At 66.1% G+C, this 113,571-nt stretch carries 102 protein-coding genes (1 of these 102 cut by a window edge); 57 read left to right on the forward strand and 45 right to left on the reverse strand.

The annotated features are described in order from the left end of the window. Both groL and ACFPPB_RS05440 read right to left on the reverse strand, forming a co-directional pair. A protein-coding gene (gene groL, locus ACFPPB_RS05435) for a chaperonin GroEL (protein WP_377325136.1) crosses the window boundary here: on the reverse strand, positions 1–1,328 show its 5' portion. Its footprint begins 325 nt before the window's first position; the window shows 1,328 of its 1,653 coding nt (coding positions 1–1,328); it begins with the start codon at positions 1,326–1,328; the stop codon falls past the left edge of the window. Positions 1,329–1,464: 136 nt separating this feature from the next. Further along, on the reverse strand, positions 1,465–1,758 hold the full coding sequence (locus tag ACFPPB_RS05440; RefSeq protein ID WP_007081521.1) for a co-chaperone GroES: 294 nt from the start codon (positions 1,756–1,758) through the stop codon (positions 1,465–1,467). Positions 1,759–2,000: 242 nt separating this feature from the next. Between ACFPPB_RS05440 and cutA the strand changes: the two genes are divergently transcribed. From cutA to ACFPPB_RS05495, 11 genes are all read left to right on the forward strand, one after another. Further along, a complete protein-coding gene (gene cutA, locus ACFPPB_RS05445; RefSeq protein ID WP_377325138.1) occupies positions 2,001–2,342 on the forward strand; it encodes a divalent-cation tolerance protein CutA in 342 nt (113 codons plus the stop codon). Positions 2,343–2,405: 63 nt separating this feature from the next. Next, entirely contained in the window at positions 2,406–4,607 is a 2,202-nt protein-coding gene (locus ACFPPB_RS05450; protein ID WP_377325140.1) for a protein-disulfide reductase DsbD family protein, read from the forward strand. After that, positions 4,607–5,146, forward strand: coding sequence for a TlpA family protein disulfide reductase (locus ACFPPB_RS05455; RefSeq protein WP_377325142.1), 540 nt, complete (start codon positions 4,607–4,609; stop codon positions 5,144–5,146). Before ACFPPB_RS05450 ends, ACFPPB_RS05455 begins: the two co-directional genes overlap by 1 nt. Positions 5,147–5,288: 142 nt before the next feature. After that, on the forward strand, positions 5,289–5,747 hold the full coding sequence (aroQ, locus tag ACFPPB_RS05460) for a type II 3-dehydroquinate dehydratase (RefSeq protein WP_377325144.1): 459 nt from the start codon (positions 5,289–5,291) through the stop codon (positions 5,745–5,747). 77 nt (positions 5,748–5,824) lie between these two features. Further along, positions 5,825–6,286: an acetyl-CoA carboxylase biotin carboxyl carrier protein gene (gene accB / locus ACFPPB_RS05465; protein ID WP_377325146.1), complete on the forward strand. Its 462-nt coding sequence runs from the start codon at positions 5,825–5,827 to the stop codon at positions 6,284–6,286. A gap of 10 nt (positions 6,287–6,296) precedes the next feature. Continuing rightward, positions 6,297–7,664, forward strand: coding sequence for an acetyl-CoA carboxylase biotin carboxylase subunit (gene accC / locus ACFPPB_RS05470; protein ID WP_377325148.1), 1,368 nt, complete (start codon positions 6,297–6,299; stop codon positions 7,662–7,664). Between the two features lie 104 nt (positions 7,665–7,768). Continuing rightward, the gene (gene prmA, locus ACFPPB_RS05475; RefSeq protein ID WP_377325150.1) at positions 7,769–8,689 is read left to right on the forward strand and encodes a 50S ribosomal protein L11 methyltransferase; all 921 of its coding nucleotides are present in this window, start codon (positions 7,769–7,771) and stop codon (positions 8,687–8,689) included. A gap of 68 nt (positions 8,690–8,757) precedes the next feature. Next, on the forward strand, positions 8,758–9,612 hold the full coding sequence (locus tag ACFPPB_RS05480) for a zinc-ribbon and DUF3426 domain-containing protein (protein ID WP_377325152.1): 855 nt from the start codon (positions 8,758–8,760) through the stop codon (positions 9,610–9,612). A gap of 152 nt (positions 9,613–9,764) precedes the next feature. Continuing rightward, positions 9,765–10,100, forward strand: coding sequence for a helix-turn-helix domain-containing protein (locus ACFPPB_RS05485; protein ID WP_377325154.1), 336 nt, complete (start codon positions 9,765–9,767; stop codon positions 10,098–10,100). 68 nt (positions 10,101–10,168) lie between these two features. Beyond that, entirely contained in the window at positions 10,169–11,788 is a 1,620-nt protein-coding gene (gene purH / locus ACFPPB_RS05490) for a bifunctional phosphoribosylaminoimidazolecarboxamide formyltransferase/IMP cyclohydrolase (RefSeq protein ID WP_377325155.1), read from the forward strand. A gap of 97 nt (positions 11,789–11,885) precedes the next feature. Continuing rightward, positions 11,886–12,596 (forward strand): glutathione S-transferase, encoded by a 711-nt coding sequence (locus ACFPPB_RS05495; RefSeq protein WP_377325157.1) that lies wholly within the window; start codon positions 11,886–11,888, stop codon positions 12,594–12,596. A gap of 6 nt (positions 12,597–12,602) precedes the next feature. Here the strand turns inward: ACFPPB_RS05495 and ACFPPB_RS05500 are convergent, their stop codons facing one another. Next, positions 12,603–13,034, reverse strand: coding sequence for an EamA family transporter (locus tag ACFPPB_RS05500; protein WP_377325159.1), 432 nt, complete (start codon positions 13,032–13,034; stop codon positions 12,603–12,605). Positions 13,035–13,109: 75 nt separating this feature from the next. After that, on the reverse strand, positions 13,110–13,643 hold the full coding sequence (locus ACFPPB_RS05505; protein WP_377325161.1) for a DUF2782 domain-containing protein: 534 nt from the start codon (positions 13,641–13,643) through the stop codon (positions 13,110–13,112). Positions 13,644–14,001: 358 nt separating this feature from the next. Between ACFPPB_RS05505 and polA the strand changes: the two genes are divergently transcribed. From polA to uvrD, 3 genes are all read left to right on the forward strand, one after another. Beyond that, positions 14,002–16,752, forward strand: a complete 2,751-nt coding sequence (polA, locus tag ACFPPB_RS05510) for a DNA polymerase I (protein WP_377325163.1) — start codon at positions 14,002–14,004, stop codon at positions 16,750–16,752. A 331-nt stretch (positions 16,753–17,083) separates the two neighbouring features. Further along, positions 17,084–17,302, forward strand: a complete 219-nt coding sequence (locus tag ACFPPB_RS05515) for a hypothetical protein (protein WP_377325165.1) — start codon at positions 17,084–17,086, stop codon at positions 17,300–17,302. A 71-nt stretch (positions 17,303–17,373) separates the two neighbouring features. Further along, entirely contained in the window at positions 17,374–19,587 is a 2,214-nt protein-coding gene (gene uvrD / locus ACFPPB_RS05520) for a DNA helicase II (RefSeq protein ID WP_377325167.1), read from the forward strand. 2 nt (positions 19,588–19,589) lie between these two features. On the opposite strand, the gene ACFPPB_RS05525 is transcribed toward uvrD, so the two are convergent. From ACFPPB_RS05525 to ACFPPB_RS05540, 4 genes are all read right to left on the reverse strand, one after another. Continuing rightward, the gene (locus ACFPPB_RS05525) at positions 19,590–20,312 is read right to left on the reverse strand and encodes a hypothetical protein (protein ID WP_377325168.1); all 723 of its coding nucleotides are present in this window, start codon (positions 20,310–20,312) and stop codon (positions 19,590–19,592) included. 240 nt (positions 20,313–20,552) lie between these two features. Further along, complete coding sequence (locus tag ACFPPB_RS05530; protein WP_377325170.1) at positions 20,553–21,809, reverse strand: heme biosynthesis HemY N-terminal domain-containing protein; 1,257 nt, start codon at positions 21,807–21,809, stop codon at positions 20,553–20,555. After that, positions 21,806–22,981, reverse strand: coding sequence for a uroporphyrinogen-III C-methyltransferase (locus ACFPPB_RS05535; protein ID WP_377325171.1), 1,176 nt, complete (start codon positions 22,979–22,981; stop codon positions 21,806–21,808). Before ACFPPB_RS05535 ends, ACFPPB_RS05530 begins: the two co-directional genes overlap by 4 nt. A 54-nt stretch (positions 22,982–23,035) precedes the next feature. Next, on the reverse strand, positions 23,036–23,806 hold the full coding sequence (locus ACFPPB_RS05540) for a uroporphyrinogen-III synthase (protein ID WP_377325173.1): 771 nt from the start codon (positions 23,804–23,806) through the stop codon (positions 23,036–23,038). 91 nt (positions 23,807–23,897) lie between these two features. On the opposite strand from ACFPPB_RS05540, the gene ACFPPB_RS05545 reads away from it, so the two are divergent. From ACFPPB_RS05545 to ACFPPB_RS05555, 3 genes are all read left to right on the forward strand, one after another. After that, the gene (locus ACFPPB_RS05545) at positions 23,898–24,371 is read left to right on the forward strand and encodes a YiiD C-terminal domain-containing protein (protein ID WP_377325175.1); all 474 of its coding nucleotides are present in this window, start codon (positions 23,898–23,900) and stop codon (positions 24,369–24,371) included. A 52-nt stretch (positions 24,372–24,423) separates the two neighbouring features. Next, positions 24,424–24,840: a hypothetical protein gene (locus ACFPPB_RS05550; RefSeq protein ID WP_377325177.1), complete on the forward strand. Its 417-nt coding sequence runs from the start codon at positions 24,424–24,426 to the stop codon at positions 24,838–24,840. A gap of 81 nt (positions 24,841–24,921) precedes the next feature. Then, positions 24,922–25,368, forward strand: coding sequence for a rhodanese-like domain-containing protein (locus ACFPPB_RS05555; RefSeq protein WP_377325179.1), 447 nt, complete (start codon positions 24,922–24,924; stop codon positions 25,366–25,368). A gap of 110 nt (positions 25,369–25,478) precedes the next feature. Here ACFPPB_RS05555 and ACFPPB_RS05560 read toward each other — a convergent pair whose 3' ends face one another. Beyond that, positions 25,479–26,546 carry a 2Fe-2S iron-sulfur cluster-binding protein gene (locus tag ACFPPB_RS05560; RefSeq protein ID WP_377325181.1) on the reverse strand — a complete coding sequence of 356 codons (1,068 nt, stop codon included), beginning with the start codon at positions 26,544–26,546 and terminating at the stop codon, positions 25,479–25,481. Positions 26,547–26,600: 54 nt separating this feature from the next. Between ACFPPB_RS05560 and ACFPPB_RS05565 the strand changes: the two genes are divergently transcribed. The 5 genes from ACFPPB_RS05565 to ACFPPB_RS05585 all read left to right on the forward strand — a co-directional run bounded on the left by ACFPPB_RS05565 (position 26,601) and on the right by ACFPPB_RS05585 (position 30,156). Next, positions 26,601–27,041, forward strand: a complete 441-nt coding sequence (locus ACFPPB_RS05565; protein WP_377325183.1) for a hotdog fold thioesterase — start codon at positions 26,601–26,603, stop codon at positions 27,039–27,041. Continuing rightward, on the forward strand, positions 27,020–27,982 hold the full coding sequence (locus ACFPPB_RS05570) for a serine/threonine protein kinase (RefSeq protein WP_377325185.1): 963 nt from the start codon (positions 27,020–27,022) through the stop codon (positions 27,980–27,982). The genes ACFPPB_RS05565 and ACFPPB_RS05570 overlap by 22 nt, the downstream gene beginning before the upstream one ends. A gap of 143 nt (positions 27,983–28,125) precedes the next feature. Next, a complete protein-coding gene (locus tag ACFPPB_RS05575; RefSeq protein ID WP_377325187.1) occupies positions 28,126–28,560 on the forward strand; it encodes a hypothetical protein in 435 nt (144 codons plus the stop codon). Positions 28,561–28,674: 114 nt separating this feature from the next. After that, positions 28,675–28,923, forward strand: a complete 249-nt coding sequence (locus ACFPPB_RS05580) for a hotdog domain-containing protein (protein WP_377325189.1) — start codon at positions 28,675–28,677, stop codon at positions 28,921–28,923. Between the two features lie 48 nt (positions 28,924–28,971). Beyond that, a complete protein-coding gene (locus ACFPPB_RS05585) occupies positions 28,972–30,156 on the forward strand; it encodes a class I SAM-dependent rRNA methyltransferase (protein WP_377325191.1) in 1,185 nt (394 codons plus the stop codon). Between the two features lie 103 nt (positions 30,157–30,259). Here the strand turns inward: ACFPPB_RS05585 and ACFPPB_RS05590 are convergent, their stop codons facing one another. Beyond that, a complete protein-coding gene (locus ACFPPB_RS05590) occupies positions 30,260–31,450 on the reverse strand; it encodes an NAD(P)/FAD-dependent oxidoreductase (RefSeq protein ID WP_377325193.1) in 1,191 nt (396 codons plus the stop codon). Between the two features lie 34 nt (positions 31,451–31,484). On the opposite strand from ACFPPB_RS05590, the gene ACFPPB_RS05595 reads away from it, so the two are divergent. The 3 genes from ACFPPB_RS05595 to ACFPPB_RS05605 all read left to right on the forward strand — a co-directional run bounded on the left by ACFPPB_RS05595 (position 31,485) and on the right by ACFPPB_RS05605 (position 34,201). Then, complete coding sequence (locus tag ACFPPB_RS05595) at positions 31,485–33,188, forward strand: DNA recombination protein RmuC (RefSeq protein ID WP_377325194.1); 1,704 nt, start codon at positions 31,485–31,487, stop codon at positions 33,186–33,188. Between the two features lie 75 nt (positions 33,189–33,263). Further along, on the forward strand, positions 33,264–33,866 hold the full coding sequence (gene folE, locus ACFPPB_RS05600; protein WP_377325196.1) for a GTP cyclohydrolase I FolE: 603 nt from the start codon (positions 33,264–33,266) through the stop codon (positions 33,864–33,866). A 32-nt stretch (positions 33,867–33,898) separates the two neighbouring features. Further along, positions 33,899–34,201 carry an EF-hand domain-containing protein gene (locus tag ACFPPB_RS05605; protein WP_377325468.1) on the forward strand — a complete coding sequence of 101 codons (303 nt, stop codon included), beginning with the start codon at positions 33,899–33,901 and terminating at the stop codon, positions 34,199–34,201. Positions 34,202–34,204: 3 nt separating this feature from the next. Here ACFPPB_RS05605 and ACFPPB_RS05610 read toward each other — a convergent pair whose 3' ends face one another. After that, positions 34,205–35,950 (reverse strand): winged helix-turn-helix domain-containing protein, encoded by a 1,746-nt coding sequence (locus ACFPPB_RS05610; protein ID WP_377325198.1) that lies wholly within the window; start codon positions 35,948–35,950, stop codon positions 34,205–34,207. Between the two features lie 174 nt (positions 35,951–36,124). On the opposite strand from ACFPPB_RS05610, the gene ACFPPB_RS05615 reads away from it, so the two are divergent. Next, positions 36,125–36,601: a hypothetical protein gene (locus tag ACFPPB_RS05615; protein WP_377325200.1), complete on the forward strand. Its 477-nt coding sequence runs from the start codon at positions 36,125–36,127 to the stop codon at positions 36,599–36,601. A gap of 38 nt (positions 36,602–36,639) precedes the next feature. Here the strand turns inward: ACFPPB_RS05615 and ACFPPB_RS05620 are convergent, their stop codons facing one another. From ACFPPB_RS05620 to ACFPPB_RS05640, 5 genes are read right to left on the reverse strand one after another with little or no spacing between them, the layout of a single operon-like run. Beyond that, complete coding sequence (locus tag ACFPPB_RS05620) at positions 36,640–37,845, reverse strand: ABC transporter permease (protein ID WP_377325202.1); 1,206 nt, start codon at positions 37,843–37,845, stop codon at positions 36,640–36,642. Beyond that, positions 37,842–38,576 (reverse strand): ABC transporter ATP-binding protein, encoded by a 735-nt coding sequence (locus ACFPPB_RS05625; RefSeq protein ID WP_377325204.1) that lies wholly within the window; start codon positions 38,574–38,576, stop codon positions 37,842–37,844. The genes ACFPPB_RS05620 and ACFPPB_RS05625 overlap by 4 nt, the downstream gene beginning before the upstream one ends. Before the next feature lie 11 nt (positions 38,577–38,587). Continuing rightward, on the reverse strand, positions 38,588–40,165 hold the full coding sequence (locus ACFPPB_RS05630; protein ID WP_377325206.1) for an alpha/beta hydrolase: 1,578 nt from the start codon (positions 40,163–40,165) through the stop codon (positions 38,588–38,590). Between the two features lie 5 nt (positions 40,166–40,170). Continuing rightward, a complete protein-coding gene (locus ACFPPB_RS05635; protein ID WP_377325208.1) occupies positions 40,171–40,368 on the reverse strand; it encodes a helix-turn-helix transcriptional regulator in 198 nt (65 codons plus the stop codon). A 33-nt stretch (positions 40,369–40,401) separates the two neighbouring features. After that, entirely contained in the window at positions 40,402–41,019 is a 618-nt protein-coding gene (locus tag ACFPPB_RS05640; RefSeq protein ID WP_377325210.1) for a hypothetical protein, read from the reverse strand. A gap of 424 nt (positions 41,020–41,443) precedes the next feature. Here ACFPPB_RS05640 and ACFPPB_RS05645 point away from each other — a divergent pair, with 424 nt between their 5' ends. From ACFPPB_RS05645 to ACFPPB_RS05665, 5 genes are all read left to right on the forward strand, one after another. Beyond that, positions 41,444–41,974 carry a fimbrial protein gene (locus ACFPPB_RS05645; protein ID WP_377325212.1) on the forward strand — a complete coding sequence of 177 codons (531 nt, stop codon included), beginning with the start codon at positions 41,444–41,446 and terminating at the stop codon, positions 41,972–41,974. Positions 41,975–42,066: 92 nt separating this feature from the next. Continuing rightward, positions 42,067–42,816, forward strand: coding sequence for a fimbrial biogenesis chaperone (locus tag ACFPPB_RS05650; RefSeq protein ID WP_377325214.1), 750 nt, complete (start codon positions 42,067–42,069; stop codon positions 42,814–42,816). 59 nt (positions 42,817–42,875) lie between these two features. Then, the gene (locus ACFPPB_RS05655; RefSeq protein ID WP_377325216.1) at positions 42,876–45,599 is read left to right on the forward strand and encodes a fimbria/pilus outer membrane usher protein; all 2,724 of its coding nucleotides are present in this window, start codon (positions 42,876–42,878) and stop codon (positions 45,597–45,599) included. After that, positions 45,596–46,711 carry a fimbrial protein gene (locus ACFPPB_RS05660; protein ID WP_377325218.1) on the forward strand — a complete coding sequence of 372 codons (1,116 nt, stop codon included), beginning with the start codon at positions 45,596–45,598 and terminating at the stop codon, positions 46,709–46,711. The genes ACFPPB_RS05655 and ACFPPB_RS05660 overlap by 4 nt, the downstream gene beginning before the upstream one ends. Continuing rightward, the gene (locus ACFPPB_RS05665; protein WP_377325220.1) at positions 46,711–46,995 is read left to right on the forward strand and encodes a fimbrial protein; all 285 of its coding nucleotides are present in this window, start codon (positions 46,711–46,713) and stop codon (positions 46,993–46,995) included. The genes ACFPPB_RS05660 and ACFPPB_RS05665 overlap by 1 nt, the downstream gene beginning before the upstream one ends. A gap of 40 nt (positions 46,996–47,035) precedes the next feature. Here ACFPPB_RS05665 and ACFPPB_RS05670 read toward each other — a convergent pair whose 3' ends face one another. Together ACFPPB_RS05670 and ACFPPB_RS05675 are read right to left on the reverse strand one after the other, a co-directional pair. Next, the gene (locus tag ACFPPB_RS05670) at positions 47,036–47,392 is read right to left on the reverse strand and encodes a hypothetical protein (RefSeq protein WP_377325222.1); all 357 of its coding nucleotides are present in this window, start codon (positions 47,390–47,392) and stop codon (positions 47,036–47,038) included. Positions 47,393–47,680: 288 nt separating this feature from the next. Further along, the gene (locus ACFPPB_RS05675) at positions 47,681–48,442 is read right to left on the reverse strand and encodes a ferredoxin--NADP reductase (RefSeq protein ID WP_377325224.1); all 762 of its coding nucleotides are present in this window, start codon (positions 48,440–48,442) and stop codon (positions 47,681–47,683) included. Between the two features lie 139 nt (positions 48,443–48,581). Here ACFPPB_RS05675 and ACFPPB_RS05680 point away from each other — a divergent pair, with 139 nt between their 5' ends. From ACFPPB_RS05680 to ACFPPB_RS05690, 3 genes are all read left to right on the forward strand, one after another. Beyond that, a complete protein-coding gene (locus ACFPPB_RS05680) occupies positions 48,582–49,511 on the forward strand; it encodes an ABC transporter ATP-binding protein (protein WP_465269348.1) in 930 nt (309 codons plus the stop codon). Between the two features lie 158 nt (positions 49,512–49,669). Then, complete coding sequence (locus ACFPPB_RS05685) at positions 49,670–50,449, forward strand: ABC transporter permease (RefSeq protein WP_377325226.1); 780 nt, start codon at positions 49,670–49,672, stop codon at positions 50,447–50,449. A gap of 93 nt (positions 50,450–50,542) precedes the next feature. Then, the gene (locus tag ACFPPB_RS05690; protein ID WP_377325228.1) at positions 50,543–51,262 is read left to right on the forward strand and encodes a pseudouridine synthase; all 720 of its coding nucleotides are present in this window, start codon (positions 50,543–50,545) and stop codon (positions 51,260–51,262) included. Positions 51,263–51,378: 116 nt separating this feature from the next. On the opposite strand, the gene tsaD is transcribed toward ACFPPB_RS05690, so the two are convergent. Next, positions 51,379–52,452 carry a tRNA (adenosine(37)-N6)-threonylcarbamoyltransferase complex transferase subunit TsaD gene (gene tsaD, locus ACFPPB_RS05695; RefSeq protein WP_377325230.1) on the reverse strand — a complete coding sequence of 358 codons (1,074 nt, stop codon included), beginning with the start codon at positions 52,450–52,452 and terminating at the stop codon, positions 51,379–51,381. 68 nt (positions 52,453–52,520) lie between these two features. On the opposite strand from tsaD, the gene rpsU reads away from it, so the two are divergent. Together rpsU and ACFPPB_RS05705 are read left to right on the forward strand one after the other, a co-directional pair. Next, positions 52,521–52,736: a 30S ribosomal protein S21 gene (gene rpsU, locus ACFPPB_RS05700; protein WP_007081639.1), complete on the forward strand. Its 216-nt coding sequence runs from the start codon at positions 52,521–52,523 to the stop codon at positions 52,734–52,736. A 206-nt stretch (positions 52,737–52,942) separates the two neighbouring features. Continuing rightward, entirely contained in the window at positions 52,943–53,389 is a 447-nt protein-coding gene (locus ACFPPB_RS05705) for a GatB/YqeY domain-containing protein (protein WP_377325232.1), read from the forward strand. 4 nt (positions 53,390–53,393) lie between these two features. Here the strand turns inward: ACFPPB_RS05705 and ACFPPB_RS05710 are convergent, their stop codons facing one another. Next, positions 53,394–53,690, reverse strand: coding sequence for a hypothetical protein (locus tag ACFPPB_RS05710; protein ID WP_377325234.1), 297 nt, complete (start codon positions 53,688–53,690; stop codon positions 53,394–53,396). Between the two features lie 162 nt (positions 53,691–53,852). On the opposite strand from ACFPPB_RS05710, the gene ACFPPB_RS05715 reads away from it, so the two are divergent. From ACFPPB_RS05715 to ACFPPB_RS05730, 4 genes are all read left to right on the forward strand, one after another. Further along, the gene (locus ACFPPB_RS05715) at positions 53,853–54,023 is read left to right on the forward strand and encodes a DUF1328 domain-containing protein (protein ID WP_072762138.1); all 171 of its coding nucleotides are present in this window, start codon (positions 53,853–53,855) and stop codon (positions 54,021–54,023) included. A 45-nt stretch (positions 54,024–54,068) separates the two neighbouring features. After that, entirely contained in the window at positions 54,069–55,847 is a 1,779-nt protein-coding gene (dnaG, locus tag ACFPPB_RS05720; protein WP_377325236.1) for a DNA primase, read from the forward strand. An 80-nt stretch (positions 55,848–55,927) separates the two neighbouring features. Continuing rightward, the gene (locus ACFPPB_RS05725; protein WP_377325238.1) at positions 55,928–56,548 is read left to right on the forward strand and encodes a DedA family protein; all 621 of its coding nucleotides are present in this window, start codon (positions 55,928–55,930) and stop codon (positions 56,546–56,548) included. Between the two features lie 9 nt (positions 56,549–56,557). Continuing rightward, positions 56,558–57,562, forward strand: a complete 1,005-nt coding sequence (locus ACFPPB_RS05730) for a bile acid:sodium symporter family protein (RefSeq protein WP_377325240.1) — start codon at positions 56,558–56,560, stop codon at positions 57,560–57,562. Positions 57,563–57,573: 11 nt separating this feature from the next. Here the strand turns inward: ACFPPB_RS05730 and ltaE are convergent, their stop codons facing one another. The 3 genes from ltaE to lptF form a co-directional block, all read right to left on the reverse strand. Continuing rightward, entirely contained in the window at positions 57,574–58,593 is a 1,020-nt protein-coding gene (ltaE, locus tag ACFPPB_RS05735) for a low-specificity L-threonine aldolase (RefSeq protein WP_377325242.1), read from the reverse strand. Positions 58,594–58,668: 75 nt separating this feature from the next. Beyond that, complete coding sequence (gene lptG / locus ACFPPB_RS05740) at positions 58,669–59,769, reverse strand: LPS export ABC transporter permease LptG (protein ID WP_377325244.1); 1,101 nt, start codon at positions 59,767–59,769, stop codon at positions 58,669–58,671. After that, positions 59,766–60,881 (reverse strand): LPS export ABC transporter permease LptF, encoded by a 1,116-nt coding sequence (lptF, locus tag ACFPPB_RS05745; protein ID WP_377325246.1) that lies wholly within the window; start codon positions 60,879–60,881, stop codon positions 59,766–59,768. The genes lptG and lptF overlap by 4 nt, the downstream gene beginning before the upstream one ends. A 99-nt stretch (positions 60,882–60,980) precedes the next feature. Here lptF and ACFPPB_RS05750 point away from each other — a divergent pair, with 99 nt between their 5' ends. Together ACFPPB_RS05750 and ACFPPB_RS05755 are read left to right on the forward strand one after the other, a co-directional pair. After that, positions 60,981–62,465: a leucyl aminopeptidase gene (locus ACFPPB_RS05750; protein ID WP_377325248.1), complete on the forward strand. Its 1,485-nt coding sequence runs from the start codon at positions 60,981–60,983 to the stop codon at positions 62,463–62,465. Positions 62,466–62,541: 76 nt separating this feature from the next. Continuing rightward, entirely contained in the window at positions 62,542–62,964 is a 423-nt protein-coding gene (locus tag ACFPPB_RS05755; protein ID WP_377325250.1) for a DNA polymerase III subunit chi, read from the forward strand. A gap of 1 nt (position 62,965) precedes the next feature. Here ACFPPB_RS05755 and ACFPPB_RS05760 read toward each other — a convergent pair whose 3' ends face one another. Together ACFPPB_RS05760 and ACFPPB_RS05765 are read right to left on the reverse strand one after the other, a co-directional pair. Then, the gene (locus tag ACFPPB_RS05760; protein WP_377325472.1) at positions 62,966–66,538 is read right to left on the reverse strand and encodes a hybrid sensor histidine kinase/response regulator; all 3,573 of its coding nucleotides are present in this window, start codon (positions 66,536–66,538) and stop codon (positions 62,966–62,968) included. A gap of 153 nt (positions 66,539–66,691) precedes the next feature. Further along, entirely contained in the window at positions 66,692–70,336 is a 3,645-nt protein-coding gene (locus ACFPPB_RS05765; RefSeq protein ID WP_377325252.1) for a hybrid sensor histidine kinase/response regulator, read from the reverse strand. 159 nt (positions 70,337–70,495) lie between these two features. Between ACFPPB_RS05765 and ACFPPB_RS05770 the strand changes: the two genes are divergently transcribed. Then, a complete protein-coding gene (locus ACFPPB_RS05770) occupies positions 70,496–71,977 on the forward strand; it encodes a GTPase (protein ID WP_377325254.1) in 1,482 nt (493 codons plus the stop codon). On the opposite strand, the gene mgtA is transcribed toward ACFPPB_RS05770, so the two are convergent. The 6 genes from mgtA to ACFPPB_RS05800 all read right to left on the reverse strand — a co-directional run bounded on the left by mgtA (position 71,959) and on the right by ACFPPB_RS05800 (position 78,767). After that, entirely contained in the window at positions 71,959–74,619 is a 2,661-nt protein-coding gene (gene mgtA / locus ACFPPB_RS05775) for a magnesium-translocating P-type ATPase (protein WP_377325256.1), read from the reverse strand. The two genes, ACFPPB_RS05770 and mgtA, sit on opposite strands and share 19 nt — an antisense overlap. Before the next feature lie 156 nt (positions 74,620–74,775). Then, positions 74,776–75,021: a hypothetical protein gene (locus ACFPPB_RS05780; RefSeq protein WP_377325258.1), complete on the reverse strand. Its 246-nt coding sequence runs from the start codon at positions 75,019–75,021 to the stop codon at positions 74,776–74,778. Between the two features lie 338 nt (positions 75,022–75,359). Further along, entirely contained in the window at positions 75,360–76,262 is a 903-nt protein-coding gene (gene cyoE / locus ACFPPB_RS05785; RefSeq protein ID WP_377325260.1) for a heme o synthase, read from the reverse strand. Between the two features lie 2 nt (positions 76,263–76,264). Next, positions 76,265–77,440 (reverse strand): COX15/CtaA family protein, encoded by a 1,176-nt coding sequence (locus tag ACFPPB_RS05790; protein ID WP_377325262.1) that lies wholly within the window; start codon positions 77,438–77,440, stop codon positions 76,265–76,267. Then, a complete protein-coding gene (locus tag ACFPPB_RS05795) occupies positions 77,440–78,012 on the reverse strand; it encodes a hypothetical protein (RefSeq protein WP_377325264.1) in 573 nt (190 codons plus the stop codon). The genes ACFPPB_RS05790 and ACFPPB_RS05795 overlap by 1 nt, the downstream gene beginning before the upstream one ends. A 23-nt stretch (positions 78,013–78,035) precedes the next feature. Continuing rightward, positions 78,036–78,767: an SURF1 family protein gene (locus ACFPPB_RS05800; RefSeq protein ID WP_377325266.1), complete on the reverse strand. Its 732-nt coding sequence runs from the start codon at positions 78,765–78,767 to the stop codon at positions 78,036–78,038. A 59-nt stretch (positions 78,768–78,826) separates the two neighbouring features. Here ACFPPB_RS05800 and ACFPPB_RS05805 point away from each other — a divergent pair, with 59 nt between their 5' ends. After that, positions 78,827–79,042, forward strand: a complete 216-nt coding sequence (locus ACFPPB_RS05805; RefSeq protein WP_072762253.1) for a twin transmembrane helix small protein — start codon at positions 78,827–78,829, stop codon at positions 79,040–79,042. A gap of 216 nt (positions 79,043–79,258) precedes the next feature. Here the strand turns inward: ACFPPB_RS05805 and ACFPPB_RS05810 are convergent, their stop codons facing one another. The 5 genes from ACFPPB_RS05810 to ACFPPB_RS05830 form a co-directional block, all read right to left on the reverse strand. Further along, on the reverse strand, positions 79,259–80,146 hold the full coding sequence (locus tag ACFPPB_RS05810; RefSeq protein ID WP_377325268.1) for a cytochrome c oxidase subunit 3: 888 nt from the start codon (positions 80,144–80,146) through the stop codon (positions 79,259–79,261). Positions 80,147–80,276: 130 nt separating this feature from the next. Beyond that, positions 80,277–80,408: a hypothetical protein gene (locus ACFPPB_RS05815; RefSeq protein WP_377325270.1), complete on the reverse strand. Its 132-nt coding sequence runs from the start codon at positions 80,406–80,408 to the stop codon at positions 80,277–80,279. A 57-nt stretch (positions 80,409–80,465) separates the two neighbouring features. Next, the gene (gene ctaD, locus ACFPPB_RS05820) at positions 80,466–82,082 is read right to left on the reverse strand and encodes a cytochrome c oxidase subunit I (RefSeq protein ID WP_377325272.1); all 1,617 of its coding nucleotides are present in this window, start codon (positions 82,080–82,082) and stop codon (positions 80,466–80,468) included. A 79-nt stretch (positions 82,083–82,161) separates the two neighbouring features. Then, a complete protein-coding gene (coxB, locus tag ACFPPB_RS05825) occupies positions 82,162–83,103 on the reverse strand; it encodes a cytochrome c oxidase subunit II (RefSeq protein ID WP_377325274.1) in 942 nt (313 codons plus the stop codon). A 286-nt stretch (positions 83,104–83,389) separates the two neighbouring features. Next, a complete protein-coding gene (locus ACFPPB_RS05830; protein ID WP_377325276.1) occupies positions 83,390–83,830 on the reverse strand; it encodes a DUF2244 domain-containing protein in 441 nt (146 codons plus the stop codon). Between the two features lie 270 nt (positions 83,831–84,100). Between ACFPPB_RS05830 and putA the strand changes: the two genes are divergently transcribed. The 3 genes from putA to ACFPPB_RS05845 all read left to right on the forward strand — a co-directional run bounded on the left by putA (position 84,101) and on the right by ACFPPB_RS05845 (position 89,650). Next, complete coding sequence (gene putA / locus ACFPPB_RS05835; protein ID WP_377325278.1) at positions 84,101–87,262, forward strand: bifunctional proline dehydrogenase/L-glutamate gamma-semialdehyde dehydrogenase PutA; 3,162 nt, start codon at positions 84,101–84,103, stop codon at positions 87,260–87,262. Between the two features lie 81 nt (positions 87,263–87,343). Next, positions 87,344–88,222 (forward strand): restriction endonuclease, encoded by an 879-nt coding sequence (locus tag ACFPPB_RS05840; protein ID WP_377325280.1) that lies wholly within the window; start codon positions 87,344–87,346, stop codon positions 88,220–88,222. Positions 88,223–88,234: 12 nt separating this feature from the next. Then, positions 88,235–89,650: a coniferyl aldehyde dehydrogenase gene (locus ACFPPB_RS05845; protein WP_377325282.1), complete on the forward strand. Its 1,416-nt coding sequence runs from the start codon at positions 88,235–88,237 to the stop codon at positions 89,648–89,650. Between the two features lie 88 nt (positions 89,651–89,738). Here the strand turns inward: ACFPPB_RS05845 and ACFPPB_RS05850 are convergent, their stop codons facing one another. Further along, on the reverse strand, positions 89,739–91,232 hold the full coding sequence (locus ACFPPB_RS05850; RefSeq protein ID WP_377325284.1) for an OmpP1/FadL family transporter: 1,494 nt from the start codon (positions 91,230–91,232) through the stop codon (positions 89,739–89,741). Positions 91,233–91,527: 295 nt separating this feature from the next. Between ACFPPB_RS05850 and ACFPPB_RS05855 the strand changes: the two genes are divergently transcribed. Both ACFPPB_RS05855 and ACFPPB_RS05860 read left to right on the forward strand, forming a co-directional pair. Continuing rightward, positions 91,528–91,821, forward strand: a complete 294-nt coding sequence (locus ACFPPB_RS05855; protein ID WP_377325286.1) for a YcgL domain-containing protein — start codon at positions 91,528–91,530, stop codon at positions 91,819–91,821. A gap of 71 nt (positions 91,822–91,892) precedes the next feature. Next, positions 91,893–95,342: an ankyrin repeat domain-containing protein gene (locus tag ACFPPB_RS05860; protein WP_377325288.1), complete on the forward strand. Its 3,450-nt coding sequence runs from the start codon at positions 91,893–91,895 to the stop codon at positions 95,340–95,342. On the opposite strand, the gene ACFPPB_RS05865 is transcribed toward ACFPPB_RS05860, so the two are convergent. From ACFPPB_RS05865 to bioD, 5 genes are all read right to left on the reverse strand, one after another. Then, the gene (locus ACFPPB_RS05865) at positions 95,318–96,421 is read right to left on the reverse strand and encodes a glycosyltransferase family 9 protein (RefSeq protein WP_377325290.1); all 1,104 of its coding nucleotides are present in this window, start codon (positions 96,419–96,421) and stop codon (positions 95,318–95,320) included. The genes ACFPPB_RS05860 and ACFPPB_RS05865 overlap by 25 nt on opposite strands. A gap of 121 nt (positions 96,422–96,542) precedes the next feature. Beyond that, the gene (locus tag ACFPPB_RS05870) at positions 96,543–98,372 is read right to left on the reverse strand and encodes a monovalent cation:proton antiporter-2 (CPA2) family protein (protein WP_377325474.1); all 1,830 of its coding nucleotides are present in this window, start codon (positions 98,370–98,372) and stop codon (positions 96,543–96,545) included. A 133-nt stretch (positions 98,373–98,505) separates the two neighbouring features. Beyond that, entirely contained in the window at positions 98,506–100,701 is a 2,196-nt protein-coding gene (gene dcp, locus ACFPPB_RS05875; RefSeq protein WP_377325292.1) for a peptidyl-dipeptidase Dcp, read from the reverse strand. Between the two features lie 124 nt (positions 100,702–100,825). Further along, entirely contained in the window at positions 100,826–101,173 is a 348-nt protein-coding gene (locus ACFPPB_RS05880) for a hypothetical protein (protein ID WP_377325294.1), read from the reverse strand. A 54-nt stretch (positions 101,174–101,227) separates the two neighbouring features. Beyond that, on the reverse strand, positions 101,228–101,902 hold the full coding sequence (gene bioD, locus ACFPPB_RS05885; RefSeq protein WP_377325476.1) for a dethiobiotin synthase: 675 nt from the start codon (positions 101,900–101,902) through the stop codon (positions 101,228–101,230). Between the two features lie 126 nt (positions 101,903–102,028). Between bioD and ACFPPB_RS05890 the strand changes: the two genes are divergently transcribed. After that, the gene (locus ACFPPB_RS05890; RefSeq protein ID WP_377325296.1) at positions 102,029–102,520 is read left to right on the forward strand and encodes a GAF domain-containing protein; all 492 of its coding nucleotides are present in this window, start codon (positions 102,029–102,031) and stop codon (positions 102,518–102,520) included. A gap of 32 nt (positions 102,521–102,552) precedes the next feature. Here the strand turns inward: ACFPPB_RS05890 and yihA are convergent, their stop codons facing one another. Next, positions 102,553–103,263: a ribosome biogenesis GTP-binding protein YihA/YsxC gene (yihA, locus tag ACFPPB_RS05895; protein ID WP_377325298.1), complete on the reverse strand. Its 711-nt coding sequence runs from the start codon at positions 103,261–103,263 to the stop codon at positions 102,553–102,555. Between the two features lie 116 nt (positions 103,264–103,379). Here yihA and ACFPPB_RS05900 point away from each other — a divergent pair, with 116 nt between their 5' ends. The 5 genes from ACFPPB_RS05900 (at position 103,380) to ACFPPB_RS05920 (ending at position 107,125) form a co-directional block, all read left to right on the forward strand. Then, the gene (locus tag ACFPPB_RS05900; RefSeq protein WP_377325300.1) at positions 103,380–104,159 is read left to right on the forward strand and encodes a c-type cytochrome; all 780 of its coding nucleotides are present in this window, start codon (positions 103,380–103,382) and stop codon (positions 104,157–104,159) included. A 66-nt stretch (positions 104,160–104,225) separates the two neighbouring features. Further along, positions 104,226–105,104 carry a thiol:disulfide interchange protein DsbA/DsbL gene (locus ACFPPB_RS05905; protein WP_377325302.1) on the forward strand — a complete coding sequence of 293 codons (879 nt, stop codon included), beginning with the start codon at positions 104,226–104,228 and terminating at the stop codon, positions 105,102–105,104. Between the two features lie 41 nt (positions 105,105–105,145). Then, positions 105,146–105,796, forward strand: coding sequence for a thiol:disulfide interchange protein DsbA/DsbL (locus tag ACFPPB_RS05910; protein ID WP_377325304.1), 651 nt, complete (start codon positions 105,146–105,148; stop codon positions 105,794–105,796). Between the two features lie 127 nt (positions 105,797–105,923). Next, a complete protein-coding gene (locus tag ACFPPB_RS05915) occupies positions 105,924–106,733 on the forward strand; it encodes an endonuclease/exonuclease/phosphatase family protein (RefSeq protein WP_377325306.1) in 810 nt (269 codons plus the stop codon). Next, positions 106,730–107,125 (forward strand): hypothetical protein, encoded by a 396-nt coding sequence (locus ACFPPB_RS05920; protein ID WP_377325308.1) that lies wholly within the window; start codon positions 106,730–106,732, stop codon positions 107,123–107,125. Before ACFPPB_RS05915 ends, ACFPPB_RS05920 begins: the two co-directional genes overlap by 4 nt. Here ACFPPB_RS05920 and ACFPPB_RS05925 read toward each other — a convergent pair. Next, complete coding sequence (locus tag ACFPPB_RS05925) at positions 107,060–108,652, reverse strand: glycoside hydrolase family 17 protein (RefSeq protein ID WP_377325310.1); 1,593 nt, start codon at positions 108,650–108,652, stop codon at positions 107,060–107,062. The two genes, ACFPPB_RS05920 and ACFPPB_RS05925, sit on opposite strands and share 66 nt — an antisense overlap. A gap of 121 nt (positions 108,653–108,773) precedes the next feature. Between ACFPPB_RS05925 and ACFPPB_RS05930 the strand changes: the two genes are divergently transcribed. Further along, positions 108,774–110,834, forward strand: coding sequence for a transglycosylase SLT domain-containing protein (locus ACFPPB_RS05930; protein ID WP_377325312.1), 2,061 nt, complete (start codon positions 108,774–108,776; stop codon positions 110,832–110,834). A 26-nt stretch (positions 110,835–110,860) separates the two neighbouring features. Continuing rightward, entirely contained in the window at positions 110,861–111,799 is a 939-nt protein-coding gene (locus ACFPPB_RS05935; RefSeq protein WP_377325314.1) for a complex I NDUFA9 subunit family protein, read from the forward strand. 17 nt (positions 111,800–111,816) lie between these two features. On the opposite strand, the gene ACFPPB_RS05940 is transcribed toward ACFPPB_RS05935, so the two are convergent. Beyond that, a complete protein-coding gene (locus tag ACFPPB_RS05940; protein ID WP_377325316.1) occupies positions 111,817–113,358 on the reverse strand; it encodes a tetratricopeptide repeat-containing sulfotransferase family protein in 1,542 nt (513 codons plus the stop codon). Positions 113,359–113,571 lie beyond the last annotated feature (213 nt).

Genomic DNA, 113,571 nt, shown 5'->3' on the forward strand with positions numbered 1-113,571 from the left:
GTGATCGCGATGCCCAGGTCCTGATCGGTGTTGTCACCCTTCAGGCCTTCGACCGCCTTCAGCGCGCGGATCAACGCGACGCCGCCGCCCGGGACCACGCCTTCTTCGACGGCTGCGCGCGTGGCGTGCAGGGCGTCTTCGACGCGGGCCTTCTTTTCCTTCATCTCGATCTCGGTGCCGGCACCGACCTTGATCACCGCAACGCCGCCGGCCAGCTTGGCCACGCGCTCCTGCAGCTTCTCCTTGTCGTAGTCCGACGAGGTCTCTTCGATCTGCGCCTTGACCTGCGCGATGCGCGACTGGATCTTCTCCGCTTCGCCGGCACCGTCGATGATCGTGGTGTTTTCCTTGGTAATGACGATGCGCTTGGCGCGACCCAGATCGGCGATCGTGGTCTTCTCCAGCGACAGGCCCACTTCCTCGGACACGACCTGGCCATTGGTGAGGATCGCGATGTCTTCCAGGATCGCCTTGCGACGGTCACCGAAGCCCGGCGCCTTCACGGCCGCGACCTTGACGATGCCGCGGATGGTGTTGACCACCAAGGTGGCCAGCGCCTCGCCCTCGACTTCCTCGGCCACGATCAGCAGCGGCTTGCCGGCCTTGGCGACAGCTTCCAGCACCGGCAGCAGCTCGCGCACGTTCGACACTTTCTTGTCGTGGATCAGGATGTACGGGTCGTCCAGCTCGACCTGCTGGCTCTGCTGGTTGTTGATGAAGTACGGCGACAGGTAGCCGCGATCGAACTGCATGCCTTCGACGACGTCGAGCTCGTTCTCGAGGCCCGAACCTTCCTCGACCGTGATCACGCCTTCCTTGCCGACTTTCTTCATCGCGGTGGCGATGATGTCGCCGATGTTGGTGTCGGAGTTGGCCGAGATCGTGCCGACCTGGGCGATTTCCTTGTCGTTCGCGGTCGGGTTGGACATCTTCTTCAGTTCACTGACGGCGGCCGCCACGGCCTTGTCGATGCCGCGCTTCAGGTCCATCGGGTTGATGCCCGCGGCCACGGCCTTGAGGCCTTCCTGGATGAACGCCTGTGCCAGCACGGTCGCGGTGGTGGTGCCGTCACCGGCTACATCGGACGTCTTGGAAGCGGCTTCCTTGACGATCTGCGCACCGAGATTCTCGTAGCGGTCGGCCAGCTCGATCTCTTTCGCGACGGACACACCGTCCTTGGTGATCGTGGGGGCGCCGAAGCTCTTCTCGAGCACGACGTTGCGGCCCTTCGGACCCAGCGTGACCTTGACCGCGTTGGCCAGGGTGTTCACGCCCTTGAGCATGCGGGCGCGGGCGTCTTCGCCGAAACGTACTTCTTTAGCGGCCATAATTTTTTTGCCTCAAAAAAATTGAATAGGAATGGGGTTTGCTTTTTTTAAAGCGGTAGCGCGAAGGATCAAGAGCGAGTCAGCGTGCGCGGATGTACGCGCTCGACGAATCCCTGATCCCGAGACTCTGAAGCAATCAGCCTTCGATCACCGCCACGATGTCGTCTTCCTTCAGGAACACCAGATCTTCGCCGTCGATCTTGATTTCCTGGCCGGCGTACTTGCCGAACAGCACGGTGTCGCCAGCCTTCAGCGACATCGGGCGCACCTTGCCGTCGGCCATGATCAGGCCGGTGCCGGCGGCGACGACCTTGCCGCGGGTGGGCTTCTCGGTGGCGCTGTCGGGGATGACGATGCCGCCGGCGGAGACGCGCTCCTCTTCCAGGCGCTTGACGATGACGCGATCATGCAACGGACGCAGTGTGCTCATGGACAACTCCAGTTGACTATTGAGATGGGACAAGGCTTTCAGGACCCGGATCGGCAGTCTTGTTAGCACTCGAGGTGGATGAGTGCCAATTTTACGGGTATACCGCGCCGCTGCAAGAGCATTTGAACCGGGGGACGGACAGCTAATTGGGTGGACGAGGGCGGGTTTCAAGGGCCGGCCACAAAAATCAGTTCGCCGCATCCACTATGCCCGACGAGGCCATTTCCCCTTACGCTTGATCGATGGCCCGTCCACTGCCCACCCCGGATACCGTCCTGCTCTGTTACTGCAGCTGTCCCGACGCCACCTGCGCGCAGGGGATCGCCGAGGCACTGGTCGGCGAGCGGCTGGCCGCCTGCGTCAACCGCCTGCCCGGCATCAGCTCCACGTATCGCTGGCTGGGCACCGTGACCACCGACGGCGAAGAGCTGCTGCTGATCAAGACCACGACGGGGCGTTTCGAGGCACTCCGGAAGCGCCTGCTGCAGTTGCACCCCTACGAGTTGCCGGAATTGATCGCGGTGCCCGTGGAGCATGGGCACGACGCCTATCTGGACTGGGTGCGCGCGAACGCCACGGGCTGATCGTCGTTCACGCCGCAGCCACTAGGCCATAATGCGGGTCTGCGCTTTTTTCCTGGAGTCGTGATGCGATCGCTGCCTGCCGGCCGATGGGCCGTTCGCCTGATTGTGTGGCTGGGCCTGTTGCCTGGTGCGCTGCCTGCATTCGCGCAGAGCACCGCCGATCTGCTCCCGGTCACCGAGGCGTACAAGTTGAGCGCCGACGCCGCCACGCCCGGCGTACTGAAACTGCACTGGACGATTGCGCCGGACTATTACCTCTACCGCGGCCGCATGAAGTTCAAGGCTGGCGACGGAGTGACATTGGGCGAGGCACGGCTGCCCGACGGCGAGAAACACCACGACGAATACCTGGGCGATGTCGAGACCTATCACCACGCTATCGATGCCAGCCTGCCCTACACCGTCGCGGCCGGTACCACACGGCTGAAGCTGAGCGTGCAGTACCAGGGCTGCCACGAGGTCGATCCGAAAATCTGCTATCCGCCGCATACCGAACAACTGGATCTGCCGCTGCCGGCCAACTCCGGCGGCACGGCCTCACCCGCCGACGGCAATCCGCTGGGTGCCGCGCTGGGGCAATTGGGCAGCCGCGCAAACAGCGTGACCGCGGGCACGGCCGGCTCGCCGCTGCCGGCCGAACAGGCGTTCCGTTTCGAGGCGCTGGCGCAGAACCCGCATCGACTGCTGCTGCGCTGGACGATGCCGAAGGGCTATTACCTGTATCGCGACCAGACCGTACTCAAGCTCGAGGATGCAGCCGGTCTCGGCCTGAAGCCGGCCTGGCCGGCCGGCACCCGGCATCACGACGAGCATTACGGCGATGTCAGCGTGTACTTCGATCAGGTGGAGTTGCCGGTAACGATAGAGGGCGATCTCGCCGGGCGCAGGCAACTGGCGCTGGAGGCCAGCTTCCAGGGCTGCCAGGACGGCGGCCTGTGCTATCCGGTGATGACGCGTGCGGTAAGCGTCGATCTCGGCAGCGGCGTTGCCGCAAACGGCCAGACCATTGAGGCGGCGCCGGAGCCGCCGCCGGCCAGCATTGGCGAAGGCCCGTTGCAGGTCAGCCTGATCGCCGCGCTGCTACTCGCGCTGGGTGGCGGCTTGGTGCTGAACCTGATGCCGTGCGTGCTGCCGGTATTGTCGATCAAGGCGGTCAGCGTGCTGGAGAGCGGCGAGAACGGCGCCACGGCGCGTCGACATGCGTTGTTCTATACCGCCGGCGTGCTGGTCAGTTTTGCCGCGCTGGGTCTGGGCATTATCGCCTTGCGCTCGGTCGGTCACGCACTGGGCTGGGGCACTCAATTGCAGCAGCCGCTGCTGGTCGGCGCGCTGGCCTGCGTGATGCTGGCGGTCGGACTGTCGATGTCCGGCGTGGTGCAGTTCGGCGCCACGCTGGGCAATACCGGCGCCAGCCTGGCCTATCGCTCCGGTCCGGCTGGCGATTTCTTCACCGGCGTGCTGGCGGTGGTGGTGGCCAGTCCTTGCACTGCGCCTTTCATGGGCAGCGCGCTGGCGTATGCGTTCGCCGCGCCGATGCTGGCTGCGCTGCTGGTGTTTCTCGCGCTGGGCATCGGACTGGCGTTGCCGTTCCTGCTGATCGGCTTCGTGCCGGCGCTGGCGCGCCTGTTGCCGCGGCCGGGACGCTGGATGGAGACGCTGAAGCAGGTACTGGCCTTCCCGATGTATCTGACCGCGGTGTGGCTGGTCTGGGTACTGGCGAACCAGCGGGGTGCCGATGCGGTCGGCCTGGTGCTGGTGGCGATGGTGCTGCTGGCGATGACGCTGTGGTGGTTCGAGCGCAGCCGTTCGCGCGGCGCCATCAGCAAGGCGCTGGTCGCCGTACTGGCGATCGCCACACTGGTGCCGATGTACTTGCTCGCCCACGTGCCGCCGCCGTCGAGTGCCGCCGCGACCGAGGAAGGCGTGGTTGCCTACAGCCCGGAGAAACTGGCCGAACTGCGCGCGGCCGGCACCCCGGTCTTCGTCGACATGACCGCCGACTGGTGCGTCACCTGCAAGGCGAACGAGCACACGGTGCTGGACACGCAGGCGTTCCGCGACCTGCTTCGGCGCACCGGCGCGGTCTACATGAAAGGCGACTGGACCGACGTCAATCCGACCATCAGCGCCTTTCTGCAGCAATACCACTCGCCTGGCGTACCGCTGTACGTGGTGTTCCCGAAAAACGGCGGCCCGGGCAGGCAGTTGTCGACGGTACTGACTTCCTCACGGGTCGAGCAGGCGTTGACCGAGGCTGCGCGCTGATGTTGAGCCGCAGCAACTGGCTGATTCTGGGCCTGGCCGTACTGGCCGCCGCCATCGGCGGTTACGTCGAACATCGCGGGCAGCAGCCGGCGCCGGCGAATTCGGCGCTGATCGGCCAACCGCTACCCGCACTCGTCTTGTCCGATCTCGACGGCAAGCCGCACCGCCTCGACGACCCGCGCGGCCGCCGCATCTTGCTCAATTTCTGGGCCAGCTGGTGCGGGCCGTGCCTGGAAGAGATGCCGACGTTGAATCAGGCACAGGAAAAGTTCGGCGATCATGCGCCGATCGTGCTCGGTATTGCGATGGATGAGCCTGCTCGCGTACGCGCCTTTCTGGCCGAACATCCGGTGGATTACCCGATTTTACTAGGCCAGATGGCTCCGCCGAGCACATCGCTGCAATTGGGCGATTCTCGTGAAATATTGCCTTATAGCGTGCTGATCGGCACCGATGGGCGCATCTTGGCTACACATGAAGGTGCGCTGTCTGCCCCGCAGCTGGAACAGTGGCTGAACCCGGCGCACGCCGTGCGCTGAGCGAGGCTCACATACGCATCCGCACGGATTTTTGCTCTTCTCCGCCAAACATCGCCGATCTGCGGTGAACTGGACAAGATTCGCGACTACGCGCACACTGCGCCGGATTCCGGAGCCGCCGGACGCAAGCTGGACGATTGCTGTGGCGAAAATCCTGGTCCTGCACGGACCCAACCTCAACTTGCTGGGTGTGCGCGAGCCGCAGATCTATGGCCGCGAGACGCTGGTCGACATCAATCAGCGGCTGGCGGCCCGCGCGCTGGAAGCCGGGCACGAGCTGGCCTGGTGCCAGTCCAACGCCGAGCACGAGCTGATCGGCCGCATCCATCAGGGCCGCGACGACCAGACCGCGATGATCCTGATCAACGCCGGCGCCTTGACCCATACCAGCATCGCCTTGCGCGACGCACTGGCCTCGGTGGCGATCCCGTTCATCGAAGTGCACCTGTCCAACGTGTTCGCACGCGAGGCATTCCGCCATCACTCTTACCTGGCGGATCTCGCCGTCGGCGTGATCTGCGGCTTCGGTGGCGACAGCTACCGGCTCGCACTGGAAGCGGCGATCCAGCGACTGCGCGCGCCGGCGTCCGACGCGGCCTAAGACGACGAACCTGGCCGCACGGCCAACTCATTCCCTTCCGGCCACCCGTGGTGGCATGACTGAAAAAGGCTGATCCGATGGATTTGCGCAAAATCAAGAAGCTGATTGACCTGCTCGAGGAATCCAACCTCGCCGAACTGGAGATCAAGGAGGGCGAGGAAGTCGTCCGCCTGTCGCGCGTGCCCAAGAACACCGCGCCGATCGCCGCCGCTCCGGTCGCCGCCACTGTCGCGCCCGCTCCGGTCGCCGCCGCTCCGGTCGCCGCAGCCGTCGCCGAAGCTCCGGCCGCCGATGCGCTGCCGGCCGGCCACGTGGTCAAGGCGCCGATGGTCGGCACGTTCTACGCGTCCGCGACGCCGGGCACGCCGGCCTTCGTCAAGGTCGGCCAGCAGGTCAAGGCCGGCGAGACGCTGGGCATCATCGAGGCGATGAAGATGTTCAACCAGATCGAGGCCGACGTGGCCGGCACCGTGCAGGCGATCCTGGTGGAGAACGGCCAGCCGGTGGAATTCGACGAACCCATGTTCGTGATTGCCTGAGGCCGCCCGGATGCTCGAGAAGGTCGTCATCGCCAACCGCGGCGAAATCGCGCTGCGCGTGCTGCGCGCCTGCCACAGTCTGGGCATCAAGACCGTGGCGGTGCACTCCACCGTGGATCGCAATCTGAAGCATGTCGGCCTGGCCGACGAGTCGATCTGCATCGGCCCCGGTCCATCGGTCGACAGCTACCTCAACATTCCGCGCATCATCGCAGCGGCCGAGATCACCGACGCCCAGGCGATCCATCCAGGCTACGGTTTCCTGTCCGAGCGCGCGGACTTCGCCGAGCAGGTGGAGCAGTCGGGCTTCGTGTTCATCGGCCCGACCGCCGAGGTGATCCGCCTGATGGGCGACAAGGTCGAGGCGATCCGGGCGATGAAGGCGGCCGGCGTGCCGTGCGTGCCCGGTTCCGGCGGTCCGCTTGGCGAGAATGTCGACGAGAACATCCACATTGCCCGCGAGATCGGCTACCCGGTAATCATCAAGGCCGCCGGCGGCGGCGGCGGTCGCGGCATGCGCGTAGTGCGCACCGAAGCCCACCTGGGCAATGCGATCACCATGACCAAGGCCGAAGCCAAGGCAGCATTCGGCAACGAGCAGGTCTACATGGAGAAGTTCCTGGAAAATCCGCGCCACGTGGAGATTCAGGTGCTCGCCGACGGCCAGGGCAACGCGATCCATCTCGGGGAACGCGACTGCTCGATGCAGCGCCGCCACCAGAAAGTGGTCGAGGAAGCGCCGGCGCCAGGCATCACGCCGGAGCAGCGCGCGGCGATCGGCAAGGTCTGCGTCGACGCCTGCATCCGCATCAACTACCGCGGCGCGGGCACGTTCGAGTTCCTGTACGAGAACGGCCGCTTCTACTTCATCGAGATGAACACGCGCATCCAGGTCGAGCATCCGGTGACCGAACTGATCACCGGCATCGACCTGGTGCGCGAGCAGTTGCTGATCGCCGGTGGCGAGAAGCTGTCGATCAAGCAGGAAGACATCGTGATCCGCGGCCATGCGATCGAATGCCGCATCAACGCCGAGGATCCCGACACCTTCATGCCCAGTCCCGGCACGGTGAAGCGCTTCGAGGCACCCGGCGGCCCCGGCGTGCGCGTGGACACCCATCTTTACGACGGCTACAAGATCCCGCCGAACTACGACTCGATGATAGGCAAGCTGATCGTGCACGGCCCCGACCGCGAGACCGCGATCGCGCGCATGCGCCTGGCGCTGGCCGAGACGGTGATCGAGGGCGTCAAGTGCAACATCCCGCTGCAGCAGCGGATCATGGCCGACGTCGGCTTCCAGCATGGCGGGCAAAACATCCACTACCTGGAAAAGCGGATGGCGGAGCAGAAGGAACACAAGACAAGTGGTGAGTGAAGAGAAGTGAGAAATGAGAGGAAGCGCGCCTTCCTCCGCATCCATCCGGCTACGGGCCTTCCCTCTCTTTACTCACTCCTCTTCACTATTTTCTCTCCTCGCCCATGCCCTTTCTCGAACTCTCCCTCATCGTCCGCACCGAGCAGCAACCCGGCACCGAAGAAGCGCTGGACGATCTCGGCGCCTTGTCGATCACGCTGCAGGACGCCGATGCCGAGACGCCGGACGAGCAGGCGATCTTCGAGCCCGGCGTGGGCGAGTTGCCGCTATGGCCGACGATCGCGCTGAATGCGCTGTTCGACGCCGGCGCCGACCGGCGCGGCCTGGCCGAGGCGCTCGGCGAGCTGCTGCCGTGGCTGGAGCCGGATCAGCTCACGTTCCGCGACGTCGCCGACCAGGACTGGGAACGTGCCTGGATGGACCAGTTCAAGCCGATGCCGTTCGGACGGCGGCTGTGGATCTATCCGTGGAACATCGAGCCGCCTACGCACAACGAAGGTGGGGATGAAGAGCTGGTAGTCGTGCGGCTCGATCCCGGCCTCGCGTTCGGCAGCGGCACCCATCCCACCACCGCGTTGTGCCTGGAATGGCTGGATGGCCTGGACCTTGCCGACAAGGCGTTGACCGACTTCGGCTGCGGCTCCGGCATCCTGGCGATCGCCGCATTGAAGCTCGGCGCAGCCAGCGCGGTCGGCGTCGACAACGACCCGCAGGCGCTCACCGCTTCGCTCGACAACGCCGAACGCAATGACGTGGCGGATCGTCTCGCCGTGTTCCTCCCGCAGGATTTCGACGCCAATGCCGCTCCTGCCGACGTGTTCATCGCCAATATCCTCGCCGGTCCGCTCGGCGAACTGGCGCCGACGTTCGCTGCCGCCGCGAAGCCCGGCGCACCGTTCGCGATTTCCGGCATCCTGGCCGGCCAGCAGGACGAACTGCTGCAGCGTTACGCCGAATGGTTCGACGATTTGCGGGTGGATACGCGCGAAGACTGGGTCCGCATCAGCGGTCGCCGCCGCCGCTGAGACAGTCCGCGGCTTGCCGGCGCAAGCAGCCTGCTAAGCTTGCGGGACACCGATCCAAAACGGCCTGCATGTATACACAATGCCCCGAATGCCTGTCCGTGTTCTCGCTGGACGCGCAGACGCTCGCGAAGGCGCACGGCCACGTCGTGTGCGGACATTGCGAGGCCAGCTTCGACAGTGTCGCCACGCTCGCCGATCAGCTGCCGCCCGAACCATTCGTCGAAATGGAAGTGAACGAACCAGCGTTCGAACCGCCGCGCCTCGACCTGGTGGTCTATCGACCGCGACCCCAGCCGCCGACCGTCATCCAGGACGAGGTGGTCGTGGTCGACGAACCGGCCGCCGAGGATTTCTCGCAGCTGGTATTCGCGCCGCGTTTCGCCCGCGAACCGCGAGCCAAGCAGCCCAGGCGATCGCACCAGCGCTCGCCTCGGCGTCACCTGCGCGCGTCCGGCGAGCGGCGCTGGCCGTGGCTCGTCGCGTGCCTGCTGCTGATGCTGCTACTCGCCATCCAGCTGGCCTGGGCCGAGCGCGATGCGCTGATCCGCAATCCCGCCGTGGGCGGCTGGCTGCGCAGCAGCTGCGCCGTGCTCGGCTGCCAGGTTCCGCTGGTCGCCGCGCCGGAGCAGCTGCAGCTGCTCGCCAGCAACGTGCAGGCGCATCCCAGCGTTGCCGGCGCGCTGATGATCAGCGCCAGCGTGCGCAATGACGCGATCTTCGCGCAACCCTATCCGATCCTCGTGATCACCTTGTCCGATGCGCAGGGCCGGCGCATCGCGATGCGCCGGCTGCAGCCGCGCGAATACCTCGACGACAGCGCGATTCTGCATCGCGGCCTGGCACCCGGCACCAGCGCCGTGCTCCTGCTGGAGATCGAGGACCCGGGCGACAAGGCCGTGGCGTTCGAATTCGACTTCGAATAGAGCGACCGGGACTTAAAATTATCGGCCGGCGCGGGTAGACTCGACCCCTCTCGCAGAACGCCGATCAGTATTCGACATACGCCGCGACCTGCAACATCAGTCATAACCATAGTCAGCGGCCCGTACAGCGGCCGCCTCGTACGTGAGGGAAGATGCCCGTGAATGCCGTAAGACTGCCTGTCGTCGAGGCCGCAATACAGACCTCGTCGCAGAGTGCAGGCGCACACAGCGCCGGCCCTCAGCACAATGCCGGCTCTTCCAGTGCGCTGAGCGAATGCGTCAGCCGTACGGTGCGGCGCTATCTCGCCGACATCGGCGATACCGAATGCACCGAGGGCCTGCACGCGCTGGTGCTGCGCGAGGTCGAACTGCCCATGCTGCGCGAGGTGCTGGCCTTTCATGACGGCAACCAGAGCCGTGCGGCCAGTGCGTTGGGAATCAACCGCGCCACCTTGCGCAAGAAACTGGCCGCGCACGGCCTGCTGTAGCTTCCACCGGAGCCCTCCATCAATCGGACGGCTATAATGAGCGGCTTTCCCCTCATGGAAACCCGCTCATGTCCACCGCCCAGCTCGTTCCGGTCCGTCGCGCCCTGCTCAGCGTTTCCGACAAGACCGGCCTGATCGATCTGGGCAGGCGCCTCGCCGCCAAGGGTATCGAGCTGCTTTCCACCGGCGGCAGCGCGAAGGCGCTGCGCGAGGCCGGCGTCGCCGTCACCGACGTCAGCGACGTCACCGGTTTCCCCGAGATCATGGACGGCCGCGTGAAAACGCTGCACCCCAAAGTGCATGGCGGCCTGCTGGGCCGACGCGGCACCGACGACGCGGTGATGGCCGAGCTGGGTATCGCGCCGATCGACCTGCTGGTGCTGAACCTGTATCCGTTCGAGAGCACGGTGGCGAAGCCGGATTGCACGCTGGAAGACGCGATCGAGAACATCGACATCGGCGGCCCGGCGATGCTGCGTTCGGCGGCGAAGAACTGGAATGACGTCGGCGTGCTGACCTCGCCCGACCAATACGCGGATGCGCTGACCGAGATCGAACAGCACGGCGGCCTCAGCCGCAACACCCGCTTCAAGCTCGCCGTCGCCGCGTTCAACAATGTCGCCAGCTACGACGGCGCGATCAGCGACTACCTGTCCGGCCTCGAGCTCAACCAGACGCAGGACGCGATCGCCGGCCATGCCGCCTTCCCCGGCCAGGTCAACAGCCGCTTCGTGAAAGTGATGGACTTGCGCTACGGCGAGAACCCGCATCAGCAGGCCGCGTTCTATCGCGACCTGCATCCGGCACCCGGCACGCTGGCCACGTTCCGCCAGCTGCAGGGCAAGGAGCTGTCGTTCAACAACATCGCCGACGCCGACGCCGCGTGGGAGTGCGTGCGCAGCTTCGTCAAGCCGGCCTGCGTGATCGTCAAGCATGCCAACCCCTGCGGCGTGGCGGTAAGCCTGGACGGCGTCGGCCGTGCCTACGATCTCGCCCACCAGACCGATCCCACTTCGGCCTTCGGCGGCATTATCGCGTTCAACCGCAAGGTGGACGGCGCCACCGCGCGGGCCATCGTGGAGCGCCAGTTCGTCGAAGTGGTGCTGGCGCCGGCCTACGCGGACGAGGCGCTGAAGGCTTTCGCGAAGAAGGGCAACGTGCGCGTGCTGGTAATCCCGCTGCCGGCGGGCATGGAGCAAGGCGGCCGGCAGCACGCCCATCCCGGCAACAGCACCAAGCGCGTCGGCTCCGGCCTGCTGATCCAGAGCGCCGACACCGGCATGATCGGCGTGGAGGATCTGAAGATCGTCACCCGCCGCGTACCGACCCAGGCGCAGATCCACGACCTGATCTTCGCCTGGAAGGTGGCCAAGTTCGTCAAGAGCAATGCGATCGTCTACGCCCGCGACCGCCAGACCATCGGCATCGGCGCCGGCCAGATGAGCCGCGTCTACAGCGCCCGGATCGCCGGCATCAAGGCGGCCGACGAGAAGCTCGAGGTGCGCGGCTCGGTGATGGCATCCGATGCGTTCTTCCCGTTCCGCGATGGCATCGACGCGGCCGCGGCGGCCGGCATCACTGCAGTGATCCAGCCCGGCGGTTCGATGCGCGACAGCGAAGTGATCGCAGCCGCCGACGAGCACGACATGGCGATGGTGTTCACCGGCATGCGCCACTTCCGCCACTGAGGCGTATGCAAACCATGGTAGGAGCCCGCTAGCGGGCTCCTACACGCGTCGTGGAAGTTTTCTGTTCCAGCATGGGGTCTTCGAACGGGAGGCTGCCATGCGTTACGAGTTGTATTACTGGACGGGCATCCAGGGCCGCGGCGAGTTCGTGCGATTGGCGCTGGAAGATGCCGGCGCCAGCTACGTCGACGTGGCGCGTGAGAAAGGCGACGGCGTCATGGCCGCCTTTCTCGAAGGAGAGCACGAAGGCGCGCCGCCGTTCGCGCCGCCGTTCCTCAAGGCCGGCCGGCTGGTCATCGCGCAGACCGCCAACATCCTGCAGTATCTCGGTCCGCGACTCGGTCTCGTATCCGACAGCGAGTCCGGACGCATCTACGCGCATCAGCTGGAACTGACCATCAGCGACATCGTCGCCGAAGTGCACGACAGCCACCATCCGGTTGCCGGCGGGCTGTATTACGCGGACCAGAAGGCGGAGGCGAAGCGGCGCGCCGCCGATCTTCGCCGGACGCGGCTGCCCAAATTCCTCGGTTACTTCGAGCACGTGCTGCAGCGTGGCGGCGGTCGCCACCCTCTGCGTCGACATTCCTACGTCGACCTGTCGCTGTTCCAGCTGATGAGCGGACTGGACTACGCGTTTCCGCGTGCGATGCGCCGGTTGTCGCCCAAGCTGCCGCAGCTCACCACGCTCAGGCAGCGGGTCGCCCAGCGCCCGAACATTGCCGCCTACCTCCAGTCGCCGCGCCGGCTGGCGTTCAACGAGGACGGCATCTTTCGCCACTATCCGGAACTGGACGATCCGGCATAGCCGTCGTCAGAACAGCGCAATCACCATGGCGCCGGCCACGATCAACACGCCGCCGACCAGCAGTGGCCAGCTCGGGCGTTCGCCGAGAAACACCAGTCCCAGCACGATCGCCAGCGCCACGCTGAGCTTGTCGATCGGTGCCACCTTGCTTACCGGGCCCAGCTGCAGCGCGCGGTAGTAGCACAGCCAGGACAGGCCGGTGGCGATGCCGGACAGCACCAGGAACAGCCAGCTGTGCAGTGGCAGTCCCGTGGGTTTGACCCACTCCTGGCGCAGGCTGAGGATGCCGGCGGTGACGACCAGGATCACGATGGTACGGATGAAAGTGGCGAGGTTGGAGTTGATGCCGACCACGCCGAGTTTGCCGAACAAGGCGGTCAGCGCCGCGAACAGCGCCGAGCCCAACGCAAACAGCAGCCAGCTTTCACGCAGTTGCATCGCCTTGCTCTCCGTTCGAGACCGCTACGGCGTAGCCGCGGCTCATGGCGCCGACGGCGACGTTCGACGCCAGGCTCAGTGCCCGTTGTCGCTGGGCGTTGCCCCGCTCGAATTCTCGGCTGGTGGCTTGGCCTTGCCCCACTCCAGCACCTTGTACATCACCGGGCCCACCGGTTTCTGGCCGTGTTCATCGACCAGCCGGCCCTGGGGATCGACCATGTAGGTCTGTTCGATGCCGTTCTTGGGTGTCACCACCACCATGTAGACGCGGCCGTTGCGGCTGTATTCCTGGATGCTGTTGTCGCCTTCCTGGCGTACCTGGATCTCGGGCACCGACTTGTCGCGCCCGGCGTGGGCGCTGCCGTCGTCATGCATCGCGGGCAGTGCCTGCGGTTTCAGGTCCAGGGGACGGTGCCCCGTTGCGGCATGGGCCGGACGGGGTTTGGCGGCGGGCTTGGCCGCCGGCGCCACGGCTTGCACACCCGGATCGTTGATCCCGGGCGGCGGCGGTACGTTGGTCGAGGGAGACGACTGCGCGGATACGTTCGATACCAGCAGGCTCGAAGCGAACAGGACGCTGGCGGCAACCAGCAACGCGGCGGTTTTCATGGCGGCAACCTCGATCGGGGAGCTGAGCATAGCAGCGCACCGGCCGACCTTCCGTGAAGCGCGACGTTTCGTGCATGCATGCGAGAATGGTGGGGTGTGCTGATCTATGCGAAGCAGGCCGCGTTGCCCTGCCGTGGCTGTCAGGTGGTGGTGCGAAGTGCAGGCCATGCTCATCGCATGGCCAAACTGCGCGCCGCCGCATGGCGGCCACGGCAGGGCAACCCGAAGGGCCGGGTCTGTTTGCCGGCGGCACTGCGTCATCATTCAGTCGTGTATCGACATACACTCCTTCACTCTTCCTTGTCCCGCCGGCAAACAGCTCCCGGCGCGACCTGCTTCGCATAGGTCAGCACACCCCATGCCCAAATTAATCCTGATCGACGGCTCCTCTTACCTGTACCGCGCGTTCCACGCGTTGCCGCCGTTGAGCAACGCGCGCGGCGAGCCGACCGGCGCGCTGTTTGGCGTGGTCAACATGCTGCGCGCCACGCTGAAGGCGAAGCCGGAATATCTGGCTTTCGTCAGCGACGCGCCCGGCCCGACCTTCCGCGACGCGCTGTATGCCCAGTACAAGGCGCACCGCCCGCCGATGCCGGACGACCTGCGCGCGCAGGTCGAGCCGATGCTGGCGATCGTCGCCGCACTCGGCTTCCCCATCCTGCGCGTGCCCGGCGTGGAGGCCGACGACGTGATCGGCACGCTGGCCGTACAGGCCCAGGCGCTGGGCATCGAAGTGCTGGTGTCCACCGGCGACAAGGACATGGCGCAACTGGTGAGCCCGCACGTCACGCTGGTCAACACCATGAGCAACACGGTGATGGACCACGACGGCGTGATCGAAAAATTCGGCGTGCGGCCGGAGCAGATCATCGACTTCCTCGCGCTCACCGGCGACACCGTGGACAACGTGCCCGGCGTGCCCAAGTGCGGACCCAAGACCGCTGCCAAGTGGCTGGCCGAATACCACACGCTGGACGGCGTCATCGCGAACGCCGACAAAGTTGGCGGCAAGATCGGCGAAAGCCTGCGCGAGGCACTTCCGCGACTGCCGTTGTCGCGCGAGCTGGTGACGATCAAGACCGACGTGCCGCTGGAGTTCGCGCCTACCGACCTGGCCCAGCGCGACGCCGACACTGCGCAACTGCGCGAGCTGTACACCCGCTACGAGTTCAAGGCGGCTTTGAAGGAACTGGAGGCCGCGAAGGAACCTGTAGGAGCGCACCCTGTGCGCGATAGCCCTGATATCGATCGAAGCGAAGATCATCGCGCACAGGGTGCGCTCCTACAGATGGAATTTTCCGCGCCGGGCGAGTACGAGCTGGTCACCACCCGACCGTCATTCGACGCCTGGCTGGAAAAACTGCGCCAAGCGGAGCTGATCGCGTTCGATACCGAGACCACCAGCATCGACGCGATGCGCGCGGACATCGTCGGCATCAGCTTTGCGGTGGAAGCGGGCAAGGCTTGCTACATCCCGCTAGGCCACGATTATCCCGGTGCGCCGCCTCAGCTCGATCGCGACGAGGTGCTGCGCGCGCTGAAGCCGATCTTCGAGGACCCGACCCGCCCCAAGCTCGGCCAGCACGCAAAATACGACATCAACATCTTGTCGAACTACGGCATCGTCGTGCAGGGTCTGAAGCACGACTCGATGCTGGAGTCCTACGTATGGAACGCCACCGCCACACGCCACGACATGGACTCGCTGGCGAAGAAGTACCTGGGCTACGAGACGATCAAGTACGAGCAGGTCGCCGGCAAGGGCGCCAAGCAGATCTCGTTCTCGCAGGTGGATCTGGACACCGCCTGCCGCTACGCCGCCGAGGACGCCGACGTCACTTTGCGCCTGCATCGTGCGCTGTGGCCCAAGCTCGAGAGCGTCCCCGCATTGTGCAAGGTCTACGAGGAGATCGAGATCCCGCTGGTGCCGGTGCTGGCCGGGATGGAACAGCGCGGCGTGCTGATCGACGGGGACGAATTGCGCCGACAGAGTCAGCAACTGGGCAAGCGCATGCTGGAACTGCAGCAGCAGTCGTACATACTGGCCGGGCATGAATTCAACCTCGATTCGCCCAAGCAGCTGCAGGCGGTGCTGTTCGACGAGCTCGGCCTGCAGGCGAAACTGAAGACGCCGACCGGCCAGCCGTCCACCAACGAGGAAGCGCTGGAAGCGATCGCCGATACGCACGAACTGCCGCGGCTGATCCTCGACTACCGCGGCCTGGCCAAGCTGCGCTCGACTTACACCGACAAGCTGTCGGGCATCGTCAATCCGCGCACCGGTCGCGTGCACACCAGCTATCACCAGGGCTCGGTGGCGACGGGGCGGATCTCCTCGTCCGATCCCAACCTGCAGAACATCCCGGTACGCACCGAGGAAGGCCGGCGCATCCGCCAGGCGTTCATCGCGCCGCCGGGATGGAAGGTGCTCGCCGCCGACTATTCGCAGATCGAACTGCGCATCATGGCGCACCTGTCCGGCGACGAAGGCCTGCTGCGCGCGTTCCATGCCGGCGGCGACGTGCATCGCGCCACCGCCGCGGAAGTGTTCGGCGTGCCGCCGGAAGAGATCACCACCAACCAGCGCCGCGCCGCCAAGGCGATCAACTTCGGCCTGATGTACGGCATGAGCGCCTTCGGGCTGGCACGCCAGCTCGGTGTCGACCGTGGCGAGGCCGGCGATTACATGGGCCGCTATTTCTCGCGTTATCCCGGCGTGCGGGCATTCATGGATGCCACGCGCGAACAGGCGCATCGCGACGGCTATGTCGAAACCATTTTCGGCCGCCGGCTGTACCTGGAAAACCTCACCTCGCGCAATCAAGGCCTGCGCCAGGGCGCCGAGCGTGCCGCGGTGAATGCGCCGATGCAGGGCAGCGCGGCCGACATCATCAAGCGCGCGATGATCGCGGTTGCCGGCTGGTTGAAGGGTCGCGACGACGCCCACATGCTGATGCAGGTACACGACGAACTGGTATTCGAGGTGCGCGCCGACGCGGTCGACGAAGTGCGCGCCGCGGTGATCGAAAGGATGTCCGACGCCGCGGAACTGGCGGTGCCCCTGCTGGTCGATGTCGGTGTGGGGGCGAATTGGGACGAAGCGCACTGAGGCTGCCGTTCACCTTTACCCGTTAAGTTTTCGTCAGATGAACCCGCAATAAATTTTTTTGCCTGACCTTGAAACTTTCCCGCCGAATCCGCATCAAAGTTATCGGATGCACGCAACGGCATCCATGGCTGGCTCACCTCCCTGAGCCGCCACGGACGCGAACCTCTCCCCTGGGTCCCTCGCGTCCGCCCGGCCCTGAAGGTCCCCCCTAACCTTCAGGGCCTTTTTTTGCCTGCTGTCCGGACCATGCTTCCCGGCATGTACTTTCTGTGCACACCGGCAATCGGCATACTCGAACCCTCGAGTCACATTTATCAAAGGGGAAGCATCCATGCGCGCAGGACTGATCATCGTCGGCATCATCTTGCTGGTGGCCGGCATCTGGGTCGTCTCCGGCCATGCCAGTTACCAGGACACCGACACGCTGCTGCAAGTCGGCTCGGCCAAGATAACCGCCACTCACGACAAGGGCGTGCCCCAGTGGATCGGCATCGCCGGCATCGCGGTCGGTGCTCTGCTGGCGCTGGGCGGTTTCATGAAGAAGGGTTGAGCTGCGCCGAAACCTCCGGGAAACCGCCGCCGTCGCGGCGGTTTTTCTTTGCGGCCACTACAATGGGTGCGATGGATGTCTCGTACCTGATCGACCCGCTCAACGAAGCCCAGCGCGAAGCTGTCTGCGCCCCGCCCGGCCATTACCTGGTGCTGGCCGGCGCCGGTTCCGGCAAGACCCGCGTACTCACTCACCGCATCGGCTGGCTGACCCAGGCCGAGCGGGTGCCGCCGTGGGCGGTGCTCGCCGTCACCTTCACCAACAAGGCGGCCGGCGAAATGCGCGCGCGGCTGGAAGCGCTGATTCCCGGCGGCACCCAGGGCCTCACCGTCGGCACCTTCCACGGCATCGCCCATCGCCTGTTGCGCCGGCACTGGCGCGAGGCGGGCCTGCCGGAAACCTTCCAGATCCTGGATGCCGACGATCAGCTGCGCCTGGTCAAGCGGGTGGTCGCCGGGCTGGGGCTGGACGATGCGAAATTTCCGCCGCGCCAGGCCAGCTGGCAGATCAACAGCTGGAAGGACGAGGGCAAGCGGCCGGACAGCATCGAGCATCGCGATCATCCGGTCACACATACATTCGTAAACATCTACAAGGCCTATGAGGACGCGTGTCGCCGCGCCGGCCTGGTCGATTTCGCCGAACTGCTGCTGCGCGCGCACGAGCTGTGGCTGAAGAATCCCGCCGTGCTGGAGCACTACCAGCAGCGCTGGCGCTACCTGCTGATCGACGAATTCCAGGACACCAACACGCTGCAGTACGCTTGGATCCGCGTGCTCGCCGGCGCGACCGGCCAGGTCTTCGTGGTTGGCGACGACGATCAGGCGATCTACGGCTGGCGCGGCGCGAAAGTGGAGAACGTGCAGCAGTTCCTGCGCGACTTCCCCGGCGCCCGCACGATCAAGCTGGAACAGAACTACCGCTCCACCTCGACCATCCTGAAAGCGGCCAACGGCGTGATCCAGCGCAACGGCAGCCGTCTCGGCAAGCAGCTGTGGACGGCGGGCGAGGACGGCGAACGCATCGCGCTGTACGCCGCGTACAACGAGCAGGACGAGGCGCGTTTCGTGATCGAGCGCATCCGCGAATACATCAGCGAGCACGGCCACGCGAAGGATTGTGCGATCCTGTATCGCTCGAACGCGCAATCGCGCAACTTCGAGGAGCAGCTGACCCAGCGCAACATCAAGTACCGCGTCTACGGCGGTCAGCGCTTCTTCGAACGCGCCGAGGTCAAGGATGCGCTGGCCTATCTGCGCCTTACCGCGAACCGCCATGACGACGCGGCGTTCGAGCGCGCGGTGAACAGGCCGCCGCGCGGTATCGGCGATCGCACGCTGGACGCGCTGCGCAGGCGCGCACGCGGCGAGAACACCTCGATGTGGGAAGCCGCGCTGTCCGAGCTGAGCGGCGGCAGCGAGCTGGCCGGCCGCGCGAAGAATGCGGTGAGGGCGTTCCTCACGCTGATCGACGAGATGGCCCGCACGTTCAGCCCCCTCGCCCCCGGCGCTGCCGGGGGCGAGGGGGCTTCGTTGAACCTCGCCGAACAGATCGACCACGCGATCACCCACACCGGCCTGCGCGACTTCTACGAGAAGGACTCGCGCGGCAACGCCGAGTCGCGGGTGGAGAACCTGGACGAACTCGTCAACGTCGCCAGCCGCTTCGAGCGCACCGCCGAAGACATCGACGCCGGCCTCGGCGAATTGTCGGCATTCCTGTCGCATGCCGCCCTGGAAGCGGGCGAGAACCAGGGCGAGGCGTGGGACGACTGTGTGCAGCTGATGACGCTGCACTCGGCCAAGGGGCTGGAGTTTCCGGTGGTGTTTCTGGTCGGCATGGAGGAAGGCCTGTTCCCCAGCCAGCGCTCGGTCGACGACGAGGGGCGGCTGGAAGAGGAGCGGCGGCTCGCCTACGTCGGCATCACCCGCGCCCGCGAAAAGCTCATCGTCACCCATGCCGAATCGCGGCGCATGCACGGCACCGAGATGCTGGCGCGGCCATCGCGTTTCCTGGGCGAGATGCCGGCCGAACTGATCGACGAAGTACGTCCGCGCGTGCAGGTCACCCGTCCACTCTACGTCGGCCGCTCTACCGAAATATCGCCGTCGCTGGAGGAAACCCTGCCGGTGAAGCTGGGCCAGCGGGTCAGCCACCCCAGCTTCGGCGAAGGCGTGGTGATCAGCGCCGAAGGCAGCGGCGCGCATACGCGGCTGCAGGTGAACTTCGAAGCGGCCGGCAGCAAATGGCTGGTGGCGGCGTATGCGAACCTGACGCCGCTGTAGATCTACATGAACAGAAATGCCTTCAACAACCACAGCCTTGAGGTCGTTTCAAACCGTAGCGACACAACTGTTCCTGCACTTCCATCAGGGCGATCAGAGATTTCTTGATGCGAAATGATGGATTGGAACTGGAATGATCCAAACTCAAAATTTGGACCAACATCCTGGTCAGCCTTTCTATACTCCACCAACAAATCAGAGTACGGATGGTTGCGGCCTGCTATTGCGAAGAAAATCTTTAGGAAATTCCCAGGTGGTGCACCTATAGCGTGATCAGAAGCACGTGGTTCGGATGGACTATACGAATTGACCTCATCTGTCAGTAATGTCGCCTCTACAAAGATAGGCGCATCATTACCAATACCCGTGACTTTTTGTGTTTTGTGGCTGTATAGCGTGCCACTCTCACCTTTGCACTTTAGGTGGAAAGTGCCGTCCACATGCGATGAAAAATGATCGAACGATATAGATTTCCCCCTACAGCTCTTCAATCTATATCGTTGATTTCTCGCGCTATCAGCGACCGTGTGTCGGTTATTCCACTCGCCGCGTAGAACGGCACCACCATTCTGCCGTCCATACACCCCCCAAAAGAACTCATCCTTATTGTTTGCCTTAAACCACAAAATCGGTCGATGAACATTGTCGGGAGTTTTCACGACAACCCTGATCTTGTTACTAGCCATTGCGCCGATCTCTCGTTTTTGCTCCAGGTTTATGCGCATGAGCATAGTGCGCGCACCAGCCGCCCTTGTCAGTCACGCCCCGATGCGGTCTAGCTGGAAGCGGCCTGATGCAAATTACTACCTTTAGGGATGCTCTGAACTAGTCCAGACGCGAAAATCAGAAGCCTTTTACCTTGATGATTTGCGGTGACAAGCACTGGAAAATTCGGACTTGTTCAGACCACCCTTAGAGTCGAAAGCAGACCTCTCTCAACCGATGTCTTGAGGCTCACGCTCGAACTACCCCCGCAACCTCGGCACCCCATGCTCATTGCGTTCCTCGATCGCGATCGGCTGCGTGTCGGGTTGGCCGGCTTGCGCACGTTGCGCCAGCGGGGTGACCACGCCACCGCGACCGAAGGCCAGCGCGTTGCGATAGCAGCGTTGCGCCTGTTCCGCGTCGCCCTGCCCGGCAAACGCATCGCCCAGCGCTTCCCACGCGGCCGTGCTCGGTATCAGCGCGAGCGAGCGTTCGAGGTGCTGGCGGGCCTTGCCCCACAACTTGAGCCGCACGCACATGCGGCCCAGCGTGAGCAGCAGGCTGGCGTCGTTCGGATGCGCGTCGAGCCAGCCTTCGGCACGGCGCAGACGCGCCTCGATGTCGTCGCCGGCCAGCGTGCCGTAGGTTTCGATCAGCAGCGGCGACCACTCGCGGCGCAGTGCCGATTCGACCTCATCCATCGCCGGCAGGGTCAGGCCGAACGAGGCCGCGCGGCGGGCATACGCCTCGATCACCGCAGGCACCCGGCGCTGCGCCTTCGGCAACTGCGACCACAGCGTGTTGAGGCTGGCGCCGTCTGGCGCCGCATGGATCGCCGCGGTGAGTACGCTGGCTTCCAGCGCGGCGTAGGCGCGGCTGCCGAGTGCGCCGCTCTTCTGCAACGGATCCAGCGCTTCGCGGGCACGCCGGATATCGCCTTGAGCCAATGCCGCCAGTGCCAGCTCACGCCAGCCGCCCGGCGTCAGCGTGCCCTTGTCCGATTCGGGGACCAGCAAGGCCAGCGCTTCGGCCGGCTTGCCTTCGCGGCGCAGCAGGCGGGCGCGCAGCACGCGGGCGGCCTGTGGCGCGGACTGCGATGCCTGGTTCAATGCTTCCAGTGCGCGACCCTGCTCGCCGCGACGTGAGGCGGCTTCGGCGGCGGCCAGCAGGGCCGGGCCGCGCAAGCTGTCCAGGCGCGAGGCGCGATGGAGATCGCGCTCGGCGTCGCCGTGGCGGCCTTCGATCAGCGCGATCAGGCCATCGCCCATGCGCTGCTGGCTGAGCCTGCGGTGCCGGCGCGAGAACGCGCCGAACGGCCAGCGCAGCAGGCGCCACGACACGACAAGCAGTGCCCACGCCAGCAACAGGATCACCACCGCCGCGACCAGCGTGGTTTCGGCCCGCCACCCGCGCAGGCGCAGCAGCACGTAGCCGGGATCTTCGGCCACCCAGTGCCAGCCGAACGCGGCCAGTGTGGCGACGATCACCAGCAGCAGAATCCAGCGCCATACCCTCATGGCCGGGCTCCACCCGCCCGCGCAGCGCTGCCGGCCGTGGCCGGCGTGGCGTTGGCCGGACTGAGCGCATGCACCGCGCGCAAGTTGCGCAGTTCGGTCAGCGCGGCACCGAGCTGCACCGGTGCGCCGGCCGGCAGCCGCCTGGCCAGTTCGGCGAGCGTCCGGTGCGCCTGCTGTACCGCTGGCGCAGTGCCGTCGAACTGGGTCGACAAGCTGCTGTCAACGCGTTGCAGCGCAGCCGCATAGCCCTTGCTGTCGTAGGCCAGCAACGCGGCCTGCGCCTGGGCCAGATCGAGCGCCGCCAGTTCACGTGCGAAACGCGCGTCGGCCACCGAAAGCGGCGCGCCGTTGTCGCGCTGCACGCTGACCACACTGGCCAACGCACGGCCGATGCGCGACCACACGTCCTGCGCCTGTGCCGTAGCCGGCGGATTTAGCGGTTTCAGCGGCAGGCTGTCGAGCGTGCCGCGCAGTTCGGTCAGCTGTTGCAGCGCGCTGGCCTGACTGGCCGGCTGACTCTTCGCCAGCGCCTCGCGTTCGGCGCCGAGGCTTTGGCGCAGCCCGCTGAATGCGCCGTCGTTGACCGCGGCCAGGGTCTGGTCGGCCAGCGCATACGCGGCGGAGGCACCCTGCGCATCGTGGAACAGCGTGTAGCGTTCGCTGCCCAAGCGCAGCAGCGATTCGGTTTCGTCCAGCAGCATCGCGTCGTGACCGGACAGGCTCTTCTCGGCCAGCTTCGCCACCGCGTCTTCGAGATTGCGGGTGCGCTCGGCCTGGCCGAGCAGTTCCTCGCGCAGCGAACGGTTGACCGCCGCCGCATCGCTGAGGCGCTGATCGAGGCTGTTGCGTTCGCCGTTGACGCCGGCCAGCGTGGCTTCCAGCGTAGCCACACGCTGCTGCAGGCCGGCCACCTGCCGGCTGTCGGCGGCATTGCCCTGTTCCTGCTGCCATTGACGCCAGCCGACGTAGCCCGACGCGCCCACCGCGATCAGTGCCAGCAAGACCGCCAGTGCCAGACTGCCGCCACCGCGCGATGGCGGCGCGGGCTTCGAGGCCGCAGCCCGTGCCGGGCGGCTCGACAACGGATCGACCGGCGCGGGATCCATCGTCGCGCGGTCGGGACGGGCGCCCTCGGGCGCGGCGGGCTCGTTCGGCTTGTCTACGTTGCTCATGCGCACATGCTAGCAGCCCATACGGCCGCGTTCGAAGCACGATGGCGTGAAGAATCAGCGCGTGAACCGCGCCGCATCGAGCATATCGGCCGACAATGCCGAAGCGGCCAGCACCATGCGATGGAAACCGGCGGCGCGGGCGGCAGCCATCAGCCGTTCGCTGCTGACCACCGCGGTGGCCGCACACAGCCGTGTCCATGCCGGCGGCGGCAACAGCTGCTGCAGATTCTGCAGCGCTTCGGCGCTGGACAGCAGCACCCGCGCCGAAGGCGGCAGCTGCAGCAACGCATCGAGGTGGCGGCGATCCAGCCGCGGCGGTACCCGCCGATACACATGCAGCTCGCGCAGCCGCGCGCCGCGCGCCGCGAGCTGGTCACGCAATACGCCGCGGCCCCCGGCGGCGCCGATCAGGGCAATCCGGCGGCCGCGCGGATCGTGCAGGGCAGGATGGTCCAGCAGTCCTTCGCTGTCCTGCCGCGAGGGTGCGAGTGGCGCGTCGACGCCATAGCGGCGCAACGCCCGCGCCGTGCCCTGGCCCACCGCCAGCACCGTGGCCGCGGTTCGCAACGGCTCCAGTCCCGCGGCGTGGCGCACCGCCGCAGGGCTGGTGAAAACCAGCAACTCGTCCAGCAGCGCCGCGCGCAAAGCGGCGCGCACAGCGGGCTTATCGATCGCTCCGCGCAAGGCCAGCCCCGGCAGCAGCAACGGTACGCCGCCGTGCGCGCGCACCCGGCGCACCAGCGCGGCGGCGGTGCCGACGGGGCGGGTGATCACCACGATCCGGCCGTGCAGACCCTCGTTGTCCCCTGGAGATTGTCGCCGCATCCGCGCACCGCATCCGCTCGCCGCCATGGCCGCAGTGTAACGGTCGACTTACACTGGGAGGTCTTTCCTTCCCCACGGACCCCTCATCGACGTGAGCACCACCCACGACACCACCGACCAGGCGCAACAACTGATCCAGTTCATCCGCGACAAGATGCCGCTGGCCCATGCGATGGACGTGCAGCTGATCCACAGCGACGACGACATGCTCAGCCTGCTGGCGCCGCTGGCGCCGAACGTCAACGACAAGGGCTGCGCATTCGGCGGCAGCCTGGTCAGCCTGATGACGCTGAGCGGGTGGGCGCTGGTCGAAATGGCGCTGCGCCGGTACGGCCACGACTGCGACGTGTTCGTGGCCGAATCCAGCGTGCGCTACCTGTCGCCGCTATGGCAGGACTTCCGCAGCGAGGCGCGGCTGGCCGCGGACGCGCGCTGGACCACGTTCTTCAACACGCTGACCACCCGCGGCCGGGCGCGCATCGAGGTCGCCTGCGTGGTGCCGGGCGATCACGGCAAGCCTGCCGCCACCTTGAGCGCACGGTTCGTCGCCAAAAGACGTGATTGAAGCGGGCGCGATTGAGGCAGAATGGGCGGGTATCCCCCGGGAAGAGACCCCCATGCGCCGCATACCGAGCATTCTCGCCGTGCTGTTGTCCGTGCTGTCGCTGGCTGGCTGCGCCAGCAAGGCCCGCAGCGATGCGCTGACCACTACGCTCAACGCCTATGGCAGCACGCTGCGCTGGGGTGATTTCCAGAGTGCGGCGCAGTTCATCGAGCCCGCCATCCGTGCCGCCCATCCGTTGAGCAAGCTGGATCAGGCGCGCTACCGGCAGGTGCGGGTGACCGAGTACGACGCCGGCGCGGGCCCGGTGCCCACCGGCGACTTCGACGTGCAGCAGACCGCGCAGATCAGCCTGGTCAACGTCCACACCCAGTCCGAACGGACTATCGTCGACCACCAGAGCTGGCACTACGACGAAAAGACCAAGCACTGGTGGCTGACCAGCGGCCTGCCGGATATCACCCAGGACTGAGCCGGCCACGGCGACCGTGCCGTACCCGTATAATCGGCGGTTTACCCGGATCGGCGCAGCCAACGCGCCTGTGGACTGACGATGAACGATATCCTGCACAAGCTGCCCGAATTTATCGGCAATCACGTGGCTCTGGTCGCCTTGTTCGTGATCCTGCTGGTGGCCCTGGTCGCCATGCAGATCATGCAGCTCTTCAGCAAGACCAAGGAGCTGACTCCAGCCGGGCTGACCGGGCTGATCAACCGCGACAATCCGCTGCTGATCGATCTGTCCTCGTTAGCCGATTTCGAGAAGATGCACGTGCCCGGCGCAAAGCATGTGGCGATGAGCCAGTTTGATCCGGAGAAGAAAGAGCTGGCCAAGGCGAAGGACATGCCTGTCGTGGTGATGGACAAGGATGGCCACGGCAACTCGGTCAAAGCCGCGCAACGGCTGGTCAAGGCGGGCTTCGAGAAGGTCTACACCCTGGGCGGCGGCGTGCTGGCGTGGCATGCAGCGCAGTTGCCCGTTGCCAAAGGCAATAAATAGCCGCCGCGCTGATGATGGAATGACGGTAGGAGCCCGCTAGCGGGCGATGCTCCTGTTTTGATTTTTCCTAGCCGACCATCAGAGCAAGTGCATCGCCCGCTAGCGGGCTCCTACAGGGAGCGATCGTGGATGCCTGCGCGCGCGACCATGATCTGCGCCAGCACATCCGGCGCGTACTCGAAGGAGTCGTAGTACAGGCGCTCTTCCGGCAGGCCGGCGTCGAGGAACAACGAATGGGCCGCGTCGATCATCGCCGGCGGCCCGCTCATGTACATGTCGTAACCGGACAGGTCGGGCTGGTCGGCCAGCACCGCCTCGTGCACCAGCCCGGTGCGCAGGCCCGCGGCCTGTTGCGGGTCGGACACCACCGCGTGGAACTGCAGGTTGGGCAGTTCGCGCGCCCAGCGTTCGGCCAGTGCGCGCATATACAGATCTGCCGCCGCGCGCGCGCCCCAGTACAGCTGCATCGGCCGGCGCGTGCCCAGTGCGATGAAGTGCTCGACGATCGCCTTGACCGGCGCGAAGCCGGTGCCGCCGGCCATGAACAGCATCGGCCGCTCGGAATCCTCGCGCGGCACGAAGGTGCCCAGCGGTCCCTCGATGCGCAGGTGATCGCCCACCTTCAAGGCATCGTTGACCCACGAGGTGAAACCGCCGCCGGCCACGTGGCGTACGTGCAGTTCGATCATGCCGTCCGCCTGCGGGCCGTTGGCGATCGAGAACGGCCGGCGCCTGCCGTCCTCCAGCAGCACATCCACGTATTGACCAGGCAACCGGTTGAGCCGGCGCTCGCCGTGCGCGGGCAGCAAGCGTACGCCGGTCACATCCGGCGCCAGCTGCCATTTGTCGGTGACCACCATGCCTAGCTGGCGCCGCGCGATGTCCTCCACCGAGGTCACCTCGCGCGCCTCCAGCAGCAGGTCGCTGGTCGGCACCGCCTGGCACAGCAGCACGGCATGATGGGCCAGCGCGCTGGCGCTCAGCGCCAGCGGCGGATTGCGCGGGTATTCGCAATGACCCTCGAGCAAGGTGGCCTTGCAGCTGCCGCAGACGCCGGCGCGACACGAATACGGCAAGGCCACGCCTGCCCGCTGCGCCGCTTCCAGCACGGTTTCGCCGTCGGCCACCGAAAACTGGCGGTCCGAGGATTTGAGGGTAACGGTAAACACCAGGTGCATTGTCGTTGCGATCGCAGCGGACAACAATGCGGGCACGACCTGCAGGAATCAACGATGAGCCTCTGGAAACAACCCGTCGACCTTGCCCGCATCAACGCGTGGAGCGCCAACACCATGATGGAGACGCTGGGCATCCGCATCACCGCGGTCGGCGACGACTGGCTGGCCGGCACCATGCCGGTCGACCATCGCACCCATCAGCCATACGGCCTGCTGCACGGCGGCGCCTCGGTGGTGCTGGCCGAAACGCTGGGCAGCACCGCCGCGATGCTCACGCTGGATCCCGAAAAGGAGCTGGCGGTCGGGCTCGACATCAACGCCAACCACATCCGCGGCGTGCGCGGCGGCACCGTCACCGGCACCGCGCGGACGCTGCATCTCGGCCGCACCACCCAGGTGTGGGAGATCCGCATCGAGAACGAGGACGGCGCGCTGATATGCATCTCGCGCCTCACCATGGCGGTGATTGCCGCATGCACCGTGGGACTGCGTTGAGCAACACGCCCTACGCCTCCCTCACCCCCGACCTGGTGCTGGACGCCGTTGCCGCCTGCGGACTGTGGCCGGATGGCCGCCTGCTGGCGCTGAACAGTTACGAGAACCGCGTGTGGCAGGTCGGCCTGGAAGACGCGGCGCCGGTGATCGCGAAGTTCTACCGGCCCGGCCGCTGGAGCGATGCGGCCATCGTCGAGGAGCACACCTTCGCGCAGGAGCTGGCCGATGCCGAACTGCCCGTGGTCGCGCCGCTCGTGTTCGGTGGCCATACGCTGCTGCTGCACGACGGTTTTCGCTACGCGCTGACGCCGCGCCGCGGCGGCCGTGCGCCAGAACTCGAGGCGGTCGATCAACTGCAATGGCTAGGCCGGCTGATCGCGCGCATGCATGGAGTCGGCGCACGTACGCCCTTCGTGCATCGCGGCCGGCTCGATCGCGACACGATGGTGCGGCAGCCGATGCAGGCCGTACTCGACTCCACCCTGCTGCCGGTCTCGCTGCAGACGAACTACCGCGCAGCGGCGACACGGCTCGATGCGGCTATCGGCGCCCGCCTGGAAGCGGTCGGCCCGGTCCGGCAATTGCGCCTGCACGGCGATTGCCATCCGGGCAACGTGCTGTGGACCGATGCCGGCCCGCACTTCGTCGACTTCGACGACGCGCGAACCGGCCCGGCCGTGCAGGATCTGTGGATGCTGGCCAACGACGAACGCGCGATGGACGCCGTGCTCGAGGGCTACCGGCAATTCCGCGATTTCGACGACGGCGAGCTGGCGCTGATCCCGGCTTTGCGCGCCATGCGCCAGCTGCACTACGCCGGCTGGATCGCGGCGCGCTGGCATGATCCGGCCTTCCCCGCCGCGTTTCCGTTCGCGGCCGAGTCGCGCTGGTGGGAGCAACATCTCGCCGACCTGCACGAACTGGCCGACGAGCTCGAATAATCTCCCCTCATCCCATTAGGAGCGGCGTGTAGGAGCCCGCTGGCAGGCGATGCTCTTGTTTTGATTTTCCTACCTGGCATCAGAGCAAGAGCATCGCCCGCCAGCGGGCTCCTACAATGGCTTCATTTTTTCCGGAGTTCTGCATGCGCAACATTCTCTTTCGGCTGATCGGCATCCTCGAAATCGCCGGTGGCTTCTATGGAGTGGCAGCGATGCTGCATCGGCTTTTGCCGTTCGGCGCCCACGACAGTCTGGTCGCGCTGCTCGGCCTGGGGTTGTACGGCTTCGTGCTGGCCGCCGGGGTGCAGTTGATGATCGGCAGCGAGCACGGCGTGCGCATGTCGGGCTGGGCGCAGTTGCTGCAGCTGCCGCTGGTCGCGTTTCCGGTTTTCAGCTATGCGCTGCACTGCGGCGCCTTCGTGAATGTGTTCGCCACGCTGCAGGCTGCGCCGAGGCTCGGCATCGACTGGCACTTCGGCAGCCAGGGCTTCGTGCTGGCGGCGGCCGGCCCGGCCGTCTCGCGACTCGGCATCAACCTGCTGGCATTGCTGTCGTGGCTCGCACTGCGCTTGCGTTGATCGGCCACGAACGGCTCATCTACTCTGAGAATGGCCGAGGACAAGGTTTGGCGGCTTGTCCGACGGACAGGTCAAGGGTGAATCTGATGTTTCATATTGCTTTGCGGCAATTTCATGCCCGAAATCGATTTCGTCAGCTCGGCCCACGAGGGCGACATCATCGAGATGGGCATTCGCGCCACGCATTTCGGGCGCACCTCGATCACGTTGCGCTGCGAGGTGCGCAACGTGATCACCCACAAGAGCATCCTGACCATCGACAGGATCGTGTTCGTCAACATGGGCGCCGGCGACATGCCGCTGCCGCATGGACGCACGGAACCGATAGCCGATGAGGCTTCGGCGCTGACCCCGCTGGAGTGATACCGTGCAGGGCGAGCAGGCGGCGCAAGCTATCATTCGCCGATGACCATGCCCCCGCACTCCGCACTCGATGCCGCCCTGCCCGTGATTCGCCTGAAGTCCGACCGCAATCCCGGCCATCCCTGGGTGTGGTCGGCTCAGGTATACAAACCCGAATCGCGACTGCCGCCCGGCAGCCTGGTGGAGGTGCAGGATGCCAAGGGCCGTTTCGTCGGACGCGGTTTCTGGAACGGGCATGCGCGCATCGCGCTGCGCCTGCTCGAGAGCGACCCGGCCAGGGCGATCGACGCCGACTGGATCGCCGCGCACATCGACCGCGCCGTGCAGCTTCGCCGCGACTGGCTGCAGCTCGACCGCGTCAGCGATGCCTGGCGTGTGGTGCACAGCGAGGGCGACGGCTTGTCCGGGCTGATCGTCGATCGCTATGCCGACATCCTCGTGATCGAATACTTCGCCGCCGGCATGTGGAAGTTCCGCGAGGCGATTCACGCCGCGTTGCTGAAACATTTCCCCGCAGTGCGGCTGTACTGGTTCGCCGAATCGCACGTGCAGAAGCAGGAGTCGTTCGACTGCCGCAGCGGCGACGTGCCCGAAGCGGTGGAAGTGCACGAACACGGCCTGCGCTTCCACGCCGCACCGGGCTCGGGCCACAAGACCGGCTTCTTCGCCGACCAGCGCGACAACCGCCACCGCTTCGCCGAACTGGCCAGGGGCCGCCGCGTACTGGACCTGTGCTGCAACGCGGGCGGCTTCGCGGTGCACGCGATGGCGGCCGGCGCGCGCGAGGCGGTCGGCGTGGATCTGGATGCCGGCATCCTCGAAATCGCCCGCGCCAACGCCGCCGCCAACGGCGTCGAGGTCACGTTCGAGCAGTCCGACATCTTCGACTGGGTGCGCGCGGCGGTAGCGCGCGGCGAACAGTACGACGCGGTGATCCTCGACCCGGCCAAGCTCACCCGCGACCGCAGCAAGGTGATGGACGCGTTGAAAAAATACTTCGCGATGAACCGCATGGCGCTGGACATCATCCCGCCCGGCGGCCTGCTGCTGACCTGCTCGTGCACCGGCCTGGTCGGCGAAAGCGAATTTCTGGAGATGCTGCGCCGGGTCGCGCTCAACGCCGGCCGCGAGATCCAGGTGCTGGAAGTGCGCGGCGCCGGCGCGGACCATCCCTTCCGCACCGACGTGCCGGAAGGCCGCTATCTGAAGGCGGTGTTCTGCCGGGTGGATTGAGGCTGCCGGATTTTCGTAGGAGCCCGCTGGCGGGCGATGCTGTTACGAATCCCGAATCCCGACACAAAAGCATCGCCCGCCAGCGGGCTCCTACTTGCCGGCTTCAAGTGCGCGGCAGCCGTCCACGCAGCGAGGCGGCGTCGAACGGGCCGCGTGCGCCGATCAACTCGCGCGCGGCATCCACCTGGTCCCACGTGTTCCACAGCAGCACCCCGCGCACGCGGCCGTCTTCAAGGTAATACACCACGCCTTCGCGGTTCGGTTCGCGCCAGTCCTCGACCACCTGCAGCCGGGTATCGAGCAGGCCTATGGCTTCATAACCGAGGTCGAACAGATCGGAATAGAAAAATGGCAGCGTGGTGTATGCCGCCTCGGCACCGGTCATTGCGCCGCCGGCGAGCCGGCCCATGCTGACCGCTGCATCTTCGTGTTCCACCCGCAGGCGCCGGTCCAGCGCCGGGCTGCGGAAGCTGGCCGCGTCGCCGGCCGCCCAGATGTCGGCATCGCTGGTACGCAAGCACGCGTCGACCACGATACCGTCGTCAACGGCGAGACCGGCCCGTTCGGCCAGTGCCGTGTTCGGCGTCGCACCGAGGCCGACCACCACCGCTTCCACCCGTAGCAGGTCGCCGTTGGACAGCTCCAGCTCCACGCCGCCGTCGGTCGCGTTGCCGCCGGTCACCTTGACGCCGCTGCGCACATCCACGCCGTGGCTGCGGTAGTAGTCGTCGAGGTAGCCGGCCAGGCCATCCGGATAGCGCCCGGCACCCATCGCCGCGCCGGGAAACAGCATCGTCACCTTGCAGCCCACGCTGCTCAACGACGCCGCCAGCTCGCTGCCGATGAACCCCCCGCCGACCACGGCGACGTACGCCCCGGGTTTGGCGTAACGGCGCAACGCCTCGTAATCGTCGAGCGTGCGGAAGTGGATCATCCGCTCGCCGCCATCGAACGGCAGCCGCCGCGGCGTGGCGCCGGTGGCCAGCAGCAGGCGGCGGTAGCGATAGCTGTCGCCGCGATCGTCGCGCGCCGCATGCGCGGCACGATCCAGCGATTCGATGCGCCGGCCCAGATGCAGTTGCGCGCCGCTGCTCGCGGTGCCTAGATCGATATCGGCGGGCGACTTGTCGCCCTTCCATAACGCCTTGCTCAGCGGCGGCCGCTGATACGGTGCCCGCGTCTCGTCACCGACGATGCCGATGTCCGCCGTCGCATCCGCTTCGCGAATGGCCTTGGCGGCCGCATCGGCGGCCATGCCCGCCCCGACGATCAGATAGTCGTATGCGTATTCCATACCATGCTCCTTCGACGGGATGAATGCCGTCATCATGCGCCAGCCCGGCCGGGCTTGCCGGCGGCAGTATCCACCGGGGCGGCGGGCGAGATGGCTCGACTGGCGATGGGATGCATTCACGTCAGGGAAGGTTCCAGGCTGCGCCGTCGCAGCAGCTGATACGCCAGCGCGTAAACTGACGGCCTGTCTTGACGCGGAACGCACCATGTCTGTCATCGAACTGCTGCTGCTCGCTCTGGTTGTCGTCGTGCTCGTCGTCATCGCCTTGCAGGTGACCGTGCTGCTGCGCGGACGCGAGGCCGAAAAGGCCCGCGACGACGCCGAGACGAGGTTCCGCGAAACCTCGTCGCGCCTGGCCTACGTGCAGGCACAGGCAGAGCGGGCGGTTGAGCTGGAGAAAGAACTCAAGGCCGTACAGGAAGAGCTTTCCGCAAGACGCGCCGAGCTGGCCAGCATGGCCAGCCAGCACGAGGCGGTGGGGAAAAACCTGGCGACCGCCAACGAACAGATCGCCATCCTGGCAGCCGCCGGCAAGAGCCTGGCCGACGAAAAGAACGGACTCGTCGAAGCGCAGGCGCGACTCGAACAGGAAGTGAAATCCGCCAGACAGCGCGAGGTCGACACCAGCAAACTGCTGGCCGACGCCAAGGAGGAGATGACCAAGGAGTTCAAGCTGATGGCCAGCGCGCTGCTGGAAGAAAAAGGCGCCCGGCTCAACGAGCAGCAGAAAAACACGCTATCGGACCTGCTCGGCCCCTTCAGCAAGACGCTCGACGATTTCAAGGGCAAGGTCGAGGCCACCCGCGAGGCCGATCTCACGGCGCGCGAAGGGTTGATCGCGCAGATCCGCCACCTCACCGAATTGAACCAGGACATCGGCGCCAAGGCCCAGTCGCTTACCAATGCCCTGCGCGGCGAGAGCAAGACGCGCGGCATGTGGGGCGAAGCGGTTTTGCAGCGCATTCTCGAGCTGGCCGGGCTGCGCGAAGGGATCGAATTCCGCACCCAGGCAAGCCATCACACCGACGAGGCCGATGGCCGGCTCATTCCCGACGTCGTGCTGGATCTTCCGCAGGAACGCGCCATCGTCATCGACGCGAAGGTATCGCTGGTCGCCTACGAGCGATACGTCGCCTCCACCGATGACGAGTCGGCCCGGGCGGCGGCGCTGGAAGCTCACTCCGCGTCGCTGAAGCGGCATATCAAGGATTTGTCGGGCAAGAACTACCCGTCCTTGTACAACCTGAAGAGTGTGGATTTCACCCTGCTTTTCGTGCCTATCGAAAGCGCGTTGATGGCGGCCAGCGAAGCCGATCCGGGTCTCGCGCAGTACGCACTGGAACGGCATGTCGCGCTGGTGTCGCCGAACACCTTGTTCACTGTGCTGCGCACCATCGAATACATCTGGCGCGTCGACAAGACCACGCGCAGCATGGAAGAGATCGTCAAGCGCGGCGGCCTGATGTACGACGCCGCGGTGCGCTTCAGCGAGCATGTGGTTTCCATCGGCGACGCGCTGGCCAGGGCGACCGTGGCGACGCAGGCCGCCGAAAAAGCCTTGATCAACCCCAGAAGCGGACTGGTTCGACAAGCGGAGCAACTGCGGGACCTCGGCATCAAGCCCAAGCGGTCCATGCCGAAGAAGCTGTCGTCCGCGGGCGACGATCCGGAGGTCGCCGGGAAATTTCTCGAAAGCGGCCTCGAAGGTACCGATCTGGCCCGCGAGGACGACGCCTGACCGGCACGGCATTACCCGATGCGTGCGCTTGACGCGAACGCTAAACTGCATCACCCGCAAGCCAAAGGCATCCGCATGAGCGACCCGCACAACCCCACCGACGTCACCCGGGAACAAGCCGAGGAAGCCGTGCGCACGCTGCTGCGCTGGGCCGGCGAGGACCCGGCGCGCGAGGGCCTGCTCGACACGCCCAAGCGGGTGGTCAAGGCGTACCGCGACTGGTTCTCCGGCTACGAATCCGACCCGGGCGACTACCTGCGCCGCACCTTCAAGGAAGTGGCCGGCTACGACGAGATGGTGGTATTGCGCGACATCGAGTTCGAGAGCCATTGCGAACACCACATGGCGCCCATCATCGGCCGCGCCCATGTCGGCTACATGCCGACCAGCCGGGTCGTCGGCATCAGCAAGCTGGCGCGCGTGGTGGAGGGGTTCGCACGCCGCTTCCAGGTGCAGGAGAAACTCACCGCTGAAATCGCCCAGTGCATCCAGGACTCCTTGCAGCCCGCCGGCGTGGCGGTGGTGATCGACGCCAGCCACGAGTGCATGACCACCCGCGGCGTGCACAAGCGCGGCGTGTCGATGATCACCAGCCAGATGCTGGGCACGTTCCGCGACGACGCACGCACCCGCGCGGAGTTCCTGCAGTTCATCGGCATCCACGGCGGCGTACGCTGAACGTGCGTCCTGGCGGGATCGCGCTGACGCTGATGTTGCTGGTGCCTTCGGTCCTGCTCGCGCAGAACTCGCGCTCGGAATACCTGCGGCAGTTCGACAGCAATGGCGACGGCCGGGTCAGCGAGGCCGAGTACGTGGCGTACATGAGCCGCGGCTTCCGCAGCATGGACCGCAACGGCGACGGCATCCTGCAAACCGATGAACTACCCGGCGGCCGCGGCCAGCCGATCACGCTGACCGGCTTCCAGGACAACCTGCGCCGCCAGTTCCACAAGCTCGACCGCAACCACGACGGCTACCTCGACGCGCGCGAGCTGACCGCGCCGCCGCGCTGAGCGTTACCCGCCTGTCGCTGGCGATCGTGCCACTGCGGTGATTCCGATGCGCGCATACATATCCGCCATGCGCGGATCGGCGCGGTAGGGATCCATGATCGGATTGACCCCGAGCGTATCGAGGTGACGCGAGCGACCCTGTTCGGCACGTTCCAGCCATGCGAAAACCTGGCCCGCATCGCCGAGTCCCGCGTAAACCTGGGCCATGTCGTAAGGCGGCACGTAGCGATCGCTTGATCGCTCCAGCAAAGCATCGAGTTGTACCAGCGCCTCGTCGCGCCGGCCGGCCACGGCATGAGTCCAGGCGATCAGCCATAACGCGCCGTTATCACCTACCAGTTCGTTCGCACGTTGTGCGCTGGCCGCCGCGGCGGCGTGTTCGCCATGTGATCCGAGTACCTGAGCCAGCCAGTAATGCGCCATCCAGAAATGCGGCTCACGTTCGAGCGTGCCCTGTAGGTGTTCGATCGCGCCTGCGTATTGGCGATTCCAGTAGTAAAGAAAGCCCTCGGTAACGTCGATCGGCAGCGAGGTCGGGTCCAGCTCGCGCGCGCGGCGGATCTGCGCGAACGCTTCGTCGGGCCGCCCCGACGTCATCAGCAGGATCGCGTAGCGATGATGTGCGTTCGTGCAGTTCGGATCGAGTTCCAGCGCACGGCGATAGGCCAGTTCGGCGCCGGCCCAGTCGCGATCGTATTGCACCAGCGCATGGCCGAGCGCGTAGTGCGCCACCGGCACTCGATCGTCAATGGCCAGCGCGCGCAGCGCCGCTTCGCGCGCCAGCGGACCGACCTCGTGCGGCGGCCTCGCACCCATCACGCCCTGGATCGTGTAGACGTCAGATAACTCTGCATGGGCCAGCACATAGCCCGGATCGAGCGACAACGCCTGCCTGAAGCAGTCGACCGCCCGCTTCAGCGCCGGCGGCGAACGCTGTTCGACGAAGAACCGCGCCAGCGCGTAACAGCGCCAGGCTTCGGAGTTGTCGGTGTAACGCCGGGTCAGCCGGATCCGCTGGTCGTAGGTCAGCCGCAAGGCCAGTGCGACGCTGGCCTTCTCCGCCACCGCGTCCTGCAGGGCAAACAGGTCATCGGCCTGCGTGTCGAAAATATCGGCCCATTGCTGCCGTCCTTCGGCGACGTTGAGCAGACGCATGCTCACCCGCACCCGCGCCGCCGCCCGCTGGATCGTCCCTTCCAGCACCGCATCCACGCCGAGCCGGCGTCCGACCTCCAGCGGATCGTGTTGCTGCCCGCCGAAGCGACACACCGACGATAAGGGCCGCACGACCAGTTCGCCGATGCCGCTGAGTCGCGTGATCAGAATGTCGGCCATGCCGGTTTGCAACGCTTCGTCCCGCTCCGGCTGCAGCAGCCGGAACGGCAATACCGCCAGCGTGCGCAACGGTTTCATTGACAGCGCCGGATCTGCCGATGACATCGATCGCACCTCTGCGACGAACCGGTAGCCGCGCCCCGGCACGGTCAGGATGTAACGATGCTCGCCATGCGTTTCGCCCAGCGCCCGGCGCAATGCCGAGATGGCCTGATTGAGGTTGTTCTCCTCGACCACCCGCGACGGCCACACCGCCTGCATCAGCTCATCCTTGTCGACCAGCTCGCCGCTGCGTTCGAGCAGGTGCAGCAAGGTGTCGAAAACCCGCGGCGTCAGCGCCACCGGCGTACCGCTCCGCGACAGCGCACGCGCGGCACTGTCCAGACAGAAGTCATCGAACGCATAGCGGGTCACGGCCTGTCCCTCGGGACGACGGCGTCGCCTTTCAGAAATCTTCAGACCGATTCTAAGGACTCTTCGGCCCGACAGCGCAAAAGATGCGGACACGGTGCGTTCCACCCGGCGCGCCGTTCCGACAACTGCGTGGGGGTCCTCATCATGAAACAGCATCACTGCAACAAATCACTCGTGGCTGCGACCGTATTCGCCGCGCTCATGGGCGTCGGCTCCAGCGCCTCCGCCGCGGGCATCGACGGCACACCGGCTTCCTGGCTGCCGGCACCGCTGCGCCTGGTTGGCGTGTGGGACGTCAGCGTGACCTTGCGCGACTGCGTCAGCGGCAACGCCGTGGTGACGTTTCCGGCGATGAACCAGTACGCGGCCGATGGCAGCGAACTGGAACTCGGCGTCAACATGTCACCCGCCACGCGCTACCCCAGCCTGGGCACCTGGCACTTCCTCGCCCTGGGCAGGTTCGCCTCGGAGTTCAAATTCTTCCGCTTCAACCCGGACGGCAGCTACGCAGGCACCCAGGAGGTCAGGCGCACCATCACGCTGAGCAACGACGCCAATCGGTTCACCTCCACTGCCAGCGTGGCGATCTACGATCCGGCGCACCACCTGGTGAAGAACGGCTGTGCCACCGAGACGGCGACGCGCCGTTGATCCCTTGCGGCCTGATGCACGCGGGTTTCCCGCGTGCATCAGGCCGAGATCGCCAGACGCTCCGAGCGGTACAGCTGGATCGTCGCCAGTATCGCGACCAGCGCCGCCGCCAGGGTGCCGGCCAGGCACAAGCCGATCTGTCCGGCGCTGACGCCATCGCCGCGCAGCAGCTGCATGATGCCGAGGTTCTGGCCCAGCAGCGGTATCGCGTACATCCACGCCTGCGCCTTGATCGGCATGAACGACAGCAGCAGGCTGGGAATGATCGGCACCAGCATCAGCAGCGAGAGGTAGGTCTGCGCCTCGCGGTAGCTCTTCGCGAATGCCGCCACCATCGACTGCAGCGCCGACAGCAGGAGCACCAGCGGCAGCATCAGCAGCAGCACGTAGGCGGCGAAGTGCACGCCGAGATCCAGCTCCATGCCGATCTTCTCGGCGGGAATGAACTGGCCGATCACCGCGAACGCCAGCAACGAAATCAGCAGGCTGGTCGTGGAGAACACGCCGATCGCCGCCAGCTTGCCGCACAGGATCTTCCAGCGCGGCACCGGGTTGGCGAACAGCGGCTCCAGCGACTGCCGCTCGCGCTCGCCGGCGGTGAGGTCGATCGCCAGATACATGCCGCCCATGAAGATGGTGATCACGAAGAAATACGGCAGCATCGCGAACATCAGTACCGCGCGGGACTGCGGCGTGGCCTGGTCGCGCCTGGCCACCTGCAGCGGCCACGCGGTGCTCGGCGACATGCCGCGCGCGACCAGCCGCATCGCGCCCTGCTGGCGCGCATAGCTTTCGACCAGACGGGTCACCCGTTCAACCGAGGTGTTGGCATCGCGCTGCGAGGAGTCGTAGAACAGTTCGACCTGCACCGGCTCGCCCTTGCGCCAGGCCTTGCCGTAGTCGGACGCGATGCGCAGCACCACATCGGCGTCCTGCTTGCGCACGGCCAGTGCGGGATCGGCCACCGCCGCGCCCGGCACCACGCCGCCGGCGCGCAAGGCATCGAGCAGATTGGGCGCGTACTCGGCGCCGATCACCGGCACCGGCAGCGGCTTCTCGGCCTTGTCCAGCTCACGGTTGAGGGTGATGTTGATCAGCATCACGAAGATGACCGGCCCCAGCAACGGGCCGGTGAGGAACGCGCTGATCAGGGTACGCCGGTCGCGCAGGTTCTCCTTCACCTCCTTCAGGAACACGGTGAGGAAGGCGCGGCTGCGCTGCCGTTTCGCGGGGGCGGTATTCATGCGGCCAGGCCCTCGTCGCTGCCGATGATCTTCACGAACGCGTCCTCCAGATTGTTCTCGCCGGTCTGCGCACGCAGCGCGTCCGGCGATTCGTCGGCGACCACGCGGCCGTGCGCGATCACCACGATGCGGTCACACAGCGCGGCCACCTCCTGCATGATGTGGCTGGAAAACAGCACGCAGCGGCCCTCGCCTTTCAGCCGCGCCATGAACTGGCGCAATGCGCGGGTGGCCATCACGTCGAGACCGTTGGTCGGCTCGTCGAGGATCACGTTGCGGGGATCGTGCACTAGCGCGCGGGCGATCGCGGTTTTCACTCGCTGACCCTGCGAAAAACCCTCGGTGCGGCGATCGGCGATGTCGCCCATCTCCAGCGCCTGGATCAGCGCGTCGCGTCGGCTCTCTAGCAAATCCTCCGGCAAGCCGTGCAGCCGCGCGAAATAATCGACGTTCTCGCGCGCGGTCAGCCGCTTGTACAGGCCGCGCGCATCCGGCAGCACGCCGAGCTGGCGGCGCACGCCGAGCGGATCGACCGCCGCGTCGATGCCGTCCACCAGCACCTGGCCGCGATCGGGCGTCATCAGCGTGTACAGCATGCGCAGCGTGGTGGTCTTGCCGGCACCGTTGGGGCCGAGCAGGCCGGTGATCTCGCCGTCGCGGGCGGTAAAGCTGACGCCGTCGACGGCCTTCACCGTGCCGAACGCCTTGTGCAGGTCCCTTACCTCGATCATGGCGCTGCTCCTTAAGGGGTCGAACCGTTGAAGTCGATGAAGATCGGGGTAGGCCGCAAGCGGTCCAGGCAGCTCGCGTCCAGCGCTTTCGGATCGGGTTTTTCGATGAAGCGCTGGACCAGCTGCGGGGCGCAGCCCACCGCCATCACGCTGTGCGCCTGGCCGTTCAAGACCAGCACGCGTGCGTTCGGCAAGCCCCTGGCCACCTCCTCGGCGTAGCGCGGCGGCGTTACCGGATCGTACTGGCCGGCCAGCAGCAGGACGGGCTTGTCGGTTTTCAGCGGCCGATGGAAATCGGCCGGGCGCGCGCCCTTCGGCCACACCGAGCAGACCGCGCCGAGCGCGTCGATCATGTGCGTGCCGAGGATGGTGCCGGCATCCTGCGGTCGCGGCGTGAGCAGGTCGGCATCCTCGCTGCAGATCACCGAGTACTGCATGCCGCTGCCCATCAGCTCGGCCAGGTCGGAGGACAGTATCTTGGCCTGGCCCAGCAGCGGACCCACGTCGCCGTGCGCCGCCGCGTCGATCGACAACGGCAACAGCGCGGCGGTGGCCGGCGTATACGCAAACATCCGCATCACGCTGGCCAGCGAGTTCTCGTTCAATATCCGCTTGACGGTGCGGTAGCTCTGCGGATCGCGGAAGCTGACCTCGTGCGGATTCGCCCGCAGCGCGTCGCGCAGCTGGTACAGCGTCTGGTCCGGATCGCCGAACTGCTTCTTGCAGGCCGGCTCTGCCGTGCAGCGCGCGAACTGCGCCTTCAGCGCGTCGTCCAGGTTGCGCGCGAAATCCTCGCCCAGCGCCAGCGAGTTCGGCACCACGCTGTCCAGCACCATGCTGCGCACCGCCGCCGGATAACGCATCAGATACTGCTGCGCCATCCGTGTCCCGTACGACACGCCGAGCAGGTCGAACTGCGGCGAACCGATCGCCTTGCGCACGTCCTCCAGATCCTGCGTCGCGATGGTGGTGGTGTAGTAGCGCGGATCGGCGCGGTCGCTCAGCTGCTTGAGGCACTCGGCGGCGGCGTTGCGCATCTTGGCCGCATCGAACGTGCTGTCGTCGTCGGGGCTGACGGTATCGGCGGACTCCTTGCAGGTCAGTTGGTTCGAGCCGCCGGTGCCGCGCTGGTCCAGCAGCAGCACATCGCGATGCGCCAGCAGCGGCTGCAGCACCGCCGCTATCTGGCTGGCCGAATCGGTAGCCGCCTGACCCGGGCCGCCCACCAGAAACACCAGCATGTCCTTGCTTGCCACCTGTGCGCGGGAGCGCAACACGGCCAGCTTGAGCTTGATCGTGCGACTGTGCGGATCGGCCCGATTTTCCGGCACCGGGAAATCGGCGCACCAGGCCGCCGTACTGAGCCCGCTGTTCGGCTGGGCCAGATCGCACGCCGTCAGCGTCAGCGAGCCCAGCGTCCAGCTCTGCGGCTTTGCCGGCGGCACGGCTTTCGTCGCGGCAGCGGATGCGGCGGCGGGCGCTGGCGGCATCGCGGGCGGTTCGCCGCGGTGGAAACGGTTCCAGGCCAGCGCTCCCAAGCCCACGAGCACCGCACCGAGGCGGATCGCGGTACGTCCCTTCAATGCCATGCCCGTCACTCCTCACCCGGTAAGAAAATCGATTCGATCGGACGGCCGAACAACTGCGCGATCTTGAACGCCAGCGGCAGGCTGGGATCGTACTTGCCGGTCTCGATCGCGTTGATGGTCTGCCGCGACACCTCCAGCCGCTCGGCCAGCTCCGCCTGCGACCAGCCCTGTTCGCCGCGCAGTTCGCGCAGGTGGTTATTCATCGGCCACCGCGGATATCGACTGTGGACCCGGCATCACGATGCCTCGTGTTCGCCGCGCCACCGTTTGCGCCAATGCTGGATCGCCCGCAGCAGCGCCCCCGACCCCAGTGCCCCGCTCACGCCGCACAACATGCCGAACTGGTGATCGCCCAGCTGATGACGCCCGAGCCCGGCGACAGCGGCGATGACCAGCGCAGCGAACAGCAGCTGCCAATGCACGGCCACGCCGTTGTCGCACAGCACATCCGCAGCGCCGCCGTAACGGCGGCTGGCCCAGCGGCGCCCGCCGGCATACATCACCACCAGGGTCGGCCATACCCAGATCAGAATCGTGCCGTCCAGCTTGATGATGCCGGCCGCGGCCAGGAAACCACCGGCCAGGCTCAATGTGCTTACCGCCGTGGCCGCCACCGCCAGACCGATCAGGTGGATACGCTGCTCCAGCTCGTCGCTGCCCAGCACCAGCCGCACCATCGCGCGCACCACCAGCAGCACAGCCGCCACCGGCAACAGCGCCATGGCCAGCTTCAGCAGCGCGTTATGCACCTGCGGCAGCAACGGCCACAGCAGAAGCATGATCGCGACATAGGCCGCCATCGCCGGCCAGAACTCGCGCTGATAGCGCCGATGGATGGAACGGGGCTTGCCCAAGGAGATCTCCTGCCACGAGTGTCAAGCAACCTTGACATATTCGCAGGATACGGAGTCACCTCAATCATGTCAAGTATGCTTTACATATGCACTACTCTCCGCGCAAGTGAAGCCCTAATCGCGTCGATCCGATGAACGCGGCCGCCTGAAATAAGTGACGTAGTTCGCACTTTTAGCTGCCATAATTTGTCAGGGATGAACTACAAACGCCGGCCAAATGCCCATGGCGCCTGATATCTCCTCCCTAATCCAGCGGCAGGGGGCTGCAGGTAATCGTTTACATCCGAAGTTTGGCACACCGCTTGCTTTTCCCTCGCCGACCCGCCCGCGCAAAGCTGCAGTCGGGGTGGAGCAGTAGTGCGGACCACACGTCAACCAGCGCGTCGAACCAGTTAGCAATCCAAACATCTTGAAAGGACCACGAATGAACAAGACCCTTCTTTCCGCTGCGCTGATCGCCGGTTTCGGCATCGCAGCATTCGCTCCGCAGACCGCCCGCGCGGACGGTACTATCACCTTCACCGGCAAGGTCGTTGCCAACACCTGTTCGTTCAACGTTAACAGCAGCGGCAGCGCTAACGGCACTGTTGCGTTGCCCGTGGCCTTCACGAGCGCGCTGGCGGCGTCAGGTGCCGTTACCGGAAAAACGCCGTTTACCATTGTCGTGAGCGGTTGCGATTCAAAGCTCACCAGCGTGCAGGAGTTGTTCTCGGGCAGCAACCTCATGGCGGACGGTAATCTGCAAAACACCGCTGCCACCAACAATGTTGAGGTGCAGTTGCTCAATGGCACTACCAACTCGCCAATCAATCTGAATACCGGTGCCAACTCGCCAGTAGGGACTCTTTCAGGTGGTGGCGTTACCCTGAACTATGCGGCTCAGTACTACGCCACCGGCGTGTCCACTTCGGGTTTGGTGAACACAAGCGTGACCTACACGACGAGCTATCTGTAAATCGCGGAACAAACACGCTGCGACGGGAAAATTCCCGCCGCGGCGTGGTTCCGGCACGCGCCGCCATTCATCGATCTGCAAGAGTCCCCTCCATGAATAGTCTTGTCTGCGCGGTTCGCGCGGGTCTGCTGGCGTTGTGCCTGGCTACCGGTGCGGCGAATGCCAGCGTGGTGATCGCCGGCACACGCGTGATCTTCCCGGCCAAGGACGGTGAAGTCACAGTGCGCATGACCAACCAGAACACCACACCAGCGCTGGTCGAAGCCTGGATCGACAGCGGCGACGCGCACTCCACGCCGGACAAGGTGAGTACGCCTTTTCTGATCACGCCCCCGTTGTTCCGCATGGAACCGAACCGCGATCAGAGCCTGCGCATCCTGTTTACCCATAGCGAACAGCCCTTGCCGACCGACCGCGAGTCGTTGTTCTGGCTCAACGTGCTGGAAGTTCCCCCCAAGCCCAGCGGCCCCCAGTTCCAGGGCAAGAATTACCTGCAGGTGGCGATCCGTTCGCGACTGAAGCTGTTCTATCGCCCGGCCGGACTGGCGGGTGATCCTATCAAGGCCGCAAGCGCACTGAGCTTCAAGGCCGCGAGCGCCGCCGGGTTGGGCGCCCTGGTAGTGCACAACCCCACGCCTTACTACGTCACCCTCAGCCAGATCACCGTGAGTGTCGGCGGTACGTCGCACAAGGTTGACACCGGCATGGTGGCGCCTCTTTCCGATTTGCGTTTGGCCATATCGGACCTGAAGCAGGCTCCGAGTGCCGGCAGCACGGTCCAGTACAACTGCATCAATGACTACGGCTCTGACGTTGCCCTCAAGGGGACCGTGTTGCCGTGAAATCCCGACCCGCCACGCACCAGCCATGCATACGCTGGCCTGTGGCGGGCGCTCGCATCTTGCTTTGCGCCGTCATTGCCGCTGCGCTGGCCGGCTGGGCTGGAGGATCGAATGCATCTGCTGCCAATGGCGCAGATGCGTCCGCTGGCCCTGCAGGTGCCAGCGCCAGTGGTGGCTACGCCGATTTCGATCGCAGCCTGTTGTCCGGCGCAGGCCAGAACACCACGGATCTCTCCCGCTTCGAACACGGCAATCCGGTATTGCCAGGCAGTTACAACACGGACATCTATCTCAACAATATTTGGGTCGGTCGGAGTGATGTGCGCTTCGCCGCCACCGCGGCAGACACCAGCGCCACTCCGTGCATGAATCGCAAATTGCTCGACCGACTGGGATTGCGCCCCGTCAAGCTGTCCAACGAAACCACGGCACGCCTGCTGGATCCAACGTCCTGCGTGAGCATCGGCAGCCTGATTCCGGGCGCGACCATGTTGTTCGACATGTCGCAGCTGCGGTTGGACACCAGCGTGCCGCAGGCTTTTCTCGGCCAGATGCCGCGCGGATACGTCAGCCCCGAGTACTGGGACGCAGGCGTGCCGGCAGCGTTGTTGAACTACAACTTCAACAGCTACCACAGCAACAATCAGGGCTCGAGCCAGACCACTTCGTATCTGGGGCTGAATGCGGGTTTCAATATCGGCCCCTGGCATTTGCGTCAGGATTCCACCGTCAACTGGCAGTCGGCCACGGCAGGCTCACCCGCACGGCATCGCTGGCAGAATATCGACAGCTACGTGCAGCGCGATCTACCGTCTTTGCGTGCGCAACTTACGGTTGGTGACAGCTACACCGATGGTCAGGTATTTGACAGTTTCGGTTTGCGCGGCGTGCAGTTGGCCACCGACGATCGCATGCTGCCCGATTCCCTGCGCGGCTACGCACCCGTCGTGCGCGGTACGGCCTACACCAACGCCATGGTGACGGTCCGCCAGAACGGCGTGCAGATCTACCAGGCCACGGTGGCCCCCGGTCCGTTCACCATCAATGATCTCTATCCGACCGGATACGGCGGCAATCTCGATGTCACGGTGACCGAGGCGGACGGTCGCGTGCGCACCTTCGCGGTCCCCTACGCTTCGGTGGCGCAATTGTTGCGCCCAGGCACCACCCGTTTCGGCATCGCCGCAGGTCAGCTGCGCAATGCATCGATGGCGCACAAACCTGATGTGGCGCAGGCCACCATCCAGCATGGCTTCAACAACCTGCTCACCGGCTACGCCGGCATCGAGGCCTCCCGGGGCTATGCCGCCGTGTTGCTCGGCAGCGCGATCAACACGCGTTATGGCGCGTTTGCGGCCGACATCACCCATGCACGTGCGCAGATTCCCGGTTTTGCCACGCAGTCCGGCCAGAGTATGCGCTTGAGCTATAGCAAGATCCTGCCGGAAACCGATACCTCGTTGACGGTCGCCGCTTATCGTTACTCGACCCGCGGCTATCTCAGCCTGGCCGATGCTGCTCTGGCCCGCGACTATGCACGTCGCGGACTCAACGCGTTCACCGACTACGTGCCGCCGACGACCACGTCGATCGATGGTATCCCCGCGCAAACCATCCTGACGCCGGCTCAGCAAGCCGCGCTGTCCGGTAGTATCTACAATCCGATCCTCCGTGCGACCGGGCTGCAGCGACAGCGCAATCGCTTCACCATCACGCTGAATCAGCGACTGGGCGAGCACGGCGGTTCGTTCTATGCGAATGCCTCCGCCAGCGACTACTGGAACCGTACAAACACGGATACGCAATTCCAGCTGGGCTACAACAACTCTTTCCATCGCGTGAGCTACAGCATTTCCGCCACGCGCACGCGCGATTCGCTGGGGCGCTATGACAACGAGTACTTCGCCAGCTTCAGCGTGCCACTAGGCAACGGCGCGCACGCTCCCTCGCTCAATCTTGACCTGACCCGCAGCCACAGCGGCGGCACCCAGGAGCAAGCCATGCTCAACGGTTCCGCCGGCGCCGACGACCAGTTCAACTACGGCGCGACCGCTTCCCACAGCGATGACGCTACTGGCAACTCCGGCAGCATCAATGGCGGCTATCGCAGCCCGTACGCCGTCCTTAACGCCAGCGTCGGCAGCGGCAGCGGTTACTCGCAGGCCTCGCTGGGCATGAGCGGTGCCGTGGTTGCGCATCCCGGTGGCATCACGTTCGGCCAGCCGATGGGCGACACCGTCGGCATCGTCTACGTGCCGGGCGCCGTTGGCGCACACCTGGGGAATGCCGCCGGCGCCCGCATCGACCGCTTTGGCTATGCACTGGTGCCCTATTTGACGCCGTATAGCCTCAATACGGTCACCATCGATCCCAAGGGCTTGCCGCTGGACGTGCAACTCGATGCGACCAGTGCTCAGGTGGCGCCGCATGCCGGCGCGGTAGTGATGCTGAAGTTCAAAACCGAGAATGGTCGCACGGTGATCGTGCGTACCCACCTTGCGAATGGCGATGCGCTGCCGTTCGGCGCGGAAGTGTTCAACGAGAAAGGTGTTTCGATGGGTGTGGTCGGTCAGGCCGGACAAATCCTCGCTCGGGGCATCAATCAAGCTGGCCGGCTTCTCGCACGCTGGCAGGACGACAATGGAACAGAACAGTCTTGTTCTTTCGATTATCGACTTAAGCCGGAAAGCAAGCGCAAACAGGCCGTGAAGCAGTACGAACAAATAAGCACCACCTGCAAAAAACCTGTGGTCGCTGCACCCGTTTCGAGGAGCGACACATGAGATACGGCCCATTTTCCTTGCATCTCACAAGACGAATATCTGCGGTGCTGCTGGCCATCGGTCTTTCGATGGTCATGATGCGCCCTGCAACGGCGGCCCAATCTCCGACATGCAGCGCATCGCCAATGAGCTCAGCCATCGCCATACCATCTCCCATTAGCATTGCGCCAGGTACCCCAAATGGAAAGATTGGTCGGCCATCACCTCCCATCACGGTGAGCATCGATTGTTTAAATGCATATGCTCAAACACCTAATTACTACGACAACTTCAACGTGCAGACCGGCCAATTGGCCGCTATCGACATGGTCACCACTCCCCCGGGAGGAGCTGGCATCATGTTCAAAACCAATGTACCGGGAATTGATGTCCTACTCACCGCGACGCTGAATCAAGCCAGCAGTGGTAACGACGGCCCTAATGGAACTACCGGGTGGTCAATAGGAACAATTTATTGTAATTACGATAGAAATAGGCTTAATTGCAGTCCCAATCCAATTTCGGCCACGTTCATCGCTCAACTGGTCAAGACGGGCCCGGTGTCTCCGGGTCAACTCACCAGTATTAATATCTTGGGCTTTTTTGAGACTGATACGGTCCCCCCTCCACCCGCGAACTGGGGTAATACCACTTACTACAGCGGCGCTTCCTCTCAATTCGGCACACTGACGCTGAACCCCGTGACAGTGTCGATGAGTACCTGCAACGTCGCGACCAGTTCGAAGAACATCAGCGTCATATTGCCAACGATTAGTACAGGCGCATTGCAAAGCACCGGCTCGGTGGCTGGTCAAACAGCGTTCAATATTCAGTACACGTGCCCAGCAGGCTGGGCACTCTACATGACCATGAGTACTGCCACCCCTGGCACTCCACCGGGCGTGATCCTCTCGCCCGCTTCTTGCACCTCAGGCGCATCGGCAACCAATATTGGCGTTCAACTGCTTCAGAGCAATCAACAACCTGTGCAATTCGACGTTGCCCAGTCACTGGGAAGCTCGCCTAATGGCACGCTCCCGCTCACTTACTACGCTCAATACTATGCCACCAGCTCGCCGGTCGGCGCAGGCCCGGTGTGCAGTACGGCGACCTTCACCATGTCCTACCAGTAATGTCACGCGGGCATATCGTACACACCGACACGTTCGCGGCATCCAGTAGTGTACCGGCCGGATACAACAACGTGCTCAAGAGCACCGGCAGCGCCACCGGGCTGGGCGTGGAGCTGCGCGACGGAAACGGCAACACGGTCGTTTTCGGGAACTCCGTGAGCACCGGCGCGGCGCCCTCCGGCGCATTGTCGCTTCCCTACACTGCCCGGTACCACGCCATATCCAATACCGTCACCGCTGGCAGCGTCGCTGCCACGGCGACCTTTACCCTGAGCTACCAGTAATACCTGCGCGGCCGAAGGTCCCGGAAACCAGCGGAGCCGCTCATTCGTAGACCTGGGTTACCAGCATGGGGCGTTCCGCCGCAGCGTGGCCTGCCGCGACATAGTCGCTGAAATACTCCAGAACCCGATCCGGCTCAGCCGCGGTCAACTTGGTCACGGTGGCCACGTAAGCCGGCTTCGCTGCGCCTGCCGAAGCCGATCCTGGGCAATCGACGCCGAACGGCGAACCCGATATGCCACCCGCCTGGCTGCCGCTGGCGGGGACGACGCTGCAAGTGGGTGTGACGACCGCGCCGGAAAATGCGATCCGGCCACCGGCCGCCTTCGCATTCGAGGCAACAAGGCTCAGTGCGAGAGCGCATCCCGCCAGGCTGAAGCTGAAAAACGGACCTGTCATACCGTTCACCTCTCGAGGCGCATTCCGCGGATTGCGCGGCCCTCATGAGTGGCTCTCGGCCGGTTCGGTGCGATCTTGACGGGACTGGAGTCACCGACTCTCGATAATGAGACGGATGTCACACTATGCAGTGATATCCGGGCGCCCGGCCGCAACTGCCGGGGCGCCCATGTACGCGCGCACGGCGTGAACCGGTCGTGATGAATCGCGGTACAGGCAGCCACCCGTTCCGTGACAGGCGGAAACAGGTGGCTGTGGATGGTATCGACGCTTCCCGATAAAACTTGATCAACGCGAACTGATGTATTTCTCGCGGCGGATCTGCGGCACCGGCAGGCCGAATTCCTTCAGCGCGGCGAATGCCGCATCGACCATGTTCGGGTTGCCGCACAGGTAGGCGATGTCGCGGTCGGCATGCGGACCGAGTTCGGCCAGCACATGCTGTACATGGCCGCTGCGGTCGCTGGCGCGCGGGTTGGCGCGGGCTTCGCGGCTGAGGCAGCCATGGAAGATGAAGCCGGGATGGGTTTGCGCAAAGGCCTCGAACTCCTCGCCGTAGAGGAGCTCCGCCTCGGTGCGGGCACCGTACAGCAGCACCACTTCGCGATCTCCGGCCGCGAGCAGCTTCTCGATCTGCGGCAGCATGGCGCGGTACGGGGTGACGCCGGTGCCGGTGGCCAGCAGCAGATAGCGCGGATGGGTATCGGCGGCCTGCAGACAGAAGCGACCGTACGGGCCGCTGGCGTCGATGACGCCACCCGTCTCCAGACCGCCAAGCAATTGGGTGGCTGCGCCGCCCTCGACATAGCTCACCGCGATCTCGATGCGCCCGACTTCCAACAACCCGTTCGGAGAGCTGCCGTCGCCGATCGTCGCTACCGAGTAGCTGCGCTTGGTCGCCGTGCCGTCGTCGTAGTGGAAGTGCACCTGCAGGAACTGTCCGGGCTGGAACGCCAGCGGCTGGCCGTCGACGCGCTCGAATATGAGGTGGCGCACCGTAGGGGCGAGCATGAAGCCGTCGACGAGACGGAGCTGGAAGTGGTCGGCCATGAAGGTTTCCGGAAACGGTGTGTGCCGCCTGGCAGGCCAGACGGCAAGACTTGGCCCGCTATAATAAAGGCTAACCCCCTCGGTGCAGCCCATGTCCCCGCAGTATCCCGATAATCCCGATATGGCCGCCGCGCCAGATATGATCCCCGCGCTCGTCGTCGACAACCTGCGCAAAACCTACAGCAATGGCGTCGAGGCGCTGAAAGGTATCAGCCTTACGGTGCGGCCCGGCGATTTCTTCGCCCTGCTCGGCCCCAACGGCGCCGGCAAATCCACCCTGATCGGCATCCTGTCCTCGCTGGTGAACTCCAGCGGCGGCGATGCGAAGGTATTCGGCGTATCGGTCAACCACGACCGCAGCGCGGCGATGCGGCTGATCGGTCTGGTGCCGCAGGAGATCAACTTCAATCAGTTCGAGAAACCATTCGACATCTGCGTGAATGAAGCGGGCTTCTACGGCATCCCGCGCAAGATCGCCGCCGAGCGTGCGGAAAAATATCTCAAGGAGCTGCGCCTGTGGGACAAGGCGCAGATGCAGGCGCGCACATTGTCCGGCGGCATGAAGCGCCGACTGATGATCGCCCGCGCCATGATGAACGAACCGAAGCTGCTGATCCTCGACGAGCCCACCGCGGGTGTCGACATCGAAATTCGCCGTTCGATGTGGCAGTTCGTCAGCGGCATCAACGCCGCCGGCACCACGGTGATCCTCACCACGCATTACCTGGAGGAAGCCGAATCGCTGTGCCGCAATATCGCAATCATCGACCACGGCTCGATCATCGAGAACACCACGATGAAGCGGTTGCTGGCGACGCTGGACGTGGAGACGTTCGTACTGGACGTGACGGCGGTGCCCGACGAACTGCCAAACCTGCCCGGCGTCAGCTTGCGCCGTCGCGACGAACACACGCTGGAGGCCGAGATGGCCCGCTCGCACGACCTCAACTCGCTGTTCGCGACCCTGTCCGCGCACGGCATCCTGGTGACCTCGATGCGCAACAAGACCAACCGGCTGGAGGAGCTGTTCGTGCGGCTGGTCGAGAACGGACGGGAGAAGGCGGCATGAGCGCCGCGATCCTGATCCCCTCTCCCCCAAAGGCGTTGGGGGAGAGGGCCGGGCCGAGGGGGCGCTCTTGCTCCTCGAACATCCAGAGCCCCCCCTCACCCCCACCCTCTCCCCCGGCAAAGCCGAGGGAGAGGGTGGGACACCGCGGAGACCCACGCATGAGCAACACTGCCGCCAACCTGGTCGCCCTCAATACCGTCGTACGCCGCGAAATCGTCCGCATCATGCGGATCTGGACGCAGACGCTGATTCCGCCGGCGATCACCATGACGCTGTACTTCGTGATCTTCGGCAAGCTGATCGGCAGCCGCATCGGCACCATCCAGGGCGGCTTCAGCTACATGCAGTACATCGTGCCGGGATTGGTGATGATGAGCATCATCACCAACAGCTACGGCAACATCTCCAGCTCGTTCTTCGGCGCCAAGTTCAGCCGCGCGGTGGAGGAAATGCTGGTGTCGCCGATGCCGAACTGGGTGATCCTGCTCGGCTACGTTTCCGGTGCCGTGGTGCGCGGGCTCGTGGTCGGCATCCTGGTCTTGCTGATCGCCCTGTTCTTCACCGACCTGCATGTAGTGCATCCGCTGATCACGCTCGCCTCGGTGCTGCTGGGCGCCACGATCTTCTCGCTGGCCGGCTTCGTCAACGCGATCTACGCGAAGAAGTTCGACGACATCGCGCTGGTGCCGACCTTCGTGCTGACCCCGCTGACCTATCTGGGCGGAGTGTTCTATTCGGTGAACATGCTGGGCGAACCGTGGCAGGCGATCTCGCGGGCCAACCCCATCCTGTACATGGTCAACGCGTTCCGCTTCGGCGTGCTCGGCATCAGCGACGTGCACGTGGGCGTGGCGTTCGCGGTGATGCTCGCGTTCGTGGCCGGACTGTCGATCGTGGCGCTGCAGTTGCTGAAGCGCGGCATCGGGCTGCGGTCTTGAGGCATCCGTAGGAGCGCACCCTGTGCGCGATGCTCTTGCGTAACGTGACGAGGAGCATCGCGCACAAGGTGCGCTCCTACATCGAGGTTCGAAATGCGCGTCAACAAATACATCAGCGAAGCCGGCCTGTGCTCGCGCCGCGAGGCGGATGAGCTGTTGCTTGCCGGGCGCGTCACCCTCAATGGCGAGGTCGTCGGCACGGGCGCCAAGGCGCTGGAGGGCGACGAGGTGCGCGTCGATGGCGAGATCGTGCGTGCGCGCATGCTCGCGGCCACGCCGGCGGCGAAAAAGGCGGTGTACATCGCACTGAACAAGCCGGTCGGCATCACCTGCACCACCGACCACGGCGTCGACGGCAACATCGTCGACTTCGTCGATCATCCGCAGCGGATCTTTCCGATCGGGAGGCTGGATAAAGACTCCGAAGGATTGATCCTGCTGACCAGCAACGGCGATATCGTCAACGAGATCCTGCGCGCCGAAAACGGACACGAGAAGGAATACCTGGTTGCGGTGAACAAGGCCGTCACCGATGAATTCCTGGCCGGCATGGCCAAGGGCGTGTGCATCCGCGGCCAGATGACCCAGCCCTGCCGGGTGCGCCGGATCGCCAAGTTCGGCTTCGCTATCGTGCTGACCCAGGGCCTGAACCGGCAGATCCGCCTGATGGCCGCAGCGTTCGGCTACCGGGTGACCCAGCTGCGCCGCGTACGCATCGTCAACGTGAAGCTGGCCCACCTGAAGGTCGGGCAATGGCGCAATCTCACCGAAGCGGAGTTGAAGGGCCTGCTGCCCGGCCGCACGCAATGGTGAGCCGCCGCCGTTTTCTGTAGGAGCCCGCTGGCGGGCGATGCTGTTGCTTTAATGTCGGTAGGAAAAATCAGAACAACAGCATCGCCCGCCAGCGGGCTCCTACAACAGCAGGCGCTCTAGGCCGCGGGCAAGGTCTGCAGATCCCAGCGCGGATAAACCTGCACGGACATGTCCTGATGCTGGCCGCTGGCCAGCCGGATCGCCCCGGCCAGCGCGATCATCGCGCCGTTGTCGGTGCAGAAATCCAGTCGGGGGAAATAGGTCTGGAAACCATCTTTCACGCCGGCCGCAGCCAGCTCATTGCGCAGTCTCCGGTTCGCACCGACGCCGCCGGCGATCACCAGCCGCTGCGCGCCGCTGGCCTGCAGGGCGCGGCGGCACTTGATGATCAGCGTGTCCACGATGGCTTCCTCGAACGCGCGGGCGATGTCGGCGCGGGTCTGCTCGCTCTGGTCGGACTGCTGCCAGGCCAGCAGCACCTGGGTTTTCAGGCCGGAGAAGCTGAAATCCAGGCCCGGCCGGTCGGTCATCGGGCGCGAGAAGCGGAAGGCGCCCTGGCGGCCCTGTTCGGCCAGTTTCGCCAGCGCCGGGCCACCGGGGTACGGCAGCCCCATCATCTTGGCAGTCTTGTCGAACGCCTCGCCGGCGGCGTCATCGAGGGTATCGCCCAGAATCGTGTACTGGCCGATCGCCTTCACCTCGACCAGCAGGGAGTGGCCGCCGGACACCAGCAACGCCACGAACGGCGGCTCGGGCGGGTTGTCCTCCAGCAGCGGAGCCAGCAGGTGACCCTCCATGTGGTGCACGCCGATCGCCGGCACGCCCAGCCCCCAGGCTAGCGCGCGCCCGGCCGAAGCGCCCACCAGCAAGGCCCCGACCAGGCCGGGACCGGCGGTATAGGCCACGCCGCCCAGGTCCTGCGCGGTCAGGCCGGCCTCGGCCAGCGCCTCGCGGATCAGCGGCAGCAGCTTGCGTACATGGTCGCGGCTGGCCAGTTCCGGCACCACGCCACCGTAGTCGGCATGCAGCTTGATCTGGCTATACAAGGTGTGCGCCAGCAGCCCTCGGCCGGGCGCCTCCGGCTCCCAGCGCAGCAGCGCCACCCCGGTTTCGTCGCAAGAGGTTTCGATGCCCAGCACCGGGCCTGGGGCGGGCTTGTTCGCCGGCTTTGAAAATTCTGTGATATCCACGGTATAATTCGCGGCTCGCCCTATTTGACAGTCCCGTACAAGCGGGCAGATTACCACTCGGAGTTTCCATGCCCAACGTAAAAGTTCGCGAGAACGAGCCGTTCGAGATTGCACTGCGTCGTTTCAAGCGTACCTGCGAGAAGGCCGGCGTCCTGGCTGAAACGCGCAAGCGTGAGTTCTATGAGAAGCCGACCCAGGAGCGCAAGCGCAAGCGCGCTGCCGCGGTGAAGCGTCATCTGCGCCGTCTGTCGCGTGACGTCTCGCGCAAGGTCCGCTTGTACTGAGTTTCCCGGTCCATCGCCTGCCGATGGATCATGCGGCGCCCCCGGCGCCGCGCATGAAAGGAAACACGGTCGGCGCGGGTTCTCGCAGCCGCCGCAAGCACTCGGATTCGAACTGGCCGGTGTTGTCCGCAGGACAACGCCGGCTTTGTCGTTTCCGTAGAATGGTTTTTCCTCGCCCGCACCATCCCATTTCAGAGGTCCCCGCCATGACGCTCAAGCAGCAGCTCACCGAAGACATGAAAACCGCCATGCGCGGAGGTGACAAACACCGCCTGGGCGTGATCCGGCTGATGCTGGCGGCGATCAAGCAGCGCGAGGTGGACGAACGGATCGAGCTGGACGACATGCAGGTGCTGGCCACGCTGGAGAAGATGCTCAAGCAGCGGCGCGATTCGGTCAGCCAGTTCGATGCCGCCCAGCGCGAGGATCTGTCGGCGATCGAGCGCGCCGAGATGGTGGTGATCGAGACGTACCTGCCGGTCAAGCTGAACGAAGCCGAGATCGACGCGTTGATCACCGCCGCCATCGGCGAGACCGGCGCCAGCTCGGCCCGCGACATGGGCAAGGTGGTGGCCGCGGTGAAGGGAAAAGCCGCCGGCCGCGCCGACATGGCCGTGGTATCCGGCAAGATCAAGGCCAGGCTGGCCGGCTGAGGCTTCAGCGCGCCCGCGTCGCCAGCAGGATCAGCACCAGCATCAGCAGCCCGGCGATCGTCGCCAGCGCCATGCGCCGGCGCTGGCGGCGCAGCCGCTGCCAGTTCGCCAGATCCAGGAAATAGCGCCTCTCGCCCGGGCAACGCAGTACTGCGCGGCCCACCAGCTGGTGCCAGGCCATGCCCGGCTTCAGTCCCAGCTGCTCCACGGTACGCGTCGCCGCCGCCGTGGTCGCGGCGGCCTGTTCGAACGCACGCACCAGCGCGCGCTGCTTGTGCATCATCACCGCGGTGATCGCCATGCCCGCTCTTCCTGTCAGCCCGACCGCGCAGCTTGCCGACCGCCGCCGTTGACGGCAAGCCCGCGATGCATCGCGTTCACGCCCGGTTCGCTACAAAAAGCGGCACATGGCTCGCCGGATGCTCTTCCACCGTGCGGCCGCTCATCGCCGCAGGAGATACGCATGCTCAAGTGGGCCATCATTTTCGCCATCGTCTCGCTGATTACCGGCTGGCTTGGTTTCGGTTCGGTTTCCGGCGTGACCGCAACCATCGCCAAGGTGCTGTTCGCGTGCTTCGTGATCTTGTTCCTGCTGGCGGTGCTGGCAGTGATCGGGGTGATCCATCTCCTGTAGCCAGCGCGACGTCCGGCAGCTGCCGGGAATGTAGACTAGGTCGTTATGCGCGGTCTGATTCCCGACAGCTTCATCGATGAACTGCTTGCTCGCGTCGACATCGTCGACGTGATCGAGCGGCGGGTGCCGCTGAAGAAAGCCGGACGCGAGTGGACGGCGTGCTGCCCGTTCCACAACGAACGCTCGCCATCGTTCTATGTCAGCCCGGCCAAGCAGTTCTTCCATTGCTTCGGTTGCGGCGCGCACGGCAGCGCGTTGAAGTTCCTGATGGACTACGAGCGCCTGGAATTTCCCGATGCGGTCGAGGAACTGGCGCAGACGGTCGGCCTGAAGGTACCGCGCGAAGGCGGTCGCGAGGCCGCACCGCGCGAGGACAAGACCGATCTCTATGCGCTGCTGGACGCAGCCGCGAGCTGGTACGAAGACGAGCTGCCGCGCAACGCCGACGCGCAGGCTTATTGCAAAAAGCGTGGGCTGGACGCAGAAACGATCAAGCGCTTCCGCCTCGGCTGGGCCCCGGCCGGCTACGACGGCGTGATCAAGTCGCTGGGCAACAGCGAGCGGCGCATGCAGCTGCTGAACGAAGCCGGCATGGTCGCCAGCAGCGAGCGCGGCAGCAAGTACGACCGCTTTCGCGAGCGGCTGATGTTTCCCATTCTCGACCGCCGCGGGAGAGTGATCGCATTCGGAGGAAGAATTCTCGAAAAGTCCGGCGAGGGATCGCCGGTTCTTGATCCTCGCGCGCAGGACACGCGCAAAAGTGATGGCCCGAAATACCTGAATTCGCCCGAGACGCCGCTATTCCACAAGGGCCGCGAGCTGTTCGCGTTGTGGCAGGTCAAGCAGGCCAACGCGAATCTGCCGCGTATCGTGGTGGTCGAGGGCTACATGGATGTGATCGCGCTGCACCAGGCCGGACTGCCGATCGCGGTGGCCACGCTGGGCACGGCGACCACGCCGGAGCACACCGAGGTGCTGTTCCGTGCCGCGCCAGACGTGGTGTTCTGTTTCGACGGCGACCGTGCCGGCCGTGCTGCCGCGTGGAAGGCGCTGGAGTCCGCGCTGCCACGACTGCGCGATGGCCGCCAGGCGTATTTCCTGTTCCTGCCCGATGGCGAGGACCCCGATTCGCTGGTGCGCAAGGAAGGCAGGGCCGGCTTCGAACAGCGCATCAAGCAGGCGATGCCGCTGTCGGATTATTTCTTCAGCGAGCTGTCGCACGACGTGGAGATGAGCAGCCTCGACGGCCGCGCGCGGCTGGCCGAGCGGGCGCGTCCGCTGATCGCGAAACTGCCCGACGGCGCGTTCCGCGACCTGATGGCGCAGGAACTCGAAAAACGCAGTGGCGCCCGCGCCATGCTGCAGGCCGACCCCGCCGCGCATCGTGCCGTGCAACGCCCGGTGGCGGTGCAGCGCAGCCTGGTGCGCAGCGCGATCTCGCTGCTGCTGGCACAACCCGGGCTGGCCGACCTGGTGGAGAAACCCTATCGCTTCCTGCGCCTGGACAAACCCGGCGTGGAACTGCTTGCCGAACTGCTCGACATCGCCCGATCGCGTCCCGGCATCAATTCCGCCATGCTGGTGGAACACTTCGCCGAGCGGCCGGAATACCCGTCGCTGCAGAAACTGATGGCGGCGTTGTCGGTGGGCGAACCGGAAATCCAGCGTCTCGAGTTCGTTTCGGCGCTCGAGCGCATGGAGCACCAATCGCTGATCCAGCGCCGCAATTCCCTCAGTGCACGGCGCGATCAGCTCAGCGACGACGAGAAGGCGGAGCTGCGCACGCTGCTGCCGCTTCGTGAGCAGATGAGCGCCAAATCATGATTTGCAGCACCACGGCGAACCGCCGACCGGCACGCGCCGCGGCCAGCGCAGGGAACTCCGCACACGAGGCATGGACATAGATGGATCTGCTGCAGCATCTGATCACGATCTTCGCCGAGAACGGCTACATCGCGGTGTTCATCGCGTTGATGATCTGCGGCGCCGGCCTGCCGTTGCCGGAGGACATCACCCTGGTCGCCGGCGGCGTGATCGCTGGGCTCGGCTACGCGAACGTGCACGCGATGTTCGCACTGGCGATGTTCGGCGTGTTGCTGGGCGACGCCGGCATCTTCCTGCTCGGCCATCATTACGGTGCGCGCATCCTGCAGTGGCGCTTCGTCGCGCGCGTGCTGACCCCTTCACGCTATGCCATGGTCCAGGAAAAATTCGCGCGCTACGGCAACCGCATGCTGTTCTTCGCGCGCTTCCTGCCCGGCATGCGTACCACGATCTACCTCACCGCCGGCACCACCCATCGCGTGTCGTTCCTGCGCTTCTTGCTGATCGACACGCTGGCTGCACTGATCAGCGTTCCGTTCTGGGTATATCTCGGTTACTTCGGCGCGGACAACCACGAGTGGCTGGTGATGTGGATACAGCGCGGCCAGAGCAGCCTGTGGGCGCTCGTCGGCATCCTTTCGCTGACCCTGCTGGTGCTGTGGTGGCGGCATCGGCGCCGCGCGCGCTGCGGGCTGGACTGAGTCACCCGCATGCCTTTGCAGCGCTTTCGCCCGGACAATTTCACCCTCACCCTGCTCGCCACCGTGATACTGGCCTCGCTGTTGCCGTGTCGCGGCGAGGCGGCGCGGGTATTCGACGGGATCACCGACGCCGCGATCGCGCTGCTGTTCTTCCTGCACGGCGCCAAGCTGCCGCGCACGGCGATCGTGCAGGGCATCGCGCACTGGCGGCTGCACCTGACCGTGCTGGCCGGCACCTTCGTGCTGTTTCCGCTGTTCGGGTTGGCGCTGCGGCCGCTCGGGCATGCGTTGCTGACGCCTGAGCTCTATCTCGGCGTGCTGTTCGTCTGCGCGCTGCCATCGACGGTGCAATCGTCGATCGCGTTCACCTCGATCGCCGGCGGCAACGTGTCGGCGGCGGTGGTCAGCGCCTCGATGTCGAACCTGATCGGCATCGTGCTGACGCCCTTGCTGGTGGGCGTGCTGCTGGCCAGCCACGGCGCGATCGGCATATCGTGGCGAGGCGTGCTGGATATCGTGCTGCAGCTGATGTTGCCGTTCGTGCTGGGCCATCTGGCGCGGCGCTGGATCGGCGACTTTGTCGACCGGCACAAGCCGCTGCTGGGATTCACCGACCAGGGCACCATCCTGCTGGTGGTCTATACCGCGTTCAGCGCGGCGGTGGTCGAAGGGCTGTGGCGCAACACGCCGGTTTCAGCGTTGTTGTGCACGCTGGCGGTGTGCGCTCTGCTGCTGGGGCTGGTGATGACGACGATACGCTGGATCGCGCGCCGGCTCGGTTTCCGCCGCAAAGACGAAATCGCCATCGTGTTCTGCGGCTCGAAGAAGAGCATGGCCAGCGGCATCCCGATGGCCAGGATCCTGTTCGCCGGCCAGCTCGGCGGCCTGGGCGCACTGGTATTGCCGCTGATGATCTTCCATCAGTTGCAGCTGATGGTGTGCGCGGTAGTGGCGCGGCGCTATGCCGCGCAAGGCGATCATCCCGTCGCGCAGGACAGTCGCGAAGCCGACTGAGCAGGCTTCGCTCAGCCGCGGCCGAAGAAGGCGGCGAATGCCTGGACCGTGCGCTCGATGTCGTCGTCGCCGATATCCAGATGCGTCACCAGCCGCAGCGTGGGCAGGTAGCCGATGCTGATGCGGATGCCGGCTTCGCGCAGATGGACGTCCAGGTCGCGCAGACGTTCGGCCGGCACATCGATGAAGACCATGTTGGTGTACTGGCCGAGCAGGTCGATGCCGGCGATTTCGCGCAGGCGCCCGGCCAGATATTCCGCGCGGTGGTGGTCGTCCGCCAGCCGCGCCACGTGATGGTCCAGCGCATACCGACCGGCCGCCGCGAGGATGCCGGCCTGGCGCCAGCCGCCGCCGGCGACCTTGCGCCAGCGGCGTGCCTTGTCGATCAGCCCATGCGAACCGACCAGCACCGAACCCACGGGCGCCCCGAGCCCCTTCGACAAGCATATCGACACCGTGTCGAAATGCCGTGCGATCTCGCGCGCCGGTACGCCGCAGGCCACCGCGGCGTTGTACAGGCGCGCGCCGTCCAGGTGCAGGCCGAGGCCGTGCGCATGCGCCACGTCGTGCGCGGCGGTAAGGTAGTCCAGCGGCAACGTGCGGCCGTGCCAGGTGTTTTCCAGCGCCAGCAGGCGGGTGCGCGCGAAGTGCGGATCGAGCGGCTTGATAGCCGCCTCGATGCTTTGCAGCGGCAGCGTGCCGTCGGCCGCCTGCACGATAGGCTGCGGCTGGATCGAGCCGAGTACCGCCGCGCCGCCACCCTCGAACTTGTAGGTGTGCGCGTCCATGCCGACCAGGTATTCGTCGCCGCGTTCGCAATGCGCCAGCAACGCCAGCAGGTTGGACTGCGTGCCGCTGGGCACGAACAGTCCGGCATCGAAACCGAGCTCGTCGGCCAGCCGCTGCTGCAACGCGTTGACCGTGGGATCCTCGCCGTAGACATCGTCGCCAACGTCTGCCTCAAGCATCGCCGCACGCATCGCCGTGGTGGGCCGGGTCACCGTGTCGCTGCGCAGATCAATCACGTGCATTGCCGATCCTTTAGTCTCTGTCTGAATCCGATGCTTCGATATTACGGCCTGCCGATGTCGCACCGGCTGTCGCGCTCAGGCGCTTCGGCGGAAATACAGCCACGCCGCCAGCGCCAGTATCGAAGCCGGTAGCAGATTGGCCAGCAGCGGCGGCATGCCGTAGACCGTTCCGAAATTCACCATCGCCTGCTGCAGGAAATACCAGCCGATAGCCAGCAACATGCCGATGAACATGCGCTTGCCCAGGCCACCGGAGCGCAGCGTGCCGAATGCGAACGGCATCGCGCACAGCACCAGCACCAGCACGTTGAGCGGATACAGCGCACGGCCCCAGAACGCCACCGCATAACTGCCCGGGCTCTCGCCGTTGCTTTCCAGATAATGCATGTTGCGGCGCAAGTCGCGCATGGAAAGATATTGCGGCTGGATCACCGACTGCGCCAGCACCTGCGGATTGAGGCTGGACTGCCAGGGCTGGCTGGCCAGCAGAGTGGTATGCGTGCCCTGCGCATCGAGCGTGGTGCTGCGCACGTCCCGCAGGATCCATTCCCGCCCGTCGTGTTCGGCGGTCTTCGCCCATTCGAAGCGGCTGAGCTGGCCCTCGTCGGTGAAGGTGAATACGCGTACGTCGCTCAACTGCACCGTGCTCAGGCCGTCGTGCCGTTTCAGCGACGTGCCGCGGGCGTTGATGAAGCTGTTGCCGTCGCGTGCCCACAAGCCGCTGTTGGTGCCCATGCCGAGGTCGGCGGACTTCATCCGCAGCTGCATCGTCTGCGCCTGCTGATCGCCCCAGGGTGCGGCCGTCTCGCCGAGGACCACCACCCCGACGATCAGCGCCGCCACCACGCCGACTGCCGAACCGGCGATGCGCAGCCGCGACATTCCCGCCGCGCGCAGCGCGGTCAGTTCGCCGGTGCCGGCCAGGCCGCCCAGGCCGAGCAGGCCGCCGATCAACGCGGCGTTGCCGAACATCTCGTAGGCGCGGCGCGGAAAGGTCACCAGCACATAGACGATCGCGTTGCTCAGCGTGTAGCCGTTTTTGCCGACATGGACGAGCTGGCGCAGGAACTGGGTCACCGCATCGAAGCCGGTCAACACCAGCCACACCATCAGCAGCGAGCCGAGCACGCTCATCGCCACCAGCCGGTCGACCCGCTTGACGTTGAACACGCTCATATCCACGCGCCCGCTCGCGGCTGGCGCAGCTTGCGCGGGGAATACTGCTTCCACAACATCCAGCCGGCCAGCGCCAGCACCAGTGCATGCAGCGCCCACAACGGCGCCTCGCTGTGCCAGTGGCCCTTGCCGATCTGCGCACGGCCGAGCATCAGCAGCAGGTAATAAAGATAGAAGCTGACGACCGCCAGCAGCAGGCGACCGTACTTCGGCTCGCGCGGACTCTGCCGCGACAGCGGCAATGCCAGCAGCAGCAATACCAGGGTCAGCGGCGGCGCATTGGCGCGCCAGGCAAACTCGGCCCGATCAGTCGGATCGTTCGACCGGGCCAGTGTCCAGCTGTCCTTCGAATGAGCCGGGTCTTCGTCGTCACCCGCCTGCACGCTGGAGAGCGAGGTGTCGTTGCGCTCGTACTGCATCTGTCGCCAGTTGTCGGTGCCCAGCGGAATCTCGTATTGCCAGCCGTTCTTGAACGCGATGAAACGGCCGTTGCCATCGCTCTCCTGGTACAGCTCGCCGTTGGCCGCGTAGACGACCTTCAGATGTGGCGGCCCTTTCTTGTCATCGCTCTGGGTGGCGACGAACGTGCGGCCCAGCTTGCTGCCATCGCGGCTCAGGCTGTCGACGAAAATGATGCCGCCCTTGCCCGGCAGGTTGGTGAAACGACCCGCATCCAGACCGGCGGCGATCACCGAACGATTCGCCGCGGCCACCATCGCGTCGCTGGTGCGCACGGCCCACGGTCCCAGCCACAGCGATACCAGCGCGGTAATCGCCACCAGCACCACGCCGAGAATCAGCGCCGGCCGCAACAGGCCGCGCGGCCCCATGCCGGAGGAGGCCAGCACGTGCATCTCGCTCTCGCGGTACATCCGGCCCAGCCCCATCAGCACGCCGATGAAGCTGGCCAGCGGCATCATGTTGGTCAGCCCGTCCAGCGTCTGCAGACCAAGCACCTGGAACATCACGCTGGCCGGAAAACTGCCGTTGGCGACCTGCTGCAGCACCTTGGCAAACGCGCTGCCGGCGACGATCACCAGCAAGACCACCACGGTGGCGGCCACGGTCTGCGCCAGTTCGCGCAGGAAATAGCGGTCGAGAATGCTCAGCATGCGATAAACTTGTCCGCTTACCCACCGCACCCGGTCGGGCCGGCAAACCGCAAGTCTAGCCTGTCCGGCCGCTGCCGGGCCCATACAGGAATTACCCCGATGACACTTCAGTTCAGCCTCGGCACCGCCGCCCCTGAAACCGTCGACACCGCCTGCGTGCTGGTGGGCGTGTACGAACACGGCGTGCTGACCAGCGCCGCGGCACAGTTGGACAGCGCGGCCGGCGGACTGATCAAGCACCAGGTGGAAAGCGGCGACATCAGCGGCAAGGCCGGCAGCAGCACGCTGCTGTTCGCGCCCGCCGGCATCGCCGCCAAACGCATCCTGGTGGTGGGCCTGGGCACCCAGAAATCGTTCGATGCGGCGCGTTTCCAGAAGGTGAACATCGAGGCGGCACGCGCACTGGGCCGCTTGCCGGTGGCCAATGCGGTGTCCTATCTGACCGAAGTGGACGTTCCAGGCCGCGACGGCGCCTGGCGCGTGCGGATCGCCGCGCTGGCCAGCGACCATGCGGCTTATCGCTACACCGCCACGTTCAAGCCGCGCGAGAAGGGCAAGCAGCCGGAACTGGCCGCGCTCACGTTCGCCGCCGGTGCCGACGCACAGGCTGGCCTCGATCAGGCGATGGCCATCGCCGAGGGCGTGCGCTTCGCCCGCGAGCTGGCCAACCTGCCGCCGAACATCTGCAACCCGGCCTATATCGCGGCGCAGGCGCAGGCCTTCGCCGACGCGCAGGACAAGGTCAGCTGCAGCGTGCTCGATGAAGTCGCGATGGAGAAGCTCGGCTTCGGCTCGCTGCTTGCCGTGGCGCGCGGTTCGATCAACAAGCCGCGGCTGATCGCGCTCGAGTACAAGGGCGGCAACGCCGGCGACAAGCCGTACGCGTTCGTCGGCAAGGGCGTCACCTTCGATTCCGGCGGCATCAGCCTGAAACCCGGCGCCGGCATGGAGGAGATGAAGTTCGACATGGGCGGTGCGGCCGGCGTGCTCGGCGCATTCGTCGCCGCCGTGAAGATGGGCCTCAAGCTCAACCTGGTCTGCGTGGTGCCGAGCGTGGAGAACATGCCCGACGGCGACAGCTACCGTCCCAGCGACGTGCTGACCAGCCTTTCGGGCCTCACCATCGAAGTGCTCAACACCGATGCCGAAGGCCGGCTGATCCTGTGCGACGCGCTGACCTGGACCGCGCAGACGTTCCAGCCGCAGGCGCTGATCGACGCCGCCACGCTCACCGGCGCCTGCGTGATCGCGCTGGGCAAACATGCCTCCGCCCTGATGAGCAAGCACGACGATCTCGCCGCCGAGCTGCTCGCCGCGGGCGAGGAAACCCTCGACCGCGCCTGGCGCCTGCCGCTGTGGGACGACTACCAGGCGCAACTCGAATCCGGTTTCGCCGACGTCGCCAACATCGGCGGCAAGAGCGCCGGAGCGATCACCGCCGCCTGCTTCCTGTCGCGCTTCACCGAGGGCCAGCGCTGGGCCCATCTGGACATCGCGGGCACGGCGTGGGACGAAGGCCGCAAGGGCCTGGCCACCGGCCGTCCGGTCGCGTTGCTGGCGCAGTGGCTCATCAATCAGCAGTGAGTCGAGAGGAGTGAGAAACGAGTAAGCATCGAGCCGCTACACTCGTTTCTCACTCCTCTCCACTCGCTCCTTGCCTATGCCCCGAGCCGACTTCTACCTGATCGACAAGCCGCGCTTCCGCGAGCAGCCGCTGCTGCTGGTCTGCGAGCTGACGAAAAAGGCATTCGCGGCACAGCAGCCGACCCTGATCCTGACCCGCGACTACGCCCAGGCCGAGGCGATCGACGAGCTGCTGTGGGCGTTCGACGATGACGTGATGATTCCGCACCAGCTGGCCGGCGACGACGACGATGCGGCGACCGCCGTGCTGATCGTGCCGCCGGGCATCGACACCGCCGACCGTCCACTGCTGATCAACCTGCGCGAGACCTGCCCCGGCGGTCGCTATCAACGCGTACTGGAAGTGGTTGCGGCCGACCCGGCCGAACGCGACGGCTCGCGCCTGCGCTGGCGCGAGTACCAGCGGCTCGGTTTCGAGCTGCACAAGAACGACATGTAGCTCAGACCGGATCGGTCACCGGCGACGCGGCAGCCGACTGCAATCGCGCCAGCGCACCGCTCAGCTGCTCACCGCTGAGCGGCTTGCGCAGGAAATCGTCCATCCCCGCGGCGCGGGCGCGTGTCTCGTCCTCGCTGCCCGAACGCGCGGTGACCGCGATGATCGGCAGGTGCGTCCCGGCCGGCTCGCGCTGACGGATCAGCCGCGCGATCTGGAAGCCATCGACGCCGGGCAGGTCCAGGTCCAGCAGCACCGCCTCGAAGCGCGCCTGCGCCAGCTCGGCCAGCGCCGCCAGCCCGTTGGTGACGTGCACCACCTGGTGGCCTTCGCGCTCGAGCAGGCCGCGGATCACCGCCGCCACGATGGTGTCGTCCTCCACCAGCAGCAGCCGGTAGCGCCGATCCGTGGCGGCGTCCGTCGAGGGTGGCGGCACGGCCGCCGCCGGTTCGGCCAGCGGCAGCCGCACCCGAAACGTGCTGCCGTGCGCCAGCCGCGATTCCAGCTCGATGCTGCCACCCATCATGTCGACCAGCTCGCGGCAGATCGCCAGACCCAGCCCGCTGCCGGCACGACGCTGCGGACCGTCCGCCTGCTCGAAGCGCTGGAACAGGCGCGCCTGGCTGGCCTCGGGAATGCCCGGTCCGGTATCGCTCACGCTGAACAGCAAGCCGTCGGGCGCGCGCTGCGCGCGCAAGGTGACGTGGCCGTGCTCGGTGAACTTCAAGGCGTTGTTGGCCAGGTTCAACAACACCTGCTTGATCCGCAGCGCGTCGCCCAGCAGCTGTCGGGGCAGGTCGTCCGCCACGTCCAGCACGAAGCGGATGCCCTTGGCATGGGCCAGGCCCTGCTCCAGCTGCGCCACGTCGTCCAGCAGCTGGCGCGGATCGAACACGGCCGGCTCCAGTTCCAGTTTGCCCGCCTCGATGCGGGCCAGGTCCAGCGCATCGTTGAGCAGCTTCAGCAGCATGCCGCCGGAGCGCTGCATCGCCTGGGTGTAGTCGTGCTGCTGCGGACTGAGCGGCGTGCTCAGCAGCAGCTCCGCCATGCCCATCACGCCCGTCATCGGCGTACGGATCTCGTGGCTCAGCGTGGCCAGGAACTGCGTCTTCGCCGCGCTCGCCGCTTCCGCCATCCGGCGTTGCTGTTCGACCATCTCCACATGGTGGCGTCGCGCCAGCCGGCGGCGCCAGATCGCGAGGCCGAGCCACACCGCCGCGATCAGCAGCAATGCATAGCCCAGCCATGCCCACCAGCGCGCCCACGGCGGCGCCTGCACCTCGATCTCCAGCGGCCGCGGCAGGCTCACCCAGCGGCTGTTGGCGCCGGCAGCCTGCACTTCCAGCGTATAGCTGCCCGCACCCAGTCCGGCGAATTCGCGCTCGCCGTGATTGCCAGTGGCCACCCATGCCGTATCGAAGCCGCGCAGCTTGAAGCGGTAGCGATTGGCGGCCGGATCGAGATACGAAAACAGCCGCGCCGCGACATCGAAGCCGCGATCCTTCCAGCCCAGCTGGACAGCCTCCTGTCCGAATGGCAGCGCCTGCAGCCGGCCGTGGCGGCGCACACTGACCTGGGTGATCACCAGCGGCGACGTGATGGAGTGATCGCGTATCCCGTCCGGATTGAAACCCACCACGCCACCTAGCGTGGGCGCATACAGGTTGCCGTCGGGCATCAACGCATAACCGCGTGAAAACTCGCCGTTGGCCAGGCCGTTCTGCAAGCCGAACGACTGGAACCGGCCATGCTCCGGATCGAAGCGCCACAGCCCGTCGCGGCCGAGCAGCCACACCCGTTGCAACGCATCCACCCGCACATCGACCACGTTGATCGACGGCCAGCCGGATGCGGCATCGACCGTGCGATCGAGCACCAGGCCGTCGCCGCGATAGCGGTAATGCTCCAGTCCGTCGGGACGCACCATCCACAGCCCGTCGGGCGTGAAATCGAAAGCATTCACGGCGCGGTCGTTGAGCACGCCGGGAACCGCCTCGAAGCGGTCGTGCTGCGCGTTCATGCGCAACATGCCGCCATCGTTGGCGTACCAGAAGAGGCCGTCGTGCAAGGTCAGCTGGCTACCCCACAACACCCGCTGATTGGGTTGCTCCATCGACGCCCGGGTGACCGCCAGCGTGTCCTGATCGACCCGGAACAAGCCCTCGCCGAAGCTGCGCGCGTACATCTGGCCGTCCGGCCCCAGCTCCACTTCCAGCGGATGCTTCAACTGCTGATTGTGCGGATCGGCCCGCTCCGGCGGCTTGCCGGGGGTATAGCGATAGAGCGCGCCTCGCACGACGATCCACAATCGCTGGTGCGCGTCCTGGGTCATCCCCAGCACGTCGCCGTGCAGATCGGACAGCACATGCTCGACCTTGCCGGTTCGCGGGTCGAGCTTGTCGATGCGGCCATCGCGCTCGCCGACCCAGACCCGTCCGTCGCGGCCGCGCGCCATCGCCGTGACGATCGAATCGCGCAGGCTGGCCGGGTCATCGGGGATGTGCGTGAAGCGGCTGGTGTCGTCCCAGGCCGGCGCCAGGTAGGCCACGCCGCCGTCCAGCAGAGTCACCCACAGTCCTCCTTCGTGATCGGTCAGCATCGACCATATCCAGGTACCGGGCAGGTTGCCGTTCAGCACCGGCTGGTTGGTCACCGCCAGCAACGGGGCGTCCGGCCGATCCTGCAGATACAAGCCATGCTGCGTGCCCACCCACAGCCGGCCGGCGACATCGCGGACACTGCTGAATATGTTGCCTTGTGGAAGCCCGGCCGCGGCGAGCGGACGCGCCACGTCGTCCTTGCCCACCAGCAACAAGCCGCTGGTGGTGGCGATGCGCACCTCGTCGCCATTGCCGTTGATGTACCAGGAGTCGATCGGCACGGACGTGCCCAGTTGCGACACGCGATGCATGTGACCGGCGGGATCGCGGCGGAACACACCCTGGCCGCTGCCGATCCACAGTTGCTGCCGGGCATCGACATACAACGCGGCGACCAGGCCGAACGCGGCCGGATCGCTGCCCAGCAGTTCATTGGCTATATGGTCGAAGCCGCTGCCGTCCGGCCGCATGCGATCCAGTCCCTTGACCGTGCCGACCCACAGGCAGCCGTCGGCACCCTGCGCAATCGTCCAGACCTTGTCGCTGCTGAGGCTGGACGGATCCTTCGCATCGTGCGCCCAATGCGTGAACTTGCCCGTGGCTGCGTCGTAGCGGTTCAGCCCGGCCTCCAGCCCGGCCGCCCAGAGCCGGCCATCGCGATCGAACACCAGCGAGGCGATGCCGTTTTCGTGCAGCGAACCGGGATCGCCCGCGACGTTGCGAAACACCTTGAAGTCGACGCCGTCGTAACGGGCGATGCCGCCCTTGGTGCCGAACCACATCGCTCCGTCGCGATCCTGCGCGATCGCGTAGACGGTGCTGCTGGGCAGGCCATCGGCCGTGCCGTAACGCCGGAATTGAGGCGTCGGCAACAAGCTGGCGGACGATGTCGAGACGGCCGGCGTCGGCGACACGGATGCAGCCGATGCCGGAGCGGTCAGGCCCAGGGCCATACTCAGCCATACTGCTGAAAACATCCGCTGTGCGCTCCCCGAGCTGTCCATCCTGCCCCGCCGCAGCGTCCCCTGATCGGTGATCCGATCGCGCAGCGCGGTGCCGGTGGCTGTCCCGACATGGCCGATGATGCCAAAACCCCAGTCCCGGCGCGAGCGTGGCATGGACGCATGCTTTCAGGCGTACTGGTCCTCCGGTGTTACCCCGTTGCTCGCATTTCGCGCCAGCACGCCGCTCAGCTGCTCACCGCTGAGCGGCTTGCGCAGGAAATCGTCCATCCCCGCGGCGCGGGCGCGTGTCTCGTCCTCGCTGCCCGAACGCGCGGTGACCGCGATGATCGGCAGGTGCGTCCCGGCCGGCTCGCGCTGACGGATCAGCCGCGCGATCTGGAAGCCATCGACGCCGGGCAGGTCCAGGTCCAGCAGCACCGCCTCGAAGCGCGCCTGCGCCAGCTCGGCCAGCGCCGCCAGCCCGTTGGTGACGTGCACCACCGTGTGGCCTTCGCGCTCGAGCAGGCCGCGGATCACCGCCGCCACGATGGTGTCGTCCTCCACCAGCAGCAGCCGGTAGCGCCGATCCGTGGCGGCGTCCGTCGAGGGTGGCGGCACGGCCGCCGCCGGTTCGGCCAGCGGCAGCCGCACCCGAAACGTGCTGCCGTGCGCCAGCCGCGATTCCAGCTCGATGCTGCCACCCATCATGTCGACCAGCTCGCGGCAGATCGCCAGACCCAGCCCGCTGCCGGCACGACGCTGCGGACCGTCCGCCTGCTCGAAGCGCTGGAACAGGCGCGCCTGGCTGGCCTCGGGAATGCCCGGTCCGGTATCGCTCACGCTGAACAGCAAGCCGTCGGGCGCGCGCTGCGCGCGCAAGGTGACGTGGCCGTGCTCGGTGAACTTCAAGGCGTTGTTGGCCAGGTTCAACAACACCTGCTTGATCCGCAGCGCGTCGCCCAGCAGCTGTCGGGGCAGGTCGTCCGCCACGTCCAGCACGAAGCGGATGCCCTTGGCGTGGGCCAGGCCCTGCTCCAGCTGCGCCACGTCGTCCAGCAGCTGGCGCGGATCGAACACGGCCGGCTCCAGCTCCAGTTTGCCCGCCTCGATGCGGGCCAGGTCCAGCGCATCGTTGAGCAGCTTCAGCAGCATGCCGCCGGAGCGCTGCATCGCCTGGGTGTAGTCGTGCTGCTGCGGACTGAGCGGCGTGCTCAGCAGCAGCTCCGCCATGCCCATCACGCCCGTCATCGGCGTACGGATCTCGTGGCTCAGCGTGGCCAGGAACTGCGTCTTCGCCGCGCTCGCCGCTTCCGCCATCTGGCGTTGCTGTTCGACCAATTGCAGGCGATGCCGCTGCGCCAGGCGCCGGCGCCAGTAGCGCAGGATCAGACTCACCATGGCGGCAAGCAGCAGCACGTAGATGACCCATGCCCACCAGCGCACCCACGGCGGCGCCTGCACGTGGATGCCGATCGGCACGGCCAACCGGACCCATCGGTCATCCGCACCGGCGGCCTGCACTTCCAGCGCGTAGTCGCCCGCAGCGAGCCCAGCAAAATCCCGTTCGCCGCGGTTGCCCGCATCGACCCAGCCGCTGTCGAACCCGTTGAGTCGAAAGCGGTAGCGGTTGGCCGCGGGATTGATGAACGAAGCGAGCCGCACGCCCACGCGCAGGTCACGGTCGCGCCAGCCCAGTTGCACCACCTTGCTGTCGAGCGCGATCGCGCGCACTTCGCCGGCGCGCTGCACGTCGAGGTACGCCAGCGACAATATCGGCAACGGGCCGGCGTTTTTCGTCCGCAGCAGCCGTTCGGGCTGGAACGCCACGACACCGCCGCTGCTGGTGGCGAACATCATTCCGCCGGGCGCCAGGGCGGTCGCGGCTCCGTCGAAATTCGCATTCGACAAGCCTTGCGCAGGGCCAAACGACCGGAAGCGGCGCGTGTGCCGATCGAATCGCCACAGACCCGGATTGGCAAACACCCATAACCCGCCCTGCCGATCGACCAGCAGGTCGCGCAGGTCGGAATCGAGTTCCTCGCGGCCGAGGTCGATGCTGTCATCGCGCGCCGCGCGCCCGTCGGCATAGCGGTAGTGTTCGAGCACCGACCCGTTGGTAGCCAGCCAGAAGCCCGTCGCATCGAAGGTGAAAGCGGCGATCTCCTGGCGCGGTACGCCCGGCACGAAAAGCAGTTTCCCGTCCTTGTCGTCCCGGCGCAGCAGGCCGTCTTCACTCGCATACCAGAGGCTGCCCGCGTGGAAGGAAAGTTGATCGGGACGCAGGATGCCGTCGCCGCCTTGTTCCATCGTCACCGGTGCCACGGCCAGGCTGTCGGGGTCGACGACGAACACGCCTTCATTCCACGAGGCGACGTACATCCGTCCGTCGTCACCGGCGCAGAGCAGCACCGGCCGCGTCACCCGCGCATGGCCGAGATCGATCGGAGTGAGCTTGCCCCGATCGAACGGGCCATGCTCGAGCCGGCCTTGATCGAGCACGTTGACCTGGGGCGGGTTGTCGATCCACAGGCGGCCACGCGGATCCTCCGCCAGCGACACGACCTGCCCCTGTATGCCTGGCAAGATGTGCTGAACCCGGCCGGTGGCCGCATCCAGCTTGTCGATCCAGCCATCGTTGCCGCCCAGCCACAACTTGCCGTCGCGACCCATGGCGATCGTCGACGCCGCAATACCGGTCAGGCTGCCGGGATCGTCCGGAATGTGGGTGAAACGGGAGAACCCGCTCCACCCTGGCGGCAGGTAGGCGATGCTGGACTGCTCGAAGGTGATCCATAGCCCACCTTCGCCGTCGAGCGCGGTCTGCCATGTCTTGTTGCCCGGCAGGCCGCCGGGCAGCAGCGGTTGAGCGGCGATTCGCTGCAGCTGTCCGTCGGCGTGACCCACATCACCATGGTCCAGCAAGACGCCGTCGGCCGTACCGATCCACAGCTGCCCCGATGCGTCGCGGGTACTGCTCATGATCCGTTGCGATGTCAGCTGCCGGCTCGCCAGCGGCCGCGCCACGCCATCGGCGCCGATGATCAGCAGACCGCCGGTCAGCGATACCCTGATCTCGCCGTGCCCGCCGTCGATGCGCCAGGTCTTGCTTAGGTCGCCCCGAAACGAAGGATCCACCGGCACCTCGTGCATCGTGCCGTCGGACTCGCGCAGGTACAGGCCACTTTCCGCACCGATCCACAGGCGGCCATCGGTCCCCGCGAACAGCGCCCGCGTCTGGCCGAACGAGGCAGAGTGTTGCCGGTCACCGACGTCACGCGGCACGTGGTCGAAACCGCTGCCATCCGCTCGCATGCGATCGAGGCCGCTTTCCGTGGCGACCCACAAGCTGCCGTCGGGCGTCTGCGCCAGGCTCCAGACCTCGTCGCTGGCTAGGCTGGCCGGCTGCGCGTCGTCATGGGTCCAGTGCCGGAAGCGTCCGCTGTTCTGGTCATAAGCCGTCAGCCCGGTCGAAATGCCGCCGGTCCAGACCCGGTTGTCGCGATCGATCAGAAGCGAATATGACGGGTTGGCGGGCAAGGAGTTCGGGTCGCCGGCCGCATGCCGGAACACCTTGAAGCCGACCCCGTCGAAGCGCACCAGGCCACCGGCCGAGCCAAACCACATCATGCCGTTGTGATCCTGCGCGACTGCGTAGATCGCCCCGCTGGGCAAACCGTCCGTCGTCCCGTAGCGGCGGAACTGCGGCGTCGGCAGCGGGCCGGACACCTGCGCGCCGGATCCCGCCGGCGCAGCCCGGGTGTCCGGCGCGAGCACGAGCGCGACCAGGGCCATGCCCAGCAGCCACGCCGACCACCTGAAACCGCTCCCCATCCAGCTTCCCCACGAACCGCTGCCGCCAAACCCGCGCAGCTCCGGTCGAAGCCGCGTCACTCCAGTTCACGATAGTGCCAAATCCATGACACCGGTGCGAGCGGAGCCGGCCGGACACATCGCCGAAGTCGGCCCGAAGAAGCTCGCTAGAATGCGCGCATGTCCCGACGCCTGCGATTGCTGCTCTCCGCGCTGGCCATGGCCGCGTTGCTGTGGCTGCTGTTGGCGGCCGCCGAACGTGCGCTGGCCTTGGCGCAACGCTTTCTCGCATTGCCGGCGTGGCTGCAATGGACGTTGGGCGGCACCCTGGCGATCTTTGCCGCGGCCGGATTGAGCGTGCTGTGGTGGCTGCTGCGTCCCCGACGCAAGCGGCGGCCGATGCCGGTGCCCGACCGTGGCAGCCTGGAGCAGCGCATCGGCCAGCTGCGCGAACGCGGCGCCGATACCGGCACGCTGACGGCGGAACTGGACGAACTCGATCGACGCCGTGCCGGCGCGCGCATCTACGTCGCGTTGTTCGGCGAAATCTCCACCGGCAAATCGAGCCTGATCCGTGCACTGGCGCCGCACGTCCAGGTCGCCAGCGACGCGCGCGGCGGCACCACCCGGGAAGTCGGCCACTACGACGGCCGGCTTGCCGACGGCCGCGCCCTGGTGCTGGCCGATGTACCCGGCAGCCGGGAAGCCGGTGGCGAAATCCACGAAACCATGGCGCGCGAGGAAGCGCTGCGCGCGCACGCCGTCATCTATCTATGCGCCGGCGACCTCAACCGCGGCCAGAGCGACGAACTGCGCTGGCTGGCCGATTTCGGCAAACCGTTGCTGCTGGTCCTGAACAAGGCCGACCAGTGGACCTCGGCAGAACGCGAACAGCTGCTGGCCCGCCTGCGCCAGCAGTCGCACGGCATCGCCAGCGCGGTGCTGGCGATCAGCGCCGGCGGCAGCGAGCGTTATCAACGCCTGCTCGCCGACGGCAGCACCGAATCGGTCGAGCGCCAGCGCAAGCCCGCGATCGAACCGCTGCTGCAGGCGCTGGCCCGGCTCACCGCGCCCGGTGCCGAAGGCCTGGAAAACCTGCGCGAAAACGCCGTGCTGGCCGGACTGCACCAGCGCACCGGCACACTGGAAGCGCGGACGCGCGCCCAAGACGCCGAGCGCATCGTGCGCAAATATGCGCGCAGGGCGATCGTCGGCGCGCTCGCCGCGGTGGCGCCGGGCAGCGATCTGGTGATCCAGGGCGTACTCGCCACCGGCCTCACCCGGGCACTCGCCGAGCTGTACGGCGTGAAAGTCAGCGACGTGCAGGTCGACGACTTCGTGCAGCAAGCCAGGCTCACCTTGCGCACCGGCACCTCGATCGTCCTGGCCGTGGCCGGCAATGCGTTGAAGGCGTTCCCGGGCCTGGGCACCCTCGGCGGCGGCGTGCTGCACGCCTTCGCCTACGCGCTGATCTTCGATTCGATGGGCCGCGCCCTCGCCGCCTCGCTGGCCGAACGCCACACGCTGGACCAGCTCGATGCCGGCGCCCGATTGAAGGAGTTGCTCGCCGATACCGGCAGCACCCGTTTGCGCCAATTGGCCGCGCTGACCGTGGACGTCGCGCGCGAGCGCAATGGCGCGGATTACAGCCAGCGCCCGTAGCGGCGCGTATAGATCACCTTCACCAGCTGGGTCAGCGCGCAATACGCCACCACGGTCAAAGCCAGCCACACGAAATACACCGGCGGCATTTCCATCATGCCGATCTTCGCGCCCACCGGAGTGTACGGCAGCAGCATGCCGATCACGATGATCGCGGTGGTCAACGCGAGCACCGGCGCCGCGGCGATGCTCTGCAGGAACGGGATCTTGCGCGTGCGGATCATGTGCACCACCAGCGTCTGGGTCAGCAGGCTCTCGATGAACCAGCCGGACTGGAACAGCGACTGGTGCGCCGGCGAGTTCGCGCCGAACACGTACCACAGCAGCAGGAAAGTGGTCATGTCGAACACCGAGCTGGCCGGTCCCACCCACACCATGAAGCGGCCGATGTCGCTGGCATCCCACTTGCGCGGCTTGCGCAGGTAATCCTCGTCCATGCGGTCGAACGGAATCGACAGCTGCGAGATGTCGTACAGCAGGTTCAGCACCAGGATCTGCAGCGGCAGCAACGGCAGGAACGGCAGGAACGCGCTGGCGATCAGCATGCTGAGCACGTTGCCGAAGTTCGAGCTGGCGGTCATCTTGATGTACTTGATGATGTTGCCGAAGGTGATGCGCCCTTCCAGCACGCCTTCCTCCAGCACCATCAGGTTTTTCTCGAGCAGGATGATGTCGGCCGATTCCTTCGCGATGTCGGTCGCGGTATCCACCGAGATGCCGACATCGGCGTCGTGCAGCGCCGGCGCATCGTTGATGCCGTCGCCTAGAAAACCCACCGTGTGGCCCTGCCGTTGCAGCGAACGAACCACCCGCGCCTTCTGCAGCGGCGACATCTTCGCGAACACCGTGACTCGCGCCACCAGCGTATCCAGCGCCGCGTCGTCGAGCGACTCGATCTCCTTGCCCTGCACCGAGTGGGTGACGTCCAGCCCGACCTCGCGGCAGATCTTGCGGGTCACCGCTTCGTTGTCACCGGTGATCACCTTCACCTCGACGCCGTGCTGGTGCAGCGCGCGGATCGCGGTGGCCGCCGAGTCCTTCGGCGGGTCGAGGAACGCCAGGCAGCCGACCGCGATCAGCCCGCTTTCGTCAGCCACGCTGTATGGCCGGTCGTGGCCGGGCTCGCGCTGCACCGCGACCACCAGGACGCGCAGGCCGTCCTCGTTGAGCTTGTGCGTCATCGCCTTGATGTCGCGGCGGCGCTCGTCGGTCATCGGCTCGGTGACGTCGCCGATTTTTGCGAACGTGCAGATCGACAGCATCTCCTCGACCGCACCTTTGCAGATCAGCAGGTGTTCGCCATCGTCCTTCGCCACCACCACCGACATGCGCCGGCGCTGGAAGTCGAACGGGATCTCGTCGACCACTCGATAGCGCGTCGCCGCCGCTTCCAGGTCGCGGTGCTCCAGCACCGCCTTGTCCATCAGGTTTTTCAGACCGGTCTGGAAGCGGCTGTTGAGATAGCCGAATTCCAGCGCCTCGTCGGATTCCTCGCCGTCAAGATCGAGATGGCGCTCCAGCACGATCTTGTCCAGCGTCAGCGTGCCGGTCTTGTCGGTGCACAGCACATCCATCGCGCCGAAGTTCTGGATCGCGTTGAGCCGCTTCACCACCACCTTGCGCCGGGACATCGCCAGCGCACCCTTGGAAAGGTTCGCGGTGACGATCAGCGGCAGCATCTCCGGGGTCAGGCCGACCGCGACGGACAGCGCGAACAGAAATGCCTCGGTCCAGTTGTGCTTGTCCAGCCCGTTGATCAGGAACACCACCGGCACCATCACCGCCATGAAGCGGATCAACAGCCAGCTGACACTCTTCACGCCGCGGTCGAAACTGGTCTGCACGCGCTGGCCGGACATGCTGTGCGCCAGCGAGCCGAGATAGCTGTGCGCACCCGTTGCCACCACCACCGCCGTGGCGGTGCCGCTGATCACGTTGGTACCCATGTAGCAGACAGTGGGCAGATCCAGTGCGCTGTCGTATTGCTGCGCACCGCCGCCGTCGGCGCTTACCCGCGCCGGTGCGGACTTCTCCACCGGCAGCGATTCGCCGGTAAGAATCGCCTGGCTGATGAACAAGTCCTTCGCGCTGAGCAGGCGCAGGTCGCCGGGCACCATGTCGCCCGCGCCCAGGTGCACGATGTCGCCGGCCACCAGCTCGGCCACCGGTACCTCGATCTGCTCGCTGTGGCCGTCGGAGGCCTTGCGCGTCACCGTGGCCGTATTGCGCACCATCGCCTTGAGATTCTCGGCCGCGCGCGACGAGCGGAATTCCTGGCTGAAATTCAACAGCACGCTGATCGTCACCATCACCGCGATGATGATCGGGCCGGACAGGTCGTCCGGCGTGGCGAATATCTGCACCACCGCCAGCACCAGCAGCACGATGATGAACGGGTTCTTGAACGCGCGCAGCAGTTGCCGCGACCAGTGCGGCGGCTTTTCGTGCGATACCTCGTTGGGGCCGTCGCGGTGCAGCCGCGCCTCGATCTGTTCTTCGTCGAGACCCGCCGGGGTGGTATCCAGCGCCGCCAGCAGCTCGTCGTTCGCACGGAACGCCTCCCGCGCAACCGCCGCGTGCAACGCTGCCGCACCCTTGCCCGCCGCCTTGACTGCGGCAGCCTGATTGGATTGCTTGTTCATGACCCGCTTCCGTGAATTCGCTGATGCCTGTCGTCGGTGCGAGTCTGCGGAATCAATCCGCGAAACGCGTCATCGCCGGTGCGCGCGGCCGCGCTGGCGGCCGGAACGGTGCCCCCGCTGGCGGGGGCCATCCCTTGCATGACGTCATGGCGACCATCAGCGACTGGATACCACAGCACGATGTACGGACGATGGCAGCGCATCGTCCCGGGCCGGTGCGGACGCATGGCCGGGGTTCCGGCGATGCAGTTCGATCACGTTGCTGCCCGCCATCTGCTCCAGTGAGGAGCGTTCGAGCGGGGCGGGCACGGTGACGGCGTAGGGGCGGCGCACGACGTCGCGACGGCCAGCCAGCAGCCGGTGCAGTGCGCGCAACAGGAGGGAATCGCGAAGGAGCTTCATGGGCCCATCTCCTCGTAACGACGCCTATGGCGTCGTCAGGGGTGGGCCGGACTTTCCCTAGTCGAGGAAAGCACCAGCCGACCGCTCGCGGTCGCCGCAGGCGTTCAACTTGTGGTTATGCGTCGCCGGCATCCGATGCTTGCGGATGTCGACGTTGCGACTAGGGTAAACGTCCATATGCCTTGGTTTGTCAGGACTGGGAGCCAGTCGACGCGATGCGCCGGCAGGCGCGCGCATTGTCGTGCTGCGCTGCGGAAGTGTCAACCCACAGGGCTGAATGAATGGATGAAATCTGTTCGGAATTGGGCCACGCCGGTTCGGCTTAAACCGATCGGGTTTCAACTCGAATGCTGCAGCCCCAGCCCCTGCTGCACGATCGGCCCGACCAGCCAGTGGTCGGCCAGCAGGAATGCAAACAGCGCCATCAGATACACGATCGAGTACTGGAACACCTTCATCGGGAACAGCTCGTCCGGCGGATTCAGCAGCCGCACGGCGTAATACAGGAAACCCGCATCCAGCACGACCGCACCGGCCAGATAGATCAGGCCGCTCATCCCGGTCAATGCCGGCAGCAGCGTCACCAGCACCAGCAGCACGGTGTAGAACAGCACGTGCCAGCGCGTGTACACGACGCCGTGCGTAACCGGGAGCATCGGCACCTGCGCGCGCGAGTAGTCGTCGCGGCGGAAGATCGCCAATGCCCAGAAATGCGGCGGCGTCCACACGAATATGATCAGGCACAACTGCAACGCATACGGGTGCAGCGTGCCGGTGACCGCCGTCCAGCCCAACACGGGCGGAATCGCCCCGGCGAGACCGCCGATCACGATGTTCTGCGGAGTGGCCCGCTTGAGGAACGCGGTGTAGACCACCGCATAACCGATCAGCCCGGCAAAAGTCAGCACTGCGGTCAGCGTGTTGACCAGCAACACCAACACCAGCATCGAGGCGATACCCAGGCTCAGCGCGAACACGAATACCTGCCGCGGGTTCAGATGCCCGGTGGCCAGCGGCCGGTGGGCCGTGCGCACCATGACCTTGTCGATACGCTGATCGATCAGCTGGTTGAACGCAGCCGCGGAGGACGATGCCAGCCAGATGCCCAGCGTGCCGAACACCAGTGCCTGCCACCGCGGCAGGCCCGGCACGGCGAGGAACATGCCTATCACCGCGCAGAACACCAGCAGCGCAACGATGCGGGGCTTGGTCAACTGCAGATATTCACGGAAAACGTTCATCTTCAGCGTCGCCCCAACGGCAGAAACATCGATTCGTCATGCCGACGCTGCGTACGCGTCAGCGTGGCCAGCAAAGTGAACAGCAACAACGCGGCAACGCCATTGTGCGCGGTCGCCACCGGCAGCGGCAGTCCGAAATACACATTGCTGATGCCCAGCAGCACCTGGGTGGTCAGCGCCAGAGCGATCGCCAGGCCAAGCCCGCGCAATCCGCGCCTGGCCACCTTGTACGACAGCCAGCCGAGATAGCAGAACACCACCAGCGCACCGAGCCGGTGCACGAGCTGGATCGCGCTGCGCGCCGCCGTGTCGAGCACGCCGCCTTCGTAGTTGACCTCGACCCCGCGCCACAGCACGAAGCCCTGGTGGAAGTCGGCAGGGGGCGCCCATTGGCCCAGGCATTGCGGGAACGAACCGGGACCGTAGCCGCAGGCCAGCGCAGCATAGTTCGCCGAGGTCCAGCCGCCCAACGCGATCTGGCAGAACAACAGCACGAGGCCGATCGTCACCAGCCGGCGCAGATCGGCCATGCGTTGGTCCGGCGCCGCCACGCCGGCAAAGCGCAGCGCGGCATACGCCAGCAGCGCGAAGGTGGTCATGCCGCCGAGCAGATGGCCCATCACCACGATCGGTTTCAGCAACAGCGTCACCGTCCACATGCCGAGCATCGCCTGGAAAATGATCACTGCCAGCGTCAGCACGCTGATCTTCCAGGCGCCTGGCTGCTGTAGCTGGATCGCGGCAAGCAACGGCAAGCCCATCGCACATACCGCCAGCAGCGACGACCACAAGTGCTCGCCGCGCATGTACAAACCCACGCCGACCACCGCAAACGCCGCGCCGGCAATCACCGCCAGCAACGCGCTGCGTTTGCGCGCGCTCGCCGTCAGCGCCAGCAACAGCACCATCACACCGAGGGTGCCGGCAAGGAAGCGGTGCACCTGTTCGCGCCAGGCCTTGTGCGCCTCGTACGGGCGATCCGGGAATGCCGCGTCGGCGTGCGCCACCGCCTGCGCGTGCTGCGGCCAGGTCACCTGGCCGTAGCAGGTGGGCCAGTCCGGGCACGACAGGCCGGCATTGGACAGCCGCACGAAGGCGCCGAACATCACCAGTCCGAACGCGAACACGGCGGCGAGCAGGGACAGGCCGCGCAGAATTTTCAGCGAACGCGCCGACATCACTTGATCACCTTCTGCAGATCCCGCAGCAAACCGGGGCCATCGAAACCGGCCGGATACAGCGACAATGCCGTGCCATTGGATTCCACCAGCACCGCGCTGACGCTGTCGGGCGTGGCCGGTGCATACGTGGCCAGCTTGCCGTCGACGTCGCGGCCCAGCGACCAATAGGTTTGCATGGCGACGCGTCGGCCCGCATCGGCCGGCGGCGTGCCGACATAGAGCAGGCGCAGGCGCGCCTGGTTGCGGTTGAGCATGACGCGCGCCTTGGCGATCCCGGTCAGCGTGTCGAAGCAGTGCGCGGCGCAGTCCGGCCCGGCCAGCGCGACCAGGGTCAGCCGCGGCTCGCTGTCGCGCCACGGCCACGTCTGGCCATTGTCCAGTTTCACCTGCAGCTTCTCGTCGACGAAATTGCGCTGCGGCAGGATCGCATGGCCGTTGCCTTTCACGCCCGGCTGCCAGCCGGTAAAACTGAGCAGGCCGGCAATGATCATCGGCGCCGCAAACACCAGCGCAATCAGCAGCAGATACATTCGGCTCTTGCGCAACGCAACGGGATCGACTGGCTTCATCGGACTTCGTGACCTTGGTGATATCAGGATTCGCGCGGTTTGCGCTTGCGATGCACGACCAGCAGGATCACCACCGCGGCTAGCGCGAAGGTGAACCACTGGAACGCGTAGGCGCGGTGCCGCGCCGGCGGCATCGAGGAAAAATCGAGAGTGTGCACGCGCACGTAGATCGAGGCGGGATCGGCGTCCAGCGCCAGCATCCGCGGATACAGCGGGCGGCCGAGATCGCGGGCGATTTCCGCCGGGTCCAGGAAAATGGCGTTCTTCGGCCAGCGGGTCTGCCGCGCCAGCGCATCGCCGCCCATCTCGAAACCCACCGGCGGCGGCGGTACGTACAAACCCCGCAAGCGGGTTTCGGTAGCCGGCAACGGCGGCAGTTGCGGCGTCTTGCCGTTGCCATTGCCCGGCAGGAAGCCCAGGTCCACCAGCAGCAACGGCGGCTGGTCGCGCAGCACGAATGGCGCGAATACCTCCACGCCGCCGCGACCGTCGTGTTTCGGGTTGTCCAGCAGATACAGCCGGTCGGCAAGATAGTGGCCGCTCACCTGCACGCGCGGAAAGCTGTCGGCCGGCGGCGCAGCGGCCACCTTGGCGAAGTCCTGCTGCGGCGCCGACGACGATGCGGCATACCGCCGCAGAAGTGCTTCCTTGAAATCGGCGCGATGCAGCTGCCAGATGCCCAAACGTATGAACAGCAAGGCTCCGGCCGCCGTCAGCAGCAACGCCCACCAGGACGGACGGCGAAACCCGCTCACGCGGCGGGCCCGCCGCTGGTGGCTATACTGCCGTTGTCGTAATGAATCGGATCAATCACGTGGAAACCGTCTACAAAGGTGCGCTGGTGGTGGTGCTGCTGGTGGTGATCTTCAGCCTCGGCCAGGCGCTGTACTTCATGATGACCGACAAGGACGACGACAAGCGCACGGTATGGGCTCTGACCCGCCGCATCGGCTTGTCGCTGTTGCTGATCGGCATGGTCGCACTCGGCATCTGGATGGGCTGGCTGCATCCGCACGATGTCGGCCAGTGATTGTAGCGGCTGTGCCCGCCGCGCGTCCCGGCCGCGACAAATCGCGCTCCATGGCCGCGAGTTTCGGTAGCGATTGAATCGCCCGATGCCACCACGACAAAAAGCCCGCCAATGGCGGGCTTTTTGTCGTGGACGTCTCGTGGCCGCTGCGAAAAGTCCGCCATGGCGGGGAAGTTGCCCGATGGCAGGTTTTGCTCTTCGCGAAACGACGTCGCGTCAAAGAATGTAGACGAACATGAACAGGCCGAGCCAAACCACGTCGACGAAGTGCCAGTACCACGCCACCGCCTCGAAACCGAAGTGGTGATCCTTGTTGAAGTGGCCCTTGAGCACGCGGAACCAGATCACCGCCAGCATGATCGTGCCCAGCGTCACGTGCAGGCCGTGGAACCCGGTCAGCAGGAAGAAAGTCGAGCCGTAGACGCCGCTGTGCAGGGTCAGGTTCAGCTCCTTGTAGGCCTCGATGTACTCGTGCGCCTGGAAGTTCAGGAACAGCGCGCCCAGCAGCACGGTCAGGCCCAGGAACACCAGGATCTTGCCTCGATGACCGGCACGCAGCGCATGGTGCGCGATCGTCACGGTCACGCTGGAGCTGAGCAGGATCAACGTGTTCAGCAGCGGCAGGCCCCACGCCGGCACGGTGCTGAAGCTGCCGCCGATGCGCTGCGGGCCGTTGCCGCCATTGGCACCCCACGCAGCCGCGTAGTCGCTCCACAGGAACTGATGGGTCAGCGTGCCATGGCCGTTGCCGCCCAGCCACGGCACCGAGAACATGCGGATGTAGAACAGCGCACCAAAGAACGCGCCGAAGAACATCACCTCGGAGAAGATGAACCACATCATGCCCATGCGGAACGAGGTGTCCACCTGGTGGTTGTAACTGCCGGACAGCGACTCGTTGATGACCGAGCGGAACCAGCCGAAGAACATGCCAAGCACGCCGACCACGCCGACCAGCAGCACGGTCTTGCCGAAGCCGGCGTCGCCGGGTTCCGCGTTCAGCCAGTGCGCGGCACCGAACACGGTGGTGAACATGACCACTGCGGCCACGATCGGCCAATAGCTCTTGGCCGGAACAAAGTAAGCGTCGTGCTGCTGACCCATGGTGAGACCCCGTGGACTTCTCTTGATGACTTTTGCCCCGTCGCGCCGACCGGGGAACTGCATGCCGATCGTCGAACCCGACCGGTTGAAGGAGACGTATTGAAGGAACCGTACAGCAACCGCGGTGCCGCTATTTCATCAGCAGGATCTGCAGGAACGACACCAGGAAAAACGCCAGCGCGATCGAGACCGTCACCACCAGGGTGCGCCTTACACCTTTGCGGCGTGCCGCGATTTCCGTGTTCATTGTCTGCTGTCTCATGTAGATCGGCTTCTTGCGCCGCCCGGCCCGACCGGACCGGGACGACAGGGTGAATGGTCAATCGTTGACGTGACCGTGCGCCAGCTCGTCGTCGTGGATCACCGGCGGCAAGTCGAACGTATGGTGCGGCGCCGGCGACGGCACCGTCCATTCCAGGCCCCTGGCGCCTTCCCACACGCGATCGGTGGCCTTCTTCTTCGAGAAGAACACGCAATGAATCAACACGCCGATGAAGATCAGCTGGGTGGCGCCGAACAGGAAGCCGCCGATCGAGCTGATCATGTTGAAGTTGGCGAACGCCACGTTGTAGTCGGGGATGCGGCGCGGCATGCCGGCCAGGCCCAGGAAGTGCTGCGGGAAGAACAGCACGTTGACCCAGATCACGCTGTTCCAGAAATGCACCTTGCCCCAGAACTCGCTGTACATGTTGCCGGTCCACTTCGGCAACCAGTAATAGGTCGCGGCAATGATCGCGAACAGCGCGCCGGTCACCAGCACGTAGTGGAAATGCGCCACCACGAAGTAGGTGTCGTGATACTGGAAGTCCGCCGGCACCAGCGCCAGCATCAGACCGGAGAAGCCGCCGATGGTGAACAGGATGATGAACGCGAGAGCGAACAGCATCGGCGTCTCGAATGTCATCGAGCTGCCCCATATGGTGGCGACCCAGTTGAACACCTTCACGCCGGTCGGCACCGCGATCAACATCGTGGCATACATGAAGAAGATCTCGGCGCCCAGCGGCAGGCCCACCGCGAACATGTGGTGCGCCCAGACGATGAACGACAGGAATGCGATCGAGGCGATCGCGAACACCATCGCCTTGTAGCCGAAGATCGGCTTGCGCGCGAAGGTCGGCACGATTTCCGAGATGATCCCGAACGCGGGCAGGATCATGATGTACACCTCGGGATGGCCGAAGAACCAGAAGATGTGCTGATACAGGACGGGGTCGCCGCCGCCGCCCGGGTTGAAGAAATTGGTGCCGAAGTACTTGTCGGTGAGCAGCATGGTCACCGCGCCGGCCAGCACCGGCATCACCGCGATCAGCAGGAATGCGGTAATCAGCCAGCTCCATACGAACACCGGCATCTTCAGCAGCTCCATGCCGGGAGCACGCATGTTGAGAATGGTCGCGATGATGTTGATCGCGCCCATGATCGAACTGATGCCCATCAGATGGATCGCAAACACCACGTAGGCCAGCGAATCGCTCTGCAGCGACAACGGCGGATACATCGTCCAGCCGCCGGCCGGGCCGCCGCCGGGCATGAACAGCGTGGACAGCATCAGCAGGAAGGCGAACGGCAGGATCCAGAACGACAGGTTGTTCATGCGCGGCAGCGCCATGTCCGGCGCACCCACCATCAACGGGATCATCCAGTTACCGAGGCCGACGAAGGCCGGCATGATCGCGCCGAAGATCATCACCAGCGCATGCATGGTGGTCAGCTGGTTGAAGAAGTAAGGCTGCATCAGCTGCATGCCGGGCTTGAACAGCTCGGCACGGATCAGCATCGCAAAGCTGCCGCCGATGAAGAACATCGTCAGCGCGAAAACCAGATACAGCGTGCCGATGTCCTTGTGGTTGGTGGACATGCACCAACGCTGGAAGAAACTTTTCGGCGCGCCGTGGTGATCATCGTGCTGATCATGGGTGGCTGCGTAGGACATGGCCTTGCACCTCTAACCTGAAATATTGAATGCGACTGCGTGAGAAAACGTGTGCCGGGAACCGCCAGACCGGGTCGGATCAGCCCTGCCTGGCCGCACCCGCCGCCGGAGCGACCTGGCTGGTTTGCGGCGCGGCGGCGCTGGAAGCCGTCGCCGGCGCAGCGACGGGCGCGGCGGATTTCGCCTGCTGCGCGGCAAGCCACGCGGCGAAATCCGCCTTCGACTTGACCACCACCACAATCGGCATGAAGCCGTGATCCTGGCCGCACAACTCGGCGCACTGGCCGCGATACGTGCCTGGCTTCTGGAAGTTGGCCCAGGCCGCGTTGATGATTCCGGGGATCGCGTCGAGCTTCCAGCCGGTCGCCGGCACCCACCAGGAGTGGATCACGTCGCCGCTGGTGATCACGAAACGGATCTTGGTGTCGACCGGCACCACCAGCGGCTTGTCGACGTTCAACAGGTAGGTGCTTTCGTCACCGACCTTGACCGCGAACGGATCCATGCCCGAGCCGAGCTGGCGGGTCTGGTCGCTCTGCGTATCGAGCTTGGACATGAAACCGACCTTGTCGATCGGCTTGCCCAGGTACTCGACATAGTCGTAGCGCCACTTCCACTGGTAGCCGGTGACCTTGACGGTCATCTGCGAACCGGTGGTATCGGCCCACAAGGTGAGGCCGCCGGTGGCCAGGTAGGCCAGCACGACCAGGATGATCACCGGGATGGTGGTCCAGACGACTTCCACCATGGTGTTGTGCGACCACTTCTCGGCCACCGCACCGCGCGATTTGCGGAAACGGAACATCGCGATGAACATCGCGCCGAACACCAGGATGCCGATCACCGTGCACACGCCGAGCGAAATGTTGTTCAGGTGGTACGGCACCTGCGACCAGGTGCTGTCGCCGCGCTGCATGTTCAGCTGCCACGGACCGGGTGCGGCGCGCACCACGTCGCCGAACGATGCAAGGGCGAGTGCCGCCGCTGCCGTGAATGATCGCCTGATGCCGCCAGATGTCATGTCTTGCACCTTAGAGTCTGTATTCATAATCCAAATACGTCGCGTTGCCCTGCAGCGGCTGGCAGGTGGTAGGCCGCGGCGAAACCCATGCTGGTTGCATGGGCAAGCCGCGGGCTGCCGCATGACGGCCGCTGCAGGGCAACCCGCAGGGCCGGGTCTGTTTGCCCCCGGAGCGGCGTCATCGCTCGGTCATGTATCGACATACATTCCCTCTCTCTTCCTTGCCCCGCGGGCAAACAGCTCCCGGCGCGGCGTGTTTGGATTATGAATACAGACTCTTTTGAACCTATTTGCGCGACGGGCCGTTGAGATCGGCCAGCAGCACCATGAGTTTTCTCGACAGCTCGACGCGTTCCTGCTCCGCCAGAAAAGCGCCAATCTCCAATTCGCGCCCGTGCGACGACAGCAGCAGGCGCTGACGCCCGTCGCCCGGCTCCAGCAGCACGCGCACCCAGTAAGCCTGGAAACGCATGCGGCGCCGGCCCGGCAGCGACCGCACCTCCAGCGACGAAGCGTCGAGGGTGATGCGCTCACTGCGATCGCCGGCCCGCCAGGCTACGCTCAAGGCGATGGCCACGGCGGCGGATTCGGCCAGGGCAAACAGCGGAGCAAACACGTTCCCCTGCCACGCACCCAGACCTGCCGTCATCAGCACCAGCACCACCAGAACCACGATCAATCGACGCAGACCGCGCCGGCTGAGCGTGCGATTGGGCTTGAGCCACATCGTCACGCACGGCAAGCCGGCGGTAGCTGGTCGAAGCACGATCATGGGGATCCGGCGTGCCTGGAACATCGGAATGATAGGCCGCGGCGAGGCAGCGAGCAAGAATGTCGCACCCACTTGATCCTGATCAGGTCTGCACGCAAGCCACGCGAATGGCGCCGCGCGGCCGGCGGAGAACCGTCTGCGCGGCCGCTGCGCCGCCCCAAATCCATGACGTCCAGCGTACAATCCCGCGCTCCCCTTCGCCGCGGCGAATCCTTCGACAAGCCCGTGACCCAGCCCATTCTCAGTCCCGAACTCCCTCTCGACAGCACGCCGGCCCGCGCACGCATCACCGCCGCCTGGCTGCGCGACGAAACCGAAGCGGTCAACGACCTGCTCGCCCAGGCCGCCTTGCCGCCGGCCGAACGCGAGAAGGTGATCGACCTCGCCGCCGACCTGGTCGGCCGGGTGCGCCTGCGCGCGAAGGACCAGAGCGCGGTCGAGTCCTTCATGCGCCAGTACGATCTCTCCTCCGAGGAAGGCGTGCTGCTGATGTGCGTGGCCGAGGCACTGCTGCGCATTCCGGACAAGGCCACCGCCGACAAGCTGATCCGCGACAAGCTCGGCGACGCGGACTGGAAGAAGCATCTGGGCCAGAGCGAGTCGCTGTTCGTGAACGCCTCCACCTGGGGCCTGATGCTCACCGGGCGCCTGGTGAACCTGGCCGAGGATGTTCGCCACGACTTCACCGGCGCCTTGAAGCGGCTGGTCGGCCGCGCCGGCGAACCGGCGATCCGTCTCGCGGTCCGCCAGGCCATGCGCATCATGGGCTACCAGTTCGTGATGGGACAGACCATCGACGAGGCGCTGGACCGCTGCGCGAAGAAGGACTACGCGGTCTACCGCTATTCCTACGACATGCTGGGCGAGTCGGCGCTGACCAGCGAAACCGCCGAACGCTACCAGCAGGATTACCGCAACGCGATCGCCGCGATCGGTGCGCGCGGCCCGTTCGCCAGCCACACCGATGCGCCGTCGATCTCGGTGAAGCTGTCCGCGCTGCACCCGCGCTACGAAGTGGCCAAGCGCGAGCTGGCCCACCGCCAGCTCGGCGACAAGCTGCTGGAGCTGTCGCAACTGGCGATGAAGTACGGCATCGCGTTGTCGGTCGATGCCGAGGAGGCCGAGCGCCTCGAGTTGTCGCTGGACATCATCGGCGACGTCTTCGCGCATCCCTCGCTGCAAGGCTGGAATGGCCTGGGCATCGTGGTGCAGGCGTATGCCAAGCGCACCCCGTTCGTGATCGACTGGCTGATCGAGACCGCCCGTGCCGCCAACCGCCGCTGGTATGTGCGCCTGGTCAAGGGCGCCTACTGGGACGCCGAGATCAAGCGCGCACAGGAAAACGGCCTGGCCGGCTACCCGGTGTTTACGCGCAAGCCGAATACCGACGTGTCCTATCTCGCCTGCGCCAGGCGCCTGTTCAACGGCGGCGCCGAACTGATCTATCCGCAATTCGCCACCCACAACGCGCACACCATCGCCGCCGTGCATCACATCGCGCAGGGCCGGCCGTACGAATACCAGCGCCTGCATGGCATGGGCACCGACCTGTACGCCGAAGTGATCGGCGCCAAGAATCTCGACGTACCCTGCCGCGTGTACGCACCGGTCGGCACGCACGAAGACCTGCTGCCGTACCTGGTGCGCCGCCTGCTGGAGAACGGCGCCAACACCAGCTTCGTCAACCGCGTCGTCGACGAGAGCGTGCCGGTGCGCACGCTGGTCGCCGACCCGTGCGAAACGGTGCGCTCCTTTACTTCGATCCCTCATCCGCGCATTCCGCTGCCGGTCAACATCTACGCAGAACTCCGGAAGAATTCCATGGGCGTCAACTTCTCCAACGACAACGAACTGAGGGCGATGGCCGAGGCGGTCAACGCGAATGCCGGCCCGTGGACTGCCGCACCGCTGGTGCCCGGCGCGGTGGTGGGAGCGGCTTCAGCCGCGATCGCCGTCACCAACCCGGCCGACCGCCGCCAGACCGTGGGCAGCTATGTCAGCGCCGACAGCGCCACCGTCGACAAGGCACTGAGCAACGCCGTCGCTGCGCAGCACAACTGGGATCGCCTGCCCGCGGCCAGCCGCGCGGCGATCCTCGAGCACGCCGCCGAGCAGCTCGAAGCGCGTCGCGGCGAATTCATCGCGTTGTGCGTGCGCGAAGCCGGCAAGAGCCTGCCCGATGCGATCGCCGAAATCCGCGAGGCGGCCGACTTCCTGCGCTATTACGCCACCATGGCACGGCGTCTGTTCGGCCAGCCCGAGCAGTTGCCGGGCCCGACCGGCGAGAGCAACCAGTTGTTCCTCAACGGCCGCGGCGTGTTCGTGTGCATCAGCCCGTGGAACTTCCCGCTGGCGATCTTCCTGGGCCAGGTCAGCGCCGCGCTGGCCGCCGGCAATGCCGTGATCGCCAAGCCGGCCGAGCAGACCTCGCTGATCGGCCACGCCGCGGTGAAGCTGCTGCACGACGCCGGCGTGCCCGCCGACGTGCTGCAATACCTGCCGGGCGACGGCGCCACCGTCGGCGCCGCCCTGACCAGGGATGCGCGCGTGTCCGGTGTGGCCTTCACCGGCTCCACCGACACCGCCTGGGCGATCAACCGCGCGCTGGCCGCGCGCAATGCGCCGATCGCCGCGCTGATCGCCGAGACCGGCGGCCAGAACGCGATGATCGCCGACTCCTCTGCGCTGCCCGAGCAGATCGTCAAGGACGTGATCGCCTCCGCCTTCCAGTCCGCCGGCCAGCGCTGCTCGGCCGCGCGCGTGCTGTTCGTGCAGGAAGACATCGCCGACAAGGTCTGCAACATGCTCGCCGGCGCAATGGCCGAGCTGAAGGTGGGCGACCCCGGCCAGCTGTCCACCGATGTGGGTCCGGTGATCGACGAGGACGCGAAAAAGATCCTGGTCGATCACGCTGCACGCATGGACAAGGACGCGAAGAAAATCGGCGAAGTCGCGCTCGATCCGGCCACCACCGCCAACGGCACCTTCTTCGCCCCGCGCGCCTACGAGATTCCCTCGCTCGCCACGCTGACGCGCGAAGTGTTCGGCCCGGTGCTGCACGTGATCCGCTGGAAGGGCAGCGAACTCGAGCAGGTGGTCGAGCAGATCAACGCCACCGGCTATGGCCTCACGCTCGGCATCCACAGCCGCATCAACGACACCGTCGACTACATCGCCAGCCATGCCCGCGTCGGCAACTGCTACGTCAACCGCAACCAGATCGGCGCGGTGGTCGGCGTGCAGCCATTCGGCGGCGAGAACCTGTCCGGCACCGGCCCCAAGGCCGGTGGCCCGCACTACCTGCTGCGCTTCGCCGGCGAGCGCACGCTCACCATCAACACCACGGCGGCCGGCGGCAACGCATCGCTGCTGACGATCGGCGAGTAAGCACCAGAGCGCCATATCGGCTCCATTGCCATGGAGCCGATATGGCGAGTACGTTTCGTGTCATTGCATGGAGCGTCTCGCATGTCGAAGTTGAAAAAGGGCCAAACTGAATTTGTCCGCTGGATGGGCCCGTTACTCGATTGCCTGCGTGCGCTGGGCGGCTCGGCCAAACCGAAAGAAGTTTCCAGTTGGATAGCACGGGAGCTTCGGCTATCTCCAGAAATCACCGAAGCTACCATCAAATCGGGAGCCAACCGCTTCCACAATCAAGTGCAGTGGGCACGCCAATATTTGGTCTGGGAAGGTTTGCTGGACGACAGCAAACGTGGTCTCTGGGCGTTGAGTCCACTCGGCTGGAAAGCACATCTTGACGAAGATGCAGCACGAGTCATTTTTCTAGGGCGGGTAAGGATTAGCCAGTCGCTGCGCAAACAGGGTGCAACAGGCGACACCGTGCCAATCTCCGAAACCGCCGACGCGGTGACTCCGGAAGAGTCTCGGGAACTCGACCTTCTAGATATTCTCAAATCTCTTCCGCCATACGGCTTCGAACTGATCTGCGGGCGCCTCTTGCGCGAACACGGCTTCGAGGATGTCGAAGTAACCCAACGTTCGCGCGACGGTGGCATCGACGGTTACGGTTTGCTGCGACTGAGTCCATTCGTCAGCTTACGCGTGGCATTTCAGGCCAAACGCTACAAGGATGTCGTTTCGCGCGGTGCTGTGGGCGAATTCCGCAATGCCCTGCTCGGGCGTGCGGAAAAAGGTGTGTTCATCACCACCGGGCGTTTCACAAATGACGCCGAGAGCGAAGCCTCACGCGATGGCGTCGTGCCAATCGAACTGATCGACGGAGAGCAGCTGGTCGAGCTTTTTCAAGATGCGGGCATCGGCGTGAAGCCAAAGACGATCTACGAGATCAATCACGCGTTCTTCGATGAATTCCGCCGCGAACAATGAGCGTTCATCCACATGTCTGAGCCAATGATCGCCGGGCTTATCCCCGCCGTGCACCGCATGCGCACCGCGCATGCGGTGGATCCGATGCCGTCGTGGGAAGCGCGCGCCAAACGGCTTCGTGCGCTGGAAACGATGGTGCGCGAACAGCGCCATGCTTTCGCCGCCGCCATTTCGGCCGACTTCGGCCAGCGTCCCGCGGAAGAGACCGATCTGCTGGAAATCTTCCCCAGCCTGTCGGCGGTCCGCTATGCGCTGCGCCACGGCCGACGCTGGATGCGCCCGCGACGCTCGCTGGCCGGCCTCGCCTTCCTGCCCGCCCGCAATGTGCTGATACCGCAGCCGCTGGGCGTGGTCGGCATCATCGTGCCGTGGAACTATCCGCTGTATCTCGCCGTGGGTCCGCTGGTGGATGCGCTGGTCGCCGGCAACCGCGTCATGGTGAAGATGAGCGAATACACCCCGCGCTTCTCGGCACTGTTCGCCGAACAGGTGGCCCGCTATTTCCAGCCCGACGAAGTGATCGCGGTGACCGGCGATGCCGAGGTGGCGCAGGCGTTCTCCGCGCTGCCGTTCGACCACCTGCTGTTCACCGGCTCCACCGCGGTCGGCCGCCACGTGATGCGCGCGGCGGCCGCAAACCTCACCCCGGTGACGCTGGAGCTGGGCGGCAAGTCGCCGGCCATCATCGGCCCCGGCGCGCGCTTCGACAACGCGGTGGAACGCATCCTGTTCGGCAAGCTGGTCAACGCCGGGCAGACCTGCATCGCACCGGACTACGTGCTGCTGCCGCGCGCGCGCCTGGCCGATTTCATCGCCGCGGCGCGGCAGGTGGCGGCGCGGCTGTACCCGCAGCTCGGACACAGCACGCAGTACGCCAGCATCGTTTCCGATCGCCAGTACCAGCGCCTCGTCGCATTGCGCGACAGCGCGCTGGCCGCTGGCGCACGCGTGCATCCGCTGAGCGAGGCTGCGGATGATCCGACGCGCCGATGGCTGCCGCCGCAATTGCTCAGTGAAGTCGACGACGGCATGGAAGTGATGCAGGAGGAGATCTTCGGCCCCTTGCTGCCGCTGCTGCCGTACGACTCGCTGGACGAGGCGATCGCGTATGTAGCTGCTCGCCCGCATCCGCTGGCGCTGTACCTGTTCGAGCAGGATCGCGCGCTGGTCGACCGCGTGCTGGCACGCACCGTGGCCGGCGGCGTCAGCCTCAACGACACGCTGTACCACATCGCCCAGCACAGCCTGCCGTTCGGTGGCGTGGGCGCTTCCGGCACGGGCGGCTATCACGGTGAGGCCGGCTTCCGCACGTTCTCGCATCTGAAGCCGGTATTCCGACAGGCCCGCTTCAACGGCGCCGGCCTGCTCAATCCGCCGTACGGTGCACGCTTCCGCCGGGTGCTCGAGCTGTTGCTCAAGCGTGGTTGAACGCCGGCTCCCCGGCCGGCCGCCAGATCGCACAAAAGAATCCCCGCTCACGCGGGGATTCTTTTGCAGCCGTTGCGCGTTGCTGCGGTTAGAACTTGTACTGCGCCGAAAGGCTCAGCAGGTTGCCGTAGTCGTCGAAGCTGCCGGTCAGCGTGTCACCGGTGCCGCTCATGGTATTCACATGGGCCTGGTTGACGAAGATATGCGCGTAGGACGCATTGATCTCCAGGTGCTCGCTGGCCTTGTAGCCGATGCCGAAGGAGGCCATCTGACGGGTCGAGTCGGGCACCCGCGGATCACGGGTGGCGACGTGGGTCGGCGTGCGGTCGACCGCGACACCTGCGCGCAAGGTGACCTTGTCGGTCAGGTAGTAATCGCCACCGATCGAGGCGTAGATGGTGTTGCGCCAGTTGAACTGTTCCGTGGTCGACGGCTGCGCATTGCCGTAATTCACCGTGAGGTTCTTGAACACGTCCCACTTGGTGTAGGCCACATCGACGCCGAAACCGAACTTCTCCGCCTGGTGCCAGTAGCTCGCGCTGATCACGGCCGGCGTGGTGAAGTCGGCGGTGCCGGTGGTGTGCGAGAACGGGGGGATCGAGGCAGCCAGCGCGGGATTCGCCAGCAATGCGTCGTATCCCGGCGTGGTGGTGAAGTTGGCCGTACCCGCCAGACGATGGCTGATCTTGGAGCGGTAGTTGAGCGCGAGCTTGTCGTCCGGGGTCACCTTCCAGTAGCCGCCCAGCTGCCAGCCGTAGGCCCAGTCGTCGCCCTTGATGCGGGCGAAACCGTCGGACCCCACCGGCGTCGCGGCGGCGACACCGCCAGCGGCGGCCTGGCCCTGCTGCGCCGCCTGCTGGGCCAGCGCGGCGGCCTGCTGAGGCGTGATCTGGCCAGCGGCAGCGGCGGCCTGGATCTGCGCGATGGCAACTGCGGTCTGCGCGCCGATGCCCTGCTGGATGCCCAGACCCACGGCGTTGTAGTTGATGGCGCTGGTCAGCTCGGCGCTGGTCTTCTGCGCGATGATGCTGGCGCCGACACTGAAGGTGCTGGTGACGTCGAACGATCCCGACAGCGTGGCATCGAGCGACTCGAACTTGGACTTGATCGCGTTGTAGCGGCCGACCCAGTTCTTGTCGTATTCGGTCTGGAAGCCGAACGGCACCGAGAGGCCCGCGCCCACATGCACGCGGTCGCTGACCTGGGTGGCAAAGAACAAGGCCGGCACCGGCATGGTGGTGCCGCCGTCGCCGCCGTTGCCGCCGCTGATCGGGCGACCCAGCACGTCGTTGCCGCTGCCGCTGAACTTGGTGCTGAAGTTGATCGCGGTGACGTCGGCCTGCAGGTAGGTACCCTTGAGATCGGTCATCGCGGCCGGATTGTTGACCACTACCGAGACATCGCCACCGGCGGTGGCGGAACCGGCATAGGCGCGGCCCAGGCCTTTGGCACTGTTTTCCTTGAGCTGGAAAGCGCTGGCGCTGGCGGCCCCCGGCGCAAGTGCGCCAAGAATGGCCACGCTCAGTGCGGCGAGCACGAGCGGACGGGCGGCGCCCGTGAAGGAACGGAAAGACATAGACATCGCTTGCTCCTGCTTATCGTGATGCGGCTCGGGTAGATAGCTGTGTCGGCGACAAATATAAAATTCATACGCGCGTTTGAAGCCTCTGCGCCGCACTTTGCCCGCTCGCCCAAGGCGTTGCAAGTGCAGCCGCAACATTTAACTAACGAATGGGCGCGAATGCTGCAGACACCGCTTCGCTGCCATACGCGTCCCGTGCGAACCCCGGCGATCCTCCACCGGCATCGCCAGGCGGGCAAGCGGACGTCCACGCTGCTACCCTGATCAGTCCCTAAATCGTCCACGAGGTGGCGCCATGCAGTGCTCTGTCTATGCCAGCGTGCGCAAAGCCGACAGCTATCTGTGGCTGGCACAGCGCGATGCGTTCGATGTGCTCCCCGAGTCGCTAGTCCTGCTGCTGGGCGACTTGCGCTTCGTGATGGAAGTGCATCTGGACGAGCAACGCGAGCTGCCGGTCGAGGACGCCGCGCAGGTACTCGCCAACCTGCGCATGCAAGGCTGGCACCTGCAGCTGCCGCCGCAGGAAACCCTGGCCACCGCCAACCATCTCGCCTATACCCATGCGCCGAGGGATGACCGGGACGAGTGACCGCGTCGCTGCGTCGGTGGTGTTAACACTTGGTTACCGTCTGCAGGCCCATCGATTTCTATACTGTTCCCATGACCCAGCCCAAATCGCGTCGCCGCCCTCCTCTCATGCAGGCTCTCGCCTGGTTCATTCCAGGTCTGCTCGCGGTCGCCGCCGCCGGACTGGCCACTCACCCGCTGACGCTGATCCCGCTGCTGCTGGCGAACGCCCTGACCATGGCGGCGATCTGCCACGCGATCGGCTTCGATCCCGAACCGCACTTCGGCCGTACCGTATTGCGCCGCGGCGCCGCGCATATGGTGATGTTCACCGGCTACGCCGCGGTGGTGTTCGTGCTGGTGGCGTGGCCGATGCTGCAGCTGAGCCGGACACCCAGCCTCAGCGCAGCACTGATCCTCGCCTCGGCGCTGGTGCTGGCGCTGACCGCACTGTGGCGGCTGTGGCCGGCGTTCGGGCTGGTGTTCGTCTGGGACGATGCCTATCCGCGCCAGCGCGACGGCTCGTGGATCTTCACCGCCACCTTGCGCAGCATCGCGTTCGGCCGCCACCTGTCGCATGAGGAACGTTTCTTCAGTCACTTCCTGCCGGCCGCGCTGTCGCTGCTGGTGCTGGCCTTCGGCGCCATCGCGCTGACCGGACTGTACGGCGTGCTGCCGCCCGAACCGCGCATCGCGGCGTTGGCGATCTACGGCGTCGTGCTGCTGCCGCTGGGTTGCCTGATCATTGCCAACCGCACGCTGCGCGCGCTGCTGTGCGAACGGCACCAGCCGCGCCGCCGCGGCGACCATGCCGCGCTGGCCACCAGTACCGCGGTCGCTCCGCGCCCCGTACTGAGCGAACAGGAACGCACCGCCGGCACGCCCGAGCAGGCCGAAGCACTGCTGGTCGCCACCCGCGGCGGCGATATCGAGCGCGCCCTGGCATTGATCGAGGCCGGCGCCGATCCCGACACCGCGCCGACCGCCGACGACCGCGATCAGCGCCCCGTGCTGATGCTCGCCGCCTTGCTGCCGGACACCCGGCTGCTGCGCTCGCTGATCGGCAAGGGCGCCGACGTGAACCGCGCCAGCGGCGGCATCACCCCGCTGCTGGCAGCCACCCGCGACAGCTGGCACGGCCGCGCCGAAGCGGTACTGACCCTGCTGACCAATGGCGCCAGTCCACTGGTTGCCGACGCGGAGGGCAATACCGCCCTGCATGGCGCCGTGCTCAGCGCCGAGCCGGGCGTGGCAGCCATGCTGCTGGACGCGGCTGCTCCGATCAACGCGTTGAACAAGGCCGGCATCAGCCCGCTGGCCACCGCCTGCCGCGCCGCCAACTGGCCGCTGGTGAAATTCCTGCTGGAACATGGTGCCAAGCCGGCGCCTGCCGACGGTGAACCGGCGCTGGTCGCCGCCGCCGGCATCGCCGACGACGACGTCGAAGGGATCAAGCTGCTGCTCAAGCATCGCGCCGCGATCAATGCGGTGGATGCGCGGCATCGGCATGCGCTGCTGAGCGCGGCCGCCGAAGGACACGAGCAGATCGCCCGCGCGCTGTGCGCGGCCGGTGCCGATATCGGCCTGGCCGATCAACACGGCAGCACCGCCTTGATGGAAGCGGCCCGTGCCGGCGCCGGCGGCATCGTGCAGTTGCTGGCCGAAGCGCAGCCCGATGTGCGCGCGCGCGACCAATACGGGCGCGACGCCTTGACCCTGGCCTGCCAATCGCCGCACGCGCAGAGCGAAACCGTGCGCGCATTGCTGGCGCTGGGCGCCGAACCGAAAGCGCCCGGCGGCGATGGCCGCAGCGCGCTGGATCACGCCGCGGCCGCCGGCCGCTGGGACCTGGTCGCCCTGCTCGATCCGGACACGCCGCTGCCGGCCAGCCTCAGCCAGGACGTGCTGGCCGAAGGCGCCGACACGCCGGCGCACCTGCTCGACGCGTTGCGTTTCGGCCACTGGGCGATCGTGTCGGGTTTTGCCGAGCGCGTGCGCGAATGGCCGCAGCCGCAACTGGCGCAGCTGTATCTGGATCTGGCCACGCCCGGTCTTGGCGCGGCCCGCCGCTGGTTGCTCGACCACGGCCTCGACGCCGAAGCCCGCTTCGAAGCGCCGCACATCGACGATGCCGAAACCGCCGACGCGCCGACCCTGCCGCCGCTGGGTCGACGCCTGTTCGACGCGTTACTGCAGCAGTTGCCGGATTCGACCGAAGCGCTGGACGACCTGCTGCAGTCCGGCGCCAGCCCGGCCGGCGCCGGACTGCTGGCACAGGCGTTGTCGCGCCTCAACGGCATGGTGCAAGCTGCCGCGCTGCCGCTCAGCCTGCTCGAACGTGGTGCCGATCCGTTCGGCCCGGATGCGCGCGAGCGCACGCCGCTGCATCTGGCCGTGGTCCATGCGCAAGCCGGACTGCTGCAGGTTCTGCTGGCGCGTGGCTGCGACCCGAACACGCGCGATCGCGATGGCCGCACGCCATTGTTCGCCGCGCTCGAACACGGTGCGCAGGCACTGCCGCTGGTGCGCGCACTGATCGCCTATGGCGCGAACCCCGAGGCCGCCGATGCGAACGGCGAGACGCCACTGGGCCTGGCGCTGGAACATCCGGCAGTGGAGCGCTGGCTGGACTGGCGCGACTGGCCGCGGCCGCATCGTCCATTGCACCCGACCGACCTGCCGGCCGCCGCGGCCGCCGGCGCACTGGCCACCGTGCAGCGCCTGCTGGAATTGAGCTTCTCTGTCGACACCCGGGACGACCAGGGCGCCTCGGCCCTGCTGCGCGCCTGCGGCGCCGGCCATCGCGAGGTCGCCATCTGCCTGCTCGACGCCGGTGCCGATCCCACACTGGCCGCGCACAGCGGCGTAACTCCGCTGGCCGCCGCGGTGGCCGCACGCCGCGAGGCCCTGGTCGCCCTGCTGTTGCAACATGAAGTCGGCGCCGACCAGCGCCTGCCGAACGATGCCACCGCGTTGATGGTGGCCGCAGCGATGGGCTATCCGGAGATCGTCGAACAGTTGCTGGACGCCGGTGCCGACGTCAACGCGGTCGACGCGGGCGGGCGCAGCGCACTGCACGCCGCCGCGCAGTTCGGCTTCGAACACAACGACAGCTTGCGCGCCCGCCGCCTGTTCGACGGCCTGCTCAAGCACGGTGCCGACATCAACCGGGCGGACAGCGAAGGCAAGACCCCGTTGTTGTTGTTGCTCGGCGCGCAGCTGCGCCCCGGCAGCGAGTGCGACGCGACCCACATCGGTGCGCTGGTTCCGCTGCTGCTGGATGCCGGCGCCAAGGTCGAGCACGCCGACCAGCGCGGCGTCACCGCGCTGCACGCCTGCGCCATGCATGCGCTGCTGCCGCCGGCGCGCGTGCTGCTGTCACGCGGCGCCGACCGCGGAGCTCCCGATGCGTTCGGCCGCACCGCGGCGGACGTGGCGCGGCAACTCGGCTACGTCGATATCGCGCTCGAACTGGCCGCCCGCAGCAGCGCGATCCCAAGCGTGCGGCAAACCCTGCGTCAACCGGCGCAGCCAGCCGAGTAAGTCATCGTCCCGGCGTCGCTCCCGACAACGACGCCGGCAGCCGCTGGCGCGGTGCGCCAGCGCAACGCGCGCCATGCACTCACCACCTGAGCGGTTTCGATCTCGTCCACCCGGCGAGTCGCCGGCAGGCCACCGAGAACCACCACATCACTTCCGGACCCGCTGCGCGGGGTCCACAGCTGCGGCGAACGGGAGCCCATCAGCACCACCAGCGGGCAGCCCATGGCCGCGGCAAGATGGGCCGGCCCGGTGTCCACCGAGACCATGCTATGGGCGATCTCCAACAGCGCCTTGAGACGGCCGAGCGGCAAGGCCGCAGCGTTGATGCCGGACGACGCCGCCCCGGTGACCGCCAGCAAGGTATCGAGATAGCCGGCCTCGGCGGGTGAGCCGCAAAACAGCACTTGTGCCTGCGGCTGCCGGCGGCTGATGGCACGCGCCAATGCGGCCCAGCGCTCCGCCGGCCAGGACTTGTCGTCGTCCTCGGCGGCGCGCATTCCGTTCCAGCGCATGGTGCGCTTGTTGGCCGGCTGCAACAGCACCAGCGGGTGCCCGCTCATGCCTTGCGCGCGCAACCAGGCGTCGCGGTCGGCGCGCTCGGCCGCGCTGACCCGCAATTGCGGCGCAGCCGCCTGGACCGGAGCCGCCACCGGCTCGCCACTGGCGCGGAATGCAGCGGGCGTGGTGTCGCCGAAGCGCAACAGCCAGTCCACCCAGTGCTCATGTTCGATCGACGGGATGTCTTCGATGAAGGTGCAGTGCTCGGCCGGCACGCCGGCCAGCGCCAGCATCGGGCGCACCTTGGTCCGCGTGCGGTACTCGGGCTCACAGATATAGAACGGCGAACCGCGCAGGCGCCGCAAGGCCAGCGCCGCGCGCCAGCGCTGCGGACGCATCCACATCGGACCGTACTGCGAATGCAGAGGAATGCACCGGGCCACCTCCGGCTGCGCCGAATACAAGGCCGGCGACCAGTCCCCCAGCGCCAGCAACTGGCAAGGCCTGCCATAGCGCATATGCAGCTTGTGCAGCAGCGGCTGCAGCAAAATGGTGTCGCCGAGCCGGCCAAAGCGGATCACGACGGGTCCGGACAGGGCTGGGAGTTGAGTCGTAGGCATGTTTCTAGGCAACGCCGGAATCGACAGCTGGTTGACGCAACCTACTCCATTCCCGCGTAAACCTGCCGTGTAGTGACCTGGGTCACTCCTCGCCGACCAGCGGCCCCCCCGGGTCGCGCCCGCGCTTGCGCTCCGCGCTGGGCTCGGCATCCGCCTCGAACAGGCGCTGCAGGTCGACCAGTGCGTCGCGCGTGCTTTGCATCAGCTTGGTCTCGTCGTCGTAGACCAGGGCCTGCTTCTTCAGCAGGTCCTCGTCGTGGCGGCGAAACCGCTCGACCCGATCGACCGCCAGTTCGTGCGGCAAGCCCAGCGCTTCCAGCGTCTTGCGCGTCATCTTGAGGCTGGAATGGAACGTCTCGCGCACCGGCTCGTCGATGCCCAGGTCCATCAGGCGGAACACGTGCTGGCGGTTGCGCGCGCGCGCGACGATCTTCAGATGCGGATACTGCCGCCGCACCAGCCGCGCGGTGTGCAGGTTCGCCTCCGGATCGTCGGTGGCCAGCACGAACACCTCGGCCTTGTCGGCCTGCGCCGCCCGCAGCAACTCCGGCCGCGCCGGATCGCCGAAGAACAGGTTGATGGTGCCGAAGCGGCGCGAGAAATCGACCTGCTCGGCCGAGTGCTCCAGCGCCACGAACGGAATGCCTTGCGCCCGCAGCACGCGGGCGATGATCTGCCCGACCCGACCGAAGCCGGCGATGATCACCCGCGGCGGCGCGGTGTCGATGGTGTCGAACTCGCGCGCCGGTTTTTTCGGCATCACGTTCAGCGCCTTCGCCGCCAGCACCACGAGCAGGGGCGTCAACGCCATCGTCAAAGTGATGGTCAGCACCAGCGCATCGCGCTGGCCGGCGTCGATCAGCCGTTGCTCGGCCGCCTGCCGTAGCAGCACGAAGGCAAACTCGCCGCCGCAGGCCAGCAGCACCAGCATGCGCAAGGTGTCGGACCGGTTGAGGCCGCCCAGCAGCCGCCCCAGCGGCCACAGCAGCACGCTCTTCAGCACCAGCAACGCCGCCACCAGGCCGAAGATCAGCCCCGGCCGGCGCAGCAGCAGCGAGACATCCATCGACATGCCGACGCTGATGAAGAACAGGCCCAGCAGCAGGCCTTTGAACGGCTCGATGTTCGATTCCATCTCGTGACGGTATTCCGAGTCGGCCAGCAGCATGCCGGCGAGGAACGCACCCAGCGTGGCGGAGACGCCCGCCAGATCCATCAGCAGCGCGACGCCCATCACCACCAGCAGCGCGGTGGCGGTGAACACCTCCACCGAATCCGCGCGTGCCACGAAACGGAACACCGGCCGCAACAGATAGCGGCCCCCCACCGCCACCGCCAGGATCACGCCGACCGTGCGCAGCACCGCGACCAGGTCGAAGCTGTGAGCGGTCGACGAGGCCAGCAGCGGCACCGCGGCAATCAGCGGGATCGCCGCCAGATCCTGGAACAGCAGCACCGCGAACACCTGGCGGCCGTAGGCCGCGCCGGCTTCTTTGCGCTCGGCCAGGATCTGCAGGCCGAACGCGGTGGACGACAGCGCCAGGCTGCCGCCGACGATCACCGCCGCCTTGCCGCTGAAGCCGAACAGGACATACGCGGCCGCGCCGATGGCCACGCCACTGGCCAGTACCTGCAGCAGTCCGGTCCCGAACACCGAGCGGCGCATCACCCACAACCGCTGCGGCGACAGCTCCAGGCCGATCACAAACAGCATCAGCACCACGCCGAACTCGGAGATCGTGGCGACCCCTTCGGTGTCGTTGACCAGGCCCAGCAGCTGCGGCCCGATCGCCATGCCGGCCAGCAGGTAGCCGAGCACCGCGCCGAGCCGGAAGCGCTTGGTCAGCGGTACCGCGATGACAGTGGCGAGCAGGAACACCACCGCGGTCCGCAGGAAATGATGGCTGTCCACGTGCAGGTGGCTCCAGTCGGAAGCCTCGATTATTCCACGTGCGCGAGGCATGCACGGCATACTTCGACGTCCGCCGGAAACGATCGAGCCCGCGCACGGCGGGCCCGATCCTCACGCATTGGGCCTGCGCCGACTATTTCTTCGGCGCGTCCTTCAGGCCGCGGTTGACCAGCATCGGCTCAATGCTCGGATCCTGGCCGCGCCAGTCCTTGTACATCTTCGCCAGCTCTTCGGTGTTGCCACGCGACAGGATCATCGCGCGGAAGCGATCACCGTTCTCGCGAGTCAGGCCGCCGTGATCCTTGAAGCCCACGAAGGCGTCATCGGCCAGCATCTGGGTCCACAGGTAGGCGTAGTAGCCGGCCGCATAGCCGTTGCCCCAGATGTGCTGGAAGTAGCTGGAACGGTATCGCGGCGGCACGTAGCTGAGGTCGATCTTGTCCTTCTTCAGCGCGGCGGCTTCGAACTGGTCGGCATCCTGCAGCGGGGCATCGGCGCCCAGGGTGTGCCAGTTCATGTCGAGCAGCGCGGCGGCGACCAGCTCGGTCATGCCGTAGCCCGAGTTGAACTTCCTGGCCTTGTTGATCTTGTCGACCAGCGCCTGCGGCATCGGCTCGCCGCTCTTGTAGTTCTTCGCGTAGTTGGCGAACACTTTCGGGTCGGTTGCCCAGTGCTCGTTGAACTGCGAGGGAAATTCGACGAAGTCGCGCGCGGTGTTGGTACCGGACAGGGTCGGATACTGCTCGTCGGCGAACAGGCCATGCAACGCATGGCCGAATTCGTGGAACATCGTGGTCACGTCATCGAACGACAACAGCGCCGGCTGGCCGGCGGCCGGCTTGCTGAAGTTGGCGACGTTGTAGATCACCGGCTTGGTACCGAGCAGCTTCGACTGGCCGACCAGATTGTCCATCCAGGCACCGCCGTTCTTGTTGTCGCGCTTGAAGTAATCGCAATAGAACAGCGCCATCGAGGTGCCGTCCTTGTCGAACACTTCGAACACGCGCACATCGGGCTGATAGACCGGGATGTCGTGACGTTCCTTGAAGGTCAGGCCATACAACTGGTTGGCGGCGTAGAACACGCCGTTCTGCAGCACATCGTCGAGTTCGAAATACGGCTTGATCTGGTTTTCGTCGAGGTCGTACCTGGCCTTGCGCACTTCCTCGGCGTAACGGTTCCAGTCCCATGGCGCCAGCTTGAAGCTGGGCTGCTTCAGCGCGGCCTGATCCTTGTCGATCTGCGCCTGGATATCGGCCGCTTCGCGCTTCGCACGCGCCACCGCGGCCGGCGCCAGCTTGTCCATGAACGACATCGCCGTCTCCGGCGTCTTCGCCATCTGATCGTCCAGCTTCCACGCCGCGTAGTTCGGGAAACCGATCAGCTTGGCCTGCTCGGCGCGGATCTGCGCCAGCCGCTCGATCGTCTTGCGGGTATCGTTGGCGTCGCCCTTCTCGGCACGGTTCCACGAGGCGTCGAACAATGCCTGACGTGTGTCACGGTCGCTCAAGTCCTGCAATTCGGGCTGCTGGGTGGTGTTCTGCAGCGACAGCACGTACTTGCCGTCCAGCTTGCGGTCCCTGGCGGCCTGCGCGGCGGCGGCGAGCTCGGCGTCGGACAGGCCGGCCAGCTTGGTCTTGTCGTCGAACACCGGTGCGGCGTCCTTGGTCGCCGCCAGCAGCTTGTTGGTGAACGCCGTGGCGAGCGTGGATTCTTCCTTGTTGAGATCCTTCAGCCGTGCCTTGTCGGCATCGGACAGCTTGGCGCCGGCGTGCACGAAGTTCTTGTAGACCACTTCGACCAGGCGCGCCGATTCCGGATCGAGCTTGAGCGTGTCGCGCTGGTTGTAGACCGCCTCCACGCGCTGGAACAGCTTGCTGTCGAGGTAGATCGCATCGCGATGTGCGGCCAACTTCGGCGCCTCGGCTTCCTGCACCTTCTGCAGCGTGTCGTCGGTGTTGGCTCCGGTGACCGCACTGAACACCGCCATCACGCGATTGAGCATGACGCCGGACTTCTCCATCGCCACGTAGGTATTCTCGAACGTGGGCGCTTGCGGGTTGTTGGCGATCTTCTCGATCTCGGCCAGCTGCTGTTTCATGCCCTCCTCGATCGCGGGCTGATAGTCGGTGTCCTTGATCTTGTCGAACGGCGGCGCCTGGAACGGCAAGGTGCTGGCGGCGAAGAACGGGTTGCTGGTCATGGCGGTAGCGGCCGGTGCGGCACTCGACATCGTTGCCGCGGGTGAAGTGGCGGCGCTGTTCGGCTGCTGCGAGCAGGCGGCCAGGGCCAACGTGGTGGCGATCACAATCAAGCGGAGACGGAACATTCGGGTTTCCCTAGATGGCGCGTCCGTGACCGGACACCGTAAGTCGTAGCTGCCGACTGTACCCATTCCCTTGCGGTTTCTCCAACCCCAAACGTCATGCCGCCAGCGGCGGCATGACGCCGGCTCAGGCCGCGCGCATGTCGCGCAGTTGCCATGCCGAACCGATCAGCAGATAGAGCCGGTGGCGCACCACGCTCATCGGCAGATCGGTGAGCAGATCGACGTCTGTGCGCAGGTCGGCGACCTGCGCCGTCACCTGCGCCGCCGGATCGCAGATGCCCAGGCTGGTGTTCACCGCATCCGGATCGGGCTGCACCGCGCGCCAGCGCCGGAACAGGCCGTCATCGCGCAAGGCCTGCTGCAGCGCGGCGGCAAAGCCGTCCGGACCGGCACCATCCCAGGCAAAGCGCGGGTCGCCGCCACGCGCATGGGCCAGGTCGGCGATCGAAAGATAATAGTGATTGCGGGCCATGTTGCGCCTCCAGCGATGAGATAGGCGCCCATCCAAGCACGGCGGATGTGAAGCTCAGCCCAAGGCGGCGACCGCGGCCGCCAATCGGCTCGCCGCCTGCGCCGGCGCCATGCCATGCGGCAGCACGCCCAGACACGGCGCCGGCAGCAGCTCGCGCAGCGTCGCCAGATTCTCGTCTGGCGCATCCATTGCCGGATCGATGCCGTTGCCGATCCAGCCGAGCAGGCGGCAGCCATCGGCTTCGATCGTCCGTGCGCTGAGCAGCGCATGGTTGAGACAGCCCAGCCGCAGCCCGACCACCAGGATCACCGGCAGCCGCCACTGCTTGGCGATATCCGCCGCCAGCAGACCCGGTGCCAGCGGCACCAGCCAGCCACCCACGCCTTCGACCACCACTTTTTGATAGGTACCCGTCAGTTGATCGAATGCCGCACGCAGCGGTGCCAGCGAAATTTCCACGCCGTCATGCGCGGCCGCCAGATGCGGCGACAGCGGATCGCGCAATGCGATCGGATTGATCGACGCATATGACGCTGCCGTGCTGCTCGCCGCCTGCAGCGCCAGCGCGTCGCCGTTGCGCAGGCCATCGGGCGTTTCGGCGCAACCGCTGGCGACCGGCTTCATGCCGCAAGCGCTGTGTCCGGCAGCACGCAGGGCGTGCAGCAACGTGCACGCCGCATGCGTCTTGCCGATGCCGGTGTCGGTGCCGGCGATGAACACGGCCGTCATCTTCGCCGCGTGCATGAGCAACGAGGTCGACGTATCAGCCACGTGCCGCTGTCCGCCCAAGCCCATGCTGCATCCCCGTCATAATCGCTCGGCGCATAATACGGGCTTTGCCACCGGACACACCGCATGTTCGAACTGAAGCCCCACTCGTATGCCAGCAAGCGCGAACACTACGAAGACCTCGCGCAGCAGGCACGCGGCCTGCTCGCCGGCGAGCGCGAGCTGATCGCGAACGCGGCGAATTTCGGCGCACTGATCTACCACAGCCTGCCCGACCTCAACTGGGCCGGCTTCTATCTGTACGACGGCAGCGAGCTGGTAGTCGGTCCGTTCCAGGGCAAGCCGGCATGCATCCGCATCGCGCTCGGCCGCGGCGTCTGCGGCACCGCGGCGCAGACGCGCGAGACCCAGCTGGTGCGCGACGTCAATGCGTTCGAAGGCCATATCGCCTGCGATGCCGCCTCGCAGTCGGAAATCGTGGTGCCGCTGATCAAGCTCGACGGCAGCCTGCTCGGCGTATGGGATGTCGACAGCCCGGTGATCGATCGCTTCGACGAGGACGACAGCTCCGGCATGCAGACGCTGTGCGCGGTGTTCATGGAATCCGTGCGCGGCTGACAGCGCCGCAATCCTCTTGTATCTATTCCAGGTCAGCGTTCGCGGTCTTGATGGGCGCCTTCTCGCGGCTGCCGCAGCAACGTCATCACCGCCTGGCGCGCCTCCTCCACGCCGGTGCCGGCCGACGAGGAGAAGATCTGCGCGGTGGCGTGCAGGCCTTCGGCGGCGAACTGCTTGCGCAACGCGGCCAGCGCCTGCGTGGCCTGGCCGCGCGAGAGCTTGTCGGCCTTGGTCAGCAGCAGGTGGCACGGCAGCTGGGTAGCGAAGCAGAACTCCAGCATCTGCCGGTCGAACTCCTTCAGCGGATGGCGGATGTCGACGATCAGCACCAGCCCGCGCAGGCTGCGGCGCTGATGCAGGTACGCGTCGATCTCGAGCTTCCAGTGCTCGCGCATCTCCAGCGGCACCTTGGCGTAGCCATAGCCGGGCAGGTCGATCAGGCGCACATCCGACAGTGGCTGGTCGTCGACCTGGGCCTGTAGCGGTCGCTCCTGCGCATCCTGCGCCCGCGGCACGGGTAGATCCTTGTACGGCGGCAGGCTGAACGCGACCATCTGCTGGGTGCGGCCGGGGGTCTTGGAAGTGCGTGCCAGCCCCTTGTGATTGGTCAACGCATTCAGCGCGCTGGACTTGCCGGCGTTGGAGCGGCCGGCAAAGGCCACCTCGGCGCCCTGATCGGCGGGAAGCTGGCTGATGCGGTGCGCAGCGAGCACGAACTGCGCGCCTTGTAGGGGATTCAACATGGGAATGGTTTGACCAAGCTATGGTGGCACAGGGATAATTCTGCGGTTTCTGCCTGTTGCAGGCCGCATGGCCGCAATCCCTGGCAGTGTTTGCAAGTCTCTCGGGAGTCAAGTGTATGAGTTTTCGGTCCGCTGGTTTTCGGCCCGCTGTTGTTGGGTCCGCCATTGCCCTTGTGTTTGCACTGTCCGCCAGTGCGGTGACGGCACAAGACGCCCAGCCGAAAACTGCCGCGCCCGCCGCTGCCGCCACGTCGGCGGCACCAGCCGGCACGGCGCCGGCTGCCGCACCCGCGGTCGCCGAAGCCCCCGCCAAGCCGGGCGATGCGGCCGCCGGCCAGGCCAAGGCCGCCGTTTGCGGCGCCTGCCACGGCATGGACGGCAACTCCAGCGACGCGCAATATCCGAAGCTGGCCGGCCAGAGCGAGCGGTATATCGTTCGCCAGCTGACCGACTTCAAGGCCGGCAAGCGGCAGAACCCGATCATGCTGGGCATGGCCACACCTCTGTCCACCCAGGACATGCACGATGTCGGCGCCTACTTCGCCAGCAAGACGCCGCTGCCCGGCGTGGCCGATCAGGCGCTGGTGGAAAAAGGCCAGACGTTGTTCCGTCAAGGCGATCCCAAGCGCGGCATCCCGGCCTGCATGGCCTGCCACAGCATGGATGGCCGCGGCAATCCGGGCGCGATGTATCCGCAGTTGACCAGTCAGCACGCGCAGTACGTCCAGGCCACACTGAAAGCCTGGCACGACGGCACCACCTGGGGCGACGATGCGCAATCGCAAATCATGCCGGCGATCGCGAAGAAACTCAGCACCGACGACATTTCCGCCGTGTCCAGCTACGTCGAAGGTTTGCATAGCGCCGAAACCACCCAACCGGCCGCCACGCCCTGATCGATTCACGCGCCGACCACCGTGTCGGCGCTGTCGGTTTCATGCCCCATCTTTTCGAGGTCCGCCATGTTGAAGCGTCTGCCGTTCCTGTGTGCCGCCCTGCTCGCGCTCGCCGCCTGCAGCCATGACAGCAACACCGGCGGCAGCCCCCAACCGGCCGCGCCCGCGGCCAGCAGCACCGCGGCCACGCCCGCCGCGACAGGCAGCGCCGCGCCGGCCAACGCCACGACAGCCGCGCCGGCTGCCTCCGGCAGCGCGGCGCCGGCGGCAGCCGGCAGTGCCGCATCGACGGCGGCTACGCCTGTCGCGGCGGCGCCGTTTGTCGACAACGGCAAATGGGTCGAAGGCAAGAACTACTTCGTGATCGAACCGGCCCAGCCGACCAGCCACCCGGGCAAGATCGAAGTGACCGAAGTGTTCTCGTATGCCTGCCCGGCGTGCAATGCCTTCCATTCGACCGCCGATCAGATCGCGAAGAGCCTGCCGCCGAACGCGGTGATGAATTATCTGGCGGCCTCGTTCCGCCCGGACGAGAACTGGCCGTTGTTCCAGCGCGCGTTCTACGCGGCGCAGGCGCTGGGTGTGGTCGGCAAGACCCACGATGCGATGTTCGACGCTGCCTGGAAAACCGGCGAACTGGCCACCTACGACCTCAAGGCCGGCAAGCCCAAGCCGAAGGAAGCATGGCCGACGATCGACGACATCGCGAAGTTCTACGCCAAGTACGGTGTCGATCCCAAGGAGTTCGTCGGCGTCGCCAACTCGTTCTCGATCAATACCCAGATGAAGCGTGCCGACGACCTGATGAAGGCCTACGGCGTGGACAGCACGCCGACCATGATCATCGACGGCAAGTACCGCTTCACGACGAGCTCCGCCGGCGGCTACGCGCAGTCGATCGAGCTGACCCAGTGGCTGGTGGCCAAGGAAGCGGCCGGCAAGTAAGCCGGTTGATTGAAGCCGACCCACAGCGAAGAGAGAACTCCATGCTCAAGCGATTTGTCCGTCTGCGCGTATTCGTCTTGTTCGGCGGCCTGCTGCTGGCCGGCGCCTGCACCGCGCAGCCCAGTGCCGCCGCTCCGTACACCGAAGGCAAGGAGTACGTGACCCTGCCAGCGCCGCACCAGCGTTACAGCAGCGCCGGCAAGGTGGAAGTGGTCGAGGTGTTTTCGTACGGTTGCATCCACTGCGCGCAGTTCGCGCCGGTCGCCGAGAAACTGCGCAAGCAGCTGCCGGCAGGCGCGGAGTTCAAGCTGGTGCCGGCGCCGTTCAATGCCGAATGGCTGCCGTATGCGCGCGCCTATTACGCCGCGAAGCAACTGGGCGTGGTCGACCGCACTCATCTGGCCTTGTTCACCGCCAAGTTCGGCCAGAACTACCCGATCAATTCGATGGACGAACTGGCTGACTTCTACGCCCGCGAGGGCGTCGACCGGGCCGCGTTCATGCGCATCGCCACGTCGGACGAAACGACCGAAAAGCTGAAGCGCGACCTGGCGCTGATCCAGAAGTGGCAGGTGGACGGCACGCCGACCATCGTGGTCGACGGCAAGTATCGCGTCGCCACCGTCCGTTCGCATGACGAAATGCTTGCCGTGACGCTCTGGCTGGTCAAGCGCGAGCTGAGCCGCAAATAAGCCGTCCGAACCGCTCCGCCTCCGGTGGCTCGGGTGCCGCCTTGTTCACATGCGATGGATCATGCTTCGCGGCATTGTCCGGCGCATCCAGGCGCGCGGGCATCCTCCTTCCCTGTAGTGTGTTGCGATGACCCGCGCCGCCATTCTCCAAGCTGCCCCTGCCGAGCGCCGTCTGCGCCTGCTGAGCTGCAACATCCTGGCCGGCGCCAGCGTGCAGCGCTACAGCGAGTACGTCACCCGCAGCCTCAACGCGGTGCTGCCCGGGCGCAACAAGATGGACAACCTCGACCGGCTCGCCGAGGTACTGCCGCAGTTCGACGTGATCGGCCTGCAGGAGGCCGATGCCGGCAGCCTGCGTTCGGGCTTCCTCAACCAGACCCGCTACCTCGCCGAAACCGCCCGCATGCCGTTCTGGAGCCACCAGCCGAACCGGGCAATGGCGCGGCTGGCGCATTCGGCGAACGGACTGATCAGCCGGCTGGAGCCGCACTCCGTGCTGGACTATCCGCTGCCCAGCCGGATCCCCGGTCGCGGCGCGCTGCTGGCGCAGTTCGGCGAAGGCGACAACGCGCTGGCGGTGATGATCGCGCACCTCTCATTGAGCGCACCGGCGCGCGCGCGCCAGCTCGGCTTCATCGCGGAGTTGCTGCATGACTTTCCACACGCGGTATTGATGGGCGACCTGAATACGGAGCCGCACAGCATGGAGATGGCCCACCTGTTCGCCAAATGCAATCTGCAGCCGCCGGCGCAGCCGACCCCGACCTTTCCCAGCTGGAAGCCGCGGCGGGCGCTGGACCACATCCTGGCCACCTCCGCAATCCACCTGGACAAGACCTGGGTGCTGCCGCAGGCATTCTCCGACCACCTGCCGCTGGCGGCGGAGATCCGCCTGCCGGCGCATGTCGGCGGCAAGGCCTCGGGGCGGCGCCAGTGAAGTCGACGCGGTGGCGCCTGGCATGGCCGTGGGTGCTGCTGCTGGCGGTCGCGCTGGGTACGACATGGCTGCGCTACGGCCTGATCGAACCCCATGCGATCGGGCAGCAGTGCGACGCCGTCCGCGCCCCGTCGTGGTGCAGCGGACGGCAGTGGCTGATCCTGGGTTTCCTGTACCACGTCTATGGTGTCGCGGCGCTGCTCGCCGCCGTGCTGGCGCTGTTGTCGCAACACCCGTGGCTGGCATGGCTGGCGGCCGCACTGGGTGTGTTCGCGTTCGAGCTCTACGGCTTCGAGATCGGCGCCGTGGCGCTGCTGATCGGCTGCCTACGCCTGCTGCGACTGCAGGCGCGCGCGGCGCCAGTCGAACCACACCGACAACGCCAGCAGTAGATTCAGTCCCAGCCACCACCACGCCACCGGCGTGAGGCCGTTTTCCTGCACCAGCACGGCCGCGGCCAGCAGCGGCAGCCAGGCGGCGAGGAAACGCTCTTCCAGCAGCGGCATCGCCACGTCGCGCCGATCGGACAACCAGGTAGCCAGCGCATAGCCGACGCAGGGCAGCATGAACAAACCCAGCGGAAAGTCCCGGTAACGCCCGTTGAACACCAGCAACAAGCCGTAGAACGCCAGCACGAACAACCAGCCCAGGCGCAGCCATCCGGGCATGGAAGCCGGCCTCGCGCCGGCCAGTCGCGCGGCGATCCGGCGCGCCAGCAGCATCGCGGTGAGCAAGGCCAGGCCGCAGGCGACGAACGACTCCGTCCATTCCCACAGATCGCCGCAGGCAAACCACATCTGGCGGAACTGCCAGGCCAGCGCGCAGCCGCTGGCCACGCCGCTCAGCACCAGCGCCGCCCAGCCGCGCCAGCCACGCCAGCGCCGCCGCCATGCGCCCGCCAACGCAAACAATCCCGCGCCGGCCACGCCGGCCAGCCACCCGGCCCACCAGTGCGGCTCTTCGGTTACCGGGCCCTGCATCGCAAACTTCGGTCGCGCCTGCGCATCGAAGATGCCCCAGTAGCCGCCGGCGGCGCCTTCCTGCACACGCTTCCACGGCTGGTCGAATGCCTCGATCACGTTGTACGGCATATGCACCGTCGCGGCGTAGATCAGGAACTCGCGCAGGTAGCGCGCCTCGTTGACCAGGCTGGCGCTGGCCGCCTGGCGCTCGCGCCCGGCACTGGGCCAGCCGGTCTCGCCTATCATAACGCGCCGTCCTGGAAACGCCTGCTGCACCTTCGCGTACACCGACGCCACATGTTGCACCGCGCGCTCCGGCGATACCGGCTGGTCCTCCCAGTACGGCAGGATGTGGATGGTGAGGTAATCGACCGAACCGGCCAGCTCGGGATGGCGCATCCAGTACTCCCACACGTCGGCATAGGTCACCGGCACGCTGACCGCGGCGCGCACCTCGTGCAGATAGCCTTCCAATTGCCGGACCGACAGATCGCCGCGCAACAACACCTCGTTGCCGACGATCACCCCGCGCAGCACCTGCGGATACTTGCGCGCGGTGGTTATGCCCAGCTCGATCTGCCGGGCGTTCGCCTTCTTGTCGCTGCCCAGCCAGATGCCCATCAGCACCTTCATGCCGTAGCGCTGGGCGATCTGCGGCACCGCGCTCAGGCCCTGCCCCTGCGAGTAGGTGCGCACGCAATCGAAGCGCTGCGACAGCGCGCGCAGGTCCTCGTCGATGCGCTGTGGACTGATGAAGGCCGCCGCATCCAGCGGCGTTTCGCCGGCGTTGCGGAACGGCGCATACGATACGCAGGCGATCCGCGCCGACGGCGCATCCGGCAGCGCCACCGGCCGGCCGATCGCCCACCACCAGTACGCACCGGCCAGCGCCGCCGACACCAGCACCAGCCACGCCAACCCGGCTCGATGAAAAACTGGCGAAGGCGTTGACGACATGCCGATCCCGGAAATGCTGAAGATGAAGCGCGCCAGCTTAGCAGGCGAGCCCTCACCGATTCGCGACAAGCGGATCCGGACCATCGATTACACTGCACGCAGATCGACCGCAGGAGTCCCCATGTTTGTTGTCGCCCCACCTCGGCGCATCTCATTTAGCCGGCTGTTGCTGGCCCGATTGTTTTCGGTGACCGGCTGTTTGTTGATCGCCACGATCGTGCATGCCGCCGAACCCAGCGCAGGCCAGCGTGCCGCTTTCAAGCAGGCGTACGCCGCCGCCCAGCAAGGTGGCGACGGCTGGCGGAGCCTGGCCGACGGCCTGCACGACTATCCGCTGTATCCGTATCTGCAGGCAGCGGCGCTGGAGCACGATATCCGGCAGATCGACCGCGCCGCCGTGGAGTCGTATCTCAAGCAGTATCCCGGCTGGATTCCCGCCGACGACCTGCGCCATGCGTTTCTGCTCGAACTGGCGCGCCGCCAGGACTGGAACAATTTCCTCGCGATGTACCAGCCCGGCCTCGGCGACGCGCTCGGCTGCGATGCATTGCAGGCCCGACTGGCCGGCGGCGGTACGCTGGATTTCGACAAGGACCTGGCCTCGCTGTGGGCCAAGCCGAATCTGCCCGATGCCTGCGATGCGGTGCTCGATGCCGCACACGACCAGGGCTTGCTGACCAACGCACGACTGTGGACGCGCATCGACCGCGCCGCCGACGCCGGCCGGCCCGACACCATCGCCAAGCTGGTCGGCTGGCTGCCGGAGGACGACCGCGCCACCGCGCAACGACTGGTGCTGGCGCTGCGCGATCCGGCCGGCGCGCTGGCCACCGCGGCCGACTGGCCCGACACCTCGCGCAACCGGCAGGCCGCCACGCTGGCGCTGACCCGGCTGGCTCGCCGCCAGTCCGCCAGCGCCGACACGGCATGGCAGCAACTGCAGAGCCACTTCAGTTTCAGCGAGCGGCAGCGCGGCCAGATCCTGTACGCGCTGGCGCTGTTCCATGCCACCGATTTCGACGACGGCGCGCTGGCCCGCCTGATCGCGCTGCCCGCCGCCATGCAGACCGACGTCAGCCGCGAATGGCGCGTGCGCGTCGCGCTGGCCCGGCAGAACTGGACCGAGGTGCTGCAGGCGATCGAGGCGATGCCGGCCAGCCAGCAGCAGGACGGCGAGTGGCAATACTTCCACGCCCGCGCGCTGACTGCACTGGGCCGCGGCGATGAGGCACGCCGGCAGCTGATCGCGGAGGCCGGCAAGTCCACGTTCTACGGTTTTCTCGCCGCCGACAAGCTCGGCCAGCCGTATGCGATCTGTCCGCTGACCCTCGCCGACAACCCGCAACGCGAACAGGCCTTGCTGGCCAACCCCGCGCTGCTGCGCGCCTTCGAGCTGTACGCGGTCGGCCTGCCCAAGCTGGCCCGGCGCGAGTGGGCCCGCGCACTGCAGGATGCCGATCAGACCACCTTGCAGATCGCTTCCGATCTGGCCCACCGCCGCGGCTGGTACGACCGTGCCGTGTTCGCCCTCAGCAGCGGCGACGCATTGCGGCTGTACAACCTGCGCTTCCCGCTGGCCAACCAGGATGGCGTGGTGCCGCAGGCCAGACAGGCCGGCATCGAACCGGTCTGGGCCTATGGCATCGTACGCGCCGAAAGCGCGTGGATGGACGATGCACGCTCCGGCGCCGACGCCCGCGGCCTGATGCAGCTGGTGCCCGCCACCGCCGCGCTGGTCGCCAAACGCAACGGCCTCGACTGGGGCGGCGGCGACACGCTGTACGACCCGGCCACCAATATCGCGCTGGGTACACGCTATCTGGCGCAGATGGCCGAGCGCTTCAACGGATCGCCGTGGCTGGCCAGCGCCGCCTATAACGCCGGCCCGAACCGGGTCGACCAGTGGCTGGCCGCCCGCGGCACGTTGACGCCCGATCTGTTCGTGGCGACCATCCCGTTCAAGGAAACCCGCGAGTATGTGGCGCGAGTGATGGCGTTCAGCGTGATCTACGACTGGCGCCTGCATGGCAGCGCCGTGCCGCTGACCACGCGCATGAACGCGATCGGCCAGCCGTATGGACTGCCAAACGCATCGACGGTGCGCCGCGCGGTCAGCTGTCCGGCGGTGGAGCCGGCCAGTGTTCCGGCGGCGGCATCCAGCATATCCAACGCGTCGCCCTGACGCCGCCTCATCCAGGATCGATCCGCATGGCCGCACAGCAACTCGTCATCCTCGGCGGCAGCGGATTTGTCGGCAGCCATCTGCTGCCGCGGCTGGCCGCCGACGGCCACCGCATCGTGCTGCTCTCGCGCAACCGCGAGCAGCATCGCGAACTGAGCGTGCTGCCCGGCGTGACCATCCGCAGCGCCGACGTCTACGACGACGACACATTGCGCCGGCGCCTCGCCGGCGCCGATGCGGTGATCAACCTGGTCGGCATCCTCAACCCGCGCGGCCCACACACCTTCCAGCGCACCCACGTGGAACTGACCCGTCGGCTGATCGCCGCCTGCCGCGCCAGCGGCGTCCGGCGCCTGCACCAGATGAGCTCGCTGAAAGCCGGCCAGGGCCTGTCGCAATACCTGAAGACCCGCGGCGAGGCCGAAGCATTGGTCAAGGCCTCCGGACTCGAATGGACGATCTACCAGCCCAGCGTGATATTCGGCGTCGGCGACGGCCTGGTCAGCCGTTTTGCCGCGCTGCTGCGACGCATGCCGCTGTTGCCGCTGGCGCGGGCGAAGGCGCGGATGGCGCCCACCTTCGTCGGCGACGTCGCCGAGGCGATCGCGCGTTGCGTCGGCAGCGACAAGCTCGGACGGCGGCGCAGCTTCGAACTGTACGGCCCCGAGGTGCTCACGCTGGGCGAGATCGTGCGGAAAATCCGCGCGGCTGCCGGCTTGCGCACGCCCATCGTCGCACTGCCCGACAGCCTCGGCCGGCTGCAGGCGCAGCTCGCCGAACTGCTGCCCGGCAAACCCTTCTCGCTCGACAATTTCCGCTCGCTGCGCACCGATTCGGTGGGCAACGCCGACGGCTACGCCGCGCTCGGCATCGTGCCGCAAGCGTTCTCTCCCTGGCTGCCGATACTGCTCAACGAATCCGCGCGACAGCGGCGGCTGGCCGCGGCGCGTTCACTGCGGCGCTGACCGGCAGCGGCCCCCGCTCAGGCGGCGCCCAGCAGCACCCGCAATCGATCCAGCTCGAAGCCGTATCGCGCACTGTGTGCGACGGGTCGAGCTGCCTGAACCGCGAGACAGGCCGGCTCGTATTCCAGACCGCAGAACGACAGCAGGCGCCGGACCGAGGCCTCGGGATCGGCCTGCAGCGGCCCGTGCACATGATCGAGGAAGCGCTGCGGGAACAGGCGTTGCCAGTGCCGGCAGAGCCGCTCGTAGTCGCGCCAGTAACAGGCGATGTGGTCGAGGTCGTAACTGAACTCGCCGCCGCTGGCGAACAGCTGGCGGTAGCAGGCGAAGCAGGTTTCCAGCGCGTCCCCGCGGCTGTTCACCACGCGCGCGCCGGGCAGCATCGCCAGCGCCGCACCCGCCAGCCGCCAGTTGATCGGATTGGCATCGACGAAGCGCGGCCTGCCGCCGCGTGCCTGCGCCGTGCGCTCGAGATAATCCTGTCCCAGCCGCGCCCAGTCCATGGCAGTGGCTGCACGCGCCCATTGCGCGAACGGTTGCCTGCGGCGCGTCGACTCGGCGCCGATGACTTGCTGCAGGTCGGGCAACGGGTCGACCGTGCCGATCTGCGGATGCGCGGCAAGAGTCCGCGCGGTCGCATCGGCGCCGGACTCGGGCAGCGAGACGAGGAAGATCACCTGCTGACCCGCCGCTGCATCCGGCGCTTCCGGCAACGGCGCGGCGAACACCTCGAGCAACGTGCTGACCTTGGCCTGTGCGGCCAATGCATTCCAGCCCACCAGGCGGCGCTTCTGTACGTTGGCCTTGTACAGCGCGCGGAAAGCCCCGCGGTAGTCGGCCTGGGCCTCCAGCGCCCGGCTCAGCGCAAAGCCCAGCGAGACACGCGCCTGCGGCGTCGGCGACAACTGCAAGGCCTGCTGCAGCCAGGCGACATCGTCCTTGTCGAAACGCACAGTCGGCAGATTCGCCAGGCCGGTCCACGCGTCCGGGTGACCGGGTTGCCGGCGCAACGCCTCGCGGTAATTCGCGCCCGCCGGCTCCAGCGCACCGAGTCGGGCCTGCGCCTCGGCCAGCATGATCCGCGCCTCGACATGGTCGGGATCGATATCCAGCGCCCGATGCAAGGCGGTTACCGCGCCGGCGGGACGACCTTGCATGCTCAACACCCGCCCCAGGTTGAACCAGGCCGGCGCGAAATCGGCAGCCAGCTTGCAGGCCCGCTGCAGTGACGCCAGCGCCGCAGCAGGCTCACCGCAGGCGTGCAGCGAAATACCCAGGTTCATGTGGATCAGTGCATGGTCCGGACTCAACGCCAGCGCCTGCTGCAGAATCGTCACCGCGTGTGCGTGATCGCCACGCAACTGTCGCGCCAGGGCCTGCAGACGCCGCGCTTCCACGCAATCCGGCGCCTGGGCCAGCACACTCAGCAGGCTCGCCTCGGCGGCATTCGGCTCGCCGCGGTTCAACGCGGCACCCGCTTCGTCCAGCCACTGCACCGCCGCCGGCGACAAACCCGCCGCACGATCCCGCAGCAGCGGATGCCCCTGCTTTGCCACCATGATCGAAGGCCCCCTGTCCGCCGTCGGTTTTCGCCCGCCAGCTTACGTGAGCGGGGCTTCGGCATAAAGCGAGCAGATCACGTTTGGCTGGCGCGTTGCGGTATCGTCCAGAGCGGAGGGCGATGTTGCAGAACAAGACCTGGCCCTGGCGGCATGACAGGGGTGCTGAGCGCCGATCGTTCGATTTCTGACGGCCGCGTCCGGGTAAAAATC

It is taken from the genome of Rhodanobacter terrae (genome assembly GCF_042657005.1).
Lineage (GTDB): Bacteria > Pseudomonadota > Gammaproteobacteria > Xanthomonadales > Rhodanobacteraceae > Rhodanobacter > Rhodanobacter terrae.

Coding starts and splice junctions, on each gene's coding strand:
- coxB (WP_377325274.1), bottom strand. CDS start 83,103: ATGACATCTGGCGGCATCAGGCGATCATTCACGGCAGCGGCGGCACTC.
- ACFPPB_RS05940 (WP_377325316.1), bottom strand. CDS start 113,358: ATGGTGGCAAAGCAGGGGCATCCGCTGCTGCGGGATCGTGCGGCGGGT.
- ACFPPB_RS05900 (WP_377325300.1), top strand. CDS start 103,380: ATGAGTTTTCGGTCCGCTGGTTTTCGGCCCGCTGTTGTTGGGTCCGCC.
- ACFPPB_RS05560 (WP_377325181.1), bottom strand. CDS start 26,546: ATGCACCTGGTGTTTACCGTTACCCTCAAATCCTCGGACCGCCAGTTT.
- accB (WP_377325146.1), top strand. CDS start 5,825: ATGGATTTGCGCAAAATCAAGAAGCTGATTGACCTGCTCGAGGAATCC.
- ACFPPB_RS05440 (WP_007081521.1), bottom strand. CDS start 1,758: ATGAGCACACTGCGTCCGTTGCATGATCGCGTCATCGTCAAGCGCCTG.
- ACFPPB_RS05625 (WP_377325204.1), bottom strand. CDS start 38,576: ATGATCGAGGTAAGGGACCTGCACAAGGCGTTCGGCACGGTGAAGGCC.
- ACFPPB_RS05570 (WP_377325185.1), top strand. CDS start 27,020: ATGCACCGTGGGACTGCGTTGAGCAACACGCCCTACGCCTCCCTCACC.
- ACFPPB_RS05535 (WP_377325171.1), bottom strand. CDS start 22,981: ATGAGCAACGTAGACAAGCCGAACGAGCCCGCCGCGCCCGAGGGCGCC.
- ACFPPB_RS05750 (WP_377325248.1), top strand. CDS start 60,981: ATGACACTTCAGTTCAGCCTCGGCACCGCCGCCCCTGAAACCGTCGAC.
- ACFPPB_RS05635 (WP_377325208.1), bottom strand. CDS start 40,368: ATGAATAACCACCTGCGCGAACTGCGCGGCGAACAGGGCTGGTCGCAG.
- ACFPPB_RS05780 (WP_377325258.1), bottom strand. CDS start 75,021: ATGAAGCTCCTTCGCGATTCCCTCCTGTTGCGCGCACTGCACCGGCTG.
- ACFPPB_RS05860 (WP_377325288.1), top strand. CDS start 91,893: ATGACCCAGCCCAAATCGCGTCGCCGCCCTCCTCTCATGCAGGCTCTC.
- ACFPPB_RS05725 (WP_377325238.1), top strand. CDS start 55,928: ATGGATCTGCTGCAGCATCTGATCACGATCTTCGCCGAGAACGGCTAC.
- dnaG (WP_377325236.1), top strand. CDS start 54,069: ATGCGCGGTCTGATTCCCGACAGCTTCATCGATGAACTGCTTGCTCGC.
- ACFPPB_RS05485 (WP_377325154.1), top strand. CDS start 9,765: ATGCCCGTGAATGCCGTAAGACTGCCTGTCGTCGAGGCCGCAATACAG.
- ACFPPB_RS05880 (WP_377325294.1), bottom strand. CDS start 101,173: ATGGCCCGCAATCACTATTATCTTTCGATCGCCGACCTGGCCCATGCG.
- ACFPPB_RS05915 (WP_377325306.1), top strand. CDS start 105,924: ATGACCCGCGCCGCCATTCTCCAAGCTGCCCCTGCCGAGCGCCGTCTG.
- ACFPPB_RS05660 (WP_377325218.1), top strand. CDS start 45,596: ATGAGATACGGCCCATTTTCCTTGCATCTCACAAGACGAATATCTGCG.
- ACFPPB_RS05730 (WP_377325240.1), top strand. CDS start 56,558: ATGCCTTTGCAGCGCTTTCGCCCGGACAATTTCACCCTCACCCTGCTC.
- ACFPPB_RS05580 (WP_377325189.1), top strand. CDS start 28,675: ATGCCCGAAATCGATTTCGTCAGCTCGGCCCACGAGGGCGACATCATC.
- ACFPPB_RS05605 (WP_377325468.1), top strand. CDS start 33,899: ATGTTGCTGGTGCCTTCGGTCCTGCTCGCGCAGAACTCGCGCTCGGAA.
- ACFPPB_RS05850 (WP_377325284.1), bottom strand. CDS start 91,232: ATGTCTATGTCTTTCCGTTCCTTCACGGGCGCCGCCCGTCCGCTCGTG.
- ACFPPB_RS05910 (WP_377325304.1), top strand. CDS start 105,146: ATGCTCAAGCGATTTGTCCGTCTGCGCGTATTCGTCTTGTTCGGCGGC.
- lptF (WP_377325246.1), bottom strand. CDS start 60,881: ATGCTGAGCATTCTCGACCGCTATTTCCTGCGCGAACTGGCGCAGACC.
- ACFPPB_RS05630 (WP_377325206.1), bottom strand. CDS start 40,165: ATGGCATTGAAGGGACGTACCGCGATCCGCCTCGGTGCGGTGCTCGTG.
- ACFPPB_RS05705 (WP_377325232.1), top strand. CDS start 52,943: ATGACGCTCAAGCAGCAGCTCACCGAAGACATGAAAACCGCCATGCGC.
- ACFPPB_RS05495 (WP_377325157.1), top strand. CDS start 11,886: ATGCGTTACGAGTTGTATTACTGGACGGGCATCCAGGGCCGCGGCGAG.
- folE (WP_377325196.1), top strand. CDS start 33,264: ATGAGCGACCCGCACAACCCCACCGACGTCACCCGGGAACAAGCCGAG.
- ACFPPB_RS05925 (WP_377325310.1), bottom strand. CDS start 108,652: ATGTCGTCAACGCCTTCGCCAGTTTTTCATCGAGCCGGGTTGGCGTGG.
- ACFPPB_RS05790 (WP_377325262.1), bottom strand. CDS start 77,440: ATGTCGGCGCGTTCGCTGAAAATTCTGCGCGGCCTGTCCCTGCTCGCC.
- ACFPPB_RS05890 (WP_377325296.1), top strand. CDS start 102,029: ATGTTCGAACTGAAGCCCCACTCGTATGCCAGCAAGCGCGAACACTAC.
- polA (WP_377325163.1), top strand. CDS start 14,002: ATGCCCAAATTAATCCTGATCGACGGCTCCTCTTACCTGTACCGCGCG.
- accC (WP_377325148.1), top strand. CDS start 6,297: ATGCTCGAGAAGGTCGTCATCGCCAACCGCGGCGAAATCGCGCTGCGC.
- ACFPPB_RS05650 (WP_377325214.1), top strand. CDS start 42,067: ATGAATAGTCTTGTCTGCGCGGTTCGCGCGGGTCTGCTGGCGTTGTGC.
- ACFPPB_RS05845 (WP_377325282.1), top strand. CDS start 88,235: ATGTCTGAGCCAATGATCGCCGGGCTTATCCCCGCCGTGCACCGCATG.
- ACFPPB_RS05620 (WP_377325202.1), bottom strand. CDS start 37,845: ATGAATACCGCCCCCGCGAAACGGCAGCGCAGCCGCGCCTTCCTCACC.
- ACFPPB_RS05855 (WP_377325286.1), top strand. CDS start 91,528: ATGCAGTGCTCTGTCTATGCCAGCGTGCGCAAAGCCGACAGCTATCTG.
- ACFPPB_RS05540 (WP_377325173.1), bottom strand. CDS start 23,806: ATGCGGCGACAATCTCCAGGGGACAACGAGGGTCTGCACGGCCGGATC.
- ACFPPB_RS05555 (WP_377325179.1), top strand. CDS start 24,922: ATGAACGATATCCTGCACAAGCTGCCCGAATTTATCGGCAATCACGTG.
- ctaD (WP_377325272.1), bottom strand. CDS start 82,082: ATGTCCTACGCAGCCACCCATGATCAGCACGATGATCACCACGGCGCG.
- cutA (WP_377325138.1), top strand. CDS start 2,001: ATGGCCCGTCCACTGCCCACCCCGGATACCGTCCTGCTCTGTTACTGC.
- ACFPPB_RS05645 (WP_377325212.1), top strand. CDS start 41,444: ATGAACAAGACCCTTCTTTCCGCTGCGCTGATCGCCGGTTTCGGCATC.
- ACFPPB_RS05575 (WP_377325187.1), top strand. CDS start 28,126: ATGCGCAACATTCTCTTTCGGCTGATCGGCATCCTCGAAATCGCCGGT.
- ACFPPB_RS05680 (WP_465269348.1), top strand. CDS start 48,582: ATGATCCCCGCGCTCGTCGTCGACAACCTGCGCAAAACCTACAGCAAT.
- ACFPPB_RS05715 (WP_072762138.1), top strand. CDS start 53,853: ATGCTCAAGTGGGCCATCATTTTCGCCATCGTCTCGCTGATTACCGGC.
- purH (WP_377325155.1), top strand. CDS start 10,169: ATGTCCACCGCCCAGCTCGTTCCGGTCCGTCGCGCCCTGCTCAGCGTT.
- ACFPPB_RS05760 (WP_377325472.1), bottom strand. CDS start 66,538: ATGTTTTCAGCAGTATGGCTGAGTATGGCCCTGGGCCTGACCGCTCCG.
- ACFPPB_RS05530 (WP_377325170.1), bottom strand. CDS start 21,809: ATGAGGGTATGGCGCTGGATTCTGCTGCTGGTGATCGTCGCCACACTG.
- ACFPPB_RS05550 (WP_377325177.1), top strand. CDS start 24,424: ATGCGCCGCATACCGAGCATTCTCGCCGTGCTGTTGTCCGTGCTGTCG.
- ACFPPB_RS05585 (WP_377325191.1), top strand. CDS start 28,972: ATGCCCCCGCACTCCGCACTCGATGCCGCCCTGCCCGTGATTCGCCTG.
- ACFPPB_RS05935 (WP_377325314.1), top strand. CDS start 110,861: ATGGCCGCACAGCAACTCGTCATCCTCGGCGGCAGCGGATTTGTCGGC.
- cyoE (WP_377325260.1), bottom strand. CDS start 76,262: ATGAACGTTTTCCGTGAATATCTGCAGTTGACCAAGCCCCGCATCGTT.
- ltaE (WP_377325242.1), bottom strand. CDS start 58,593: ATGCACGTGATTGATCTGCGCAGCGACACGGTGACCCGGCCCACCACG.
- ACFPPB_RS05670 (WP_377325222.1), bottom strand. CDS start 47,392: ATGACAGGTCCGTTTTTCAGCTTCAGCCTGGCGGGATGCGCTCTCGCA.
- ACFPPB_RS05795 (WP_377325264.1), bottom strand. CDS start 78,012: ATGAAGCCAGTCGATCCCGTTGCGTTGCGCAAGAGCCGAATGTATCTG.
- ACFPPB_RS05690 (WP_377325228.1), top strand. CDS start 50,543: ATGCGCGTCAACAAATACATCAGCGAAGCCGGCCTGTGCTCGCGCCGC.
- lptG (WP_377325244.1), bottom strand. CDS start 59,769: ATGAGCGTGTTCAACGTCAAGCGGGTCGACCGGCTGGTGGCGATGAGC.
- dcp (WP_377325292.1), bottom strand. CDS start 100,701: ATGTTCCGTCTCCGCTTGATTGTGATCGCCACCACGTTGGCCCTGGCC.
- ACFPPB_RS05755 (WP_377325250.1), top strand. CDS start 62,542: ATGCCCCGAGCCGACTTCTACCTGATCGACAAGCCGCGCTTCCGCGAG.
- rpsU (WP_007081639.1), top strand. CDS start 52,521: ATGCCCAACGTAAAAGTTCGCGAGAACGAGCCGTTCGAGATTGCACTG.
- mgtA (WP_377325256.1), bottom strand. CDS start 74,619: ATGAACAAGCAATCCAATCAGGCTGCCGCAGTCAAGGCGGCGGGCAAG.
- ACFPPB_RS05595 (WP_377325194.1), top strand. CDS start 31,485: ATGCGCCAGCCCGGCCGGGCTTGCCGGCGGCAGTATCCACCGGGGCGG.
- ACFPPB_RS05765 (WP_377325252.1), bottom strand. CDS start 70,336: ATGGGGAGCGGTTTCAGGTGGTCGGCGTGGCTGCTGGGCATGGCCCTG.
- ACFPPB_RS05675 (WP_377325224.1), bottom strand. CDS start 48,442: ATGGCCGACCACTTCCAGCTCCGTCTCGTCGACGGCTTCATGCTCGCC.
- ACFPPB_RS05830 (WP_377325276.1), bottom strand. CDS start 83,830: ATGTGGCTCAAGCCCAATCGCACGCTCAGCCGGCGCGGTCTGCGTCGA.
- ACFPPB_RS05565 (WP_377325183.1), top strand. CDS start 26,601: ATGAGCCTCTGGAAACAACCCGTCGACCTTGCCCGCATCAACGCGTGG.
- ACFPPB_RS05525 (WP_377325168.1), bottom strand. CDS start 20,312: ATGCGCATAAACCTGGAGCAAAAACGAGAGATCGGCGCAATGGCTAGT.
- ACFPPB_RS05840 (WP_377325280.1), top strand. CDS start 87,344: ATGTCGAAGTTGAAAAAGGGCCAAACTGAATTTGTCCGCTGGATGGGC.
- yihA (WP_377325298.1), bottom strand. CDS start 103,263: ATGTTGAATCCCCTACAAGGCGCGCAGTTCGTGCTCGCTGCGCACCGC.
- ACFPPB_RS05480 (WP_377325152.1), top strand. CDS start 8,758: ATGTATACACAATGCCCCGAATGCCTGTCCGTGTTCTCGCTGGACGCG.
- ACFPPB_RS05815 (WP_377325270.1), bottom strand. CDS start 80,408: ATGAGACAGCAGACAATGAACACGGAAATCGCGGCACGCCGCAAAGGT.
- prmA (WP_377325150.1), top strand. CDS start 7,769: ATGCCCTTTCTCGAACTCTCCCTCATCGTCCGCACCGAGCAGCAACCC.
- ACFPPB_RS05455 (WP_377325142.1), top strand. CDS start 4,607: ATGTTGAGCCGCAGCAACTGGCTGATTCTGGGCCTGGCCGTACTGGCC.
- ACFPPB_RS05770 (WP_377325254.1), top strand. CDS start 70,496: ATGTCCCGACGCCTGCGATTGCTGCTCTCCGCGCTGGCCATGGCCGCG.
- ACFPPB_RS05930 (WP_377325312.1), top strand. CDS start 108,774: ATGTTTGTTGTCGCCCCACCTCGGCGCATCTCATTTAGCCGGCTGTTG.
- ACFPPB_RS05665 (WP_377325220.1), top strand. CDS start 46,711: ATGTCACGCGGGCATATCGTACACACCGACACGTTCGCGGCATCCAGT.
- ACFPPB_RS05505 (WP_377325161.1), bottom strand. CDS start 13,643: ATGAAAACCGCCGCGTTGCTGGTTGCCGCCAGCGTCCTGTTCGCTTCG.
- ACFPPB_RS05905 (WP_377325302.1), top strand. CDS start 104,226: ATGTTGAAGCGTCTGCCGTTCCTGTGTGCCGCCCTGCTCGCGCTCGCC.
- bioD (WP_377325476.1), bottom strand. CDS start 101,902: ATGACGGCCGTGTTCATCGCCGGCACCGACACCGGCATCGGCAAGACG.
- ACFPPB_RS05590 (WP_377325193.1), bottom strand. CDS start 31,450: ATGGAATACGCATACGACTATCTGATCGTCGGGGCGGGCATGGCCGCC.
- ACFPPB_RS05810 (WP_377325268.1), bottom strand. CDS start 80,146: ATGGGTCAGCAGCACGACGCTTACTTTGTTCCGGCCAAGAGCTATTGG.
- ACFPPB_RS05710 (WP_377325234.1), bottom strand. CDS start 53,690: ATGGCGATCACCGCGGTGATGATGCACAAGCAGCGCGCGCTGGTGCGT.
- ACFPPB_RS05685 (WP_377325226.1), top strand. CDS start 49,670: ATGAGCAACACTGCCGCCAACCTGGTCGCCCTCAATACCGTCGTACGC.
- ACFPPB_RS05515 (WP_377325165.1), top strand. CDS start 17,084: ATGCGCGCAGGACTGATCATCGTCGGCATCATCTTGCTGGTGGCCGGC.
- ACFPPB_RS05500 (WP_377325159.1), bottom strand. CDS start 13,034: ATGCAACTGCGTGAAAGCTGGCTGCTGTTTGCGTTGGGCTCGGCGCTG.
- uvrD (WP_377325167.1), top strand. CDS start 17,374: ATGGATGTCTCGTACCTGATCGACCCGCTCAACGAAGCCCAGCGCGAA.
- ACFPPB_RS05450 (WP_377325140.1), top strand. CDS start 2,406: ATGCGATCGCTGCCTGCCGGCCGATGGGCCGTTCGCCTGATTGTGTGG.